Below are 115343 nucleotides of genomic sequence, written 5' to 3' on the forward strand. Positions count from 1 at the left end.
GGCCTGGTGCTGCCGGAGCTCAAGGGCAAGCTCGATGGCGTCGCCATCCGCGTGCCGACCCCCAACGTCTCGGTCGTCGACCTGGTGTTCAACGCCAAGCGCGCCACCTCGGTCGCCGAGATCAACGAGGCCATCAAGGCTGCCGCCACCAACGGCCCGCTGAAGGGCATCCTCGGCTACACCGATCAGCCGAACGTGTCGTCGGACTTCAACCACGACCCGCATTCGTCGATCTTCCACCTCGACCAGACCAAGGTCATGAACGGCACGCTCGTCCGTATCCTCTCCTGGTACGACAACGAGTGGGGCTTCTCCAACCGCATGGCCGACACCGCCGTCGCCATCGCCAAGACCATCTGAGATCGAACGATCCGCAAACTTTGGAACCCCGCCCCACAAAGGCGGGGTTCTTTTTCTCAGCCGGGAGTTGTTCGCGGGGCTGCCTTGCAGTACCGCGACGGAAGCGGCACTTCCCCTCCCCGCGGCCTTGTGTGTATACGAAGGCAGCGCTGGCGAGGAGTTTCCCTTAGGGTCAAACCCAAAGGGATTCCAGCCGGACGATGGTCGACAGACGTCAAGGAGCAGACATGAGCGCGCCGGCATCCTCGCGAACGGGCAGCAACCCCAAGATCCGCCGGCGCCAGACCAAGGTGGTCGCCACCCTCGGTCCGGCCTCCAGTACAATCGAGGTGATCCGCGAACTGGTGGCAGCGGGCGCCGACGTCTTCCGGCTCAATTTCAGCCACGGCGCCCATGACGAGCATCGCGCCCGCTTCGACTTGCTGCGGCAGGTGGAAACCGAGACCGGCCGGCCGATCGCCGTGATGGCCGATCTGCAAGGCCCGAAGCTGCGCATTTCGACTTTTGCCAACGGCTCGATCGATCTCGTCGAAGGACAGACTTTCCGTCTCGACCTCTCCACCGAACCCGGCGACACGACTCGCGTCGGTCTGCCGCATCCGGAAATCTTCGCCGCGCTCAAGCCGAACACGGACGTGCTTTTGGATGACGGTCGTGTCCGCTTGCATGTCGAGAGCTGCGCCAACGATCACGCCATCACCACCGTGGTCAGTGGCCGCGCCCTCTCCAACCGCAAGGGCGTCAACGTACCGGACGTGGTGCTCCCCCTCTCGGCACTGACCGCCAAGGACCGGAAAGACCTCACCTTTGCGCTGAAACTCGGTGTGGACTGGATCGCTCTGTCCTTCGTCCAGCGGCCGGAGGACCTCATCGAAGCGCGCGGATTGATCGGCGACCGGGCGGGGCTGCTCGCCAAGATCGAAAAGCCGCAGGCCATCGACGCCCTGAGCGCCATTATTGAGCTTGCCGACGGCGTCATGGTGGCGCGTGGCGATCTCGGCGTCGAGATGCGCCCGGAAGACGTGCCGACACTGCAGAAGCGCATCGTCCGCGAGGCACGCCAGGCCGGCAAACCGGTGATTGTCGCGACCCAGATGCTGGAGTCGATGATTACCAGCCCGGCACCGACCCGTGCCGAGGCGTCCGACGTTGCCACCGCGGTGTTCGATGGCGCCGACGCGGTGATGCTATCGGCCGAAACGGCTGCCGGCGCCTATCCGGTCGCCGCCGTTGCGATCATGGACAGCATCGCCCAGCGTGTCGAGCACGATCCGCTCTACCGCCAGATCATTGAAGCGCAGCGCCTGCCTTTCGGCGCCGAGACCTCATCGGACGCCATCACCCATGCCGCCAACCAGATCGCCAGTGCCCTGGATGCCAAGGCGATCGTCACCTACACCGCCACCGGCTCGACCACGCTGCGCGTGACCCGCGAGCGACCGGGCGTGCCCGTGCTGTGCGTGACGCCGGATCTCATCAAGACGCGCAAGCTGATGCTCGCCTATGGCGTGCTGGTCATTCCGAGCCAGCCGTTCCGACGGTTCCAGGACAAGGTGAACACCGGTGTTGCGCTCGCCACCGACCTCGGCATTGCCAAGTTCGGAGACACGTTGGTGGTAACAGCCGGTGAAGGCGTGCCGGGTTCGACCAATGTGCTGCGTATCGTCTCGGTCGGCGAAGCGGCCTTCTAGACGAAGCGGCGCACGCGCCGGCAGTCGAACACATTCGGATGGGCGCCCGCGTTCTCCTTTTGAGGAAACGCGGGTGCATTTTGTCGTCGGCCTATTGAAGCCCATGGTTTGGTAGCCGGAGATCGTCCACCTCGCCGAAACCTGCGTAATTCTCTCCTCTTTACATTTGCACACCGGCCGGTATCGCTGGCGCCGAACTAAGTTGAACCGGAGATACCCCAAATGGCAGACAATGTGCCTGGGCAGGCTAATACCATCCTCGGGCTCGATGCCTACGCGCCGGCCGAAATTCAGGACAAGGTCGAAAAGCTCGGCATCAAGAAGGCGCGCATGCCGGCGCTGGCCAGCTTGGCGCTGGCGGTCGTGGCAGGCGGATCGATCGGTCTCGGCGCGCTGTTCTTCGGCATCGTGCTGGCCGATCCCACGCTCGGCTTCGCTGCCCAGCGCCTGTTGGGCGGCCTCGTCTTCACACTGGGTCTCGCGCTGGTGATGATCGGCGGCGCCGAGCTGTTTACCGGCAACTGCCTGATCGTCATGGCCTGGGCCAATCGTCAGCTCGGCACTGGCGAAGTGCTGCGCAATTGGTTGATCATCTGGATCGGCAACTTTATCGGCGCGCTCGGGCTCGTCTTCCTGGTCTACATGGCCCACACGGCGGCGCTCAACAACGACGCCTTCGGCAACGGCCTGATCAAGCTGGCCGTCGGCAAGGTGGGGCCGGATGCGGTGACCATCTTCTTCAAGGGCGTGCTCTGCAACATTCTGGTCTGCCTCGCCGTCTGGCTCAGCTATGCCGGCCGCTCGGTGACCGACAAGCTGTTCGGCATGGTGCTGCCGGTGACCGCCTTCATAGCCGCCGGCTTCGAGCATTGCGTCGCCAACATGTTCATCCTGCCCTACGCCTGGGTGCTGGTTCAGACCGGTCATGTTCCCGAGGGCGTCGACGTATCGGTGCTGACCTTCGGCGCCATCATTCACAATCTCATCCCCGCCACGCTGGGCAATATCGCCGGAGGTGCCGGGTTTGTCGGCGGTATCTACTGGCTCGTCTATCGCAAGGCGCTGGGCGGATTGACGCCGCTACCGACCAAAGAACCGCGCCGAGTGCAGGGCAGATCTTCCCGTAACGGATAACCGTTTGGAATTGTTCAGCCGATGGGCGCTGCATCACGCGCAAGGCAGCTCCGCACCCTCGCATGGCTAAGGCGAAGTCTCCCACGCGATCGACAGGGCCCCGTCGGGGCCCTTCTCTTTTAGGTTGTCTTAAATTGGACGACAAAACGTCGCGCCCAATAGCCTCCATGCAGTTGCGAGGCAGCTGCACTGGCCTAAAATTGGCTGTTTTCCTTCATGTTTTTAAAAGTCGCACTATTTGGCGATTTTCTAAAAGGTTTCAGTTTCTCCGCCGCTTTTGACTGGCATGATACCCACCTTCGACGCGTGTCGCCGGTCTGCAATCAAAAGCTGCATGCATATCCGGATGGGCTGCCCCACGAGCGGCGCACGACCTACGACGAAGGTCGACAATAGCGCAAGATTACTTACTTAACTTCTGAACTCATATATTACATGAAGGGTGCGAAGCACTTGCAAATCAGTCTGATTTCGCAGGATTACGTAAGGGATTTATGTTATACGTCCTCGGACGCATAACTTTCCGGCCATCGAGCTGGCGACAAAACTGGAGAGAAGCCATGAACGTCTATGCGCGCGAACCGTTCGATACGATCGATACGGAGCTGACCGCCAAGGCTCCCTGGCGCGGTTTTCTCCCGGGCACCTGGACCCGTGAGATCGACGTCCGCAGCTTCATCATCGCCAACGTCACACCCTTCGAGGGCGACGCCGGTTTCCTTGCCGGCATCACGCCCCGCACCGCCGATCTCTGGGAGAAGCTGAAGCTTCAGCTCAAGGCGGAGCGCGACAAGGGCGGCGTGCTGGATGTCGACGTTTCCACCCCCTCCTCCATCACCTCGCACAAGGCCGGCTACATCGCCGAGGACCTCGAGCAGATCGTCGGCCTGCAGACCGATGCGCCGCTGAAGCGCGCCATCATGCCGTTCGGCGGCTACCGCATGGTCAAGAATGGTCTGGAGGCCTACGGCTTCAAGGCCGACACCTCGCTCGACAAGGTGTTCCCCAAGCTGCGCAAGACCCACAATGACGCGGTCTTCGATGTCTACACCCCCGAAATGCTCGCCTGCCGCAAGTCTGGCATCATCACCGGCCTGCCGGATGCCTATGGTCGCGGCCGCATCATCGGCGACTATCGCCGGGTTGCCCTCTACGGCGTCAACCGCCTGATCGAGGACAAGCAGGCCCAGCAGGCCAGCTTCGATCTTGCCACCATTGACGAGAACGTGCTGCGCGCCCGTGAAGAGACGGCCGAGCAGATCAAGGCGCTGAAGGAACTCGTCAAGCTTGGCGAGATCTACGGCTTCGACCTCACCCGTCCGGCCACCAACGCTCGCGAGGCAGTGCAGTGGACCTATCTTGCCTATCTCGCCGCGGTGAAGGAAGCCAACGGCGCCGCCATGTCGCTTGGCCGCGTGTCCAGCTTCCTCGACATCTTCATTCAGCGCGACATCGAAGAAGGTGAGATCAACGAAGCCGAGGCGCAGGAGCTGTTCGATCACTTCGTGATGAAGCTCCGCATCATCCGCTTCCTGAGGACCCCGGAATACGACCAGCTGTTCTCCGGCGACCCGACCTGGGTGACCGAGTCGATCGGCGGCATGGCCATCGATGGTCGTCCGCTGGTGACCAAGTCGTCCTTCCGCATGCTGAACACGCTGAACACCCTGGGGCCGGCTCCCGAGCCGAACCTCACCGTTCTGTGGTCCGAGCATCTGCCGAAGGGCTTCCGCGACTTCTGCGCCGAGACGTCCATCAGGACTTCGTCGATCCAGTATGAGAACGACGACCTGATGCGCCCCTACTGGGGCGACGACTACGGCATCGCCTGCTGCGTCTCCGCCATGCGCATCGGCAAGCAGATGCAGTTCTTCGGCGCCCGCGCCAACCTCGCCAAGACGCTGCTCTACGCCATCAACGGTGGCCGCGACGAGAAGAGCGGTGCCCAGGTCGGTCCTGCCCTCGCTCCGGTGGTCGGCGATTACCTCGATTACGAGGACGTCAAGACGAGGTTCATTCCGATGATGGAGTGGCTCGCCCGCGTCTATGTCAACGCCCTCAACTCCATCCACTACATGCACGACAAGTACATGTACGAGCGGATCGAGATGGCGCTGCATGATCGCGACATCCTCAGGACCATGGCCTGCGGTATCGCCGGCCTGTCGGTTGCCGCCGACAGCCTCAGCGCCATCAAGTACGCCAAGGTGAAGATCATCCGCGACGAGCGGGGCCTTGCCACCGACTTCGAGATCGAGGGCGATTATCCGGCCTTCGGCAACAACGACGACCGGGTCGACGACATCGCCGTCTGGCTGACCGAAACGTTCATGGGCTGCATCCGCAAGCACAAGACCTATCGCAACGCCATGCCGACGCAGTCGATCCTGACGATCACCTCCAACGTCGTCTACGGCAAGAAGACCGGCAATACGCCTGACGGCCGCAAGGCCGGCCAGCCCTTCGCACCGGGCGCCAACCCGATGCACGGCCGCGACAAGAACGGCGCCGTCGCTTCCATGGCGTCGGTGGCCAAGCTCCCCTACGCCCATGCTCAGGATGGCATCAGCTACACCTTCTCGATCGTGCCGTCGGCTCTCGGCTCGACGAGCGAGGATCGGGTGAACAACCTCGACAACCTGCTCAGCGGCTACTTCCTGCAGGGCGGTCACCACATCAACGTCAACGTGTTCGATCGCGAGACGCTGGTCGACGCCATGGAGCATCCCGAGCTCTACCCGCAGCTGACCATCCGCGTGTCGGGTTACGCGGTGAACTTCATCAAGCTGACGCGCGAGCAGCAGCTCGATGTCATCAGCCGGACCTTCCATGGCGCATCAAACTAACCTTCTCGACTTCCGGGACGCCCATGGTGGCGCCCCGGGCGTCCACGCCGACGGCGGACATGCCCAGCCTGCCCGCCGCCCCGTCGCCCACGGCTTCGTTCATTCGAAGGAAGCCGGCGGCGCCGTCGATGGCCCAGGCATCCGCTACGTGCTGTTCGTCTCCGGCTGCCCGCTGCGCTGCCTCTACTGCCACAACCCCGACACCTGGCACATGCGCAAAGGCAAGGAGACCTCGGTGGGCGAGATCGTTGCCGAGATGGCCAGCTATTCCAACTTCCTGAAGCGCGCCAAGGGCGGCATCACCATTACTGGCGGCGAACCGCTCACCCAGGTTGAGTTCACCGCCGAAATCTTCCATGCCGCCAAGGCAATGGGCCTTCACACCGCGCTCGACACGTCCGGCTTCCTCGGCAAGCGCGTCACCGACGAGATGCTCGAAGACATCGACCTCGTGCTGCTCGACATCAAGGCCTTCACCGAGGAAACCTATTTCGAGGTGACCGGCGCCCAGCTGCAGCCGACGCTCGACTTTGCCCGCCGCCTGTCGGCCAAGGGCAAGAAGATCTGGTTGCGCTATGTGCTGGTGCCGGGCCTGACCGACAAACTGGACGAAATCGAGGGTCTCGCTGCCTTCGCTGCCGAACTTGGCGTTGTGGAACGCGTCGACGTACTGCCCTTCCACAAGCTCGGTGAGTTCAAGTGGAAGGAATGCGGTCGCGATTACAAGCTGGCCGACACCGAGCCGCCGTCGGGCGAACTGGTCGAGCAGGTGCGCTCGATCTTCCGCAGCCACGGCCTGAAGGCCGGTTGATCGGCGATCGACCGACCGCTGGAAAAAGCCGGGGGCGCCGAAGCGCCCCCTTTTCGTTTTCACTTTCAGACAAGTTCAGGCGGCGGCGAGTTCGCCCTTGCGCTTCTCGACCACCTTCTGAGCCACCGGACCGGTGATCTCCTGAAGATGATCGAACGTAGCCTCGAAGGTACCGACGCCGGCGGTCGCCGACCGCAGCTCGACGATCAGCATGCCCATCTCCGCCTGCGGGATCAGCGCCTCGGTCACATCCCAGCCTTGCCAGCCTTCGCGTCCGTCGAAGCCGAGCAGCTGACCACGCCGGCCGGTGACGATCTGGTTGATGCGGGCGGTGAACTCGCTCGGTCCGTAGAACTTCACCTTGAGGATCGGCTCCAGCAGCACGGGTGAGCACTGCGGCAGTCCCTCGCGCATGCCGATGCCGGCCGCCGTCTTGAAGGCCATATCCGAACTGTCGACAGGATGGAACGAACCGTCGGACAGCGTCACCTTGACGTCGACAAGCGGGAAGCCGAGAGCACCGCGTTTCAGGCTGTCGACGACACCTTCCTCGATGGCCGGGAAAAAGTTCTTCGGTACGGCGCCACCGGTCACCACCTCGGCGAAGGTGAAGCCCTTGCCGCGCTCTTGCGGCTCGATGGTCAGCACGCAGTCGCCGAACTGGCCGTGGCCACCCGACTGCTTCTTGTGCCGGCCGCGCACCGTCGTCGACGACTTGATCGTCTCCCGATAGGGAATGATCGGATCGCGTGTGACCACGGCGACGCCGAACCGGCTTTGCAGGCGTTCGAGCTGGACACGGAGGTGCATTTCCCCCTGCCCTTCGATACGCGTCTCTGCCGTATCGGCATCCTGGATAACCACCAGCGACGGATCTTCCTCGGCCAGGCGGCTCAACGCCGTCGATAGCTTGACGTCGTCCTTGGCTTCCTTTGGCGCCACCACCATCGAGATCACCGGTGGCGGCGGGACGAGCGGCGCCAGCTCCTTGGGCGCTGCCTTGGCAGACGTCAGCGTGGAGCCGGTTTCGGCGGGATCGACCTTTCCGATACCAACCACCGCGCCGGCAGTCGCTTCGGATATCTTGGTCGGCGTTCCCGTCCCAAGCGCATAGAGCCCCGACACACGACCGACGGTGCCATCGGCACCGGTGAGGGCCAAACCGTCGGTCAGCTTACCGGAGAGCACGCGAACGATGGACAGCTTGCCAGCATGCGAGGTCTGGACGGTCTTGGCCACCTGAACGATGGCGTCTGCGCCGGCCGTAAGTCCCAGACGGGCGCGCGTGTCCTCTATGCCGGCCGCATCGTGACGCAGCGCCTTCAGAAGACGGGTGATGCCGTTGCCGCGCTCGGCCGATCCAATGAATACCGGCGTGATCAGACCAGAGCGCATCTCCTTGCGTAGGTCCTGGAAAATCTGGCTGCGGTCGGGGGCGACATCCGACAGAAGCTCTTCCATCAGGTCGTCGTCATAATCGGCAAGGCGCTCCAGCATTTCGTAGCGGGCGGCCAACTCGTCAGCCTGATGATCTGTTGGAATGGGGACTTCCTGGCTTTCGGCGTGTTCGCGGTAGACCAGAGCGCGCTCCAGCGCCAGCTCGATGGTACCAATGGTGATGCCGTCCTTCCAGATCGGTATCTGGCGCAGCACGAGCGGCGTCGTCGACGCCGACTGCATCAGCTTCAGCGTATCGCGAAGCGTCGCGTCTGCCTTGTCGATCTTGTTGACGAACAGCACATGCGGAACGCCCGCCGCTTCGAGCTGCCTCAGCACCAATTGCAGCGCCGGGATTTTCTTTTCGTCGGCCTCGCAGACGACGACGGCCACGTCGGCGACCGCAAGCACGGGCTGCATCTCGAAAGCGAATTCAACAAACCCTGGGCAGTCGAGGAAGGTGTAGCGGTCGCCGAGAAATTCAGCGTCGGCGGCGTTGAGGTCGATGCCCATGCCATGGGCGCGGGCTTCCTTGGAACGGTCGCCGACACTTGTCCCCGCTGCGACGTTGCCGGCTTTTGGAATTGCCCCCGTTCGTTCGAGGATTGCCTCGAGAAGCGTCGTCTTACCGCTGCCGTGAGGCCCCACGATGGCAACGCAACGGGGGCCGGCTGCTCTGCCGCTGGTGGATGTTCCGGTGTGTTCTGACATGGCTGACCTCCACAGATGTTTCCGTTATGTTCTCGCCTGTCCAATTCCGCAGCCCCCGATTTTCGGGACTGCGGATCACTTATCCTGAGATCGGGCATCCCTCCTCGGATGCCCCGACAAGGCGAGAATGTCCCTGTTTTCAAGGCTTGGCAATACGGGCAAACAGCCGCCGGCCACGAACCCGACTAAGGGATGAAGGCATCCCGACGGTCGAGATTGCGAGGTCGCACGCGTCGTGGGGGCAATACCAGACGCGGGACGCCGACCCGTTATGTCGCCATCCCGCGCCGCTGGAGCCGTCATTCGCTTCTGGAGGAACCGAAGCGAACGCCGGGATGAGCTTGCCGGAGCGGCTAAAATCCCGCTCCGGTTTGCGAGTGTTTTCAGCTGAGCCGAGCCCACTCAGGCAGCATGTCACCATGGGCACGGCAAAGGTCGTCGACCAGCGACCAGATCTGGTCGAGGTCGAGTTCGGCCGCCGTGTGCGGATCCATCATCGCCGCGTGGTAGAGATGGTCGCGGTTTTCGGTCATCAGTGCCGCCACGGTCAGCTCCTGAACGTTGACGTTGGTGCGGATCAGCGCGGTCAGCTGCGGCGGCAGGTCGCCGACATAGGTCGGCTGAATGCCGGACGCATCGACGAGGCACGGCACCTCGGCGGCGCAATAGTCGGGCAGCGATGTGATGCAGCCGTTGTTGCGGACGTTGCCGTAAATTACCGAAGGCTCGCCGGTCCACACCGAGTTGATGATCTGAGAGGCATACTCGTGGCTCTCCTTCACCTCGACGGTGTCGGAGGCCTTGAGGCTCTCCAGATCCTTCTCCCACCGGGCGATCTGCTCGACGCAGCGCTTGGGATATTCATCAAGCGGAATGCCGAACTTCTCGATCAGATCATCGCGGCCTTCCTTGATGAACCATGGCGTGTATTCGGCGAAATGCTCGGAGCTTTCGGTGACGAAATAGCCGAGCCGCGTCAGCATCTCGTAGCGCACCTTGTTCGGGCAGCGCGGGTTCCAGCTCGACGGCTTGGGATAGCGACCCTCCCGATAGCCGCGAACAAGATCGGGATAGAGATTGCGATAGCTGCCATCGGCCTGCCGATGCTCGAACTTCAGGTAGAAGGCCATGTGGTTGATGCCGGCCGCCCGGTAGCGGATCTCCGAGATCGGGATCTCCAGGTCTCGGGCCAATTCCTCGGCAGTCCCCTGCACGGAGTGGCAAAGGCCGACTTGGCGAATCTTGGGGTACTTGGCCGAGATCGCCCAAGTGTTGATGGCCATCGGGTTGACATACTGAAGCAGCACGGCATCTGGGCAGACCTCCATCATGTCGGCGCAGATGGCCCAAAGATGCGGCACGGTACGGACGCCGCGCATGATGCCGCCGACGCCCAGGGTGTCGGCGATGGTCTGGCGCAGACCGTATTTCTTGGGCACCTCGAAGTCGGTGACCGTGGCCGGCTTATAACCACCGATCTGGAAGGCGACGACGACGAAGTTGGCCCCTTCCAGTGCCCTGCGGCGGTCGGTGTAGGTCTCGACCTTCGCCGGCGCGTCGAGCAGCTTGAGAAGTCGTCCCACGACAACCGCGCTTTCGGCGAGACGCTTCTCATTGACGTCCATCAGGGCGATCGTGGCGCCCTTCAGCGCCGGCCGGTGCAGAACGTCACCGAGGATATTCTTCATGAACACCGTGGAGCCGGCACCGATGAAGGTGATCTTGGGATTGGCTGCCATATTCGCTTTCCTCCAGGCAAACAGACTTCCCACACGGTCCGGCCATGCCGGTCCGCCACTGGGACAGGTTAGGTGTTTTGTCGTATGAGGATCCAAACCAGCGCTTGTAGGCCGCTCTGGATCCTTTCAGTCTCCGTCCGCTCTCAGAAAAGCGAAGCGGAGCCCGGATTTCCGCCGCTTACGCGGCCACCTCGAAGGCCGCCTTCACCAGCTTTTCCGTGTAAGGCGTTTTTGGTTTGAACAGCACTTCCTCCACCGGGCCTTCCTCGACGATCCGGCCATGCTGCATGACGATGATGCGATGGCAGAGCGCCCGAACGACTTTCAGATCGTGGGAAATGAACAGATAGCTGAGCCCGCGTTCGTCCTGCAGCTTGCGCAACAGATCGATGATCTGCGCCTGCACGGACAGATCGAGCGCCGACGTCGGTTCGTCGAGCAGGATGAACTCCGGTTCGAGCGCGATGGCGCGGGCAATGGCGATGCGCTGCCGCTGGCCACCCGAGAACTCGTGCGGAAAGCGGGAAAGAATGTTGGTCGGCAGGCCGGCCGCCGTCAGCGCGTCGCGCACCCGGTCGAGCCGCTCAGGCCGATTGGCTCCAATGCCATTGACGATCAATCCTTCCTCGATGATCTGGCACACCGACATGCGCGGATTGAGCGAGGAGAACGGATCCTGGAATACCACCTGCATGCGCGAGCGGAGCGGCCTCAGTTCCTCGCGGTTCTTGCCGTGGATGGGCTTGCCGTCGAAGTAGATCTCGCCGGCGTCAGGATCGGAGAGACGGATCAACGCCTGGCCGAAGGTGGTCTTGCCGGAGCCGCTTTCGCCGACGATGCCCAGTGTCTCGTGGCGGCGCAGCGTCAGGCTGAGATTGTCGACGGCGACCAGCTCATGGAACTCGGCATTGAAGAAGCCACCCTTCTTCAACATGAAGGCGACGCGAACGTCCTTGCCCTCAAGGATCACCGGCGACTCGACCGGCAGTGGGTTGGCGTGGCCGCGTGGTTCCGAAGCGAGGAGATGCCGGGTGTAGGGATGCTGCGGGTTGCCGAACAACGCCTCGGTGGTGTTGTGTTCCTTCACCTCGCCCTTCTGCATCACGTAGACATAGTCCGAGAACTTGCGCACCACCGTGAGGTCATGGGTGATGAGGATCACCGCCATGCCATGGCGCTGCTGCAGGTCGCGAATGAGCTGAAGGATCTGGGCCTGCACCGTCACGTCGAGCGCCGTGGTCGGCTCGTCGGCAATCAGCACATCGGGGTTGTTGGCGAGAGCCATGGCGATCATCACGCGCTGGCGCTGGCCACCCGAAAGCTGGTGCGGATATTGGTTGATGCGTGACTCAGGGTCGGGAATGCGCACCTCGCGCAACAGGTCGATCGCCTTGTCGCGCGCCTTGGCCTTCGACAGTTTCTGATGAATGCGGATCGCCTCAATGATTTGCGCGCCGATCGAATAGACCGGATTGAGCGAGGAGAGAGGCTCCTGGAAAATCATCGAGATGCGGTTACCGCGCAGCATGCGGCGGCGATGCGGCGACCATTTGAGCACCTCTTGGCCATCGAAGCGGATGCTGGCACTGGGGGCAACACGGGCACGCTTCGACAGCAAGCCCATGATGGTTCGCGCGGTCACCGACTTTCCCGAGCCGCTTTCGCCCACCACGGCGATTGTTTCACCGCGATAGAGCTGCATCGACACGCCACGCACCGCCTCGACTTCACCGTCCTCCACCTTGAAGCGGACGGCGACATTTCGGCAATCGATAATCGGCTCTCCCGTGCGGCTGCCATGATCGAGCCGTACGTCCGGAGCGAGGTTTTCGTCTCTGTCCATGGTCGGCTTCCTCAATAGGGGTCGATGGCGTCGCGCAGGCCGTCGCCAAGCGCATTGAAAGCGAAGACGGTCACGAAGACGAAGGCCACGGGCGTCAGAATCCAGGGATAGGAACCGATGGCCGAGTAGTTGGAGGTATCCTGCAACATCAATCCCCAGGAGATCAGCGGCGGTTTCACGGCGAAGCCGAGGAAGCCAAGGAAGCTCTCGAGCAGCACCACCTGAGGGATCGCCAGCGTCACGGCGACGATGACGTGGCTCATGACGTTGGGGAAAATGTGCTGGAAAATGATGCGCCGGTCGCGAGCGCCGATGGCGATCGCCGCCCGCACGTACTCGATGCGGGCGAGCGCCAGCGTCTTGCCGCGCACCTCGCGGGAGAGCTGCGCCCAGCCAAGCGCCGACATCACGAAGATGACGAAGGCGAGGAACACCGAGGTTGGCGCCGTCACTGGGATCAGTGAGGTGAGCGCGAGGTAGAGCGGCAATTGTGGAAAGGCCAGCACCAGCTCGACGAACCGCTGCACCCAGATATCGAAGCGGCCGCCGAAATAGCCGGAGACCATGCCGACCGTGGTGCCGACCACGGTGATGATCGACACGACGGTCAGGGCGATCATCAACGAGATGCGCGATCCATAGAAGGCACGCGACAACACGTCGCGGCCGAACTTGTCGGTGCCGAGAAAATGCACGGGCTTGCCATCGGTCGCACCGAACAGGTGCCGTTCGGCCGGGATCAGCCAGAGGAGCCGGTAGGGAGCGCCCTTGACGAAGAAGCCCAGATAACGCGGGTTATCATAGTCTGGTCCGATCAGCGGCTGGTAGGTGATGGGGTCGAGCTCGGTGCCCTCCACCATGGGATAGACGCGCGGCGTGAGCGTCCAGCCGCCATCCTTGTCGGTAAAGGACATCAGCTCGGGGCTGGAATAGCCGACATCGGTGAACTTCGGATCGACCGGCGACAAGAAGTCGGCAAACAATGCGATGAACACCAGAAGGATGACCATCACCAGACCGGCCATGCCGGTCCAGGAACGCTTGAGGCGCCGCCAAACGAGGGCGGTGTAGCTTTCGCTGCCGTGTTTCTCGACGATCTCGGCCGGACCGTTCAAAGTGGATTCGCCAGGAACAAGCATCAGTTGGCTCCTCCACCGAGACGGATACGCGGATCAAGCAGGGCGAGCAGAATGTCGGCGATGATATTGCCGATGATCAGCGTCGCGGAAAGCACAAGCATGAAGGTGGCTGTGACGTAGACATCGCCGACCACCATCGACCCGACGATAGCCGGGCCGACAGTCGGAAGCGCGAAAATGATCGCCGTTTCGATCTCACCAGTCAGCATGTAGGGAAGCACCACGCCCTGGTACATGACGAGCGGATGCAGAGCGTTGGGTACGGCGTGGCGGAGGATCACCGCGCCTTCGGAAAGCCCTTTGGCCCGTGCCGTCTCGACATATTGCGCATTGAGCGTATCGAGCAGATTACCGCGCATGACGCGCATGTTGTAAGCGAGGCCGCCGAAGGTGGCGATGGCGACCACCGGCCAGACATGCTGCACCAAATTCACGAATTTGCCCCACGACCAAGGCGCTCCGCCATATCTCGGCGAGAAGAAGCTATTGATTTCATTGACGTTAAAGTGAAAAACCATGATGTAGACGATCACCAGCGCCATCAGGAAGCGCGGGACCGTCATCCCCAGGAAGGAGATGAACGACAGCAGGCTGTCGATCCACGAATATTGCTTGGTCGCCGCGATAATGCCGAAGGATATGCCGATGACCGACGCCAGGATGTGGCAAGTCAGCGCCAGAAGCAGCGTGCGCGGCAACCGTTCTGCAACAACGTCGGCCACTGGACGATTGTAGAAAAAGCTGCGGCCGAAATCGCCTTTGGTGACCATGCCGACCACCCAGTTGACGTACTGAACCGGGATGGGCTTATCGAGACCGTGCTCATGGGCATAGGCCTTGGCCTGCGCGTCGGCCGCTTCGAAGCTGGCGCCACCCTGGTTGATCAGCTGCGAGCGAATGAAGTCGCTGTAATCACCCGGCGGAGCCTGAATGATCGCAAAGGTGACGACGCTTAGAATGAAGAGCACCGGGATCGCCGAGGCGATACGGATGAGCAAGAAGCGGAACATGGATCTGAGACTTCCTGACTCTTGTCATGGATGTGAAGGACCCGCGTCTTACGAAACGGGCTGGCTTGGATCGCCGTCACCGACGGCTTGAGATCGTAGGCTCCCTCGGACTCCCGGACAATTCTGCGGAGGTCTCGGAAGAGAAGTCCCGGCGGCGGGGGGCACCGCCGGGACAATTGGCCATTCGAGTGGGAAGATTACTCGACGGGACCCTGATCGCCCGGCTTGCCGGGCAGTGAGTCCTTGGCCAGCTCGTAGTCACCCTGCTTGTCGGCGGGGACGTAGAGGCGCTCACGCAGAACCGAGTCTTCAGCCCAGTTGAACATGAAGATCGGGGTTCCCGGAGGAACGTTGTCGAAGCGCTTGTTGATGATCAGAGCCCCGGGGTATTCGGTCAGACCGACGCTGTTGACGTTGGTCGTCGCGATCTTGTTGTACTCTTTCATCAGGCTGGCGCGCTCGGCGACGTCCTGGGTTGCGATGAACTTGTTGATGGTGTCGACGAGCTGCTGCTCGAAGGGCATCAGATCGAGCTGTCCGCTCTCCGGGGCGCGATGGAACCAGGAGGTTTTCGGACCGACCGGTGCCAACTGCTCGGTATTCTGTACGACGGCCGTCAGTTCCGGACCATGCCGGTTGATCGTCCAGTCGAACTTGCCGCCATAATTGGCGTTGTCACGCTGCTTGCCGTCGAGGGCATTCAGAACGACGCGCAGACCGAGCTTTTCCATCTGGCCAATCACGCCTTCGGCAAGGCTCTTGTCGGTGGAATAGTCGGCGCTGACGAGCAGCGTGATCTCGACGTCCTTACCCTTCATCGGGCCGTCGGTGTAGTTCACCACACCATTGCCGTCGGTGTCCTTCAGACCGGCCGCTTCGAGCTCCTTCTTGGCCCCATCGAGATCGAAGGGATAGTAGAAGGTGCTATTGCGGTCATAGAAGCTCGAACCGGAGGAGATGCCGCCGGGGTAGATGGACGTGAACGGCCCTTTCACTAGCGCCTGACCGAGCTTCTGTCGGTCAAGACCCATGGTGACCGCTTTGCGGAAGTGCTCATTGCGGTTGAGCTCGCGCACCGCCTGGCCACGCGCATCGGGGCCACCCCAGCCATTGGCCGAGAAGTTCATGTAGAGGTTATAGCCGATGAGGCGTGGGCCAAACTCGAGGCGAGCCGGAGCGGTCGGCTGAGCGGCGCGCTTCAGCGACTCGACGAAGTTTTCCGGCTGCTCAAGGTTGGAGATGTCGCCCGAACCGGCTACCGCCTGAACGTCACGATCCGCCCAAGTCGACAGCTTGAAGTGGACTTCGTCGAGATAAGGCAACTGGTTGCCGTTCTCGTCGACCTTCCAGTAATAAGGATTGCGGCGCAGGACGATGATGTCATCAGGACGATAGAGCACCGGCGACCAGGCACCCATCACCGGCCAATTCATGTAGCTCGGCGGGAAGAAGTTCTTGTATTGATCGTAGGTGTTCTTGGAATACTTCGGATGCTGCGGCTTCAGCATATGAGCAGGGCCAGGGCAGAACGTGCCGTAGGCCATGTTATAGAGATACTGCTTCGGGAAGGCTTCCTTGAAGGTCCACTCGACCGTGTAGTCGTCGATCGCCTTCAGGGTCGTTCCTTCACCGAAGGTCGCCGCGGTGGCACCGTTGGTCGGCGAAACATTCGGGTCGAGGACGTTGTCCTCCCAATAGAACATCACGTCTTCGGAGGTGAACGGCACGCCGTCCGACCACTTGGCACCTTCGATCAGGTGCATGGTCAGCTTGTGACCGTCCTTGGACCATTCCCAGCTCTTGGCGAGGTTGGGGAGCGGCTCCATATCCTCGGCCTTGATCTGGAACAGCTGCGCGGTGCGCGTCAGGCATTCATACATGCCGATATCGATGCCGCCCCAGCCCTGAACCTGACCGGCCTGATAGTTCCAGCCTTCCGGACGACCGCCGATGACGTGACGGAGCACGTCGCCGTAAACGCCCATGCCGTTCGGCATGTTGCTGGTCTTGAAGACGAGGGGCTCCTTGGGCAGGCGGTCCTTGACCGGCGGCAGGCGCCCCTTGTCGACGAAATTCTTGGTGATGTATTCGGGCTCATGGTAGGCGGAAAGCGCCTTGTATTCCCAGAGATCGCCGCGCCCGACATAGTTGACCTTGCCTTGGCCCTGGAACACCGGAGCCTCCGGCACGACGGTCAGCTCAGACGCGAAAGCGGCGGTCGCAAAGAGCGACGCGCCGAGCATCAAAGCCGACGTCAGTTTCATCTGATAAATCATTCCGTCATGTCCTCCCTCATGAAGCCGACCACCGGCCTTGCCGGTGGATAGCCAATGCGATGGTCAGCGTCGGAACGCATCCCCCCGCGCTCTCTTCCCAAGTCGACCGGCTTCCTCATGATCCGATCGGCTTTCCCCTTGCGGCGGCGAACCGGCCTGCCGCGTCCGGCGCGGATGACCCGCGCCGGAAAACCTGAGACGGCGCGGTCTCGTCAGACCTTCGTACGCGCCTTTTCCTCACGAATTTCCTCGATGCCACGTGCCTCGCGGCGGGCCGCTCCCTGCCAGTCGCGCGTCTTGACCGTCGATTTGGCGACCCTCTGCTTGGCAGCGTCGATGGCGTAGGCATATTGCGGCAGCCAGCGCGCCTGGGCGACCAGCATTTCGTCCACCATCGCCCACACCTCTTCGGGCGTGCAGATGGCACCGACCAGCGGATCGTGCAGGACGGCGAGCTTCAAGAGGTCGACGTCGCCAGTGACCGCCGCATGCACCGACATACGCTGGACATTGATCGACGCCATGCAGGTAGCCGCGCAGGCTTCCGGCAGCGTAATGCCGGCGACCATGTTGATGCCGAAGCGATCGACGAAACCGGGCGACTCGATGATGCAGTCATCAGGTAGGTTGGTGATGACGCCGCGGTTCTTCTGGTTGAAATGGCCGCGATAGACTCGGCCCGTCTCCAATGCCTCGATGATATGACTGGCATGTTCGCTCGACCGGCGCTTGGGATCGATCTTTTCCTCGGCTTCCTTCAGGAACTCCGGGAACTCGGTCTCGAACCAGTTGCGCTGCTCGGTGGTGAAACGCAGGTAGCCGCCCGTCTCGCCATGGATCCAGTCGGACATGTCGATCCAGTTCATGATCTCGCCCGGCCGCTTGCGGTACCAGGGGAGATATTCCGACAGATGGCCGTTGCTCTCGGTGGAGTAGACGCCGAAGCGCTTCAGCACGTCGATGCGAACCTTTTCCTGCTTGGAATAGACCGGATGCGCCTCGAAGGCCGCGACGATTTCATCCTTTGTCACCTTGCGGCCGCGGATGCGAACGTCAACGTACCAAGTCTGATGGTTGATGCCCGAACAGACGTAATCGATCTCGTCGTGACCGACTCCAAAGATGTCGGCCAGTTGCTCGCCGCCGTGCTGCACGCCGTGACAAAGGCCGATGGTGTCGACCTTGCCGTACTCGATAGCCGCCCAGGTGTTCATGGCCATGGGATTGGCGTAGTTGAGGAACTTGGCACCGGGCTCGGCAACCTCGCGGATATCCTTGCAGAAATCGAGGATCACGGGAATATTGCGCTGGCCGTAGAGAATGCCACCGGCGCAGATGGTGTCGCCGACGCACTGATCGACGCCGTATTTGAGCGGAATGCGAATGTCATCCTGGTAGGCGTCGAGCCCACCGACGCGGACGCAGGAAATCACATAGCGTGCCCCTTCAAGCGCCTTGCGGCGATCGGTGGTGGCGGTAATCTTGGCAGGCAGCTTGTTGACTTCGACGATCTTTCTCAGGATCGTCGCGATCATCGTCAGATTGTGTTCCGAGATATCGGTCAGCGCGAACTCGACGTCGGCAAACTCTGGTACACAGAGGATGTCGGTGAAAAGCTTCTTTGTGAAGCCGACGCTGCCTGCGCCGATAATCGCAACTTTGAAGGCTGCCATGCTGTCCTCGTTCAATCGCCTAAACCGACCGGATGAAGGATACGTCCAGACAATACAAAAGTATTACGCAGCCGACATTGTCGTCCTGCGTCCAAAATCTTGTGCTGGGAAAGTCCCTGGCTCCGTCCGTTCCGTTCTTCTTGTTGGCTGCATTAAGACGTAATATGGCTGCCAAGGCCAGACGAGGATTGTGCTTCGATGGGTAATTCTGTGCTCGATAAACTCCGGCAAAATGGTCCAGGAATGACGACCATGTCGTTGCCTCGTGGACGGAATCTGCTCCACACGATGCCGACCAGTACCGGCTATGATATTCAAACATCAAAGGAATATTCCTGGGACGGGCGGAAACGCGGGCAAACGCCGTTCACCGTTCTTCAGCACACAATTTCCGGACATGGAAATTTGCGCTACGAGGACAAGCATTATCGTATTGGCGAGGGCGAGGCGATGCTGGTCCTCGTTCCCCACAACCATCGGTATTGGCTTGAGGACGGCGGACGCTGGGAATTTTTCTGGATTTCCATGAACGGCGAAGAGGCGCTGAGACTGCACCGTTCGGTGATGGCGGTGACCGGACCGGTGCTCCACCTCAAACCCCGGACGGTGGAGACGCTGGCCGATTGTTCCCTCAGAATGATGGAAGGCGAAGGCGAAACGCCGGGTGCTGCTTCGGCCCTGGCCTATCGTGCCGCCATGGCCCTTTACGACGATGTATTCGCCGGCACCTATACCGACGCGACCCAGGCGAGCCCCATGGCACCAGTGATCCGGCACATTCTCAACAACCTGCAGAGCGACCTGTCGGTCGATGAGCTGGCCGGTGTCGCCGGTTTGAGCCGCGCCCATTTCAGCCGCGTCTTCACTGCCACCGAAGGGCGGCCGCCGTCGGAATATGTGCTGGCCGAACGGATGCGCCGCGCCGCCAAGCTGCTCGCCGTCAACACGGAGATCTCGGTCAAGGAGGTGGCGACCCTGACCGGATTCTCCGATCCCAACTATTTCTCGAAGGTATTCCGCCGGTTCTTCGGCGCCAGCCCCACCGAGTTTCGGACCACCGGCATGTACGCGACGCAGACCATCGGTACGGATCACTGAACCGCTTGGTCCAGGCTTGCCCTACCCTGCCTTAACCACCGTTCGCGGCGATCCAGGCGCCCAGCGCATCGCGCTCCTGACGCGTGATGCCGGTCTCGTTGCCGAGCGGCATCACCTCCGAATCGACCGCCTGCATCTTGATGAGCGGCGCGTAGCGGCGGATGTGCTCGATATCAGTGAAGACGAGGCCTTTGGGTGGCTCGGTGAACCCTTCATGCGTCGGCTTGGCGGAATGGCACATCACGCAATGAGTCGCGGTTAGGCGAAGCACGTCGGCATCGGTGGCCGTGGACGCGTCAGTGGATGTCTCAGCGCGCGGTAGCGGCGCCGTCGCGACAATCGCCAAAGCGAGGGCGACCGCGCCCCCCGGCAACGCCCACCAGTATTTCCGGAAAGGGTCGCCCGCTTCGTGGCGGTTGAGGATGTGGCGCACCATGGCACCAACAACCAGAATCAGCGCCACCAGAAGCCAGCCATGCGGGTGGCCGGTGAGCAGCGGATAGTGGTTGGACACCATCATCAGCAGCACCGGCAGCGTCAGGTAGTTGTTGTGGATGGACCGCTGCCGGCCCTGCAATCCCAAGGCAGGATCGGGCTTTTCGCCGGCCATCAGCGCGGCGGCGATCTTCTTCTGGTTCGGAATGATCACTCGGAAAACGTTGGCGGCCATGATGGTGCCGACCAGCGCGCCGACATGGATGAAGGCGCCCCGCCCCGAAAAGACGTTGCTGAACACTGCAGCGAAACCAACGATCATCAGGAAGACGCAGACAACGACAAGGCCCGGATGGTCGTCGGTCGTGTGCTTCATCAGCCCGTCATAGGCAAGCCAGCCGAGGAGAAGCGATAGCATCGAGATGGCGATCGCCTGCCAGGGGGCGAGGTTGGAGACCGAGGGATCGATGAGATAGGCGCGGGCATTGAAGTAATAGACCGTCGTCAGCAGCAGGAAGCCGGAAACGAAGGTGAGATAGGCCTCCCAACGATACCAGACGAGATCCTCCGGCAACTCTTCCGGCGCCACCGCATATTTTTCGACATTGTAGAAGCCGCCGCCGTGCACGAGCCACGCGGTGCCATAGACGCCGGGATTCATCTTCGCCCGCTTACGGAGACTGAGATCAAGGGCAATGAAGAAGAAACTGGTGCCGATCCAGCCGATGCCGACCACGAGATGGAACCAACGGATCAGAATGTGCAGCCACTCGATGGCAAAGCTCAGCATGTGCAGTCAGATACCTTGAGGCGGACTTCGCCCGGCCCAACAAAAAGGCATGGCGCATCCCTACGCATTTAGCCGTAGTCTAGACCTACGAACCCAACCAAGGCAAGCCAGCTGGCAGACCGAAATGCCAATATTTCCGGCGGGTTGAAGAGGTCCTGAAACACGACGGGGCCGCCCTCAGGCGACCCCGCACAAGCTTTGCTTTTCGATGACGACGCTTACTGCGGCAGCTTGTCGTCAACGCCCTTGACGTACCAGTTCATGCCCAGGAGATCGGCATCCGGAGCGACGACGCCGGCCGCATAGCGCTCCTTGCCGCTCTGGTCGGCGATCGGACCGGTGAAGGGGTTCCAGCCGCCGGCGATCTTGGCCTGCGTGGCCTCGGCGAGCTTCTTGGTCTCGTCGGACATGTTGGCATAGTCGGCCATGTGGACGGTGCCGTCCTTGATGCCTTCCCACACGTCGTTGGCCTTCCAGGTGCCGTCGAGCACCGCCTTGACCGACTTGATGTAGTGCGGACCCCAGTTGTCGACGATCGCCGTCATCTGCGCCTTCGGCGCGAACTTGATCATGTCGGACGACTGGCCGAAGCCCTTGAGGCCGCGCTCCTCGGCGACCTGCATGGCGGCTGTCGAGTCGGTATGCTGGACGATGATGTCGGCACCCTGATCGAACAGCGCCTTGGCGGCGTCGGCTTCCTTGCCGGGATCGAACCACGAGTTCACCCAGACGATCTTGACCTTGAAGTCGGGGTTGATCGACTGCGCACCGAGCATGAAGGCGTTGATGCCCATCACCACTTCGGGGATCGGGAAGGAAACGATGTAGCCAGCGAGCGCCTTCTTCGATTCCTTGGCCGCGATCTGGCCGAGGATGTAGCGGCCCTCATAGAAACGAGCATTGTAGAGGCCCATGTTGGGGGCGCTCTTGTAGCCGGTGGCGTGCTCGAACTTCACATTCGGGAACTTCTTGGCCACCTTCAGCTCGGCGTCCATGAAGCCGAACGACGTGCCGAAGACAATGCCGCAGCCTTCCCGGGCGAAGCGCTCGAACACGCGCTCGGCGTCCGGACCCTCGGCGACGTTTTCGACATAGGCGGTCTCAACCTTGTCGCCCAGTTCCTTCTCGACGGCGAGGCGGCCCTGGTCGTGCTGGTAGGAATAGCCGAAGTCGCCGATCGGGCCGGTGTAGACCCAGCAGGCCTTCAGCTTGTCGGCGGCCGAAGCGCCGGAGACGGCGCCGACGGCGAGCGCCAGGGCCGTACCGGCAAGAAGCGCGAGTTTCTTCATGTTCATTCTCCCCTGGTGTGGGTTTGCCCCACGGTCTGTCACGGTCTTGAATGAGGCGCCGGCCGACCGTACTGCCGGCGCTGGTTGCTCGACATCCCGGCTCAGCGGTCGGGTACGAAGGGCTTGCCCAGGCTGCTGGGCGTATTGAACAGCGTTGCTCGCCGATTGCCGGAAATGGCAACCAGCACGATAACGGTGGCAAGATAGGGCAACATCGCCAGGAACTGCGACGGAAAGCCGATACCGAGCGCCTGAGCATGGAATTGCAGCACGGTGACCGCGCCGAACAGATAGGCGCCGATCGCTGCCCGCCACGGCATCCACGAGGCAAACACCACCAAAGCCAGCGCGATCCAGCCGCGGCCGGCCGTCATGTTTTCCACCCAGAGCGGCGTATAGGCAACCGACAGATAAGCGCCACCAAGCCCCGCCATGGCACCGCCGAACATTACCGCGAGATAGCGGACGCCGATCACCGAATAGCCGAGCGCATGGGCCGACGCGTGATTGTCACCGACGGCGCGCAGGATCAGGCCGGCGCGCGTCCGATTGAGGAACCAGGACACGCCGAACACGGCCGCAAAGGACAGGTAGACAAGGATATCCTGGCCGAACAGCACCTTGCCGACAAAAGGCAGCGTGGTGAGGCCGGGGATGTCGAGGCTGGCGAGCTTGATGCCGGGCTGGCCGACGAAGCTTTCGCCCATCAAACCCGAAAGTCCCAGACCAAACAGGGTGAGCGCCAGGCCGGACGCGACCTGATTGGCAACCAGCGTCAGCGTTACGAAAGCGAAGAGCAGCGAAACGATGACGCCGGCGACAGCGCCGCCGACAATGCCGAGAAGCGGACTGCCCGTGGAAACGGTGACGGCGAAGCCGGCAACGGCGCCCATCACCATCATGCCCTCGACGCCGAGGTTCAGCACGCCGGACTTCTCCACCACCAGCTCGCCGACGGCAGCCAGCAGCAGCGGCGTCGCTGCCGTGATGATGGTGAGGATGATGGCCTCAAGCATGGGCGCCCTCCCCCTCGCGGCCGGTTACCAGACGCACCTTGTAGAGGATCAGCGTGTCGGCGGCGAGTACGAAGAACAGCAGCACGCCCTGGATGACGGTGGCAAGTTTCGAGGACATCTGCAACGAGGTCTGGATGGCCTCGCCCCCCAGATACGAGGAAGCGATGACGAGGCCGGCGATCAGGATACCGACCGGGTTGAGGCGACCGAGGAAGGCGACGATGATCGCCGTGAAGCCGTAGCCCGGTGAAATCACCGGCTGCAGCTTTCCGATTTCGCTCATCACCACCATCATGCCGGCCAGCCCGGCCAGGGCGCCCGACAGCGCGAAAGCAAAGTAGGTCATGCGGCGGTTGGAAAAACCGGCAAACGAGCCGGCACGCGGGCTCTGACCGAGAACACGGATTTCAAAACCCTTCAGCGTCGAGCGCATCACCACCGCCAGCACGGCGACGAGGACGAGGGCGATCGGCGCCGAGAGATTGAGGTAGATGCCACCGACATCGACGGCGTTCAGCACGGCCCATTCGTGGAAGTCGATGGTGATGGGGAAATTGTAGCCCTGGGGGCTGCGCCAAGGACCGCGCACCATCCAGTCGAGAAACAGATTGGAACAGTAGACCAGCATCAGGCTGGTCAGGATCTCGTTGGTGCCGAAAGTAGTCTTCAGCTTGGCTGGGATCAGGGCAAACAACGCGCCGCCAACCATGGCCAGTATCAGCATCAGCGGCAACACGAGTGGGTTGACGAAGTCGGGAAACAGGATCGGAGGAATCGAGCCGACGATGGCGCCGATCGTGAGCTGTCCCTCGGCGCCGATATTCCAGTTGTTGGAGAGGTAGCAGACCGACAGGCCGAGCGCGATGATGATCAGCGGCGTCGCCTTGGTGATCAGTTGCTCAACGCCCCAGAGCGAGGTGATCGGCTCCAGGAAGAAGTACCAGATGCCGGCAAGGGGGCTGTGCCCTTGGGCCGCGAAGACGATGCCGGCGAACACCACCGTCAACGCGACGGCGACGACGGGCGAAAGCACGCTCATCAGCCGGCTTTTCTCCGACCTCTTGACCAGTTCGAGGCGCATCACGCCGCCGCTCCCTTTTTCTCGGCGCCTCCGGCCATCAGCAGGCCAACCTTTTCCGGCGTCAGCGTATCGGCGTCTTCTGCCTTTGACAGATGGCCACGCGAGATGACCGCGATGCGGTCGGCGATCTCGAAAATCTCGTCGAGATCCTGAGAGATGACCACAATGGCAGCGCCCTTGCGCGACAGATCGATCAGCGATTGGCGGATCACCGCCGCCGCCCCGGCATCGACGCCCCAGGTGGGCTGGGCAACGATCAAGATCTTCGGCGTACGCTCAACCTCACGGCCGACGACAAATTTCTGCAGATTGCCACCCGACAGCGATCGCGCTTCAGGATCGATGACGCCCTTTCGCACGTCGAACAGGCTGGTCACCTTCTCGACGATGCGGCCGGCTTTGCCAAAACGGGTGAAGCCGCGCCGGGCGATCCCTTCGCCAGTGCCATGGCGGGTGAGCACGACGTTTTCGGACAGCTTCAGCGCCGGCACCGCGCCATGCCCGAGCCGTTCTTCCGGCACGAAGGCGGCACCAAGCAGGCGACGTTCGTTGATGTCCATCGTGCCGGCGGCCTCGCCGGCGAAGATGACCATGTCTTCCTTCTCGGCCGGCTCCTCGCCCGACAAGGCGTCGAACAGCTCCTTCTGGCCATTGCCCGCAATGCCGGCGATAGCGACGATCTCACCAGCGCGAACGGACAGGTTGATGTCCTTCAGAGAGACACCGAACGCGTCCTGCGCAACTTGCGTCAGGCCCTTCAGCAGAATGGCTTCCGGCCCGAGCTTGCCCTTTTCGCGGATGACGCGGGTGATCTCGTTGCCAACCATCAGCTGGGCCAGCGTGTTGACGGTCTCAGTGGCTGGATCGGTCTCGGCCACCACCTTGGCGCGGCGCATGATGGTGGCGTGGTGGCAGAGCGTCCGCACTTCCTCGAGGCGATGCGAAATATAGAGGATGGCGCAGCCTTCTTCGGCGAGACGCCGCAGCGTTACGAACAACTGGTCGGCTTCCTGCGGCGTCAGCACCGAGGTCGGCTCGTCCATGATGATCAGTTCGGGATTCTGAAGGAGGCAACGAACGATCTCGACGCGTTGCCGCTCGCCCACCGACAGGTCGGCGATATGGGCGTTCGGGTCGAGCGGCAGGCCGTAGTTGGCAGAAACGCGGGCAATGGTATCGGAGAGTTCTCGCGTCGCCTTGCAGTCGGGCAGCGCCAAAGCGATGTTTTCAGCGACCGTCATCGCCTCGAACAACGAAAAATGCTGGAACACCATGCCGACACCGAGCGCACGCGCCTCGGCGGGCGAAGCGACAGTGACCGGCTTGCCCTTCCAGAGAATCTCGCCGGCATTCGGCTGCAGAGACCCGTAGATGATCTTGACCAGCGTCGACTTGCCGGCACCGTTTTCGCCCAGCAAGGCGTGGATTTCTCCCGGCATGACTTTCAGGGAAACGTCATCATTGGCGGCGAAGCCGCCGAAACGCTTGATAACATGACGGACTTCGAGAAGCGGCGTGTCGCCTCCCACCCGGCGGAGCCTTTCTCCGGTGCTATCCCCAGTCCCCTCGCCCATCAGAGCTGTTGTCCTCGTCTCACCGCGCTTTGTCTATTTTCTGTGCAGCATACAAGCACGATTTCGCCCACCGGACGCGCCAAAAGATTCAGCCGGAATGTCCGAATAATTGGGCAACCTGCCCATTTTGTAAGCTGTCGGCCGATTGCCCGGTGGCAGTTTCTCCGACCGGGGTCCTACGAAGTTTCTCGTCCACAATCAACAGCTCTGCCGCCACGGAAACAGCGATATGCGCTGGTTCCTTGGAGGTTATCCCCGGCACACCGATTGGGCAGGTGAAAGCCCTGATATGAGCTTCAGCGTGGCCGAGTTCGGCGAGCCGATGTTCAAAACGTGCGCGCTTGGTGCGCGAGCCGATCAGCCCGACATAAGGGAATCGATCCTCCGACAATGACGCGTGCAGGATGTCGAGATCGAGACCGTGATCGTGCGTCATGATCAGCACGAAGGCATCGGATGGAGCGGCCTTCAGTTCGGCGGCCGGCGTGCCAGTCACCACCTGCTCCAGCCGGGACAGAGGCAGATCGGGAAAAGCCGCTCTTCGGCCATCGATCCAGCGAATACGGAACGGCAGTGGTGCCAGTGCCAGCACGACTGCACGGCCGACATGTCCCGCGCCGAACAACAGCAGCTCACGCAACGGCTCGCCGAAGCTCTCATCAAGCCGACCGTCGGCATCGACTTCAGCGGTCGGTCCCACCAGTGCGGTGCCGATGACGCGGCGGTCGATCGGCGCGGTACCGGCACTGATAGCCGTGGTCTGGAAAGGCCCCTTTGCTTCCGCCTCGGCCAGTTTCGCGACCTCTTCGAGCCGGGCAGCCGTGAAGGTCTCGACCATCACGCTGACAGCGCCACCACAGCACTGACCGATGGACGGCCCAAGCGCCAAGTCAAGGCGCTCACTGCTATCACGCCCCTGATGCAAGGCGGCGATGGCATGCTCCATGGCGTCGAGTTCAAGCCGGCCGCCGCCGATGGTGCCGGAAATGGCGCCATCAATCGATACCACCATGCGGGCGCCAGCCTCACGCGGCGTCGACCCCTTCGCCCCGACAACCGTCACCAGAGCCGCGACGCCGTCACGGGCCAGAAGACGGTGAAGCGGGGCGAAGACCTCCCTCATGCCTCACTCCGTCGCATGAAGGATACGGCTCGCATGATCGACTCGGGCGTCGCCGGCGCGTCAAGCGGCGGCACGGCACCCGGCTTCAGGCTGGCGATGGCGTCGAAGATCGCCGAAAACACCGAACAGGCCAGCATCAGCGGCGGCTCGCCCACCGCCTTGGAGGAGTGGATGGTCTCCTCGCGGTTGGCGCCGTCCCAGAGGCGTGTGTTGAAGATGGCCGGCACGTCACCGGCGGTCGGGATCTTGTAGGTAGACGGGGCGTGCGTGGCGAGCCGTCCCTTATCGTCCCACACCAGTTCCTCGGTGGTCAGCCAGCCCATGCCCTGGATGAAGGCACCCTCGATCTGGCCGATGTCGATGGCCGGATTGAGAGATCGTCCGCAGTCATGGAGGATGTCCACCCGGTCGACCTTCATCTCGCCGGTCATGGTGTCGATGGTGACCTCCGCGCAGGCGGCGCCATAGGCGAAATAGAGGAAGGGCCGACCCTCGGCCTTCTGGCGATCCCAATGAATCTTGGGCGTCGAATAGAAGCCGGACGCGGAAAGTTGCACGCGGTTCTCGTAGCAGGCCTTGGCGAGATCGGCGAAGGACAGCGAGCCGCCGGCATGGCTGACCCGTCCGTCGGCAAACACCACGCTTTCCGGCGCCGCGTTGGTGGTCGCCACGAGATGGGCGATCATGCGCTCCTTGATCGCGTCACAGGCGGCGAGCGCCGCCATGCCGTTGAGGTCCGAACCGGACGAGGCAGCGGTGGCCGAGGTATTCGGCACCTTGGACGTGTTGGTCGCGGTGATGCGTACCTTGTCGAGCGGGATGCCGAAGGCATCGGCCGCCACCTGAGCCACCTTGGTGTTGAGGCCCTGCCCCATTTCGGTGCCGCCATGGTTCAGATGAACCGAACCATCGGTATAGACATGCACCAGCGCGCCAGCCTGGTTGAGGTGGATCAGCGTGAAGGAGATGCCGAACTTGACCGGCGTCAACGCGATGCCTTTGCGGAGGATGCGATTCTTGGTGTTGAAGGCGCGGCATTCCTGCCGACGCTTGGCATAGTCGCAGGAACGCTCCAGATCGGCGATCAACTCCGGCAGGATGTTGTCCTCGACCTTCTGGCCATAAGGCGTCACATCGCGGCCGGGGCCATAGAAGTTCCGCTTGCGGACCTCCAGCGGATCGATGCCGGTGACGATGGCCAGCGTATCCATGATGCGCTCGGCGGCGAGAATTCCCTGCGGCCCGCCAAACCCACGGAACGCGGTGTTGGTCACGGTGTTGGTCTTGAGCCGTTCCGACTTCAGCGCGACATTGGGGTAATAGTAGGCGTTGTCGGCATGGAACAGCGTCCGGTCGTTCACGCCGCCCGAGAGATCGGCGGAATAGCCGCAGCGGGCCATGAAGTCGATGTCGGCAGCCAGGATCTTGCCCGAGCTGTCATAAGCGACCGCGAAAGCCGTCGTCATGTCATGCCGTTTGCCGGTCATCACCATGTCGTCGTCACGGTCGAGCCGGAGCTTGCAGGGGCGGCCGGTGACGCGAGCCCCCAACGCGGCAAGGCAGGCCCACTGGCTCGCTTGGCTTTCCTTGCCGCCGAAGCCGCCGCCCATGCGCCGCACTTCAACCGTCACCATGGCGTTGGGCACGCCGAGCATATGGGCGACGCAATGCTGCACTTCGGATGGATGCTGGGTCGACGAATAGACGTGCATGTCGCCTGCTTCGCCGGGAATGGCGAGGGCGATCTGTCCTTCCAGATAGAAGTGCTCCTGCCCGCCATTGCGGATCATGCCATCGAACCGGCGCTGGGCACTGGCAAAGGACCGAGCGACATCGCCCCGGCCGTAGCCATAGTCGTCCAGCACACGCAGTCCCTTGGCTTTGGCTTCCTCGGCCGTGAGTACCGGCGGCTCAGCCTCGCCCTCGAACAGCGCAAGCCGCGTCGCCCGACGGGCGGCATCGCGCGTTTCGGCGACGACGCAGAACAGCACCTCGCCCCAGAACTCCACCTCTTTCTCGGCCAGGATCGGGTCGCCACCTGTCGAGGTCGACCAGTCGTTGCGACCGGGAATGTCGGCGGCGGTCAGCACGGCGACGACGCCGGGCGCCTGCCGAACGCGCGAGAGGTCGATGTCGCGGATGCGGCCGCGCGCCATATCCGGGCAGAAGCCGGGCGCCAGATGCAGCGTGCCGGTCGGCTCGACCATGTCGTCGATATAGACGGCGCGGCCGGTGACATGCAGAACGGCGCTGTCATGGGGCGTCGAACGATGAATGGCTCGGTCAGCCGTCACTTCAGGGAGCTCAGACTCGGGCGCGCTCATCAGGCCACCTCTGTTTCCGGCGCCTCGCGGCGGCCGATGACGCGGGTGCGACTGGTCGGCGCGCCGGCGCATTCGACCAGCGCCTTGGCGAGCAACGCCTTGGCGCTCTCCATACGATAGGCTGCCGAGGCCCGCATGTCGGAGATCGGTGCATAGTCGTCGCCGAGCGCCTCGATGGCCGCCCCCCAGCTCGCCGCCCGCGCCGGTTGGGCACCGACAAGGCGCGCCTCGGCATGAAGCGCCCGCCTCGGCGTCGCCGCCATGCCGCCAAAGGCGATCCGTGCCTCGGTGATGACGCCATCATCGATGGTGAAGCGGAACGCCCCCATCACCGCCGAAATGTCCTCGTCGAACCGCTTGGAGATCTTGTAGGCGCGGAACACCTGGTTCGGCGCCAGCTTGGGCACCAACAGGCCGGCGACGAACTCGCCCGGCTGTCGGTCCTGCTTGCCGTAGGCGATGAAATAGTCCTCGAGCGGCAGGGCACGCCCCTCCTCGCCATGGGCAAGTTCCAGCGTTGCACCGAGGGCAATCAGCGCTGGCGGCATATCGCCGATCGGCGAACCGTTGGCGATGTTGCCGCCGATGGTACCGACGGCCCTCACCTGCCGCGAGCCGAGGCGGCGGATGAGTTCGCCAAGGTCGGGGTCGAGGTCAGCGAAGACACCGGCGGCATCGTCGTAGGTGACGCCGGCCCCGAGAATCAGCGCGTCGCCGACATCTTCGATCTGCTTGAGCGCCGCGACGCGACTGACGTAGATGACCTGAGAGATTGGCCGCATGCCCTTGGTGACCTTGAGGCCAACATCGGTTCCGCCGGCCAGCAGCGTTGCCTCCGGGTATTTCACGACCAGTTGGGCCAGGACCGACAGGCTGGCCGGTGCGGCGAAGAAAGCGCTGTTGGAGCCGATGAACACATCCTGACCATCGGCGAGAAACTGCAAGAGGCCGGCCGTCTGGCTCATCGCATCGACGAAGCGGTCAGCGGGTGGCCCATCCATCGCAACGAGCGCGGCGTCGACGATCGGCCGGTAACCGGTGCAGCGGCAGAGGTTGCCGGCCAATGCGGTCACGACCTCGTCGCGGGGCGGCGGACCGTCGCGTCCCTCGCCGTGGTAGAGCGCAAAGAGGCTCATGACGATGCCGGGCGTGCAGAAGCCGCACTGCGAACCGTGAGCATCGACGATCGCCTGCTGCACGGGATGCAGCCGGCCGTCTGGCCAGGCGATGTCTTCGACGGTGACGATTTCCTTGCCATCCATGGCTCCGAGGAACTGGATGCAGGAATTGACCGGCCGGTAGACGACGCGGCCATCACGCCACTCGCCGATGACCACGGTGCAGGCGCCGCAGTCGCCCTCGTTGCAGCCTTCCTTGGTGCCGGTGGCGCGCTCTCTGAGGCGCAAGTAGTCGAGCAACGTCTCGGTCGGCTGGACCTCGTCGATTTCGACGATCCGCCCGCGGCGGACGATGCGGATGGAGTCGCGCATGGGCTCAGCTCCCGCGATAGGTTGAATATCCGTAAGGCGATATCAGCAGCGGCACATGATAGTGGGCCGCCGCGTCGGCAATGCCGAAACGGATGGGTATGATGTCTAGAAAAGCCGGATCGGTAAGGGTATGGCCAGCCGCGCGCAGATAGTCGCCGGCATGGAACACCAGCTCGTAGGATCCGGTGGAAAATGAGCTGCCGGAAAGCAGCGGGCCGTCGATACGACCGTCCTGGTTGGTCGTCGCTTCACGAAGAAGGTCGCGGCTGCCGTCGGCACGAACCGCCCAGAGTTCTATCCTCAGGCCGGCAGCAGGCCGCCCCGCCGCCGTGTCGAGCACATGGGTCGTCAGACGCCCCTCAGCCAACGCTCAGCTCCTCCCTGTCGGCGCCGGCAGAAAGCCGGCTTCTGTCGCAGACGTTTTGTCTGGCACGACTTGCCGCCTTTAGGAAGGCCCATTTCCCGAAACAGACTAGGTGATCCTAGCTTTTCCAGCCGTAAACCACGATGGGGTGGTGGGGAAATAGTATGGAAATCCAAACCAATCAGGCGACTTTTGAAAGTGAAAACTGAAGATATGGAACGGGCGCCGCAGCCGATAAGCCGCCGGCGCCCGTCAAGAAATCAGTGGAGGATCTGGCCGAGGAACAGCTTGGTGCGTTCGTGCATGGGGTTGGAGAAGAACTCCTCCGGTTCGTTCTGCTCGACGATCTGACCCTGGTCCATGAAGATGACGCGGTTGGCCACCTGACGGGCAAAGCCCATTTCATGGGTCACGCAGATCATGGTCATGCCTTCCTCAGCGAGGCCGACCATGGTGTCGAGCACTTCCTTGACCATCTCGGGATCGAGGGCCGAGGTCGGCTCGTCGAACAGCATGATCTTCGGCCGCATGCACAGCGAACGAGCGATGGCGACGCGCTGCTGCTGACCACCGGAGAGCTGACCGGGATATTTATGCGCCTGCTCGGGGATCTTGACGCGGGTGAGGAAGTGCATGGCGACCTCCTCGGCTTCCTTCTTGGGCATCTTGCGTACCCAGATCGGCGCCAGCGTGCAGTTCTCCAGGATAGTCAGGTGTGGGAACAGGTTGAAGTGCTGGAACACCATGCCCACCTCGCGCCGCACCTCGTCGATGCGTTTGAGGTCGTTGGTGAGCTCGATGCCATCAACGATGATCTTGCCCTTCTGGTGTTCCTCGAGGCGATTGATGCAGCGGATGGTCGTCGACTTGCCCGAGCCGGACGGCCCGCAGATGACGATACGCTCGCCGCGCTTGACGGAGAGATTGACGTCGCGCAGCACGTGGAACTCGCCGAACCATTTGTTGACGCCGATCATCTCGACGGCGGTTTCGGAGACAGGTGTGGCAGCTAAGGCAATATCGGCCATGAATGGGGTCCCTTTGGCGGCAGGCGGGGCGGCGGCGAACGGCCGGCTTACCGCTTGCGTCCGGTGTTGAGCTTTCTCTCCATGTACATCGAATAGCGTGACATGGAGAAACAGAAAACCCAGAAAACGGCGGCGGCGAAGATCAGGCCCGTCGGGGCGATCGACGGCGTCGACCAACTGGCGTCGGAGAAGTTGCGCTGGATCGATCCGAGAAGATCGTAAAGACCGATGATCATCACCAGCGAGGTGTCCTTGAACAGCGAGATGAAGCTGTTGACGATGCCGGGAATGACGATCTTCAGGGCCTGCGGCAGGATGATCAGCCGCATCGATTGCCAGTAGCTGAGGCCGAGCGAGGCGGCGCCTTCATACTGCCCCTTGGGGATGGCTTGCAGGCCGCCGCGAATGGTCTCGGCCATGTAGGCGCCGGTGAACAGGGCGACACCGATCAGGGCGCGCAGCAGCTTGTCGAAGTTGACGCCGTTGGGCAGGAACAGCGGCAGCATCACCGAGGCCATGAACAGCACGGTGATGAGCGGCACGCCGCGCCAGATCTCGATGAACACCACCGATACGATCTTGATGAACGGCAGCTTCGAGCGCCGACCGAGCGCCAGGAGAATGCCGAGCGGCAGCGAGGCGACGATGCCGGTAATCGCCACGACCAGCGTCACCAGAAGGCCGCCCCAGTTGGGAGTTTCGACGATCGGCAGGCCGAACCCGCCATAGAGCAGCCAGAAGGTCAGGACGGGAAAGGCCGTCAGCATCAACCACGTGCCCTCACGCCGACGCGGCATCTTGGGAATGGCGATCCAGGCAAGGCCGAGGAAGAAGCCGATCATCACCAGAGATGGCCGCCAGCGCTGATCGGCGGGGTAGGAGCCGAAGGTGAACTGCGCCAGTTTGGCATGGACGAAAGCCCAGCAGGCGCCCATGGGCTCGCCATTCTTCGGCAGGCAGGCGTCGCGATTGGTGCCCGTCCAGACGGCGTCGACGAACAGCCAGCGGAAGAGCGGCGGTCCGGCCCAGACCAGCAGGAGCGCCATCGCCAGGGTGACCAGAATATTCAGGGGCGACGAGAAAAGATGCTTGCGCGCCCAGCCGGGAAAGCCACCGAGCGAGGCCGGCGGTGCCTCGGGTTCAAGAAAATCGCGGCGGACGAAGACGGTATCGGTTTCGATGCGGCTCATGACCATCCCCTCAGCGTTCGACCAGCGCCACGCGGGCATTGAACCAGTTCATCAGCGCGGCGGTGATGAGGCTCAGCGCGAGGTAGACCGCCATGGTGATGGCGATAACCTCGATGGCGTGACCGGTGATGTTGAGCGTTGACCCGGCGAACACCGCCACCAGATCCGGATAGCCGATGGCCAGAGCCAGCGACGAGTTTTTGGTGAGGTTGAGGTACTGGCTGGTGAGCGGCGGGATGATCACCCGCATGGCCTGCGGCACCACGATGAGGCGCATGGTCTGGTTGGGGCGCAGTCCCAGCGAGAAGGCCGCTTCGCTCTGGCCGGCCGACACGGCGAGAATGCCGCCGCGTACCGTCTCGGCAATGAAGGTCGCCGTGTAGAGCGAGATGCCGAACAGCATGGCGGTCAGCTCGGGATGGATGACCATTCCGCCGACGAAGTTGAAGCCCTTGAGCTCGGGAAACTCGAAGGAAAGCGGCGCGCCAAGCACCAGAAAGACGGCAAGCGGCAGTCCGACGATGAGGCCGAGCGAGGCCCGGAAGACCGGAAACGACTGGCCGGTGGCGATCTGACGGCGCTTGGCCCATCGCGCCATAACCCAGGCCAGCACCATTGCGACCGGCACCGTCCACAGGACGATTTCGAAACCCTCGCCAATGATCGGGCGCGGCATGGTCAGGCCACGGTTGGAAAGATTGATCGAGAGAGGCAACCAGTAACCCTGGCGCGGTCCCGGCAGCACCGACAGGACCGCCTTGTACCAAAACAGAAGTTGCAAGAGCAGCGGGACATTGCGCAACGTCTCGACGTAGACCGTCGCAGCCCGGGCCAGCAGCCAGTTGTTGGACAGACGCGAAATGCCGACGACAAAGCCGATGATCGTCGCAAAAACGATGCCGAGCACAGATACGATGATCGTATTGAGAAGGCCGACCTTGAAGGCCTGAGCGTGCGAGGAATCGAGCGTGTAGTCGATGGGCTTCTGCGAGATATCGAAGCCGGCTCGCATGTTGAGGAAATCGAAGCCGAAGGGGATATTGGCGGCACGCAGGTTGACGGCGGTGTTGTGGATCACCCACACGGCGAACAGGATCAGGAAGAGCAAGACCAGGCCCTGGAACACCCAGCCGCGGATCGTCGCATCATAGAGAACGGCGCGAACCAAGGATCGGGGCGTTTCGTCGACCGTTTTGTCTCGGAGCGTCATGTCAGGCCTCGAGAGTGGGCGCCAAGCGGGCGCCAAAAGCACGTTTCACAAGAGCGGGCGCCACCGGCGCGACGCGCCGCACACGCTGGACACGGACCGCCTGCGCACGCTTATGGCGCCGGCCGGACGTATGAACGACCGGACGGCGGCATGAGCCGACGCATCGCGTTGGTCCGAGAGACGGAGGCGTCCGTTGAGAACGCCCCTCGCCTGTTCGATCAGCGGATCGGCGGAGCGTACTGCAGCCCGCCCTTCGACCACAGCGCGTTGAGGCCGCGAGCGATCTTGAGCGGCGAGCCTTCGCCGACGTTACGCTCGAAGGACTCGCCGTAGTTGCCGACGCCCTTGATGATGTTGTAGGCCCAGTCCTTGTTGAGACCGATCGGCGTACCGAAGTCGACACCTTCGCCAACGCCAAGAAGGCGCTGGATTTCAGGATTTTCCGACTTCTTCATCTCGTCGACGTTGGCCTGCGTCACACCGAATTCTTCGGCGGTCAGCATGGCGTAATGGCTCCAGCGGACGATGGATTCCCACTGATCGTCGCCTTGGCGAACGGCCGGCCCGAGCGGCTCCTTGGAGATGATCTCCGGCAGCACCATGCTGTCATCCGGCTTGGTCATCTTCAGGCGGATCGAATAGAGGCCCGAGGCGTCGGTGGTGTAGGCATCGCAACGGCCGGCATCATAGGCGGCGTCCGCCTCTTCCTGCTTCTCGAACACAACGGCGTTGAAGGTCATGCCGTTGGATTTGAAGTAGTCGGCAAGGTTGAGCTCGGTGGTGGTGCCGGACTGCACGCAGACCGAGGCGCCATTGAGATCCTTGGCCGAGGAAACACCCAGCGACTTCTTCACCATGAAGCCCTGACCGTCATAGTAGTTGATGCCGGTGAACGTGATGCCGAGCTGCGTGTCACGGCTCATCGTATCGGTCGAGTTACGGGCCAGCATGTCGATTTCCTTCGACTGCAGGGCCGTGAAGCGCTCCTTGGCCGAAAGACCGGTGAACTTCACCTTGGTGGGATCGCCGAAGACGGCAGCGGCAACGGCACGGCAGGCATCGACGTCGAGACCCTTCCAGTTGCCGGCATCGTCGGGCGCGCCAAAGCCGGCGAGACCGGTGCCGTTGACGCCGCACTGCACAAAGCCCTTGGCTTTGACATCATCGAGCGTGCCGGCCGATGCGGCAACAGCGCCAGCTCCTACGAAAGCAGCGCCGAGCAGCAGAGTCTTGAATGTGTTGGAACGCATGAATGTCTCCCCTGATGACCAACGAAGCCCGGTGCGTGGGTGCTCTTGTTGTTGTTGACACCCGCTCCGATCGTCGGAGCGCCGAAGCACACGCGATCCACCGAGCCTAGTTTTGAAACGATTTCCCAAGGCTAACCCTCGCCGCTTTCGGCCGAAGGATAGAAACCATTGGCAGTCGCTCCACGCCTGCCGAAACGACAGGCTCCTTAGTCACTAGATTACAAATTATGCCGATGGTCAATCGCAAAGCGCCTTAAATTGACCACAAACTACACATGCGCAAATGATAATCGAAACATCGCCCATGAAATATGCAGACAGGTTATTTTTTATCCAGTCCACAGGTTACTTAAGAAAAACTGCGGGGCCTATTGGCGCCAGCTGGAAAACCATAAGCCGGAATTCACAAAAAAAGGCCCCGGGGCGTCACGTGTTTTCACGTAGACACCGATGAACTTGATTTTCGGAAGAGTCATACGCGCCGGACAGCGTAGAAGCGCAGAGACGATTACCGGCGGCGGGCCGCAGCCAGCCACCGGTGCCGGGGATCATCCCTCATCACTTGGTCCAAGTCGGACTTAAATCTTCGGCTGAAAGGTATGCTCGAGGCCGGGGAAGGTCCGAGCCTTGACCTCCTCGGCATAGGCAGCGGCGGCCTTGGAAACCTCGGCTCCCAGGTCGGCGAAACGCTTGACGTGGCGGGGGATGAACTCGTTGTAGAGGCCGAGCATATCCTCGCTGACCAGAATCTGGCCGTCGCAATGGGGCGACGCGCCAATCCCGATCACTGGAATTGGGGATTCGCCGGTGATCTCGCGCGCGAGTGGCTCCATGGTTCCCTCCAGCACGAAGCCAAAGGCTCCGGCCTCTGCCACGGCGCGGGCATCGGCTTTGATCTTGGCAGCCTGGAACTGGTTGCGCCCCTGCGTTTTGTAGCCGCCGTAGACGTTGACCATCTGCGGCGTCAGGCCGATGTGGCCAAGCACGGGCACGCCGCGCTCGGTCAGGAAGCGGATGGTTTCTCCCATCTCCTCGCCACCTTCGAGCTTCACCGCTTGGGCGCCGGTCTCGGAAAGAACGCGCGACGCCGAACGAAAGGCCTGCTCGCGCCCTTCCTGGTAAGAGCCGAAAGGCATGTCGACTACCACCAGCGACGTCGTCGAGCCCCGCACCACAGCGGCGCCATGGGCGATCATCAGATCGAGCGTCACCGGCAGCGTCGTCTCAAAGCCGTAGACCACCATACCGAGCGAATCGCCGATCAGCAGGAAGTCGACATGCGGATCGAGTAGTGCCGCCATCGGCGCCGTGTAAGCCGTGAGGCTGACAATGGGACGCACGCCCTTCAGCGCCTTGATGTCGGCAACAGAGGTGCGACGGGAGCGAACGGGAGCACTCATCTTAAATCCTCCGGGACATAGGTCCGGCTGTGTCTGATCAGGTAACGGCGACGACGCGTTGATCGATCAGGCGCGTGCGACCGATGCGGACGGCAATCATCAGCGCGATCGCCGGCGGCAGTGCTTTCGGATCGACCGGTTCGAGCGTGTCGGCCGCGGCAATGGCGACGAGATCAGGGTCAGCCAGCGGCTCCGAGGCAAGAACACCTCGGACAATAGCCTCAATCTTCTGGGGATCCACGGTGCCGGCGCTAATGGCCTCCGCGGCGGCGGCGAGCGAACGGCTGAGCACCTGCGCTGCAGACCGTTCGGTCGGCGACAGATAGACATTGCGCGAGGACAAGGCGACGCCATCGACATCCCGCACGGTCGGGACACCGACGATCTCCAGCGGGAAGGACAGGTCGGCCACCATGCGGCGGATCACCTGGAGCTGCTGATAGTCTTTTTCGCCGAAATAGGCGCGATCGGGCTGGACGACATTGAACAGCTTGCCGACCACCGTCGCGACACCGCGAAAATGGCCGGGCCGACGCTCACCCTCCAGACGGCCCGACAGGCCTTCCACCTCGATATGGGTGGCAATCGGCTGGGGATACATTTCCTCGACTGTGGGTGCGAAGACAATGTCGGCGCGGTGGGCGGCAAGCATCTTGCGATCGGCATCGAGGTCGCGCGGATAGCGGGCAAAATCCTCGTTCGGGCCGAACTGCAGCGGATTGACGAAAACCGACGTGACGACAAGGTCGTTGTCATCTCGCGCCCGGTCGACGAGCGTGGCGTGGCCACGATGAAGGTAGCCCATGGTCGGCACCAGGCCGATGCTTTTCCCTGCCCAACGCGCCGGCCTCAACCGCTCACGGAGCTCGGCAATCGTGGTCACGGTTTCGAGTGGCAATCTTCCCTCCAGCGCCTTCGCTTTGGTGCGCCCTTTTACTGCCGCGAAAATCGCTTTGTCATCCAAGAATTGGGCAGATTGCCAAAAAGCCTGCCAACCTCGCTGAGCGTTTGGCGGCGGTACAGCCTGCCGCCACGGCACAATTCCCAGTCCGGTAAAATTTATCGGTTTCAAAAAACAATTATTTATATCGTAACGTTCACAATTCCACAAAAGACTTCTCTGCACGGTTTTATCCGCGAGAGCGAAAACGATATCCTTAGGTTGTACCGCCTCTTCGGCGACAGCCTGGACCTGAACGAGGTTGAACATGTCTGGTCTGCGCGCCCCTCAACGACCCTATGGACTCCTCGACCTGGAGGCGCTGGCGGCGGATATCCGTGGCTCGATCGGCGTCGTTATGGCGATCGCCCTGGTCGTTCTGGTGGTTGCCGTCGGCGCCGCCGTGGATCTTGCCCAAGCGCTCAGAGCGCGGGAAATCCTGCAGAGCGCTCTCGATCAAGCGACAATCCGGGCGGCGTTGACCACCGGTTCAGGATATGTCGAGGCCGGTCGGGCCACTCTCATCGCCAATTTGTCCGACACGGGCGTCGCGGAAGAGAATCTCAACTCCAGCTTCGTCCGCAACAGCGACGGCAGCGTTTCGGGGGCGGCCACCGTTACCGTTCCCCTGTCCTTCATGGCAATCGTCGGCAAGAACGATATGTCGGTCAGCGTCGTCGCCAAGGCGACACCCAAGACTAGTTCCGCCACCACCGCAGCGGCCGGCACCGTATGCATCCTGCTGACCTCTAGGAACTCGCAGGCTCTGCTCGTCAACTCGGGCGCCACCGTCAACGCTGCGAACTGTGAGATACACGTGCAGTCGAGCGCCAGTGGTGCGGCGATATTCAACTCCGGCACGACGATCAACTCGAAGAAGATTTGCATCAAGAGCGCCAGCATCATCGACAACGGCGGTACGCACCCCAACCTTGAAAAGGGCTGCTTGCCGGCAAATGACCCCTATGCGACCACCCTACCCGCCGTTACTGTGGGAAGCTGTACTTACAACAGCCGCAATATAGATGCCGCCACCTACACCTTTCTGCCGGGGGTGCATTGCGGTGGCGTGAACTTCAACAACTCCCATACTGTCTCAACGTTCAGCCCAGGCCTCTACATTATCAGGGGTGGCGACTGGAACATCCAGGGCACCCTGCAGGGCACCGACGTCACCTTCTATTTCGCCGACTCCTCGAAGTTCCAGTTCAACTCCGGGGCTGCCACCTACCTCAAGGCACCAACCACCGGGATCTACGCCAACATTCTGATGTATGAGACCACGGCCAACACATCCGTGTCGCAATGGCCGTGGAACGACAGCCCCGGCCATGAGCTTTCGGGGCTCATTCACCTGCCGAGCCGGCAGCTCACCATGAACTCCGGCATGACGGCGTCGCTCGACAAGGTCACCATCGTCGCGGACTCCCTGATCCTTAATCAGACGACCTGGAACCTGTCGCCAGACACATCGGCGATCTCCAACGGGTCGACGACGACCACAACGACGAACAGTGGCGTTTTCCTGTCGCACTGATGAAAAAAGCCCGGGCGCTCGCCCGGGCTTCGCTCATTTCACAAAAACAGCGAGCTATCGTCAGGTGATAACGTCTGGCGCCTGCCGGCCGGTGCGCGCCTTGATCTCGGCCAGCTTGTCGGCCGCTTCGATGACCTTGGCCAGCGCCGTCTGGGCGTCCAGACCGTGTTTGGCCACGTCCGGCTCGAAGCTTTCGAGATAGACACGCAACGTCGCGCCCTCGGTACCTGTGCCAGACAGACGGAACACGACACGCTCGCCGCCCTTGAACAGGATGCGGAGACCTTGCTTCTTGGTCACCGAGCCATCGACCGGATCGTTGTAGGCAAAGTCGTCGGCGCTCGCCACTTCAAGACCGGCCACCTTGGTGCCGGGCAGCGTCGGCAGCATTTCGCGCAGCCTGTTCACCAGCCCCTCGGCGGCGGCCGTGTCCACCGCCTCATAGTCGTGGCGGGTGTAGAAGGTGCGGCCGTATTCGGCCCAGTGCTTCTGCTGGATATCCTTGAGGCTCTCGCCCCGCACGGCGAGGATGTTGAGCCACAGGAGAACCGCCCAGAGGCCATCCTTCTCGCGCACGTGGTCGGACCCGGTGCCGGCGCTCTCCTCGCCACACAGCGTCACCTTGCCGGCGTCGAGCAGATTGCCGAAGAACTTCCAGCCGGTCGGCGTCTCGTAACAGTCAAGCCCCTTCTTGGCGGCGACGCGGTCGACGGCGCCGGAGGTCGGCATCGAGCGGGCGACACCGGCAAGACCCTTGGCGTAACCCTTGGCAAGATGGGCATTGGCGGCGAGCAGCGCCAGACTGTCCGAGGGCGTCACCACCGCTCCCCGGCCGATGACGATGTTGCGATCGCCATCACCGTCCGATGCGGCGCCGAAATCGGTGCCTCCAGGCGACGCCATGAAATCGTAGAGATCCTTGGCATAAATCGGATTCGGATCAGGATGACCGCCGCCGAAATCGGGCAGAGGCACGGCATTGACGACGCTGCCGGATGCGGCACCGAGCTTGCCTTCGAGAATTGCCTTGGCGTAAGGGCCCGTTGCGGCGTGCATGGCATCAAAGCGCAGCGTGAAGCCCGACTTGATCAGCGCGGCGATCTTGTCGAAATCGAACAGCTTCTCCATCAGCTCGACATAGTCGGCAACCGGATCGACCACCTCGATCTCGGTGTCACCGGCCTTGGAGATACCGAGGCGGTCAAGATCGATATCGGCGATATCGGCGATCCGGTAGGCGGTGATGGCTTTGGTCGCCTCGAAGATGGCGTCGGTGACGCTTTCAGGCGCCGGCCCGCCATTCGAACCGTTGAACTTGATGCCGAAGTCGCCATCCTCGCCGCCGGGATTGTGGCTGGCCGACAGCACGATGCCGCCGAAAGCACCGAGTTTGCGGATGACGTTGGACGCGGCGGGAGTCGAGAACAGACCGCCCTTGCCGATCACCAGCTTCTTGGCGGCGTGGGCGACCGCCATCTTGATGATGGTCTGAATGGCCTTGTCGTTGAAGAACCGGCCGTCGCCGCCGATCACCAGCACCTTGCCGGTGACGCCGCCGACACCGGCGAAGATCGCTTCGACATAATTTTCGAGATAGCCGGCCTGCATGAAGACGCGAGTCTTCTTGCGCAGACCGGAGGTGCCCGGTTTCTGGCCGTCGATCGGCTTGGTGGCGATTGTCTTGATCTGCATCCCTGTCACTCCCCGAGAGGCAACGTCGTCTTATAGCAATTCTTCAAGCTCTTACCTCGACGAAAGCGAGGAAGGTGCGCCCCGGCACCTCGACGGCCTGCCAGGCGCGGCGCGGCGTAGCGGCGGCGGGGCGGCCGGTCGGCATGTCGGAACTCAGAATGGGTTTCCAGCTGTGCCCTTCGCGCGTCGGCGGCAGATGGAAGCGGCGGTTGGTGCGGTGCGCGTTGAACACGAGGTAGACGGCATCGCCATCCGCCTCGGCATGCGGCAGCGCCGAATCGCGCAACAGCACGCCGAACGCCTTGCACTCGCGGCTGTTCCAGTCGCTGCCGGTCATCGGGCGACCGGACACGGCGATCCATTCGACGTCGGACAACTTGTCTTCCGGACGCGGCCGGCCATGCAGAAAGCGCGTCTGGCGGAAGACGGGATGGGACTGCCTCAGCCGGACGACATAGGCAACGAAGTCGGCGAGTTCGGCATCATCGGCCCGGTTCCAGGTGACCCAACCGACCGAGTTGTCCTGACAATAGGCGTTGTTGTTGCCGAGCTGGCTGTTGGCGAGTTCATCGCCGGCGAGCAGCATCGGCGTTCCCTGCGACAGAAGCAGCGTCGCCAGCATGTTGCGCATCTGCCGCTTGCGGGTGGCGACGATGGTGGGATCCGTCGATGCCCCCTCGATGCCATAGTTGGCCGAGTGATTGTCGGAATGGCCGTCGCGGTTGTCCTCGAGATTGGTCTCGTTGTGCTTGGCGGCGTAGGAGACCAGATCTTTCAGCGTAAAGCCGTCATGGGCGGTAATGAAGTTGATCGATGCCGACGGCCGGCGGTTGGAACGGTCGAACCTGTCGGGCGAACCGAGCAACCGTGCCGCAAGTTCCGGCGCCACCTGCTCGTCACCGCGCCAAAAGGCGCGCACCGTATCGCGGAAGCGGTCGTTCCACTCGGAAAAGCCGGGGGGGAAGTTACCGAGCTGGTAGCCACCGGGGCCGATGTCCCAGGGCTCGGCAATCAGCTTCACCGTCGACAGAAGCGGATCCTGCCTGAGCGCGCTCAGGAAGCGCCCTTCCGGGTCGAAGCCCTGCGGTTCACGGCCCACCGAGGTGGCGAGATCGAAACGGAAGCCGTCGACGCCGATCGCCTCCACCCAATAGCGGAGCGAATCGAGGATCAGCTGCGTCACACGCGGGTGGCCGGCGTTCAGCGTGTTTCCGGTGCCGGTGTCGTTGATGTACCAGCGCGGACGGTCGGGGTTGAGGCGGTAGTAACTGGCGTTGTCGATGCCACGGAAGCTCAGCGTCGGTCCGAACTGATCGACTTCGCCGGTGTGGTTGTAGACGACGTCGAGCAGCACCTCGATGCCCGCCTCATGAAGGGCGCACACCATGGCCCGTACGCGCTCGATCACCGATACGCCGCGTGGACCGTGGTCGAACCGCGGCTCCGGCGCGAAGTAGCAGAGCGGCGAATAACCCCAGTAGTTGACGAGCCCCTTGCGCGTGAGGAAGCCGTCATCCAGGAAGGCCTGGATGGGCATCAGCTCGATCGCCGTGATGCCGAGCTTCACGAGGTGCTCGATGGTCTCCGGCGCTCCCAGGCCCTCGTAGGTGCCGGCCTTGGTGCGCGGCAACCGCGGCATCTGCATGGTCAAGCCGCGGACGTGGGCCTCATAAATGATGGTGTCCCGCCACGGTCTCGTCGGCCGGAAGCTCACGCAGGGCGGCACCTTGGAATCGGTGACCAAAGCCTTGGGAACGACGCGGGCGCTGTCGCGCGTATCGAAGCTGGCATCGTCGAGCGTCACCGGCTGATAGCCGGCCATCAGATCATTGGCGCGCAGGCGCCCGGTCAGCACCCTGGCGTAGGGATCGACGACCAGCTTGTGCGGATTGAACCGATGCCCCTGTTCCGGATCATAGGGGCCGTGAACGCGAAACCCGTAAGCGGTGCCGATGCCGATGCCCGAGACGTAACCGTGGAAGACTTCATCGGTGCATTCCGGCAGCGTCAGGCGTGCCTGCTCGAAGCCGGTCAATGGTTCAAACAGACAGACGTCGACGCGCGTCGCATTGGCCGAGAAGAGGGCGAAATTAACGCCCTCTCCGTCGAACTGCGCCCCTAGGGGATACGGCCGGCCAGACCGGATCGACACCGTCATGGAGTTCAGACGCCCTCGACCGTCAGGTCGCGGTAGAGCGCGACATAGTCAGGCGCCGAATCCTCCCACCCGACCGGATGGGCCATCGCACGCGCCTGCAGCGCCCGCCAGACCTTCTTGTTGTGGAAGAGATCGAACAGGCGTTCGATGGCAAAACCGAGACCGCCGGCAGAAACCGGCGCGAACTGAATGCCGGTTGCCGTCCCTGCCCGCACCGAGGCGTCGTTGGCGTCGATGACCGTATCGGCAAGGCCACCGGTACGGGCTACCAGCGGAATGGTGCCATAACGCAGGCCATAGAGCTGTGTCAGACCGCAGGGCTCGAAGCGCGAAGGAACGAGGATGGCATCGGCGCCGGCTTGCATGGCGTGGCTGAGCGGCTCGCTGTAGCCAATATGGACGGCAACGGCGCCGGGATTGGCGGCAGCGGCGTCGACAAAGGCGCGCTCCATACTATGTTCGCCAGCGCCGAGGATAGCGACTTGCCCGCCCCGCTGGACGATGCTGTCGAGGTTGGGCAGCAGCATATCCAAGCCCTTCTGGCCGGTGAGGCGGCTCACGACGATCATCAACGGTGCGTCGGGATCGATCCTGAGGCCCATGCGCTTCTGCAGCTCGGTCTTGCAGGCGGCTTTGCCGGCCATCTTGCGCTGGCTGTAATTGGCAGCGATCAGCGGATCGGTGGCCGGATCCCATATCTTGGTATCGATGCCGTTGACGATGCCGCTCAACACGCCGGCGCGCTCATTGAGCACGCCCTCCATGCCGAAGCCGAACTCCGGCGTACGCAGCTCACGGGCATAAGTGGGGCTGACCGTCGTCAGCCGGTCGGAAAACACCAGCCCGCCCTTAAGGAACGAACAGTAGCCGTAATACTCAAGCCCAGCCGGCGTATAAAAGCTCGACGGCAGGCCGAAGGTGTCGAAGTCGGCACGGCCGCAGATGCCTTGGAAGGCGACGTTGTGAATGGTGAACACCGTCTTCGGCCGGCCTTCCGAGGGGCCGGCCAGAAGGTAGGGCGCGACGAGGCCGGTCTGCCAATCGTGGCAATGCACGATCTCCGGCTTCCAATCGCCTATGCCGAAGCGGCCGACAGCGGCGCCGATCGCCGAAAGCGCAGCAAAGCGGCGGATATTGTCCCACCAGTCGTTGCCGTCTGGGCCGAGATAGGGATTGCCGGGCCTCTCGTAGAGATGGCTGGCCTCGAGCGCCAGCACCTTCAGGCCGTCGGCCGTCTCGCCGGCCAGCAACCGGCCTGGGCCACCGAATACGTCCGGATAGATGGCCACTTCTTCAACGTGCTGAAGATGGCCGAACACGCCGGGATAGGCCGGCATCAGCACGCGAACGTCGCAATCGAGGCTGGCGAGTGCCAACGGCAGGGCGCCGGCGACATCGGCAAGACCACCCGTCTTGATCAACGGGTAGCATTCGGAGGCAACGAAAAGGACGCGCACTTGATCACTCCGACTGGTTATCCCAACTCGCAAAGATGCTGACGCATCCGCTCGTTGAAGTCATTACCAATTTCTCATCTGCCTCAAAGGCATGAGAATTTGGTGACCGGAGTACCAGATGACCCTGGTACTATCCGCAAGGCGGCAGAACGGCTTGCGCCCCGATCCTCACATGGCGGCGCCGCCTTCGGCGTTCTGCCGGCAGCGGCGCATGGTCATCGACCGAACGGGACGCAGGCTTTGCCACGCCCCTGAGCTTGTTTCAACGCCCCAGAGCATTTCCGTGTTTCATGGAAACGCAGAAATGCTCTATCTTGTTGAGTGGACGCATTTGCTTCACGCGAACCGGCATCCACTTCGCTCGAAAATGCTCTCGTCAGAGCTGCAGCCGATCGATCATATCCTGGGTGATCAGGCAAACACCGCCCTCGCTGCGGCGGAACCGGCTAGCATCGAGTTCCGGATCCTCACCGACCACCAGGCCGGACGGAATGATCACCCCTTTGTCGACAACGCATTTGGTGAGGCGAGCACCCCGATTGACCGAGACATAGGGCAACACGACGCAGTGCTCTACCTCCGAGTAGGAGTGGGCATGCACGCCGGTGAACAACAAGGACTTGTCGACACGAGAGCCTGAAATGATGCAGCCGCCCGACACCAGCGAACTGGTGGCCGCGCCGCGCCGGCCATCCTCGTCATGGATGAACTTGGCTGGTGCCGTCAGCTCGGTATAGGTCCAGATCGGCCACTTGTGATCATAGAGATCAAGCGCTGGGATGAAGTCGGTCAGGTCGATGTTGGCTTCCCAGAAGGCGTCGATGGTGCCGACGTCCCGCCAGTAAGGCTCGGCCTCCGACGAGGAGCGGACACAGCTATCGGAAAACTTATGGGCGATCGCCTTGCCGCCCTTCACGATGGCCGGAATGATATCCTTGCCGAAATCGTGGCTGGAGTTCGGATCGTCCTGATCCTTGCGCAGAAGGTCGATCAGGAAGTTGGTCTTGAAGACATAAATGCCCATCGAGGCCAGCGCGAGATCGGGGTGACCGGGCATGGCCGGCGGGTCGGCAGGCTTCTCCACGAAGTCGATGATGCGGGCGTTCTCATCGATCGCCATGACACCGAAGCCCGTAGCTTCCATGCGCGGCACCTCGATGCAGCCGACGGTCACGTCGGCACGGGACGAGACATGCTGGTCGAGCATGATCTCATAGTCCTGCTTGTAGATGTGATCACCGGCCAGGATGATGATGTATTCGATATTATGCGCTTCGATGATGTCGATGTTCTGGGTCACGGCGTCGGCGGTTCCGACATACCACTTGTCCTCGGCAACGCGCTGCGAAGCGGGAAGAATGTCGAAGCTCTCGTTGCGCTCCTGGCGGAAGAAGTTCCAGCCATATTGCAGGTGACGAATAAGGCTGTGCGCTTTGTATTGGGTCGCCACCGATATGCGGCGAATGCCTGAATTGAGCGCATTGGAAAGAGCAAAGTCGATAATGCGGCTTTTGCCGCCGAAGTAGACCGCCGGCTTGGCCCTGCGATCGGTAAGCTCCTTAAGGCGACTGCCCCGCCCTCCGGCCAGCACGAACGCCATCGCTTCGCGTGCCAACCGCCGATTGCTGTTAGAAGTGTCAATCATGCTGTCCTCCCGACTTCTCCCGCCGTCGGCCCAGTCCCGTCGATGGCGTAGCCGGCATTGCCGGCCCGGAACGGAACCAGAAACGAATGGGCTGGCGCTTCTTCCCCGCCCGCCCTTTCGCCATAATGGCTCGACGTAAGGGCACTATGGCGCGGCAGGTTTAATTTGTCTTCCCCCTATTTTGGCTGCGAAGGAATTCAAACTCTTGACGAAAACCGTATCGGGAGGTGGGGCGGAAGGAGGCCGCCCCGCACGCATATGGCAGGGCGGCGCAATGCTTAAACGACGGGAGACGCCGGGCGTTCCAACACCTTGACGACGGTGCCGACCGGCACCCGCTCGTAGAGGTCGATGACATCCTGATTGATCAGGCGGATGCAGCCGGAGGAAACGTTGCTGCCGATCGTCCAGGGCTCCACCGTACCGTGAATGCGGTAGAGGGTGTCGATATTGCCCTGGAAGAGATAGTGCGCCCGCGCACCGAGCGGATTTTCCGGGCCACCCGGCATGCCGTTGGCCCACTTACGAGCCTTGGGATCGCGCGCCTGCATTTCCACCGGCGGATGCCAGGACGGCCACTTCGCCTTGCGGCGAACGACGGCGGTACCAGCCCACGCAAAACCCTCACGGCCAACGCCGATGCCATATCGCATCGCCCGGCCGTCATCCAGCACCAGATAAAGATAGCGGGCCGGGGTATCGATGATGAGGGTGCCGGCCGGCTCGTCGGTCACGTAGTCGACTTCCCGCCGCAGAAAGGCGGGGTTGACCAGCGTCAGATCGACGGCCGGGACGGTGAACCCACTGTCCTCCATCGCGCTGTACATTGCTACATACTCACCAGACGGCCGAGGATAGCGCTTCGGCTTGGTCGGATCGATGAGCGGTGGCATCGCCGGTGCACCGGGAACGGAAACGCAAGCGGCGAGAGCAAGAGGCAGCGCGGCGAGAAAGGCTCGCCTGGACGGTAGGTTCATAGTCTCCACTTTCTGCTGATTCGGCGGTGGCACTCAGTCAACCCGATGAACGCACAATACTCCAGTCAGGTTGCTTTAAACTTGTCTGCGAATGTCAGATTTCCGCGAGCGGACGCTGAATACGCTCGCCATAGCGCTGGTGAAAGGCGGTCATCGACTTATCGGCGACGCGCACGGTGAGGTGCAGCGTGCCGTTCTCACCGTCGCGGCGCTCCAGCACCTCGCCATGATCGTAGAGCCATGCAAGCCCGGCGCCATCGGAGGGATCGAGAGTCAGCTCGTGGACCGGCTTTGAACCAACAAGCCTTTCCTCGATGGCCGCCAGCAGCTCCGGCAGCCCCTCGCCGGTAACGGCGGAAACAACATGCCGCTCCTGCCCGCCCGGCGACTCGGTGGCCGCTTGCGCCAGCAGAACGTCGCGCCGCGCCTCGTCGACCAGATCGATCTTGTTCCATACCTCGATGATACGGTCGCGGTCCTCGGGGTCGAGACCGAGCTGCTTCAGGACGTCGGCGACGTCGCTGGCCTGTGCCTCAGTGTCCTTATGCGAAATATCACGCACATGCAGGATGATGGACGCCTCGATGACCTCCTCAAGCGTCGCCCGGAAGGCTGCGACGAGGTGGGTCGGCAGATTGGAAATAAAGCCCACGGTATCGGACAGAATCGCATCGGTGCCATGCGGTAGCTTGATACGGCGGAGCGTCGGATCCAGCGTCGCGAACAGAAGATCCTTGGCGAAGACTTCGGCTTCGGTCAGATGATTGAAGAGAGTCGACTTGCCGGCGTTGGTATAGCCGACCAGCGCCACGACCGGATGCGGCACCTTGCGCCGCTGGCGCCGATGCAGGTCGCGCGTGCGCTTGACCTGTTCGAGGTCGGATTCGATGCGGGTGATCTTGTCCTGGAGTTGCCGACGGTCGGCCTCGATTTGCGTTTCGCCAGGGCCTCCGAGGAAGCCGAAGCCGCCGCGCTGCCGCTCAAGGTGGGTCCATGACCGGACGAGGCGGGACTTCTGGTACTTGAGGTGGGCGAGTTCCACCTGCAGCCGGCCCTCGCGCGTGCGTGCCCGCTCGCCGAAGATTTCAAGAATAAGTCCGGTGCGATCGATGACCTTGGTCTTCCAGGCCTTTTCGAGGTTACGCTGCTGAATGGGCGTCAGGGCGTGATCGACTATGACGAGGTCGATCTCCTCGGCCTCAACCGTCTCGCCGATTTCTTCCACCTTGCCGGAGCCAAATAATGTCGCCGGCTTTGGCTGGCTGACGGGCACGGGCAAAGTGGCGCGCACATCGAGATCGATGGCCTGAGCCAAGCCAAAGGCTTCCTCAAGACGCGCCTCAAGATCGCGTTGGCTGGTCTGAGCAGCTTCGTCCCTGCTTCCCCGCTGACGCAGGTCGGGCACAAGGACTAAAGCCCTCGCCGGCTCCTCGATGCGATCGACACTCTTCTTGCGAGGGCGGTCGCCCTCTTCAAGATCCTGTTCGTCGGTCACTTGGCCTCCCGAAACCGCGCCACTCGCGGGCAAAATTGAATTTCCGTGATGGTCCGCTCAGGGACGAGCCCATGAGCGGACAACAACGGAACAAACCGCACTCAGTTCGGTTCCTCGCTGCCTTCGAAAAGGGCCAGCGGCTGAGCCGGCATGATGGTGGAGATGGCGTGCTTGTAGACGAGCTGAGAATGCCCATCGCGCCGCAGAAGGACGCAGAAATTGTCAAACCAGGTGACCACGCCTTGAAGCTTGACGCCGTTGATCAGAAAAATCGTCAGCGAAATCTTGTTCTTACGGACGTGATTGAGAAAGGTGTCCTGAAGGTTCTGGGCTTTGTCCGCCATTTTATTCGGCCTTTTCGACTTCGTTTTTTTGTGAGGGCAAACGCCACACCGACGCCACGCGTCGCCCGAACTTATGGTTACGCCGGGCGCGTCGGAAATTACCAGTCCATTTCGAATGCGTGTCGCGGTCGGTGGGCTCGTGCTATCCGTGTTTCAGCCAACATGTGACAATTTTGCCAAGCGCGACCTCAGCCGTCAAATCGCTGTGCAACACAGCTCTTTACGGATGCCATAGGGGCTGGAAGTCCTTCTGCGCTTGACGCGCCGGCGGCCTTAAATCGGCGTGCGCTCGGCGATGTCATGAAAACGCCGCCGCAGGGTGGCGGCAACGCTGCCCGGGGCGCCGTTGGCCACCGTCTCACCATCGACACTCACCACCGGGCAGAGAATCGCGCCGGCCGAGGTCAGAAACACTTCGCGGGCCGCCTTCATCTCAGCCACGGTGAAGCGTCGCTCCACCACCGGCACGCCTTCGGCGGCGGCAACCTCCATCAGCACCGAACGGGTGATGCCTCGCAGAATGCCCCGCTCAGCCGGACGGGTGACCAGCCGGCCCTCCCCGTCGACCAGCCAGACATTGGCGGACGAGCCTTCGGTGACGAAGCCGTCGGCATCGACGAACACCGCCTCGAAAGCGCCAGCCTCGCGCGCCGCTTGCTTGGCGAGCGCATTGGGCAGCAAACCAACCGTCTTGATGTCCACACGCTCCCAGCGATTGTCGGGAAGGGTGATGACCGGCACGCCCTTCTCGTAGCGAAGCGCGGCGGCGGCAACATCCAGCGACTTGGCCGTTGCGGTAAATGTCGGATTCACACCCGTCGGAAAGGCGTGGTCGCGCGGCGCGGCGCCGCGGGAAATCTGCCAGTAGACATAGCCGTTTTCGACCCGGTTGCGGCGGGCGACCTCCCGCAACACGTGGGTCATCGCCGCCCGGCTCATCGGGCTGACGATCCTCAGTTCGGCCAGCGAACGGTCGAGCCGGTCGAGATGGCGGCGAAGATCGATGATGGCGCCGTCCTTGATCTGGCAGGCCTCATAGACCGCATCGGCGAACTGGTTGCCGCGATCCTCGACGCTGACGACCGCCTCCCTCGAGGGAACATAGCGTCCGTTGACGTAGGTAATGCGGGACATGGCCGGCTCTCCACAGCAATAAGGCAGGCGGTTCTAAGGTCACTCGAGCTCGACGATCCGTCCCTCGTCGAGGGTGATGCGCCGGTCCATGCGTTCGGCCAGCGCCATGTTGTGCGTGGCGATGATGGCGGCAAGGCCGGTGGCCCTGACCAGCGCGGCCAGTGCATCGAACACGTAATGGGAGGTCTTCGGATCGAGGTTGCCGGTCGGCTCGTCGGCGAGCAGCACCTTGGGCGCATTGGCAACCGCGCGGGCGATAGCGACGCGTTGCCGCTCACCACCGGAGAGCTGCGAGGGCAGATGCGTTCCCCGCTTCTCAAGCCGCATGTAGGCAAGAAGGTCCTTGCCGCGCTTGGCGGCCTCCTTCTTGTCGAGACCAGCAATCATCTGGGGGATCATCAGGTTCTCGAGCGCGGTGAACTCCGGCAGGAGGTGATGAAACTGATAGACGAAGCCGATCTCGGTGCGGCGCAGCCGCGTGCGAACGGCATCATCGAGCTTGCCACAGGCCTTGCCACCGATGACCACATCGCCGGCATCCGGTTTCTCCAGAAGCCCCGTGATGTGCAGAAGCGTCGATTTGCCGGCGCCGGAAGGAGCGACCAGCGCCGTCAGTTCGCCGGCGAACAGGTTGAAATCGCAGCCACGCAGGATCGGCAGCGTACCGGTGCCTTCCTTATAGGACTTCTCGATACCGACCAGCTTCAGGACCGGATCTTCGACGCCGGTGATGAGGGTTTCCATGGCCGGCATCACTCGTACCTCAGCGCGTCGACGGGATCGAGACGGGCCGCCTTCCAGGCGGGATAGATGGTAGCGACGAAGGACAGCACCAGCGCCATGATCAGCACGCTGACCGTCTCGTGCATCTGCATGTCGGCCGGAAGCTGGCTGAGGTAGTAAAGCTCCGGCGAGAACAGCTCGGTCGACGTCAGCCAGGATACGAACTGCCGGATCTTCTCGACGTTGAGGCAAACGAGCAGGCCAAGTCCGAAGCCGGCGATCGTGCCGGCAACGCCGATCGCCGAGCCGGTAATCAGGAAGATGCGCAGGATGGAGCCACGGCTGGCGCCCATCGTGCGGAGAATGGCAATGTCGTGGCTCTTGTCCTTGACCAGCATGGTCATGCCGGAGACGATGTTGAGCGCCGCCACCAGCACGATCAGCGTCAGGATCATGAACATCACGTTGCGCTCGACTTCGAGCGCCGAGAAGAAGGTGACGTTACGCTGCCGCCAGTCGGTGATCATCACCGGTCGCCCGGCATCGACGGTCAGCTTGTCCTTGATCGTGCCGATGTCGTCGGGATTGTTCAGGAAGACGTCGATGGCGGTGACCTTGTCCTCCATCATGAAGAACTTCTGCGCCTCGGCGATCGGCATGAACACGAAGGTGCCATCGTATTCGCTCATGCCGATCTTGAAGATGGCGGCGACCGGATAGGCCTTGACGCGCGGCGTCGTGCCGAGAGCCGTCACATTACCCTTGGGGCTGACCAGCGTCACCTTATCGCCGACCGTCACGCCGAGGCTCTCGGCGAGCCGCTGACCGATGGCGATGCCGACGCCTTCGTCGAACTTGTCGAAGGAGCCGATCTGCACCGTATTGTAGACGAGCGGCAATTTCTGAAGGTCGGCGCTGCGCACGCCGCGCACCAGCACGCCAAATGCGCCTGATGGCCCCGAGGCCAGCACCTGTCCTTCGACGAAGGGCATGGCAATCTTGACGCCCTCGACGCCGGCCAGGCGATCGGCAACAGAAACATAGTCGGTGAGCGGGCTATCGATCGGCTGAACCACGGCATGGCCGTTGATGCCGAGGATCTTGTCCATCAACTGACCGCGGAAGCCATTCATCACTGCCATGACGATGATCAGCGTGGCGACGCCCAGCATGATGCCGACGAAAGAGAAGCCGGCAATCACCGAAATGAAGGCTTCCTTGCGGCGAGACCTCAGATAACGACCGGCCAGTTTCCATTCGAAGGGAGCGAAGGGTCGCCCCGCTTTCGCCTCGCTCATCCAAAGACCTCCAAACGCCGGCCAACCACAGGAATTCCGCACCATGGCCGCGTCGATCGGTGGCCGACTCGCGGACGCCACCGGCGGCGACATGTGAGACTAGCAAATTCCGCCCGCCGGCAAGCTGTTGTTTCCGCGTTTTCCAGACGGAATCGAACAGCCGCAAGGGGCGGCACATAACCGCCCCTCTTCAGCGACAATCAGGCCTTTTCTGTGACGCGGGCGATAGCCGATTCCAGCGACACCAGTTCCTTGTCGCCGGTGGAGCGGCGCTTCAGCTCGACCACCCCGTCAGCAAGCCCCTTCGGGCCGATGATGATCTGCCAAGGCAGACCGATCAGATCCATCGACGCGAACTTGGCGCCAGGGCGGGCAGCCGTATCGTCGTAGAGCGGATCCTTGCCGGCAGCGGCGAGCTTGGCATAGGCGTCCTCGCAGGCTGCGCTGACAGCCGCGTCATCGGGCCTGAGGCTGACGATACCGGCACCGAACGGCGTGACGCTCTCCGGCCAGATAATGCCGGTGTCATCGTGGCTCGCTTCGATGATGGCGCCGATCAGACGCGATACGCCGATGCCATAAGAGCCCATGATCACCGGCTGTTCGCTGCCGTCGGGCATGGCCACCTTGGCGCCCATCGGCTCGGAGTACTTGGTGCCGAAGGAGAAGATGTGCCCAACCTCGATGCCACGCGCCGACACGCGCCGCTCCTCGGGCAGCGCAGCGAAGGCCGCCTCGTCGTGCATCTCATCGGTGGCGGCGTAGCGACTGGTGAACATGTCGACGATCGGCGACAGATCACCGCCGAAGTCGACGTCTTCGCCCGGCACCGGCAGGTCGAGGAGATCCTTGTCGCAGAACACGGCGCTCTCACCGGTCGAGGCGAGAATAATGAACTCATGGCTGAGCTTGCCGCCGATCGGGCCCGTATCGGCTCGCATCGGAATGGCAGTGAGGCCAAGCCGCTTGTAGGTCCTGAGATAGGCGACGAACATCTTGTGATAGGCGCGCAGCGCACCGGCCTGATCGACGTCGAAGGAATAGGCGTCCTTCATCAGGAATTCGCGGCCGCGCATCACACCGAAGCGCGGACGCACTTCGTCACGGAACTTCCACTGAATATTGTAGAGATTGAGCGGCAGGTCGCGATAGGAGCGGACGTAGGTGCGGAAAATGTCGGTGACGACTTCTTCAGCCGTCGGACCATAGAGCATCTCGCGCTCGTGGCGGTCGACGATGCGCAGCATCTCCTTGCCATAGGCATCGTAACGGCCGCTTTCGCGCCAGAGATCTGCCGGCTGGATGGACGGCATCAGAATCTCGACGGCGCCGGAGCGGTCCTGTTCCTCGCGAACGATCGCTTCGATCTTCTTCAAAACCTTGAGGCCGAGCGGCAGCCAGGAATAGATGCCGGCGTTTTGCTGGCGCATCATACCGGCGCGCAGCATCAGGCGATGCGAGACGATCTCCGCCTCCTTAGGCGCCTCTTTGAGAATGGGCAGGAAATACCGGCTGAGACGCATGGAATCCTCTCGCGCGTTGGGATGAGCGCGCTACTCAAAGCGCATCGACCTTGAAAAAACAAGATCGATCGGTCACCGACAGGCCGAAAGCAACGCCCTGCCCAGCGAATGGCTATGACTTTAGTCTATGAGGCAAACCACAGATGCCGCACCAATTAGGAACCACTCCAGAAGCCATTTCTAACCTGTTGAAAGGACGATATTTTCAGATTTAATTCGCAAGGCGTACGAACCAATTGGCCCATGCTGAACAAGCATGCAGCCTATGCACAAATGGATGACAAACCAAAAATCGCAGTGTATGGTACCCGCCATAAATAAGGACGGCACGGCCAAAAGACGCAACGCCTCAGTAAATGAGGCCGTCAAAATAGGCAAAAATAGAATGCCTTCCAGTTTATCGCGGTCTGAGTCTTGGGAGGGAAAACCCATATAGGCGCGGAAACGCTGCCGCCAGCGGATGGATTGGGAGGTCTTTCTATCTGTAGGCTTTATGGGCTGACACGCGGAACTAAAAGCAGGGCTTCGGCCCTGCTTTTTTATTTACTGCTGTCGATAGTCTTGTTTTTGTTTTTCGCGCTCGTCTCCCAGCGATCATGAAAACACCGTTCAACAAACCACCGCTACCGTTCATCCGCAGAACCCCTTATCCTGTCAGGCAACAGGAAAGGACAAGCTATGAGCATTCCCGGTAAGGGCGGCAACGACCGCATCGAGGAGATCATTCTTCCCAATGTTCGTGATCTCGGTGGCTTCAAGGTGCGCCGCGCCCTGCCATCGGTCCAGCGCCGTATGGTCGGTCCGTTCATCTTCTTTGATCAGATGGGACCGGTGATGTTCGGAGCCGGCGAGGCGGAGGACGTGCGGCCGCATCCGCATATCGGCCTGTCGACGCTGACCTACCTGTTCGACGGCGAGATGATCCACCGCGACAGCGCCGGCCATAAGGAGACGATCCGGGCCGGCGAGGTCAACTGGATGACGGCCGGCAACGGCATCGTCCATTCCGAGCGTTTTCCGACAGCAGTGCATACCGCCGGCGGCAGCCTGTTCGGCACGCAGATCTGGGTGGCACTCCCTAGGGACAGCGAGGAAATCGCCCCTCTGTTCAGCCACCACGACAAGGCAGTCCTGCCCACCTTCTCCGACACGGGCGTGCGAATGACGCTGGTGGCCGGCGATGGTTTCGGCACTCGCTCACCGGTGCCTGTCTATTCCGATCTCATGTATGCGGACGTTCATCTCGAGGCCGGCGCACGGTTCAAGGTGCCAGCCGACCATATCGAGCGTGCCGCCTATGTCATCAGTGGCGGAGTCGGCATCGAGGGGCAGGACGGCGTGTTCCCGCCGAACCAGCTCGTCGTTTTCAAACCAGGGATCGAGGTGATCCTGGCCGCCACAGAGCCGACACGCCTCGTGCTGATCGGCGGCGAGCCGTTCCCCGAGAAGCGCCACATCTACTGGAACTTCGTTTCGTCGTCCAAAGAGCGCATCGAAGCTGCCAAGGCCGACTGGCGCGCCCGTCGCTTCCCGGAAATTGCCGGTGAGACGGAATTCATCCCACTGCCACCCGATCCGCCCGGACTGAAGATCAGGGACTGACGGCAGCAGCTTCCCAAGCTGAATACAGAAACGAAAAGGGCGGCGCCTTTGGCACCGCCCTTTCCATATTGCAATCCGAAACTCGATCAGCGCTTCGAGAACTGGAAGCTCCGGCGCGCCTTGCGCTTGCCGTACTTCTTGCGCTCGACGACGCGGCTGTCGCGGGTCAGGAAGCCGAGCTTCTTGAGCACGCCACGCAGGCCCGGCTCGTAGTAGGTGAGAGCCTTGGAGATGCCGTGACGCAGCGCACCGGCCTGGCCGGAGAGACCGCCGCCGGCGACGGTGGCGATAACGTCGAACTGGCCGTCACGCGCCGCGGCGTAGATCGGCTGTTGGACGATCATCTGAAGCACCGGACGACCGAAGTAAGCGTTGAACTCCTTGTCGTTCACGATGATCTTGCCGGAACCCGGCTTGATCCAGACGCGTGCGATGGCGTTCTTGCGCTTGCCGGTGGCATAGGCGCGGCCGAACTTATCGAGCTTCTGGACGTGCACCGGGGCCTCGGCCACCTGAGCGACGTCGGCAGTGCCGAGTTCAGCGAGGGAGGAGAGCTCAGCCATGGATCAAGGCCTCGTGTTCATCTTGTTCATCGACTTGACGTCGAGGACTTCCGGCTGCTGGGCGGCATGGGGATGCTCGGCACCGGCATAGACGCGGAGGTTGGAAAGCTGGCGACGGCCGAGCGGACCCTCAGGGATCATGCGCTCAACAGCCTTCTCGAGCACGCGCTCCGGGAAGCGGCCCTCGAGGATCTGGCGCGCCTTGCGCTCCTTGATGCCGCCGATGTAGCCGGTGTGCCAGTAGTAGGTCTTGTCAGTGTACTTGCGGCCGGTCAGCACCACCTTGCCCGCGTTGATGACGATGACATTGTCGCCATCATCCATGTGCGGGGTGTAGGTGGCCTTGTGCTTTCCGCGGAGGCGCATCGCGATTACAGTCGCGAGGCGGCCGACCACGAGGCCTTCGGCGTCGATCAAGACCCACTTCTTCTCGATGTTCGCCGGCTTCGCCGTATAGGTCGTCATGGGCGTTACCGTCTTCCGGTTGGGCCGCCCGGAAAGGCGGCCGGTTCGTCTCAGCTTCCGCACCGTTACCGATGCGAAAGGGCGGCTCCCGTTGCCGGGCGCCGCCGTCGTGCCTTCCAATATGGAAATGCCGTCCGTTTGTCAAGCAGAACGGACGGCACTCAAACCATATGTATCAATGGGTTAGATTATGCGGTATCATGGTACCGCACGATTTTGACCGTCTAGACGAAGCCGAGAAGCGCCTTGACGTCGGCGATATCGGTCGGCTTGCCATAGTCGATTACGCCTTCGGCCGGCGCGATGCGGCGGATCAGGCCGGACAGCACCTTGCCGGCACCCACTTCGACAAACTTGTCGACGCCAGCGCCGGCCATGGCCGACACGCTCTCGCGCCAGCGAACGGTGCCGGTCACCTGCGCGACGAGCTGATTGCGAATGGCCTCGGGATCGGACGTGGGGGCGGCAGTGACGTTGGCGAAGATCGGCACGATCGGGGCAACGATGGTCGCCTTGGCGAGTGCCTCGGCCATCGCCTCGGCAGCCGGCTGCATCAACTGGCAATGGAAGGGAGCGGACACGTTGAGCAGCATGGCGCGCTTGGCGCCTTTAGCCTTGGCAATGTCGACGGCACGGATGACAGCCAGCTTGGTGCCCGACACCACAACCTGACCGGGGGCGTTGTCGTTGGCCGCCTCGCAGACATCGCCTTGAGCGGCTTCCTTGGCAACAGCCACCGCCGTCTCGAAGTCGAGACCGAGCAGAGCCGCCATGGCGCCCTCGCCTACCGGTACCGCCTTCTGCATGGCGTTGCCGCGCGTCCGCAGCAGGCGCGCGGCGTCGGTCACGGTCAGCGCGCCGGCGGCGGCCAGCGCCGAGTATTCGCCCAGGGAATGACCGGCGACGAACGCAGCATGCTGCTTGATGGTGATACCTTCGGCCTCCAAGGCGCGGAGAGCGGCCAGGCTGACGGCCATCAGCGCCGGCTGGGTATTGGCGGTCAGCGTCAGTTGATCCTCAGGACCGTTGAAGATGATGTCGGACAGCTTCTCGCCGAGAGCCTCGTCCACTTCTTCGAACACCGCCCGCGCGGTGGCATAATGATCGGCGAGGGCCTTGCCCATGCCGATGGCCTGACTGCCCTGACCGGGAAACACGAAGGCGTTGGTCATCTGTTGGCTTTCCTCAATGGCTTTCGGCCGGACACGACCATCTGGCCGCCCAAGAGTCAAGGCCGCGCCGCCTGCATCCGGGGAAATGCGGGCTTACGGACGGCGTGGCAGAAACGCCCCGACGGCAATGACCAACCAACCCAGCATCAGCGCGATGCCACCCGAGGGCGCCGCCAGCGGAAACAGGCTCCTCGCCATCGCCGCCTTGAAGATCAGATCACCGGAAAACATGAGGCAGCCAGCGACAAACAGCAGGGCCGAGAGGCTCCGCAGTCGCTGTCCATCGGCATTGGCGAGCGCCAGCAACGCGGCTGCGTGAAAGAGCAGTATGTTTCCCGCGACGTCGAGGTTAGCGCCGGTGACGGCGTGCGCACCGACAGCCAATGTCGCCACACCGACCGCTCCGGCAATTCCCGCGGACAATCCGATCAATCGATGGGCGGACATCTTGCTATCCTCTGATGGAGCGAATTTGACATCTGAATCCCAGTCGACATCAAGTGTCGGAGCCGAACCGTGCACGAGCCTCTGGCTTCCGCGCCACTCAGCTAATAACGGTGTCATTCCGTGTCTACCCGTCAATAAGCAGAAAGCGACGTCATGCTCATTACGGTCACCGATCCGGCTGACCCACGCCTCGCTCCGTTCATGAACATCCGGGATCGCGATCTTCGGCAGGCCCATGGCGACGCCTTCATCACCGAAGGCGAGAGCGTGCTCACCGTTTTCCTTTCGGAGGGATCGCGCTTTCGGCCGGAAGCGTTGCTGGTGGCGCGCAACCGGATCGACACGGCGCTCGCCTGGTCGCCGCCTGACGACCTGCCGATCTTCGTTGCCGAGCAGGGGGTGATGGACGCCATCGTCGGCTTTCCGATCCATCGCGGCCTCCTGGGCTTGGGGAGGCGCGCGCCCTCGCCTGCTCTCTCCACCTTGCTCGCCGACCGCCCCCGTGTCGTGGTCGGTCTGGTTGGTATTGCCAACCACGACAATATGGGCGGCATCTTTCGCAACGCTGCCGCCTTCGGTGCCGGCGCGATGGTACTCGATGCCACCTCGTGCGATCCCCTTTATCGCAAGGCAATCCGCGTGTCGGTGGGGGGTGTGCTGAGGGTGCCGTTCACGCGGCTCGATGCCGGCGCGAGTGTGGCATCCGCTCTGTCAGGCGAAGGCTATCGCGTGCTCGCGCTATCGCCACACGGGACCATGCGGCTCGACGAGGTGCCCACCGACCGGCCGTTGGCCCTGCTTCTGGGAACGGAGGGACCGGGGCTGCCAAACTCTGAAATGGCGAGCGCCGAGACGGTGCGCATCGATATGGCCGGCGGTTTCGACAGTCTCAATGTGGCGACCACCAGCGGCATCGCGCTTTACGAGCTGACGCGCAGACGGATAGGCGCCTGTTGACAATGCCCCCTCCCCGCCTCTGTAGGCTGGGGAGGGGTGATCATGGTTTCGATGTTGTCAGCCGCCGGAAATGACCGTGGCCGTGTTGCGCCAGGACCGCGCCGCCGTCGGCTCACCCAGTGCTTTTTCACGGGCAAACAAAGCGGCTTCACGCTGCGCGATATAGTCGCGCGTGATGGGGACGACGTCGTTCCGATGCGTCAGCTGGAACTGGTAGACCACCACGTCGAGGAAGCGGAACGCCGCCTCGCACAGAGCGAGATAGCACTCCCACATCCGGCAGAAACGCTCGTCATAAAGCGCCAGCGCCTTGTCGCGTCGGGCCATGAATCGCGCTCGCCATTCGCGGAGCGTATCGGCGTAATGATGCCGCAGCACCTCGACGTCGGCCATCATCAGGCCGGCCTTCTCGACGGCGGTTGCCACTTCCGACAGGGCCGGCAGGTAGCCGCCGGGGAAGATGTATTTGGTGATCCAGCCGTTGGTGGGGCCAGGCGTCGACGTATGGCCGATGGTGTGCAGCATGAAGACGCCGTCTTCGGCGAGAAGATCGGCCGCCTTCCGGAAGTAGGTGTCGTAGTTCTCGCGGCCGACGTGCTCGAACATGCCGACCGAGATGATCCGGTCGAACGTGCCGCGCGTGTTGCGATAGTCCTGCAGTTCGAACTTCACATGGTCGTAGCCCTTGTCGGCAGCGCGCTTTCTCGCGACGGCAAGCTGCTCGTCGGACAGGGTCACGCCCTTGACGCACCGGGCCTCGCCTACCTCTGCGAGATAGAGACCAAGCCCGCCCCAGCCGGAGCCTATGTCGAGCACGCTCATGCCGGGATCGATCAGCAGCTTGGCGGCGAGATGCCGGCACTTGGCGCGTTGCGCCTCTTCCAGCGTCATGTCCGGCGCCGCAAAATAGGCGCAGGAATATTGCCGATCGGCATCCAGGAACAGTTCGTAGAAGGCGGCGTTCAGATCGTAGTGATGGACGACATTGCGCCGCGACCGCAGCACGGTATTGCGCCCGAATAAGGAGTGCCTGAATTTGCGGGCCATCAGCAACAGCTTGCGGCCGGTAAAGCTACGCATACCGGTGCCGTGCTGCAGCAACAGTTCAACCGCCTCGTAGAGCGTACCCTCGACGACGTCGATCCGGCCGTCCATGTAAAGCTCGCCGAACCGCACTTCCGGATCTCTGATCAGCTCGCCCGCCACCTTCCGGTCAGCGATGCGGATCACGATGCGCTTGCCGCTACCGTCGCCGAATGTCCATCGCGTTCCATTATAAAGCTCGAGTTCGAGCGAACCGCGCGTCACCAGCTTGTTCAGCAGGCCGCGGAGAATATTTTCCGCCCAGACCATCGCATGGTTCCCCATATGATCGCGACGACATCGGTTTGCGGTGTTCAAACGGGCCGAAATAACGAGGCCAAATCAGATATGTCCGATGGCGCCAACTGGAATTTACAACTGGGCCGTAGAGGATCGTCGCAACAACAATAAAGTCCGGTCCGGAGCCGGGTCCGTAAAGAACGGACGGCGGCCCCTGTCGGCGGCCCGTTCATAAATATGTCCCAAACCGAAAAAGGTTCCAGAAAAATGGTGGTCGACATTGGCGACAGTCGATCACGACTGCGCGACCCATCGATATTTTAGATCAATAATCCCCATCACAATAGATCGATCGGGCTGGATACCGGCCGTCAAACGTTGATCGGGGTTGTCTTGCTAGCCATCCGAATGCTTGAGGGCCAACTGCTCGGGGACGGGAAGTCCTCGCTCGGTGAATAGTCGTATCACGCCGGCTGGCATGGCGCGGCACGGACAATTGGCTGTATGCCCCGTGTGCCAGGCCATGCGCTGTTCGGGTGTTGGGTTCTTTGGCATGGGGTTGGCCTCGTGCCATTGCCGATTGAGTTTGCTCATGCCCCCTCCCGTTCTCGGTTCACAGAGTCTTTCCGCCGCTGCTGCGACAGGATGAGTCAGCAGAGAACAGCATCGGTAATGGGACGGATCCGGTTCCTCAAAGCGGAACGGCCCCCGTTTCCGGGGGCCGTCCTTCATGGAGTCAGAAGATAGCTGCGGCTTGGCGCAAGCTTATCAGTCCTTGATTTCCCACACGTCGGGCGAACGCTCGAGACGGGCTGTGAACAGCTGACGCTCAAGCTCCACTTCCTTGGGAAGATGGGAGCCAAACTGGGCGAAGTACTTGCCCTGGTCCTCGGCCTCGGCAAGCGCCTTGGTCTTGGTAACCTTGAGGATGGCATCATACTTGGCCTTGGTGAAGTCGAGGCCCTTCATGTTGAGGTCATCGTAGCGCGGCACCAGGCCGTAGGGGCACTCGACTGCGTCAGCCTCGCCCTTGACACGGCCGACAATCCACTCGAGGGCGCGCATGTTCTCGCCATAGCCCGGCCAAATGAACTTGCCGTTGTCGTCCTTGCGGAACCAGTTGACGCGGAAGATGCCCGGCGCCTTCGGCAGGTTGCGGCCCATGTGGAGCCAGTGCGCCCAGTAGTCGCCCATGTTGTAGCCGCAGAAAGGCAACATGGCGAAGGGATCGCGACGCATGCCGGTACCCTCGGCCGCAGCCGTCTGCTCGGAGCCCATGGTAGCGGCGAGATAGACGCCGTGGCTCCAGCTGAAGGACTGCATGACCAGCGGGAAGGCGGTGGCAACGCGGCCGCCAACGATAAAGGCCGAGATCGGCACGCCGGCGGGATTCTCCCAGTCCGGATCGATCGACGGCACCTGGCTCGCCGGAGCGGTGAAGCGGCTGTTCGGGTGAGCGGCGGGACGGCCACAACCCGGAGTCCAGTCCTGACCGGTCCAGTCGATGAGATGGGCCGGAGCGTCGTCCGTCATGCCTTCCCACCACACGTCACCGTCGTCGGTCAGCGCAACGTTGGTGAAGATGGAGTTGGCATGCAGCGTGCGCAGCGCGTTCGGGTTCGACACTTCATTGGTGCCGGGGGCAACGCCGAACAGGCCGTTCTCCGGATTGATGGCGCGCAGCTCGCCGTCGGCATTCGGCTTCACCCAGGCAATGTCATCGCCGATGGTGGTGATTTCCCAGCCCGCATAGGCCTTGGGCGGGATGATCATGGCGAAGTTGGTCTTGCCGCAGGCCGACGGGAAGGCGGCGGCGACATAGGCCTTCTCACCCTTGGGGTTCTTGACGCCGAGGATGAGCATGTGCTCGGCCAGCCAGCCCTCATCGCGGGCCATGACCGAAGCGATGCGGAGCGCCAGACACTTCTTGCCGAGCAGGGCGTTGCCACCGTAACCCGAACCGAAGGACATGATCTCGCGGGTGTCGGGGAAGTGGACGATGTACTTGGTGTCGTTGCAGGGCCAGGCGACGTCCTTCTGGCCGGGCTGCAGCGGAGCGCCGACGGAGTGGATGCACGGCACGAAATCGTCGTTGCCGAGCACGTCGAGCACCTTCGTACCCATGCGGGTCATGATGCGCATGTGGACGGCCACGTAGGCGCTGTCGGAGAGCTCAACGCCGATCTGGGCGATCTTCGAGCCAAGCGGACCCATGGAGAAGGGGATCACGTACATGGTACGGCCCTTCATGCAGCCCTTGAACAGGCCCTTCATGGTGGCGCGCATCTCGGTCGGATCGGCCCAGTTGTTGGTCGGACCGGCTTCTTCCTTGGTCTTGGCGCAAATGAAGGTGCGGCTCTCGACGCGAGCAACGTCCGACGGATTGGAACGGGCAAGGAAGCTGTTCGGACGCTTCTTGGGGTTCAGGCGGGTGAAGGTGCCACCGTCAACCAGCTCCTGGCAGAGACGATCGTATTCTTCCTGCGAACCATCGCACCAGTAGATGCGGTCCGGGGTCGTCAGCTTGGCGACTTCATCGACCCAGGCAATCAGCTTGGCATTCTTGGTAGGAGCTTGTGACATCAGCTTTCTCCGATGGACATATCGCCGCCCGTTCCGGTCTCATTTGCAAGAGAGGACTTATGAGACGATGCGCCGACAGGGGTGGTTAAGGTTCGCAGCCTGAAGAAAGAGACGTCTGCCTTGGTGGCTACACCATAAAAGAGCATCGCGGGAAACCATACGGCCCCCATCAGACAACCCCATGACAGTCAACTCTCCTACCAGTCTCTCCAACGCTCGGCACCCATAACCGAGCGGCCCGGATTAGCGTTCCTGAAAAAGACAATACCGACTGAAGTATGAGGGATCAATCGTTGTAAGACCGTACGAGGGGACCGAGGGACCCGTAGAATTTATTGAACATACAGGGAACAAATTACCCCTCAGCGGCCTCGTCAACTCATCATTTCGGCTAATTTCTGCGCTTTTTCCTGCATCAAACGGTCCGGTTACCAATTCCTCCCAAAGTTCTACGCGCCACTACGTATCGAATACGTAGTTTGTACTAAGAACCATGAAAAAGCATTCCTCCTTTCCGGTATTGCGGGCAATGCGCGGCTCAAAAGGGCCGTTCATCCACATTCAATCGATTACGAATCTGGAGAAAAACGACAGAGAACAGCGCCGGGCAACCGAAGACTCACATGAATCACGCGAGGTCGATGCGACGCGTGATAGCGATAGCCTCCAGAAAGGCCTCGTCATGGCTTACAACCAGAAGTGAGCCGTCGTAAGCGCGCAGACCGGCCTCGACCGTCTCAATCGACTCGATGTCGAGGTGATTGGTGGGCTCGTCGAGAATGACGAGCTGAGGCGGATGGGCGCGCCCGAGCACGCAGGCGAGCCCTGCCCTCAATCGCTCACCGCCCGACAGACTGCCGACCGTTCTGAGCGCCGCGTCGGCCCGGAACTTGAACCGGGCGAGACTGGCGCGACAGGATTCCTCGCTGGCTCCGGGATCGAGGCGGCGGTAGTTGTCGCGGATCGTCTCGGCTTCATCGAGCAGCGAGACGTGCTGGTCGAGAAAGGCAAAGTCGACGTATCGGATCATCGTGCCGGAAGCCGGCGCGAGATCGCCGGTGATCGTTCGAAGCAACGTCGTCTTGCCTGAGCCATTGGGACCGGCGACGGCGATGCGCTCCGGGCCCCTCACCTCCAGCGACAGATCACGAACGACGAGGCTGCCGCCGTAACCGACCGAGATCCGATCGAGTCTCAGCACAAGGCGGTCGGCAACAAGACCGGAGGGCGGCAAGCTGACCGCGAAGGGCACGAGGATTTCCAGCTTGCCGCGTGCCTCGGTCACCGCCGAGGCGGCGTCCGCCAATCGGCGCTCAGCAAGACGCGCGTCGGCGGCGCGTGTTTCCTCGGCTTTCCGCTCGAGACCGCCGGCGACGATCTTCGGCATATCGCCTCTCGCCGCTTTGCGCGCTCCAACTCCGGCACGACGGGCCTGTTTCTCCGCCTGGGCCTGAGCTGCCTGCCGCTCGCCGGTGAGCCGCCGCTCGGCGTCGTCAAGATCATGGTGCGCCGCAGCAAGCTCCACAGCCTTGCGCGCCCGGTAAGCGCTCCAGCCGCCGCCATATCGGGTGGCACCGAGTGAGGTGAGCTCGACGATGGCATCCATGTTTTCAAGGAGGCCGCGATCGTGGCTAATCACCACCGCCCCGCCGCGCCAATTTGCCAGAAGCTCACTCACCGCTCGTCGGCCGTCGCGGTCGAGATTGTTGGTCGGCTCGTCGAGCAGCAGCATGTCCGGCTCATCGAAGGTCAGAGCGGCCAAGGCCGTGCGCGTCATCTCACCGCCCGACAATGTAGCGAGCGGCGTGTTCGGCTGAATGCCCAGATTGAGGCGAGAGAGCGATGCCTCCAGACGCGGCGGCAGCGTCCAGTCGGCAGCGGTCAGTTCAGAGAGGCTCGCCTCGCCCGCCTCGGCTCGGTCGAGCAAGGCGAGTGCTTGCCGAACGCCGAAAAGGTCGGCGACGGTCATGTCGGGCGGAGGCGCAACAATCTGCCGCAAGACTGCCAGACGGCCGCTGATCGTCGCGCTGCCGGAGCGTGGCGACAGATCGCCGGCAATCAGCCGCAGAAGCGTCGATTTGCCGACGCCATTGCGGCCGACAAGACCGGTACGCTCGGCGCCGAAAGCGATATTCAGATTTTCGAAGAGAGAGCGGCCGTCAGGCGTAGAATAGCTGAGACCGGAAAGCGTGATGGAAACGGGCATGAATGCGAGTCCTGATGGCAGGGAAAATAAGATCTGCGATCAGGCTGTCGTTCATTGCGAAGTGTCCGTCCTGCATTGGGCGGGAGATGCCCAGCGGGGCGCGATATAGGCCTGCGGCCGGACAGGCGCAAGAGGGTTTTCTCTAAAACTCTACGCTTTCTTTACTGTTTCCGTCGAAGAGCGGCTAGGCCTTGCTCTGCTCCAGATGCAATTTGAGGGCCTCGACGAACAGCCGGGCCTTTGGCGGCACGAGCCGAGCCGTTGGGTAAAGCGCCCAGATACCAAGCGTTTCCGGTTCGGCGTCTTCCAGCGGCAGCGGCACGAGCCGGCCGATGGCGACATCGTCGGTCACGTTCCATTCCGAGAGCAGCGCCAAGCCCAGCCCTCGAAGACAGGCCTCACGGAGCGCCTCGATCGAATTGCTCGAGCACCGCCCTGTCACGCGCAGCCGTCGCATCCGTTCGCCGACCGCAAAGGTCCAATGCGTAGCGCCTGACAGCACCAGACACTGGTGCCCATCGAGATCGACGAGCCGACGCGGCGTGCCGGAAGCAGCAAGATAGCCGGGCGATGCGTAAAGATGGCGGGGACTGTCGGCGAGACGGCGGGCGACCAGGGTACTGTCGCGCAGAGGAGCGATGCGGATGGCGACATCGACACCGGCGGCCACAATGTCCACCAGACCATCGGTCAGCAGCAGATCGACACGCAGGTCGGGATTGGCGGCGAGGAAAGCTGGCAACATGGCGCTGACCACCTTGCGGCCAAACGGTTCGGAGGCCGTGACGCGCAAGAGCCCGGCGGCACCGGCGGTGGAAGGCCGGACGGCGGCGCGGGCATTGGCGGCGTCCTCGACCATGGTCTCGGCATAGGGAAGAAAGGCTTCGCCTTCCACGGTCAGCGCCAGTGCCCGCGTCGTACGATGCACCAACCGGACACCTAGCTCGTCCTCGAGGGCGGCAAGCCGTCTCGAGGCCGCCATCGGCGCCAGCCCGAGCTTGCGGGCAGCGGCGGCAAGGCTGCCTGCCCGGGTTGCCTCCACGAAAACGGCAACGCAATCCACGTTCATTATATCTGTTTCCGTTATGCGGGCCTATCGATCGATCGCACTATACGCAATCCCGTTATGATTTGTAGGATCACCACACCTTACCTTCCGACCGGCGCCCAAAGGCGCGGAGCCCGCCATGACCTCTTCCTCCCATTCCCTAGGCGCAACGGTGCATGGCCTCTCCCGCGGCCTCACCATCGCCATGTCCGCCGCCACCGGCCTTGCCGTCGCCAATATTTATTACAATCAGCCGCTTCTCGGGGTGATGCAAAGCGACCTTCAGAGCCCGCTCACGCCCTATATTCCGACAGCCACGCAACTTGGCTATGCGGCGGGCCTGTTTCTGCTGGTGCCGCTCGGCGACATTCTGGAACGGCGGGCGTTGATCGTCGGGCAATTTCTCTTGCTGGCGGTATCGTTGGCCGCAACGGCGATGGCGCCGGGTGCCGCGCCGATGCTCGCCGCTTCCTTCGCGGTCGGCCTTGCCGCGACGGTCGCTCAACAGGTGGTACCATTTGCCGCCCATCTGGCGGCACCGGAACGGCGCGGTGCTACTGTAGGAACGGTCATGGCGGGCCTGTTTTCCGGCATTCTGCTCAGCCGCACGGTGGCCGGCTTCGTCGGCGAGTATGCCGGCTGGCGCGCCGTGTTCTGGCTCGGCGTTCCCCTTGCCCTCGGCGCCGCGCTTTGGATGGGGCTGCGTCTGCCGAGAAGCCACCCGGGCGGGGATCTCGGCTATCGCCGCCTTATGGGTTCGCTCATCCATCTTTTCGGTGAGTTTGCCGAACTGCGCCTGGCGGCAGCCACCCAGGCGTTGCTGTTCGCCGCCTTCTCGGCCTTCTGGACGGTGCTTGCCCTGCGCCTTGAGGACCCGCGCTTCGGGCTCGGCGCTGACGTGGCCGGCCTGTTCGGTGTCGTCGGCCTCGTGGGCATTCTGGCGGCGCCTTTGGCGGGCCACATCGCGGACCGGCGCGGGCCGCATGGCGTCATCGCCCTCGGCGCACTGTTGACCCTGGCGGCCTGGGCCGTCTTTGGCCTTTGGTCATCAATCATCGGTCTGGTGGTCGGCGTGGTGGTGCTAGACTTTGCGGTTCAGAGCGCCCTGATCTCCAACCAGCACATCATCTATGCCTTGCGTCCGGAGGCAAGGGCCCGCATCAACACGTTGTTCATGGGGCTCATGTTCCTGGGCGGCGCGGCGGGATCGGCGCTGGCTGGCGCCGTCTGGCCCGTTGGGGGCTGGCCCGCCGTCGCCGCGCTAGGGGCGATCTTCGGGCTTGGCGCCACCCTTCTGCAAGTCGGCAGCCTGATCCGCCGCAAGGCGAGATGAGGCGGCCCGCCGTCAAAGGCGAGCGACACCACGTCGGCGCAGAAGATCGATCACCCGATCAGGTGTCTTGAAACAGGGGATTCCCAGCCGCTGCTGCTCGATGATCAATTCAAGGATCATGAAATGCCCGGGCATGGTGTCGGGCGGCGGCTGCAGGCGAAACGCCCGAACCGACTTCAGGCTGAGATAGGTCTTGCGGTAGGTATAGTGGGCGAAGAAGCGTCTCCGCATCGGAATCTCGCGATCGATGACGACCAGTTCGTCTGCCGATAACAAGATCAACAGGCCGGTGGTAATGCGCCGCCGGTTCTGAAGATTGCGACAGGATTTGCCTGGCGGCTCGAAGTGGATCGGCAGCATGAATTGGCCGCCGTGACGCTCCTCGGCCAGCATCGCATTGAAAAAGAAATCTTCGAACTCCTCGGGCTCGTTTGGCAAGCCGGATGCAAAGTCGTCCGGTTCCGCGAAATGTTGGCGTGCAAAGGCGGCGACGCGGGTCATAAGTTCGGACGACACGGCGTTATAAGGGACCGTTAGCGCATCGCCTTCCTTGAGCAGCAGCATGAAATCGGCCCGCAAGAGATTGCTCACTGTCCTGACGGCTGCCACATCGCCCCAGACGACCTGACGACTGGTGAAGCCTTCGGCGCCATCGGCGGCGGTCAGAAGAGTGAATCCTTCGGCATCAAGCGCGAAGACGGCTTCATAAAGATCCGCACCCGGATAGGCGTCACGCCGATCGATAGAACGCGGGATTTTGACCAGATGCTCAGCGCCCTCAAGACCTGCATAGGCTGAACGGAACCGGGGGGGCATATCGGTCACCGATTTGACCGGCAGAATCCAGGGCCCAAAAGCATCGTATTCGCGAAGGACCTCCGGGTCGACATCTGCCCGGTTCCAAACCCGGCGCTGCGGCGAGCGTCTGCCAAAAAGCCCAAACATCATGTCCTCCTCGCCCTGGGCCGTCGGCTTCACACCACCGCATCGCCAGAGCCCATCCGCGAACCTGCCGTTTCCGCAAAATCGATAGGGCAACCTTACTCTCCGCCTATCGCAACGCAGACTAGATTAACGGCTGTTGAGGGAGCGGGCCGAGCGCCGGCCCCCCCTCAACGCAGCCGAGCATCTATTATTCATACCATCCATTTGATTGATTCTTTAGCCGTTAGTCAGCGTATTGGAGGCTCCCTCCTTGTGTGCCAGGCGGGAAGATCAACGCACTTGCTGCCAGCGATCGCATTTTCCGCCAACGTTTCAAATTCACAAAATTTGTCCGCCTCAAAACGACGCGTTCAATATCGAAAAAGCTGCTCAACGCTGCAGACCGGACCGCCCCGAAAGCGCTCTAAACCGGGCCACTACGCTTGGGCAGGCGTTCGTTTGCTAAGTACAAACCCAAGGTGAGCTTGCATCCGACCCCGAAATGGGCCTAGACCTTTAGTCGTATCGTTTTCGGTGGCATTGCCAAAGAACGCCGCGTTTTCAACATCTCGCTCGCAGGAGCTCTTCAGACCGCTCAATCGCCCTCTTGGACATAAGTCGAAGTTGCGTCTATTGCTCAGAGACGTCTCCTGTGCTACCCCATGGAAACGCTTCCACAACATGTTTGCCCACATGCGACCGACGATTAAGGACATAGCTGAGAGGGCTGGAGTCGGCCTTGGCACCGTCTCGCGGGTGCTGAATGACAATCCGCGCGTGTCTGAAACGACGCGCGCCAAAGTCATGGGCGCGGTTCGTGACCTCAATTACGTGCCGAATTTGGCAGCGCGTGGCCTGTCGTTAGGCAAGACGCAAAGTATTGCCGTCATCGCACCTTTCTTCACACGATCGGTTTTTGTCGAGCGGCTGCACGGCATCGAGGAGACGACTTCGGCAAACGGCTACGATGTTGTGATCTACAATGTCGACGCTGCCGAGAAGCGCGACCGCTATTTTCGCACCGTTCCTGATCCACGCCGCGTCGACGGCGTCATCGTCATTTCCCTGCCGCCGTCGGCACCGGACGTTGCGCGCTTCCAGCGCTCATCCGTTCCGATTGTCTTCGTTGACGTCAGCAATCCCATTTGCACGCCATTTGACCGTATCGTTATCAACGATGTGGAGGGGGGCCGGATGGCCACCCAGCACCTGATCGATCTTGGCCATCGGCGCATCGGCTATATCGGTGACATTCCGCAAGCCGGATTCAACTTCACCGCCGGTGAAGATCGCTTTGAAGGCTATCGTCACGCGTTGGCTGAGGCGGGCATTGCCATTCGTCCGGAGTACCACTTTGATGGCCGCTTCGGTCGCGAGGTGGCCCGTGAGCTTGCCCACCGGATGTTGAGCCTGTCCGAGCGGCCCACTGCGATCTTCGCTTCCAACGATACCCAGGCGCTCGGCGTGCTCGAGGCGGCCCGCGACTTGGGTCTCGACGTTCCCGGCGATCTGTCGGTTGTTGGTTATGACGACATTGAAATGGCTGATTTTTTGGGGCTGACGACGGTCCGTCAGCTGCTTTTTGAATCCGGGTGTCGCAGCGTCGAGGCCCTTCTCAGGCGGCTAGAGGAGCCGGAGGGGGTACCGATCTGCGATTCATTGCCCGTTGAGCTCATCGTGCGCCGGACGACAGCTCCGCCACGTTGATGACGCCGCCGCTTTCCGTCGAGGGGAAGGCGTCAAGGTCGCGCGAGGTGCGCGATTGTTCTTTAGGAAGACCCGACTTGGGAGGTTTGGATGAAACTGAAGTCTTTTAACGCTTGCCTGATGGCATCGGCTTTTGTCGCCTTTGCCGCCGTTACGGCCGCCGCCGCCGCGGATAATGCCCCGTCCGAGCTGGCCGATGCCTTCGCCGGCAAGTTCAAGGGCACCAAGGTTACCGCCTTCGGTCCCTTCACCGCTGGCGACGAAGTTCGCTTCAACGACACCGTCAAGGCGTTCGAGGAAGCCACCGGCATCGACATTCAGTATGAAGGCTCGAAGCAATTCGAGGCGACGATCGCCACGCGTTCCGACGCCGGCAACCCGCCCGACATCGCCGACTTCCCGCAACCCGGCCTGCTCGCCAACTTCGCCAAGGCCGGCAAGCTGGTCGACCTCTCCGCGCAGAAGGATTACTACCTGCAGCAGTACATCCCCAGCTGGATCGACATGGCGACCAAGGCTGGCAAGGATGGCAAGCCCGGTCTGTTCGGCGTGTGGGAGCGCGTGAACGTCAAGAGCCTGGTGTGGTATCCGAAGAAGGCCTTCGACGCTGCCGGTTACAAGGTGCCGACGACCTGGGACGAACTCGAGGCCCTGCAGAAGCAGATCGTCTCCGACGGCGATACGCCGTGGTGCGTGGGTATCGAATCCGGCGCAGCCACGGGCTGGCCGGCGACCGACTGGCTCGAAGAGTTCATGCTGCGCACGACCTCGCTCGAGAATTACGACAAGTGGACCGAAGGCAAGCTGCCTTTCGCCTCGCCCGAGGTGAAGCACGCCGCCGAACTGATCGGCAAGATCTGGCTCGACGAGAAGAACGTCTACGGCGGCCGCAAGGGCATCGTGTCGACCAGCTTCGGCGACTCGCCGGTCAACATGTTCTCTGATCCGCCGAAGTGCTGGCTGCACAAGCAGGGCAACTTCATCACTGCTTTCTTCCCGGAAAAGGCCAAGGCTGGCGTCGACTACTCCTTCTTCTACCTGCCGGGCATCGACCCCGCCTATGGCAAGCCGGTTGAAGTTGGTGGCGACATCTGGGGTGCCTTCAACGATCGTCCGGAAGTCCGGGCTGTCATGCAGTACTTCGCCAAGGCCGAGCATCTGAAGTCCTGGCTCGCCGTTGGTGGCGCCATCGCCCCGCAGAAGGACGTGGACCTCTCCTGGTACAAGAACGACGTCGACAAGGGCGTCGCCGCCATCCTGGCCGGCGCCACCGCCGTCCGCTTTGACGGTTCGGACCTGATGCCGGGCGAAGTCGGCGCCGGTTCGTTCTGGAAGCAGATGACCGCCTGGGTGTCGGGCACCACCGACCTCGACACGGCTCTCAAGGACATCGACGCCTCCTGGCCGAAGAAGTAAGCCATCGACTTAATCCGACTGGCCAACAAGGTTGACTATCGGTTAAGACTTACAATAAGCGCGCTCCCGCTCGATTAAGCGGGGGCCGCGACCCAAAAAGGCGGGACGGAACATGATGATGCTTGCAGCAAGCGTCTTCCTCCAGACCGACTTTTCACGCGGATTTTTCGGACAGAGCGATATTTTCCGTCCCAGCCAGCCTCCGCACCGGATGCCTGGTCTGAATCCGCCGATCGGGTCGACACCGGACTGGGAAGGTTCGGACGGAACACCCGATTTTTCAAACGCCGCTGAGCATAAGGAAGAGCCGGCCGCCACGGGGTCGCGCTCCGGGGGACAGACATGACGCTTCTCAATCCCGACGCGGACGAACACTCCGCCGAACTTGCGCGCGCCCGTCGACGGCGAAACCGCGCGATTTTCACCCTTCTGGCCGGCATCGTCGCAGCAATCGTGCTGTTCGAAGGCTTCTTCCTGCTGCGCGACAGCCGGGCGCCGAAGCTGGTGGTGGCCCTGTTCGCCATGATCTGGGGCGGAGGCGGCATGGCGATCCTTTACCTGATCGCCAATCAGCTGGTGGAATTCACGTCGTCCCAGTGGCAGCGCCGGCTGACGCCGGTCGTCTTCGTCGCCCCGGCGATTGCCTTCGTCGTCTATTTCCTCGCGCTGCCGGCGGTCCGCACATTCATCGCCAGCCTGTTTGATCGCGACGGTTCGAATTTCGTCGGCCTCGCCAACTACATAACGGTGTTCACCGAACCGTTCATGCTGGTCACTTTCCGCAACAACGTGCTGTGGATCGTGTTCGGCGCCAGCTTTACCATCATATTCGGCCTGCTCGTGGCCGCGCTGGCCGACCGCAGCAAGTTCGAGAACCTCGCCAAGGCCATCATCTTCATGCCGATGGCCATCTCATTGGTGGGCGCCGGCGTCATCTGGAAGTTCATCTACGCCGTCCGCGACCCGAGCGACGTGCAGATCGGCCTGCTCAACGCAATCGTCACCGCCCTTGGCGGCGAGCCGCAAGCCTGGATCGCCATGCTGCAGCCTTGGAACAATCTGTTCCTGATCGTCATCGTCGTCTGGATGCAGACCGGCTACGCCATGGTGCTGTTCTCGGCGGCCATCAAGTCGGTGCCGACCGATATCATCGAGGCCGCCCGCGTCGATGGTGCCGGCGAGTTCAAAATCTTCTTCTCGATCATCATTCCCTCGATCATGGGCACCGTCGTCACGGTATCGGCCACCGTCATCATCTTCACGCTGAAGATCTTCGACGTGGTGCTGGTGATGACTGGTGGTCAATATGGCACGGACGTGATCGCCACCCAGTTCTACAACCAGTATTTCGTCAACCGCAACTTCGGCCTCGGCTCGGCAATCGCCATCATCCTGCTGCTGACCGTCGTTCCGGTGATGGTCTACAACCTGCGCCAGTTCAACAAGAGGGAGACCCTGTGATGGCCAAGTCAAAGGGCAACCCCTTCCCACGCGTCTTCGTCAACACCACGCTGGTCGTCATCTGCCTGCTGTGGCTGATCCCGACGCTCGGCCTGTTCGTCTCCTCCTTCCGCCCGCGCGACGAAATCATGTCGTCGGGCTGGTGGACGATCCTGCCGCATCGCGTCTGGGTAACCACCGAGCAGTTCACACCCGACCCGTCGATCGACCGCACCGGTGTCATGAACTTCGAAGGCGCCACCGGCACCTTCGAACAGCTGCGCCAGGGCGTTGAATCGCCGGATGGCAAGCGCGTCGTCTGGATCGGCAACCGGCGTGCCGGCACCGTGCAGGTGCAGGAAAAGCAGTGGACCGGCATTCCAGCCACCACGCTGCAGAACTATCGCGACGTGCTGGTCGGCAAGAACGTGACCATCGAAGGCAATGCCGAAGAGGCGGCCCGCAAGGGCGAGGATATGGCTGACGCCTTCATCAACTCGATGGCCGTCACCTTCCCCGCCGTGGTCATTCCGATCCTGATGGCCGCCTTCGCTGCCTATGGCTTTGCCTGGATGCGCTTTCCCGGCCGCAAACTGGTGTTCGCGCTGATGGTGGCGCTGTTGGTGGTGCCTTTGCAGATCGCGCTGGTGCCGGTGCTCACCGACTATGTGCACCTGAAGCTCAACGGCACTTACATGTCGGTCTGGCTGGCCCATACCGGCTTCGGTCTGCCGCTCGCGGTGTTCCTGCTCTATAACTACATCTCGACGCTGCCGCGCGAGATCATGGAAGCGGCGATCGTCGATGGCGCATCGCACTTCAAGATCTTCTGGCGGCTGGTGTTGCCCCTATCGACGCCGGCGCTCGCTTCCTTTGCGATCTTCCAGTTCCTGTGGGTCTGGAACGATTATCTGGTGGCGTTGATCTTCATCGGCAACGTGCCGGGCGTGCAGGTTCTGACCATGCGGCTTGCTGACATGGTGGGATCGCGCGGCTCCGACTGGCATCTGCTCACCGCCGGCGGCTTCGTGTCGATGCTGCTGCCGCTGATCGTCTTCTTCTCGCTCCAGCGCTACTTCGTCCGCGGCCTGACGGCCGGCTCGGTGAAGTGATCGGCTGAACATTGGACAACACCCCGCGCGTGCGGTTCCGGGAAGACGGAACCCGCCGGTGTTAAGAGAACAAGGGAGTTACTACATGGCCAGCCTTACGATGCGCGACGTACGCAAGAGCTTCGGGCGGGTGGATATCATCAAGGGCGTCGACATGGACATCCGCGACGGCGAGTTCGTCGTGTTCGTCGGTCCGTCCGGCTGCGGCAAGTCGACGCTACTCCGCATGGTGGCCGGTCTCGAGGAGATCACCGCCGGCGAGATCCTGATCGACGACAAGGTGTGCAACGACATCGCCCCCAAGGACCGCGGCATCGCCATGGTGTTCCAGTCCTACGCGCTCTACCCGCACAAGTCGGTCTACGCCAACATGGCCTTTGCGCTGGAGATCGCCGGCTTCTCCAAGGCTGAGATCGCCGAAAAGGTGGCCAAGGCCGCCAAGATCCTGCACATCGAGCACCTGCTCGACCGCAAGCCCGGCCAGCTCTCCGGCGGCCAGCGCCAGCGCGTCGCCATCGGCCGCGCCATCGTGCGCGAGCCGAAGATCTTCCTGTTCGACGAGCCGCTCTCCAACCTCGATGCGGCGTTGCGCGTCTCGACCCGCGCCGAGATCGCCAAACTGCACGAGGATCTCGGCTCGACCATGGTCTACGTGACGCACGACCAGATCGAGGCGATGACGCTGGCCGACAAGATCGTCGTTCTGGAGGCCGGCAATGTCCGGCAGATCGGCGCACCGCTTGAGCTTTATCATCGGCCGCAGAACCTGTTCGTCGCCGGCTTCATCGGCTCGCCGAAGATGAACTTCCTGAAGGTGAAGGCGAGCGCCGCCGATGCCGAAGGCATCACGGTCGCCGGTGACGGCGTGCCGACCCTCAAGGTGGCGGTGGACTCGACCGGCGCGGCAGCCGGTGACGACGTGACGCTGGGCATCCGTCCCGAGCACATCAAGCTCGGCACCGAGGGTGGCCTGCCGGTCACCGTTACCTTCGTCGAGCGCCTGGGTCATCAGACCATCGTGCAGGCCCATCGCGGCAGCGAGGAAACGCCGCTACTCGCCGTGCTGGATGGCGACGTGCCGGTGAAGGCTGGCGAACAGCGTCAGTTCGTCTTCTCGGGCGACGACTGCCACCTGTTCAACGCCGCAGGCAACGCCTACGTCCGCCGCTTCGTGCCTGAATGAACTCGGCTCCGTCGCCATTGGCGGCGGTCGCTTCATCACTTCCGGGCCATCCCGGAAGTGATTTTTCATTTCCCCTCTCCCGGGACAGCACCGTGAAGAACCAAGTCCAGCTCATCACCTACGTCGACCGGCTCACTGCCGGCGGTTTCTCCGACCTCAAGGCGCTGGTCGACGGCCCGCTTAGCGGCGTCATCGGTGGTGTCCACCCCCTGCCCTTCTTCGACCCGATCGATGGCGCCGATGCCGGCTTCGACCCGAGCGACCACACGGCAGTCGACCCTCGCCTCGGTGACTGGAACGACGTTCGGGCACTGTCGACGTCGGTCGACATCATGGCCGACATGATCGTCAACCATGTTTCGGCAGACTCGCCGGCTTTCAAGGACTTCCTTGAGAAGGGTGACGCCTCCGAATTCGCCGACATGTTCCTAACCTTCGGCAAGGTGTTTCCCGACGGCGCTACCGAGCAGGACCTTCTCGCCATCTACCGGCCGCGTCCCGGCTTCCCATTCAACAAGATGACCTTTGCCGACGGCTCGAAGCGCCTCATCTGGACGACCTTCACGCCCAAGCAAATTGACATCGACGTGTTTTCCAAGCACGGCGCCGCCTATCTCGACGCCATCCTCTCCCGCTTCAAGGAAGGGGGCGTCACCGCCATCCGCCTCGACGCCGCCGGTTACGCCGTCAAGAAGCCGGGAACGAGTTCGTTCATGATCCCGGAAACCTACGCTTTTCTCGGCGAGTTGGCGGAGAAGGCGCGCGGTCTCGGCATGGAGGTGCTGGTCGAGATCCACAGCTACTATCGCGACCAGATCGAGATCGCCAAGAAAGTCGATCGCGTCTACGATTTTGCGCTGCCGCCGCTGGTCCTGCATTCGCTGTTCACCGGCGAGGCCGGACCACTCGCCGAATGGCTGAAGATATCCCCACGCAACGCCATCACCGTACTCGACACCCATGACGGCATCGGCGTCATCGACGTCGGCGCTGCCACCGACGGCCGCCCAGGCTTGCTCGCTCCCGCCGCGCTCGATGCGCTGGTGGAAACCATGCACGAGCGGTCCGGTGGTGAGAGCCGGCAGGCGACCGGCGCGGCCGCCTCCAACCTCGACCTCTATCAGGTCAACTGCACCTACTATGACGCGCTCGGCAAACGCGACAGCGAGTATCTGATCGCCCGTGCCCTGCAGTTTTTCGCGCCCGGCATTCCGCAGGTCTATTACGTCGGCCTGCTCGGCGGCGTGAACGACATGGGCCTCCTCAATCGCACCAAGGTCGGTCGCGACATCAACCGTCACTATTATACGCCCGAGGAAGTCAGGACCTCGCTCGACAAACCGGTGGTCAGAAAGCTGTTCAAGCTCGCCCGGTTCCGCAACACGCATCCCGCCTTCGACGGCGATTTTACGGTCGAGCAGCCGTCGGCGAGCCGGCTGGTGCTAAGCTGGACGAAGGACGACGAACGCGCTGCGCTCGATGTAGACTTCAAGACGATGACCGCCTCGATTAGCCACAGGGGCGTCGGCGGCGACGGTCAATTCGTTGTCGGCTAAATGGATGAGTATGTCTGATTTGCAGTTGCTCGGGGCGGATCGCAGCAGTCCCTCCCGAGCTGAGATTGCATGCCTTCAGGCCTCGGCGTCGCTCTCAGCACCGCCGTTCATGCGGTTGAGATATCGATATATGGTCGTCTGAGAACATCCGAGCTTCTCGGCAACATATTTGACCGCACCTTTCATCATGAAGATGCCCTTGTCGTTGAGGATCGCCACCAGCGCCAGTTTGTCGCGATGACTGAGTCGCTCGCCACTCGCCTCGCGTGACTGCAGTTCCTCGTCGATCAGGTGATCGGTGAGTTCGGTCAAGGAGTTGGGGAAGCTCTCGCTCACCTCGGTCGGTGACGGCGCAGCCCGCACGGCCGCCGCCTCCTCGTTATAGGCGAAGTTAGTCTCGACGAAGACGTCAGGGTGGCGGAGCTTCAGAATGCGATCGGATAGTTCGCGGTAGCGGCTGTCGTCGAAGTTGATGCACAGCATGCCGACCAGGCGCCCCTCCTCGTCCTTGACGAAGAATGTCGACGAACGCAGCAGCTTGCTGCCGGCAACGCCCACATAGTTGAGGCGATAATCCTGCGTCTCGTAGGAGTGGTTGATGATCGACTGCAAGGCTACCGAGGTGAGCGGTGCACCAATGGTGCGACCGCTGACGTGGCCATTGGCAATGGCGATGATCGACTTATCGGCATCGCCGAGGTCGTGCAGCACCACCTCGTAATCCGGCCCAAGCACGGAGCCGAGAAACTCCGTCAGCTTCATATAGCGCTGGATCCAACCGCCCGACATCGGCACGTCTCCCTGCCGGACTCCATCCGGCCTTTCCGCCCGACTTGCGGTGGTCGCGCCGGTTTTGTCAATCCGGATCACGGGAACCGGTCCTTCGTACATTTCCTGAAGGTCTCCCATTCTTCGCGCAATTGTTGGCAAGTTCGAGCCTCTTCCGACGCAATAGAATTTCCAACACGCGCGTCAATTGCAAAAATATCCACACATTCGGCCTCGGAAATCCGAGGAAACCCTAGGATAGTGTAAATTTATTGACAGATATGGGCCGAAATGCAACAGATGTTGACACATGTGCAGCAGATTCCAGCTCATGTGCAAAAATGTTTGCAGATTCCTAGAGACGCTGTCCGCCAGTCGCATGCGACGACCGGGGTGCCCAATGGTCTGTAGGAGGTAACGGACAATGGCTATCAAGTATTTCCCCGAACCGTTCCGTATCAAGGCGGTGGAACCGCTCCGGATGCTCTCGGCGGAGGAGCGCGCAGCCAAGATCGCTGCGGCGCACTACAACCTCTTCAATCTTGCCGGCGAGGATTGCTACATCGATCTTCTGACCGACAGCGGCACCGGTGCCATGAGCCAGGAGCAGTGGGCCGGCGTGATGCGCGGCGACGAGGCCTATGCCGGTTCGTCGAGCTATTACAAGCTGCTCGAGGCGGGTAAGGACATCTTCAATTACGGCTATATCCAGCCCGTGCATCAGGGCCGTGCCGCTGAGAAGGTGCTGTTCCCGATCCTGCTCGGCAAGGGCAAGTTCGCCATCTCCAACATGTTCTTCGATACGACGCGCGCCCATGTCGAGCTGACCGGTGCCCGCTGCATCGACTGCGTCGTCGGCGTCGCCAAGGACCCGTCGCACCGTGCGCCCTTCAAGGGCAACATGGATGTCGCCAAGCTGAAGAAGACCATTGCCGAGCTGGGTGCCGAGAACATCGGCCTGATCGTCATGACGATCACCAACAACTCGGCCGGCGGTCAGCCCGTGTCGATGCAGAACATGCGTGAGGTGGCCGAGGTCGCTAAGGCGAACGGCATCCCGCTCGACATCGACGCCGCCCGCTATGCCGAGAACGCCTTCTTCGTGCAGCGTGATGAACCGGGATATCAGAACAAGTCGATCAAGGAGATCATCCGCGAGATGTTCTCCTACGGCGACATGTTCACCATGTCCGCCAAGAAGGACGCCATCGTCAACATCGGCGGCATGATCGGTGTCAAGGATGGCGACTCGCCGCTGATCTTGAAGATCAAGGCGAACTGCATCTCCTACGAAGGCTTCTTCACCTACGGCGGTCTCGCCGGCCGTGACCTCGAGGCACTGGCGATCGGCCTCTATGAGGGTATCGACAACGACTACCTTCGTTACCGCATCGGTCAGGTCGAGTATCTCGCCGCTCGTCTCGACGATGCCGGCATCGGCTACCAGACCCCGGCCGGCGGCCACGGTGTGTTCGTCGACGCCCGCGCCATGCTGCCGCACATTCCTTACAATGAGTATCCTGGCCAGGTTCTGGCCATCGAGCTCTACAAGGAAGCGGGCATCCGCTCCTGCGATATCGGCTCCTACATGCTGGGCAACGACCCCGACACGGGCAAGCAGCTCAAGGCCGATTTCGAGTTCACTCGTCTCGCCATTCCGCGCCGGGTGTACACGCAGGCTCACATCGACATCATGGCCGAGGCCCTGATCGAGATCAAGAAGCGCGCTCACACCATCAAGCGCGGCTATCGCATCACCTGGGAGCCGCCGATCCTCAGGCACTTCCAGGCTCACCTCGAGCCGATCGCCAATGAGGCCGGCCGGGTGAACAAAGAGGAATACACGGTCGCCGCCCAGTGAGGGTGAACTGACCTAACCAAGCAGGCGAGCGCCGCAAGCCGAGGAGGGGCGTGGCGCTCGCTCCGACAGGGGATCGATCGGATCATGGCCAGCAGGGCCGTTATCCGGCTCAACGGGAGGACATCATGTCTTCGGAAACGCAATCACATCTCGCGCGCGGCCTCAAAAACCGCCACATCCAGATGATCGCTCTCGGTGGGGCGATCGGCACGGGCCTTTTCTACGGCTCGGCTGCCTCGATCAAGTTGGTAGGGCCCGGCATCATCGCCTCCTACATGATCGGCGGCTTCGTGATGTATCTCATCATGCGCATGCTCGGTGAGATGTCGACTGAAGAACCGGTGGCCGGCGCCTTCAGCCACTTCGCCTACAAGTACTGGGGCGAATTCGCCGGCTTCCTGGCCGGTTGGAACTACTGGTTCCTCTATATTCTCGTCTCGATGGCCGAACTGACCGTTGTGGGCATCTACGTCGCCTACTGGTTCCCAGACTTCCCGCACTGGCTAACGTCGCTGATCGTGCTGATCTCGATCACCGGCATCAACCTGATCAACGTCCGCCTCTATGGTGAAGCCGAATTCTGGTTCGCCATCATCAAGGTGCTGGCGGTGATCGGCATGATCGTGCTCGGCCTAGTCCTGATCGTCTTCGGTCTCGGCGGCGAAGCGACCGGTCTCTCCAATCTCTGGTCCCATGGCGGCTTCTTGCCGAATGGCATCTGGGGCCTCCTCTTGTCGCTCGTCGTGGTGATGTTCTCCTTCGGTGGCACCGAGCTGATCGGCATCACCGCCGGCGAAGCCGATGACCCCAAGAAGTCCATCCCCCAGGCCATCCGCCAGGTGATGTGGCGTATCCTGCTGTTCTACATCGGCGCCCTCACGGTCATGATGATCATCTTCCCGTGGGATCAGGTCGGCATGGAAGGCAGCCCGTTCGTCACCATCTTCTCGAAGCTCGGCATCGGCTCGGCTGCCAATATCCTGAACTTCGTGGTGCTGACCGCCGCCGTCTCGGTCTACAACTCCGGCATCTACTCCAACGGCCGCATGCTCTACAGCCTCGCCGAGCAGGGTAACGCGCCGAAGGTGTTCACCAAGCTCGGCGCCAACAAGGTCCCCTATGTGGCGATCCTGTTCTCGTCGGCCTGCACGCTGGTCGTGGTCGCCATCAACTATCTGATCCCGGAAGGCGCCTTCATGCAGGTGATGGCTGTCGCTACCACTGCCGCCACCATCACCTGGGTGATGATCGTGCTGGTCCACATGAAGTTCCGCAAGGCGCATGCAGCGGAGGCCGACAAGCTGACCTTCCCGGCACCCTTCTACCCGATCGCCAACTACTTCTGCGTCGCCTTCATGGCCATGATCATCGTGGTGATGACGCAAATGCCGGACATGCGCATGTCGGTGCTTGTCCTTCCGGTCTGGCTGATCGTTCTCTACGTCGGCTTCATGTTCCGCGGTAACGCCCGGACCGCTGCTGCCGAGTAATCGAAGACATCCGAAGACACAAAGCGGCGCGGCCCCATGGACCGCGCCGCTTTTTATTGTCGGGATGGCTGTCAGGCCGCTGCGTCGTCGTCGAACCGGATCGAGCGTAGCTTGTCGACGCCCATGACTTGCAAGGCGAGCTTCTCGTAGAACGGCTCGGACTGGCCGGATCGGATCTTCCTCAGGAAGTATTTTTCGAAGCCGACCTTGGCAACGTGAACCCAGTAGCCGGACGACGACCAATTGACGTTGCGCGGTGGGATTTGCGGCTGGGCGACGAAGGCCACGCCATTGTCACCGAAGTCGGCCAGGCAGATGGCATTCCACGACGCCTCGGCGTTGGGCGCCTTACCCTTGGTCATCCGCTCGATATTGTGGGCGGTTGCCGTCACCATGGATTCAATCATGAAGCCGGTCTTGGGCACGCCGACCGGCACCGCCGTCTTGGTCACCGGGGGAATGGCAACACAGACTCCAATGGCAAAGATATTCGGGAACTTCTGGTTCTGCTGGTGCTTGTCGATGGTGACGAAGCCGCGTGGATTGACGAGACCGGTTGCGCCTCTCACCGCACCGACGCCCCGGAAGGCCGGTAGGATCATCGAGAAGGCAAAAGGCAGATCGTGCTTGGCCTTCGGCGCACCATCCTCGGTCAGTTCCTCGACATGCATCATGCCGGCGTCGACCGTCTCGATACGTGCGTTGGTAATCCACTTGATGTGATGGCCGCGAAGCTGCCCTTCGAGAAGACCCTTGGTGTCGCCGACGCCATCGAGGCCGAGATGGCCGATATAGGGCTCGGGTGTGACGAAGGTCATCGGCACGCGATCACGCACCCGGGCGTCGCGTAGCGCCTTGTCCAGGACGAACGCAAATTCATAGGCTGGGCCGAAGCAGGACGCCCCCTGCGCGGCGCCAATGATCACCGGACCGGGATTGGCAATCAGCCGATTGACCGCCACCTTCGCCTCGACAGCGTGGCTTACCTGGCAGATCGACTGCGTGTGTCCCTCCGGACCGAGACCGGGCACTTCGTCAAACGCCAGATCCGGCCCTGTCGCGATAACCAGGTAGTCGTAGGAGACGCTGTCCCCGCCGATCAGCTCGATGCGGTTCTCCTCGGGCAACAGCCGTTCCGCGCCCTCGGATCTCAGAGCGATCCCTGCCTTCGTGAAGACCGGCGCAAGATCGACCTCAACCGAGGCCGGATCACGCCAGCCGACCGCCACCCATGGATTCGAGGGCACGAACGAATAGGTCGTTCCCTTGTTGACGACGGTGACCTGATGGTCCCGGCCGAGAACCTTGCGAAGCTCGTAGGCCATGATCGTCCCACCGAGCCCTGCCCCCAGCACCACGACATGCGACATGATTGCTCTCCCACCAGCCCTAACTGGACTGCTTTATTTTAGTATATAATAATATACAGTATTCTACGCAGGCGACCGATGCGACTTTCGTCTTGGACTGAGAGGGTCTGAAACGAAAACAAAAAGGGCCGCCACGTGTTGCGTGGCGGCCCCAAGCTCATCACTGGTGCCGTTGGTCAGATGAACAGCGTTGCCGACGACTGTTGCGCTTCACCCAGGAATGTCGCAACGCCACCAATCTCAACGCCGTCGATCAGCTCTTCCCGCCGAATGCCCATGACATCCATCGACATCTGACAGGCCACGAGCGTGGCACCGCCCTCGACCAGCGAGGCGAGCAGGCTGGCCGGCGTATCAACGTGCTTGTCACCCATCACCTTGCGCATCAGGCGACCACCGAGCCCGCCGAAGTTCATGTTGGACAGACGGTTGAGCCGGGCGGCACCCTTCGGAAGCATGAAGCCGAATGCAGCATCGATCATTGGTTTTCTTGGGCTTGGCACATCGGGTTTCCGCAACACGTTGAGCCCCCAGAAGGTGAAGAACAGCGTCACCTTCGAGCCCATGGCAAGGGCTCCATTGGCGATGATCAGTGAGGCCATCACCTTGTCTAGGTCGCCCGAGAACACGACCAGCGTCGTGCCATCCCGATTTGCGGCTGTCATTCTCTCGGCCGCCGCAACCGGCATCGGGGCTGCCTTGCGAATTCGGGCGGTGATCACGCCCTTGTCGGTGCCGACGACAAGCAGCTGATGGCCTGTCTTGTCGGCCCAGGCGCGGATATCCCGGCCAAATGCAGGGTCCGATGCCCGGACATCCAACAGATCGCCCGTTTCCATCGCCTCGATGGCCCGGAACGTCTTGAGGATGGGACCGGGGCATTGCAGGCCGGTGGCATCAAGCGTCTGAACGCCGCCTACCAGATCCACCCGACAATTGCCGCTCTGAGCTTCAATTTCAGAGGGGTCGCGGCGGCGAATATCCTCGTAGTCGAACAGATCGGTGCTCGTCTGCTTCTCGGTTGCCCAGGCGTAGGTTTTGAAGCCGCCCGTCAGGTTGCGAACATCCGTGAAGCCTGCTTGTTTCAGGATGCGATAGGCGAGATAGCCACGAAGACCGACTTGGCAGAAGATCACCATGGGCTTCTCGGGATTGAGCTCACCGATCCGTTCGCGCAGATGATCGAGTTCGATATTGCGGGCGCCAGGCAACGTGCGGATCGAGAACTCCTCTGGCGTGCGCACGTCGATGAGCTGAATGGAGGCGGGAGCATCCCGCAGCAGGTCGCGTAGGTCGCGCCAGCCGATGATCTCATGGCTGCCGTTCAGCACGTTCTCCGCGACGTAGCCGGCGATGTTGACCGGATCCTTGGCCGAGCCGAAGGGCGGTGCATAGGCCAGCTCCAGTTCGGTGAGATCGGTCACCTTGAGGCCGGCGCGGATCGCCGTAGCGATCACGTCGATGCGCTTGTCGGCACCGTCGATGCCCACCGCCTGCGCGCCAAGGATCGTCCCATCGAGACCGTAGACCAGCTTCAGGCTGATCTGCTGACTACCGGGATAGTAGGACGCATGCGAGCCGGAATGAGTGATGCTGGCACGGTATGGAATGCCCAGCGCCTTCACCGCCGCCTCATTGAGGCCGGTACAGGCGGCCGCCAGATCGAACACCTTGAGGATGGCGGTCCCCAGCGTGCCGCCATAGCTCTTGTAACCGGCGACATCGGCAGCAAGCATGTTGTCGGCGACGATGCGCGCCTGTCGGTTGGCCGGGCCGGCCAGCGGGATCAGCGCCATGCGGCCCGACACCTTGTTCGTCACCTCGATGGCATCGCCAACCGCGAAGATGTCGGAGTCGGAGGTGACAAGATGCTCGTCGACCTTGATGCCGCCGACGGCGCCGAGTTCGAGCCCCGCGTCGCGGGCGAGTTTCACCTCGGGGCGCACACCAATGGCCAGTACGACGATGTCGGCCTGGATGCGCTTGCCCGAAGCGAGAAAGACGAGGGTGTGATCGGGGCGATCCTCGAAATGTTCAACCTTGTCGTCGAGATAAAGCTCGATTTGCTTGTCCCGCATGTGGGCATGAACAATGGCCGCCATTTCATCATCAAAGGGGGCAAGAACATGCGGTGCGCCTTCGACAACGGTGGTGAACAGGCCGCGCTCATGGAAATTCTCTGCCACTTCGAGGCCGATGTAGCCACCGCCAATGACCACCGCCCGACGCGGCTTGTTGTCGGCAAGCGAAGACATGATGCGATCGAGATCGGGGATGTTGCGCAGCGTGAAGATGCGTGGAGAGCCGATTCCGGGGATTGGCGGCCTCAAAACTTCGGCGCCCGGCGACAGCAGAAGGCGATCGTAGCTCTCGGCAGTTTCCTCGCCGCTGTCGAGATTGCGCAGTGTCACCGTCTTGGCCGCGCGGTCGATGGATAGCGCCTCGGTGCGCGAGCGGACGTCGACATGATAGCGCGCCTCAAACCCAGCCTCCGAGGTCACCAGCAGCTTGCCGCGTTCGGCAATGGCACCGGAGATATGATAGGGCAGCCCGCAGTTGGCAAAGCTGATGTAGGGGCCCCGTTCAACCAGGACGATCTCCGCCCGCTCGTCGAGGCGGCGCAGGCGGGCCGCTGCCGTGGCGCCGCCAGCGACGCCGCCAATGATGAGGATCTTCATGCCCGACTCCACTCCATGTAACTCGTATATACGCAATTACTGAAATAATGGGGCTGGAACAAGACGGAGAAATAGGTATGCGATGAAGCGAGCCGACGGTTCCGCGTAGAAAGGTGCGCGGTTTGGGGGTGCGGGAGATCCCTCCTCCGCACCCGACATGACAAGATCAAGCGTGGCTGACTGGTCCGATCGGCCAGACAGTGCGGCCATAAACCTCGTTCAGCACCTGTGCCAGACCAGCGTAGATAGCCGAAGCGCCGCAGAACAAGCCTTCCCAGCCAGCCAGATGGGTGATCGCCTCATTACCGGTGGCGTCGCCGATGGCCAGCAGCGCAAACAGCACGGTCAGCGAGCCGAACACCACCTGCAGCGCACGATTGAGGCGCAGCGTGCCGATGAACAGGACGGCGGTGAAAACACCCCACATGCCGAGGAAGGCTGGCATGGCGGCGTCCGGCGACGGGCCGGCGATGCCGAGCGACGTCTTCTGGAGAACGATGAGGCCGACCAGCGACAGCCAGAACATGCCGTAGCTGGTGAAGGCGGTGGCGGCGAAGGTGTTACCCTTCTTCCATTCCATGATGCCGGCGATCATCTGGGCGAGGCCGCCATAGAAGATGCCCATGGCCAGGATCATCGTATCCATCGGGTAGAGGCCGGCATTGTGGAAGTTGAGAAGCACGGTGGTCATGCCGAAGCCCATCAGCCCAATCGGGGCGGGATTGGCGGTGGCGTCGTTCAAATGGGCGGAGCTCATGGGGACATCCGGTCAGGAGAGGCAAATGACCGGCGCTCGCCGGCGCCTCAACGCCCGCCGCAAGCACCGGCGGCGCCATCCCTAGAGGAGATGCCCGGAAAAACGAGTTGGGAAAGACGCATAGGTCAGGCAGATGCCGTCAGCTGTCGTCGCGCAGGAACATCACGGCGAAACCCATCTGCACGCTCGAAAAGGTCAGCCCCACCGAAAAGGTCAGCACCGAGAGCGCGAGAATTGCCGAAGACGACGCGAAAATCAGCGTCGCAATGCCGCCGATGTCGAACGCCAGTAACAGCCCGACAAACAGCAAGGCGATGCCGAAGCCGATCGCCGCATGGCGAATGAGGAAGCGAACCAGAAGCGGCAGGCTGTAGATGCTCATCGTCTCGCCTCCTTCATCCGGCGCTCAGGTTTGCCAATGGCGGCACGGCATCAATAGCGCATTTCGGACGAGAAGACGAGAAACATGAAACCCAGCTTCATGTTCCCCTCAGCCGGCATCATATTTCGCAGACTCGCTTTCCGAGCGGAAGTGCGACCGCTCAAACAGCAGCACCACCACCAGCGCCATCACGAAGGGAATGATGAGGTAAAACAGGCGAAACACCAGGAGGGCGGCAATGACGTCAGCATCGCCCATATCCGGCAGGCCCATGACGAACATCAGCTCCAATACGCCGAGGCCGCCGGGCACATGCGAGATCAGCGCGGCAGAAAACGACATCAGAAAAATGCCCAGCACGATGAAGTAGCCGGGATTGCCGGCTTCCGGCAGGGCGAAATAGATGATGCCGGCCGCCCCCAGCAACTCGCTGGCGCCGACGGCGATCTGTGACAGCGTCACGTGCAATGACGGATAGACGATGGCGAAGCGACCGAGATGAAGCGGCCGCAGCCGCATGACGCTCCCGAACAGATAGAGCGCCACCAGGAACAGCAAGAAAACGCCGGTTGCCCGCGATGCCGAGATCGGCAAGAGGTCGCCAAAGCGAAGGAGGACGTCCGGGTCGAGCACCAGGACGAAGCCGATCAGCGTCACCGTACCCAAAATGAAGGTGAACGAGCAGAAGGCGATGAGGAGGCCAATCTCCGCCGTCGACAGCCCCTTGGTCGAATAGGCGCGATAGCGCACTACCCCACCGGACACCACCGAAGCCCCGATGTTATGCGACAGCGCATAGGTGGTGAATGAGGAGATGGTGATGAACAGCCAGTCGATTCGCTTGCCGAGATGGAGCAGCGCCACCCGGTCGTAACCGGCCAGTGCCGTATAGGCGACCAGCGTGGAGATGCCGGCAAGAACCCAATGAAGGGCCGGAATGGCCGCGAGGCTGGCGCCGACCTTTTCCAGGGAAAGCCCGTGGAGCTCCCGAAGAAGAAGCCAGACGGAAAGCACAATCGTCGCCGTCGCCACCGTCGGCCAGAAATAACGCTTCAGCTTCATTCGCTCCGGCCGCTTTGACGCACCTCGTCTCGATGAAAAGGTCCGAAGACCTCGGCGAAGCACCCAGTTTACGAGCGGCGATGGGACCGGATCAATCCTCAAGAAGACATTCGACGGGAAAAGGTGCCTGAGCCCCCATCAGAAAACTTGAGTTTGCGATAGCACAAAGAAGACTGGACCGGCCCGAAGCAAACTGCGAACTGTTTGCAACTGAGTCGGGAGTGCGTTGTGGGCCGGTGGAGAGGCATGGCGAGGAGCATGGTAACGCTGGTGGCCACGCTGGCCCTGGCGCTGCAGCTCATTCTACCGATGCCGCAACCGGCCGCCGCTTCCACGCCAGGCACCGTCATCTGTCATTCGGAGCCCGCATCTCCTCACCATGGCGGCAAGCATGGTGCGCCGTCCGGCCAAGCCGGCTGCGACTGGTGCATGCTCTGCGGCAAGCTCGGCACGGCGGTCGGGCCACTCGACAGAGTCGCCAGCCTACCGCAGCGCGTCGAGGCGCCGGTTGCTGTCTTTGTCGTTACCGCCGATCTCGGCCATGGCATCAGCTGCCCGCGATCAGGGCCTCTCGGAGCCCGGGCACCACCTGGAACCGTATGATCGGATCACACCCATCATTCGACTCCAAGGACCCAATTCCCATGACCAAGACCAAACTGGCTGCTCTCGGAGCCGCCGCGCTGCTCATTGTTGCCCCTGTTACTGCCCTCGCCCACGTCACTCTGGAAGCCTCGCAGGCGACAGTCGGCTCCACCTACAAGGCCGTGCTGCGTGTGCCCCACGGCTGCGCCGGCGCCGCCACGCTGAGAGTGCGGGTGCAGATCCCCGAAGGGTTCATCGCGGTCAAGCCCATGCCCAAGGCGGGCTGGAGCCTCGACCTCACCAAAGGCAAGTATGAGCAGAGCTACGATCTTCACGGCGCCAAGGTGACCGATGGCGTGAAGGAGCTCTCGTGGAGCGGTAATCTGCCCGATGACTATTATGAGGAGTTCATCTTCCGCGGCACGCTGACCAGCGCCTTCGCGGCCGGCACCACGGTCTATTTCCCTGTGGTGCAGGAATGCGATGGCGGCAAGGTCGAACGCTGGATCGAGATCCCGGCCGACGGCAAGACCTCCGATGACTACGAGTCACCGGCGCCAGGCGTCAAGATCATCGCACCTGCCAAGTGATTGACGGGCGGCGCGTGAAAATCGCGCCGCCTTTTTCAAGGACGCTCCGATGCTGCGTTTCCTCGCAAGGCTCGCTCTCGTCGTCGCCGGCTGTGCGATGCTGGCTGGCCCATGCTTCGCCCATGCCACCCTTATCGGCAGCGAGCCTGCCGAGAGCAGCATCGTCGCCACGGCACCCGGCGCCGTGCGGCTTTCCTTCAACGAGCCGGTCACTCCCCTGGCGATCAGGCTGTTCGATCCCGCCGGCGAAAGCATCGACCTTACGCCGACGGCTGAGGATAGCGATCTCATTGTGAAGCTGCCGGTGGCACGTGGCGAAGGCACCTATGCGCTCAGCTGGCGCGTCGCCTCGGCCGACGGCCACCCGATCGGCGGCACGTCGACCTTCTCCGTGGGGCATGCCAGCCGTCGCGCTGCCACCGAGAGCGGAATGTCCGATGCAATGGAATTCCTCATCTGGCTGGCGCGGGTCGGTATCTACATTGGCTGGATCGGCGGCGTCGGTGGGGCCTTGTTCCTGACGATCATTGCCGCCGGGAAGCGCCCGGCCGTGGCGGATCGTACGGTTGCTGTCCTTCTTGGTCTCGGCGCCATCGCGACGGCGTCGTCATTCGGTCTGCAAGGGCTCGACGAGCTCGGCAAAGGCCTTGCCGAGCTTGGCGGTACGACCCCGTGGGTTGCCGGCTTGCAATCCCGCTATGGGGAAACGCTGTGGCTCGGTGCTTTGGCTCTCCTCCTCGCCGCCGTTGCCCTTCGCCTGTCCGTGCGCCCGATTGCCGCAACTGTCGCCTCAGCGGCGCTTGTCATCGTGGCGTTCGCTCTGACGCTCAGCGGCCACGCCAGCACGGCGGCGCCCGTTTGGCTGGCGCGCCCTACCCTCGGCCTGCATGGCGCTGCGGTGATGGTTTGGGGTGGCTCGCTGCTTCCCCTGCTGATCCTTGTGGCAACGCGTCAGGAAAATGCCGGCCGAACCGCGCTTCGGCTATCCGGTCTCTTGTTGCCGACCGTTGCCGTGCTGGCGCTGACCGGCCTAACGCTTGCCTATTTGCAAGACGTGACCGCCGCCAGCCTGATCGGAACGGATTACGGCCGCCTTCTGGCGGGCAAACTGGTGTTCGTGCTGTGCATGCTGGCCATCGGCGCCTTGAACCGCCGCATCCTCGTGCCTCGAGCGACCACCGGCGGCGAGGCTCCATTTCGACAGTTGCGGCGGGTACTCACCGTGGATGTCTGTCTGTTGCTGGCCGTTATCGCCGTCGTCGCGGGCTGGCGCTTTACCCCGCCGCCGCGCAGCATTGCTGCGGCAGAAGCCGCGCTCCGTCATCGCCAGATGCTGCATATCCACACGGCCAAGGGCATGGCGATGATCCAGCTTACGGATCACGGCGGCCTCGACATCCGATTGAGCACCGCCAACGGCCGACCGCTGGTCGCGCAGGAGGTTCGGGTGAGCCTTGCCAATCCCGCCGCCGGCGTCGAGCCTTTGCAGCGGCAAGCCACACGCATCGAGGACGGGCACTGGCGCGTCGACGGGCTGACATTCCCAGTCGGCGGGGCCTGGATCGTTCGGCTCAACGTACTGATCAGCGATTTTGAAAGCCTGCCTCTCGAAGGGACGCTGACGGTTCCCTGACTTGATGCAATCGGTTGCGCCGCCTTCATGCGGGGGAACCGGGCCGTCCTCCGGCAGTTTCCATTGGCAGTCGGAGGGTCGTCGATGGCAACCCATACGTTCTGGAGAGGCTACCTGAAGCTGTCGCTCGTCACCTGCCCGGTGACCATGCGACCGGCCACTAGTGAATCCGATCGGGTTCGCTTTCACGTCCTCAATGCCAAGACGGGCAACCGGATCATCAGCCGCTATGTCGATGCCGAAACCGGCAAGCCGGTCGATGAAGACGACGAGGTCAAGGGCTACCCCATCGACGAAGGCGGCAAACACGTCGTCCTGGAGGATGAGGAGATCGAGGCCGTCGCGCTGGAAAGCACGCACACGATCGACATCGATATGTTCGTTCCCGCCGATTCCGTCTCCTGGGTCTATTACGACCAGCCGCACTATCTCCTGCCGAGCGACCCTGTCGGCGAGGAAGCCTTCGCGGTCATCCGCGAGGCGATGGCATCAACCAAGACAGTGGGGATTTCGCGCCTGGTGCTTTATCGGCGGGAAAGAGCCGTTCTTCTCGAGCCGCGCGGCAAAGGCATCGTCGTCTGGACGCTGCGCTACGGCGACGAGGTGAGACCAGAGAAGGACTATTTCGACAAGATCGACGGCGGCAAGGTCGAGCCGGATTCCATGAAGCTGGTGAAGGAGCTGATCGACAAGAAAACTGTGCCCTGGGCTCCCGACATGGTTTCGGACCCGGTGCAGGAAAAGCTCCTCGACATCATCTCGGCCAAGAAGAAAAAACGGAAACGTCCCGCCAAAGCCAAGGCAAAACCGGAGGCGGAGGAGAAGCCGAGCAACGTCATCAACATCATGGATGCGCTGCGCAAAAGCGTCGCCTCGGAGAAGAAGGGCAAGTCGAGATAAGGATGCCGCCCCTCTCTCAGCTCGCTTTTCTTCGCTTCTTCCCGGCCTCCAGAGGCACCGCCGCCGCCCGGAAGCCTTCCCACGGATCGGATGTCATGGCCGCCAGCCGCGCCGGTAGGTTGGAAATCGTGAAATAGGCTGGGCCGATGCCGGGCTCCAGTTCCTCCCATGTGATCGGGGTCGAGACGGCTGCACCCGGCCGCGCGCGGGTTGAATAAGGCGCCACCGCCGTCTGGCCCCGCTGATTGCGGAGGTAGTCGATGAGAATCTTGCCGTGCCGCTTCGACTTGGTGATCGTCGCAACGAAACGGTCCGGGCTGTCGGACGCCATGGCTTCGGCCAGCGACTTGGTGAAGGCCTTGATCTCCGGCCATTCGGCCGATGGCTTCAGCGGCGCAACGACGTGCAGACCCTTGCCGCCCGACGTTTTCACGAACGGGTTAAGACCGGCATCCATAAAGCGCTGCCGAACCTCCTGCGCAGCGTCGAGCACGGACTGCCATGGCACATCCTCGCCCGGGTCGAGATCCATGATGATGGTGTCGGGCCGTTCCCAGTCGGCGATCGTCGAACCCCAGGGATGGATTTCCAGCGTGGCGGCCTGAATGAGTCCCATCATGCCGTCGAGATCGTTGATGCTGACCCATGGTTCCTCGCCGGGGTCCTTCGGATCGGCGACGGTGACGATATTCGGGTTCAGCCCCTTCCAGGCATGTTTTTGGAAAAACCGCTCGCCCTTGATGCCGTTGGGACAACGAAGAAGGGCCAGGGGGCGGCCGACGACATAGGGTCCCATCAGGCGCCATACGTCGGCATAGAAGTCCGCCAGCCGCTCTTTGGTGATGCCCTCTTCCGGCCAGTAGAGCCGGTCGGGATGGGTGAGCTTGACGGTTCGGCGCGGCGTCTGCGGCGCCTTGGCATTGGTGGCTTTCGGAATCTCACGCATGATTTCCTGCGCTGGCTTGTCCTCGCGCAGCCCTCTGAAAGACGCGTGGCGGAGATGGCCGTCGGCGGTCCAGGCCCGGAATTCGACCTCGGCGACCAGTTCTGGCCGAACATACCTGACGCCTCGGCGTTCGTCGGCCGTCAAGGCGTTTTCGAACGGCTTCTCGTCCGTCCGCAGGCGCTCGAGTTTGGTTTGGAGAAGCTCGGCGACCTGAGCGCCGAAGCCGGTACCAACCCGCCCCACGTGGTGAAGCTTGCCATCCTCATAGACGCCGAGAGCAAGTGAGCCGATGGCCTGGCGCGATACCGTCGACGGAACATAGCCGCCGATGACGAACTCCTGCCGTGCCGAGCATTTCGACTTGACCCACGACTTCCCTCGCCCCGGACGGTAGGGCGCGTCGCGCAGCTTCGAAACAATGCCTTCCAGACTGAGGCGACAGGCGTGCTGAAGCACCATCGCACCGCTCTCTTCCAGATGCCCACTGAAGCGGATGATGCCGTTGTCCTGGGGGATGAGCTTTTCAAGAAGATTCTTACGTTTGATCAGCGGCAGGCGTTGCAGATCAAAGCCATCGAGGTAGAGCAAATCGAAGACGTAGAAGACGAAGCGATCGGTTCGATCGGCGCTCAGGTCAGCCTGAAGGGCTGAGAAATCCGTCGCTCCGGAAGCCGTCTCCACCACCAGTTCGCCGTCGATGATGGCCGAGCCCATCGGCAGCTCCTGAAGAGCCGAAAGAACGGTCTTCCCGAACCTCTTGGTCCAGTCCAGCCCGCTGCGGGTCAGGAGCTTGACCCGTCCAGCCTCGATATGGGCGAGAAGGCGATAGCCATCGAACTTGATCTCGTGCAGCCATTTCTCGCCCGTCGGCGCGGACGATACCAGCGTCGCCAGCATGGGCTCGACAAAGTCCGGCATGGGCGCCTTCTTGGCCCCTTTGATCTCGGCCGGATCCGGAATGTCGGTATCAACGTCGAGTTCCGGGTCGGCCGGAACCGATTTGGCCTTCGCAGTGGACTTTCTCGGTTTGCGGATCTTGGTTGGCTTCGCGGCAGCATTCTCCGCCACCTCTTCCAGATCTCGCCCGGTTTTCACCGATTCCGGGCGCTCTTCGAGAATGTCGGCGTCGGTCTCTTCACGAGCGAACTCATCCTCGCCCTTGATCAGCAGCCAGTTTTCCCGCTTCTCGCCCGGCTTGCCGTGCATGCGCACGAGATGCCAGCGCCCGGTCAGCTTCTCGCCGGTGAGCTCGAATTCCATGTGCCCTTTTGCATAGCCCTTGTGGGCATCGCCGATGGGCGACCATGTGCCCCGGTCCCAAAGAACAACCGTGCCGCCACCATATTCCCCCTTGGGAATCGTGCCTTCGAAGTTGCCATATTCGAGGGGATGATCCTCGACGTGGACGGCGAGGCGCTTCTCGCCGGGAACGAGGCTGGGGCCCTTGGTGACGGCCCAGCTTTTGAGGACACCGTCCATTTCCAGGCGGAAATCGTAGTGCAAGCGCGTGGCATCGTGCTTCTGGATAACGAAGGCCTTCCCTTCGGCTGAAGCAACCCCGCCTTCGGGTTCCGGCGTCGACTTGAAATTGCGTTTCTGACGGTAGGTTTCGAGAGCCATCGTCAACCTGCCTTCCTGCGCGATCCGGACCGCTTTGCTGATTTTTCTTTCGACGACTTGATGCCGGCGCTTTCGCGGAGAGCGGCCATGAGGTCGATGACCTTTTCTTCCTTGGGCTCCTTCCGCCGCGGGACTTTCTTGCCCTCGATCTTCGCCTTCACCACTTCGGCCAGTGCCGCCTCGTAGCGGTCGTCAAATTGGGTGATGTCGAAGCTGCCCATCTTGGTGTCGATGATGTGCTCGGCGAGGTCGAGCATTTCGCCCTTGATCTTCAGATCGGGCACCTCGCGAAATGCATCCTCAGCCGCGCGGACTTCGTAATCGAAGTTGAGGGTCGTGGCGATCAACCCATCCTCGTGCGGCCGGATCAGCAAGGTGCGAACGCGGCGAAACAGCAGAGTACGGGCGATGGCGGCCACCTTCTGCTCCCGCAGGCCATCTCTGATGAGGACGTAGGCTTCCTCGGCAATGCGATCCGACGGCGCGAGATAATAAGGCTTGTCGAAATAGACGTCGTCGATCTCGCGACAACCGATGAAGGCAGAGACGGAAAGTGTCTTGTCGCTTTCGGGAACGGCGGCGCTGACTTCATCGGGCGTCAGCTCGATGTAGTTGCCCTCGCTGAGCTCGTAACCCTTGACCTGGTCCTCGCGGTCGACAGGCTTCTCAGTTTCGGAGTCGATGTACTGGCGCTCGACGCGATGTCCGGTCGCTCGGTTGAGCGTGTGAAAGACGATGCGTTCGGAGGTGGATGCCGCCGTATAAAGCGAGACAGGGCATATGACCTCGGCGATCTTCAGAACGCCTTTCCAGTTCGCCCGTGGTGCCATGGGTCTCGTTCCGCTTTCGAGGGGCCGGCGTCAATCGCCGTCTTCGAAATAGGAACTCATGGGCGGGATTTGCGGTTCCGATTATCCCCCCAGTACCGACATCTGCCTTTTCAGCGCGGGCTCGTGCCCCGGACTGGTTCCAAATTCATGGGATTTCGGCTTGGCTGCCACCGCGCAGCGGATGGCCTCTTCCAGTCTGGCCATGCCACCCTGCTCGCGAACAATCGACCGCAGATCGGTGGAGTCATCGTGACCGAGGCAGGTGTAGAGCGAGCCGGTGGCGCTCAGGCGCAGACGATTGCAGTTCTCGCAGAAGCAATTGCTCAAGGCGGTGATAAAGCCGATCCGGCCGCCGGTCTCTTCGATGCGGGCGTAGCGCGCAGGACCACCGGTTACCTCATCGGTATCCGTCAGTGTCCAACGACGCTCAATGATCCGCCGAAGTTCGCCGAGCGGAAGATAATGATCGGCGCAGTTGGATTTGACCTCGCCGAGCGGCATGGTCTCGATGAAGGTGATATCGAGTTGGCGGTCCTGGGCGAACTGAACAAGCGCGTCGGCATCGCCCTCAATATAACCCTTCTGAGCCACGGTATTGAGCTTGATCGCCAGACCGGCGTCGCGGGCGGCATCGATGCCTTTCAGAACCGCATCGAGATGGCCACCGCTGGTGATCTCGGCGAACCTGTCGCGGTCCAGCGTATCGAGCGAAACGTTCAGGCGGCGGACGCCGCATGCCGCCAGATCGCGGGCGTATTTAGACAGCAGGGTGCCATTGGTCGTCACGCAGAGTTCGTCGAGATCGCCGCTTCGAAGATGCCGCGACAGCCCCTCGAAGAGATGCATGACCCCCTTGCGCACCAGGGGCTCACCGCCGGTAATCCTGACCTTTCGGACGCCGCAGGCGACAAAGGCGGAGGTTATAAACTCCAGCTCTTCAATGGTCAGGACATCCCGATGGGGAGAGAACGATACCTCGCCCGCCATGCAATAGCCGCAGCGCAAGTTACAGCGGTCAGTCACCGATACCCTGAGGTAAGTGATCGCTCGGCCGAAGCCGTCAACGAGTCCAGACCGCATGTTTCACTCTCTACTGTCTCTGGGACGCCGCTTGTGCGAAAGCGGCGTCCGGTCGCTGGGCTCTCTGCAGACTGTCGTCAGGCGTTGGGATCGTTGGCGTTCGGGAAGAACAGCTGCTTGTCGCCGATATGATAGCCGGCGATCACCGCCTGCCCTTCCGGCGAGACCAGCCAGTCGATAAAGGCTTGGCCGTCGTTGACCTTGACGGTGGGAATTTTCGCCGGGTTGACCAGCATGACGCCATATTGGTTGAACAGCTTCTTGTCGCCTTCGACCACAACGCCGAGATCGCCCTTGTTGGCGAAGGCTATCCAGGTGCCACGATCCGACAGCGTATAAGCGGCCATGGCGTTCGCCGTGTTGAGCGTCGCGCCCATGCCCTGACCGATCTCCCGGTACCATTCGCCCCGGACGGCTTGCAGATCGACGCCAGCCACCTTCCAGAGATTGAGTTCGGCGGTGTTGGTACCCGACTTGTCGCCGCGCGACACAAAGGGCGCCTTCTTGTCGGCAATGGTCTTGAAGGCGGCCGCGACATCCTTGCTGCCGCTGATGCCGGCCGGGTCGCTCTTGGGGCCGACCACGACGAAGTCGTTATACATCACCGGATAGCGCTTCACGCCGAAGCCATCAGCAAGGAATTTGAGTTCCTGCGCCTTGGCATGCACGAACACCACGTCGGCATCACCGCGACGAGCCGTGTCGAGCGCCTGGCCGGTGCCCTGGGCGATGACCTTCACCGTAATACCGGTCTTGGCGGTAAACGCCGGCAGCAGAACGTTGAAGAGACCCGAATCCTGGGTCGAGGTCGTGGAAGCGACGGTAATGAACCGATCTTCGGCGTGAGCCGACCATGACAATCCGATGGCGACCAGCGCCGACGCGGCGGCTTGAACGAAGGTGCGGCGTAGCATTGAGATTTCTCCGGTTTTGCGGGGTTGATCGATACTCACCAGAACAGGCGGTGTTCGAGAAAGGCTTGGGCTTCGACGGTTTTGGGGTTGTTGAAGAAGCTTTGCGTGTCGCTCTCTTCAACGAGCCGACCGTTGTGAAAGAAGAAGATCACGTCGGCGAACCGGCGGGCCAGCCCGAGGTCGTGGGTTGTCAGAACCAGCGTGACGCCGCGCTCGTACAGGATTTCCAGCATGTCCTCGATCTGGTGGCTGGCCGTCGGATCGAGCGACGAGGTTGGCTCGTCAAGAAACAGCAGGTCGGGATTGAGGCTGGCAGCGCGGGCGATCGCCAGCCTCTGCTGCTCACCGCCCGACAAAACACGCGCCGGCACATCTGCCAGGGAAGCCAGACCAAACTGGGCCATCGTCTCGGCGGCGATGCGCCGCCGCTCCGACCAGCCGACCCCGGCCATCGCCAGCGCATGGGTGAAATTGGCGCGTACCGAGCGGCGCAACATCACCGGCTTCTGGAACACCATGGCCTGCCTGCGCCGGATCTCTGACGCCGGCCTTGGGCTGGTATATTCGATGCTGCCGGCCGTGGGCGGGACCAATCCGTGGCAAAGCTTGAGAAAGAGCGTCTTGCCGGCCCCGTTCGGACCGAGAACGACGTTGCGTTTGCGGTTCTGAATCCGGGCGACAGGAACATCGAGCAGAACGCGCCCGTCCTTTTCCAGCCGGAGATCTCGCACGACGAGCGGTAACAGAGAGGTCGTATCGCGCATCAGCTTTTCCCTGAAAACCGCGCGCCGACGCGCGAGATGCCATAGGCGAGACCATTGATCGCCAACGTGAGGCTCATGAGAATGACACCGAGCGCCATGGCGAGCGGCAGATCGCCTTTGGAGGTCTCAAGCGCGATCGAGGTGGTCATGGTTCGGGTGAAGCCGGCGATATTGCCGCCAACGATCAGGATCGCGCCAACTTCGGCGCTGGCCCGGCCGAGGCCGGCCAGCATGGTCGTCACCAAGGAGAAACGCGCGTCCCACAACAGTGTCGGAATTGAGCCCAGCCGTCCGGCACCAAGCGATGTGAGATGGTCTTGGTATTCGGTCCAAAGGTCTTCGATCGTCTGCCGAGTGAGTGCCACGACGATCGGCAGCACCAGAACGAACTGCGCGATCATCATCGCTTTCGGGGTGAACAGAAGACCCAATCCGCCAAGTGGCCCGGAGCGCGACAACAGCAGGAAGATCGCTAGTCCCGCGACGACGGGGGGAAATCCCATCAGCGTATTGACCAGAACGATGACGATCGTCCGCCCCGGAAACCGCGCCAAAGCCAGGCCGGCGCCGAGCGGCAGACCGACAAGTCCAGCGAAGGAGACGGCGGTAATTGTAACGCCCAACGATAGCAAGACAATCTCAAGAAGACGACCACCGCCTCCACCGATCATAGACAAAACAGAAGATAAGATTGTCGCATCCTGCAGCATATGGCTTTCCACGTAGTGTCTATCCGAGGCCTTATTCCGTCATTACCTCACTGTCCTGATTGATATCTCATCACGTAAACTTTAAAGTTTAGGAATATAGACCTTAGATCAACAGACCCGCGATCCCTACCCTCTTAATACATTCAGTAAAATTCTACTTCGTGCGCTCGACGCGCAATGAAGCGTGGTTGCCTGATGAGCTGCTGGCGGGATTATCCTCTTCATCCTGCCGTAAAACCTCCGCGCATAACCCCACTTACATTGGGTTCACGCGAAAGGCTGTCGTCCAGGCGACACGGTCGGACCCGTACGGTTTATTGCGAAGGTCGGGGCGATCGTGTTGCGAGCGAAAACTGCGCCGTGGGGCCGCACTTCAGCCGAGTTTTTACAGACAACAAAATACGTCCGAGCAGGCGTCGGACAGCAGGTATTGCCCAAAGCCCATGGTCATCAATGCGAGCGTTGCAATTCTGCTCGGAGGCTTTCGATGTCGGAGATGACGAGGCTGCGAGGGGTCGGACGGAAGATATCGCCGGCACGGATGAGCTCGGCGAGAACCGTAGAAACGGATTGGCGGGCTGCTCCGATGGCCATTGCAAGCTCATCGCCGATCGGCGCGGTGTCGATCACGACTCCAGCCGATGTTTTCCGGCCGTCGCGTTCGGCCAAAGTGCAAATATAGCGGATAACCCGGTAGCGCACGCTCCGGAATGCCATGTCGCCGACCATCGATAATGAGCGACCCAGCAGTCCCTCGATGACCGACAGCACGCAGCGACCAAACTCGGGGTATTGTCGCGCCAGCCTTTGAAACAGCGCCCTTGGGATGATGGCCACGTCGCCTTCACTGCAGACTTCGACGGCAAGATCGGCCCCAAGGGGCAAAGCATCGCCGCAACCGAGGGTGAAAAGGGTCAATTCCCGGCCTTCATGCGAGGCGAAACAACGGTATCGACCGGAGGCAAAGACCAGGATGGCCTCACCGCACTGGTCTTGAAGATTGGCGCCGTAAATGAGCTGCCCCGCCTTCATCTTGCGGAATCTCAGTGTTCCTCGATCCGGCATGTTTTCCAGGGCCAGATGGGGACGCACAGCCCGTTCATTTGCATCGCTGTCGATGCGCGCTTCCGGGTCGAGGGCGGAAACCGATTTTGGAGGCAGTTGCAGGCGCGCGAAGAACTCCCGGCCATCGGTTGAGCGAAGGTTGCTTCTGCCCGGGGCCGCCATCCGATCGACGGTGTCGTATCCGGTCGCGAAAAGCTCTTCGAACCGGGCCATTCCGACCGCCGACCAATCATGGCCGACGAGTTCCAGAGCCGCCCGGTTGGCTCCAACCAGGCGATCGTCGTCGAACGCCAGTAGCCCGTCGCGAATACCGCCGAAAAGATGCTCACTCGAATGGAAGCGAAGCTTCATCTGCCGAGGAAAACGCTGCTCGAACAAGCGCCGCTCGATTTCGAGCACCGACCGCCGGAGCAACAGCAAAAGATGGTCGTGAGCAACCGCGAGAGACGTCGAGACATCCAGAACGCCAGCCAGCACACCGGAGGGATCGAGGATCGGCACAGCGGAGCAACTGATGGACGTGTTGAGACAGAACAGATGCTCGGCGCCGACGATCGTGAGGGCGGTTCTCTCCAAGGCCGCCGTGCCAATGGCGTTGGTCCCGATCGCCTCTTCCGACCAGTCGAAACCCTCATTCAGCCCTAACCGATCGGCCTCCATGGAGAAGGAACCGTCGCCCTGGCGCCCCAGCACGATGCCCGACGGGTCGGTCAGGATGACAACGCCTCCCTGCCCGCTCAGTTCCTGACCAAGCGAAGCCATTTCCTCCCTGGCTGCGATGATCAGATCGCCATTGCGCTCCTTGAGGCTTCTGAGCCCGGGTTCAGCAAGCCGGTCGCGTTGTCTGCTCAGCGTCGGCGGCGCAAAGCCGAAATGACTGCTTCGCTGCCAGGATCGGACCAGCGGCGATGGCACGCCTTCCGGCACGGTGCCGGTGGACAGGAAGTGCGATCGCACCGCCTGGATCTGACCGCGGTGCGACCAGCGGCAATGATCGCCGGTCTGATGGTGATGCCGTACCGGAGAATGGCTGTGCCGGCAGTCCGACGCGCCTGCAAAGGACGATCGGCATTCCGGAACATCATTTCTGAGCGACAAATTCATCAGGCCCCATCCCTTATGCCGACGAGGACAGTCATCAGTTGAGCTGGCTATAGGCGTAAAACGCGATCGGATCGCCGGTTCTGACGTCCGTGCAATCCTCGGGAAGTTCCACCATTCCATCCGTTCTGGTCAGGGAGGTGAGAACGCCCGCACCGTCGACCGGATACTTCCGAGCGATGGTCTGTCCGTTCAATTGTTCGAGCGACACCCGCACGTATTCGCGCCGGCCGGCCTTCTTCTTGTAGTCGAAACCGGAGAGAACGGTCATGGCGGGAAGTGGCGATGGCTTTCCCCCGGAAAGAGCCGTCACCAGGGGCCGCAGTACGTGCGCAAACGTGACGAAAACCGCCACCGGATTGCCTGGCAGACCGATGAGGGGCGTCCCGTTGATGACCCCCATGGCCAGCGGCCGCCCCGGCTTGATACCAAGCCGCCAGAAGACGATCGAACCGCTCGCCGCGATGGCTGCCCGCACATGATCCTCTTCACCGGTCGAGACGCCGCCCGATGTCACGATCAGGTCGTGCGCGCGGGTGGCGGCGCCGAGGCGTTCGGCCGTGGTATCGCGATTGTCGGGAAGGATGCCGAGATCGGAAACTTCACACCCGGCGCGTTTCAGCATCACCTGCAACGAAAAGCGGTTGGAATCATAGATCGCCGCTGCACCCAGCGCCTGTCCCGGATCGCGCAGCTCGTTGCCGGTCGAGAACACGGCCACCCGTGGGCGCCTTCGGACCGCGACGGACGTCACACCAAGCGCGGCAAGCAAGGCAATGTCGCGCGGTTCGAGCCGCCGGCCGGCCGGCACCGCCACGGCTCCGCGCGCGATATCTTCCCCTCGCGGACGCCGGTTGGCGCCTTTGCGGAGCCCGGACGGCAGTTCGACGCGGCCGTCGTCGCGGACAGCCACGTCTTCCTGCATGAAGACGGTGTCGGTTCCCTCTGGCATCGGGGCGCCGGTAAAAATGCGCGCCGCCGTCGCGCGAGCCACACGCTCCGACGCGGCCTCTCCGGCGATGATCCTGACGCTGACCGGCAGCACCGTCGGTCCGCCCGCAATCAGGTCCGCGTGGGCCACGGCGTAGCCGTCGACCGCAGAATTGTCGAACACCGGCAGATCGATCGGAGCGATCACGTCGAAGGCAAGAAAGCGCCCGTCGGCCTCCACCAGACTGACCGTCTCGGTATCGACGATCGGCGGAATTCTGGCAGCAATCAGTTGAAGCGCCTCTTCAACGGGCATCAGATCGTCACCGAACGCGAAGGCATCCGAACTCAACTGCACCATAAACTAGCCTCCGCTCTTTCAAGAACGTCCGTCGCCACGGGCCAAACGCCCGCCGGACGAGACTCCTGCGTAGCCCATCTCGCCCAACGGAAACCTGGCTCTCTCGGCCCGGTAGGCATCCGCGAGCAGCTCGACCGGATGTGACACCGGCTTTTCCTGCATTTGCATGAACTGCAACCGGCAAGCCAGACATTCGGTGACGACCCTGTCAGGAGCCGCCGCATCAATCCTATCGATCAAGCCGCGCCCCATGGCCAGCGATGCGGCATGAAAATCGGTCTTGAATCCCATGATGCCGCCAAGGCCGCAACAGTCCATCGACTGCCCGACCGGTGAAACATCCGAGTGCGGCGCCTTTTCCAGGAGATGGAGCCAGGGGCGCCCCATGTTCTGCTCGCGGAGATGACAGGGCGGGAAATACGACAATTTCTCCGATGGACTCATGGCCGGCAAATGCAGCGCGCCCTCGGCATCAAGGGCGCTAAGGTATTCGCCGAGCTCGAAGACGTGGGCGGCAACCTTGATCCGCTGCCGGGCATCCCAAGCCGCGAAATAGCCGACATCGCCGCGATCTGCCTCGGCATGCAGGCCGAGGTTATAGTTGATCACCCAAGGGGCCAGAAACTCCGACGCAACGCTGCTGGTGCGCCCCGACGGACCAGCGACCTCGTCAGCAAGCGCCTTAACGACCGCCCCGGTATCGCCGCTCAGTTCGGCCGCCAAAGCCCGGATGCGATCACGATAGGCGGGCGAGAACTGCGCATCACGGGCCAGCACCGACTTGAACATGAACGAACAGGTCGGACAGGCGGTGACGATATCATAGCCGTCTTCCACACAGCGCTGCAGGATCGGCAGATTGGCAGCCACCAGATCGAGCGTGAACGGCTTGTCACCTTCGAGAAAAGTAGGCATGCCGCAACACTTCTGCTCCGGCACGTAAACGGTGACGCCGTTCCGCTCGAGAACCTCGATGGTCGCCTTGGCGACGCCGGGAAACATGTAGCGTGCGGTGCAGCCGACGAAATAGGCGACCTTGCGGCCCTCTGCTTGCTTTGGGCGATCGAGGCCGCGTCGAGCAACCCAGCGCGCCAGACGGTCGCGGGGGAAAGACGGCATTTTCCGGTCCGGGTGGACGCCGACCAGCCGCCGGGCCAACCGCCCCAGCAGGGGGCTTTTCATCACGATATCGACCAGCGCCGGAAAGGTGCCGCAGAGCCGCCCGACCAGTTGGACGTTTTCGACGAGACGGGTCGCCAATGGCAGGCCATCCCGCTCGACAAAGGCGTCCTTGGCTCTGCGGATATCGCTCTGAACCGGGCGACAGGGGCACTGGCCGCAGGCGTTGCAAAGGTCAATCAGCTCGGCCAGATCCTGCCCGGACACGGGCTTGCCACCGGACTTCGCCCGGTCGGCAAGATTGAACAGACGCGGGAAATACTGGCACGGCGCATCTTCCATGAGGTCGCGGCACTGCTCGCAGTTGACGCAAGTGGTCATGACCGCCCGCGCCAGACTCTCCGGTTTACCGAGGGTCATTGGCCGCTATCCTTTTTGACGTCGTCTTCATCGGCTGCTGAAAAAGACAGACCGAACGGTTGCGCGGGCTTTGCCTGGCCATGGATGCCGAGCAACAGGCGATGTGGTCCCGGTACGCCCGGCGGAATAAGGGCGACCCGGTCGCCGGGATGGATGATGGCGTCCTCGACGGCGATGGCCGACCGGTTGACGACCAGCGACTCCACGCTGGCGCTGTCGATCGAAAGGAAGCGCAACAGGTCCTCGCCCGTCATGTCGGTTTCGATCTCGGGGAAATGGGGGACCGACCAACCGCGGTCACTGAATAGTTTTCGCAGTCCCATATAGGCGATGAGTTCGATCTGTCCGCCCATCCGCCTCGCTCCTAGGTTTGCCTGAAGGTGGGCGACGCCGGATTTCGGTAGTAGTCGACGATATCGAAGCCCATGTCGCGGATATCGACCATCAGCAGCCGACCGATCAGCGGCTGGCCAACAGCGGTGATCAGCTTCAGCACCTCGCAGGCCGCCAGCGTACCCAGCACGCCGACGACGCTCCCGAGGATGCCGACCTCTGAGCAGGTGAGCGCGGCGGTTTCCGGCTCCCTGGGCATCAGGCATCGCCAACTCGGATTGAGCTGGCCGCCGGCATCCGTCTCATAGGGCAGAAGCGTGGTCAGCGACCCGTAGAACTCGAGCACACCCGCCGTTACCAGCGGCTTGCAGCAGGCGTAAGCCGTGTCTGCCACCAGAAATCGGGTCGGAAAGTTGTCGGTCCCGTCGACGACAATGTCGTAGGCCTTGACGAGCTCACCGACATTTTGGGCATTAAGGCGAAGGGGATGGAGCTCCACGTTGACGTGTGGGTTGATGGCCGCGACCCGCTCGCGGGCGCTCTCGACCTTGAGCTTGCCGACGTTAGCCGTCGAATGCACCACCTGTCGCTGCAAATTGGAAAGGCTGACCGTATCGTCGTCCACCAGACCGAGCGTACCGACCCCGGCGGCGGCGAGATACTCAATCACCGGCGACCCGAGCCCACCGGCGCCGACGCACAGAACACGAGCAGCCTTGAGCTTGTTCTGGCCAGGCCCGCCCACGTCCCGAAGCAGGATGTGTCGGCTGTAGCGCTGGAGTTCCACGTTCGAAAGCAAGGCCAACTCCCCCGACGACCCCTGGCTGAAACGGCTGAGGAGGCCCATTTCGGGGCCTCCTCCACGTTCGTTCCGGTTACTCCACGAGAAGCACGCGTTGGGGGCGCGGCTTCCCGACTAAAACGCCCCTAGGAGGAAACGAGCCTAGCCCCCTCCGAGGAGGGGAAAGAGTGCCAGAACGTCGCCTTCGCTGAGCACGCGGTCGAGTTCGGCCGCGCGCCCATGAATGAAGATCATGCCGATCAGGCCAGGATCGATCTCAAGGTCCGCCGCCACATCGGCAATGGTGGCTCCCGGCGGGTATTGCCGCCGGGCTTCCTTGAAGCGGTTTTCGCGAAAGTTCGCGAACAGTTTGACCGTGATCCACATGATCGTCTCGACTTAGAAGTTCCAGAAGGTTTCCAGTTCCTTCTGCTCCATGTCCCACTTGACGTTATGCGGAGCGATGGCTTCGAGTTCGAAGAACTCCGGCAGACGGTCCTGCTCCGGCCCGATGCCGGCCGCGAGGTTGAACTCGTGCTCGATCTTGAGCACGGTCTTGCCGAGGCCAACGACGTCGTCCATCGTCAGCTTGCCGCCGAACCGGGCATTCAGCATATCGACGACCGCCGGCAGACACTCGGCGATGTCCAGCGCCGGGAAGGCGATGAACAAGCAGAGGCCGGTGGAGTCGACGGCCGCCGTGGCGATCTGCAGATTGCGCGACAGCTCGACCTGCCCTTCGTTGGACAGCGGATCGACCTTGCCGCCGACGTTGAGCACGTTGGTGGCAACGGCATAACCTGCCGTATGATCGGCGCCCTGGGTCGTGGTCGCGTAGGTGACGCCGATGCCCTTGACCGAGCGAGGGTCATAGGCCGGGATCGCTTGGTTCTTGACGACCGGAACGCGCGCAATGCCATAGGTCTTGCCAACATGTCCGGTACCGCCGCCAAGGATGCGGCCGAGCGGCGTCGCCTTGCCGATCTCCTCGCGCAGCATGCGCAGCACTTCCACGCCATCGCCGAACTTGAGAAGGCCGGCTTCCATGGCAACGCCGAACATTACCGGCGTCTCGATGCTGTCGACGCCAAGATCATCCATGACGTTGTCGCACTCGGCGATCAGGTCGAGATTGTCGATCAGGCAGTCGGCGCCATAGGCCCAGATGGTCTCGTATTCAAAGCCGGAGGTGAGATACTTGCCGTCCTTGTCGTTATAGACCTGCGAGCACTGGATCACGCAGCCGAGCGAACAGCCGTGGGTCGGCTCGCCGCCGCGGGCGACGATGGTGTCGTACATGTGCTCGCCCGAGATCTTGTCATGATGCTCGCACTGACCCGACGTGAAGTTGCGGGTCGGCAGGCCGCCGATCTCGTGCAGGATGTTGACCAGCACGGCGGTGCCGTAGGTCGGCAGGCCCTGGCCGGACACCGGATGGTCCTTCAGCGCCTTGGTGAACACCATGTTGGCGGCCTTGAAGGCAGCCGAGTCGACCAGCGGAACCGGGCGGGTGCCCTCCTGATCGATGGTGATGAACTTGACGCGCTTGGAGCCCATCACGGCGCCAAGGCCACCGCGGCCGAAGCTGCGCAGCTTGCCCTCGGGGTCGCGCGTCGAGATATTCGAGATGAGCATCAGGTTCTCACCGGCGGAGCCGATGGTGATGACGCCCTTGTCTTCGCCATAACGGCGGGCAACCGATTCCAGAACCGCGAAGTTGTTCAGCCCAACCGTCTCAGTTTCAGGCTCAACCACCACACCTTCGTTGCTGATGCGGATGTTGTACCAGGTGTCGGTCGCGGCAGGCTGACCCTCGATGATGATCGCCTTGATGTCGAGGCGGCCAAGCATGCGGCCGCAGGTGCCGCCGGCATTGCTTTCCTTGATGGTGCCGGTCAGAGGACTCTTGGCGCCGGCGGACATGCGACCGGCATTACCGGCAGCCGTGCCGGACAGGAGACCGGGGCCGAACACCAGCTTGTTGTTGGGACCGAGCGGATGACAGGTCGGCGGCACTTCGGCCGCAACGATGGTCGACGTCAGGGCGCGCCCGCCGAGGCCGGCCCAAGCGGCCGGGGCTTCATCGATACGAACCGTGAGGTCCGTCATGTTGACGCGAATGACTTTAGGCATGGCTCTTCCTCCAACTGCCGATCCGGAGGGCCCCAAACGCCTCGTGATTTCGGCCTTGCCAAAATGATGGTTGGCAGCGTGAACCTTCACGCTCGCCTGAGCCATCCTTGCCGAAAGTCATCGCACCAAGCAAATCAGATGAAATACGAACCTATACTATTATGTTTTCACCGACATAATTGAATTCGCACAGGCATCAAAAGAATATTACGATCTGTAGTCAGTTATTTTTCTTGGAAATCGGCCCATTCAGAACATAACAGGCCGTTGGAGAGGAATTATACTCTTGAGAACATAATTATCGCGGGAGCCGGAACGCGCGCATGTTCTTTAGTCTAGATCCTGATCCGCGCCCGTAGCTGGGGCGGCAGCCATGACGGCAGCGTCGAGCACGGTCAGATGCGGTGCTGCGGCTTCGCGTGCCAACTGCTCGATGAGGCGATAGCGGCGGACCACATCGCCCCCCAGCTCGGTCAGCGACGCGCCGCCGGCGCTGCCGGTATGCCCGACCACCAGCGGCTGGCCGAAAGCCTTGTTCATATGGTCGATGAGTTCCCAGGCGCGGCGATAGGTCATCTCAAGCTCACGTGCCGCAGCCGATATCGAGCCGGCGCGAGCAATCGCCTCCAGGAGTGAGATCTTGCCTGGGCCGATGCGCGTATCGGCATCCACCCGCAACTGAAAGCGAAGTTCGATCATGGAAGCCCTACTCACGGCGCGCGAAGCATTCGTCGGCATTATCGGCCATGTTGGCCAGGAAAGGCTAGGCCACCTACTTCGCGGTTCAGCCCTCGCCCATTTGGCCTATCAGACCAGACTTTCCGTTATCGCGATGTCAGATGACTGACACTTTAGCTTCGCAGCAATCTGTTGGGCTTCGCGCCACCGCTTGCTACTCCGCAGCCTTTAGCTCGCAGCTTCCTTGCAAGCCTTGCTGAGGCGATGACGCTCCGCTTTGCTTCATCGATGCACGTTCAAGGCATGGATTCTGAACGACAGGCTCAATGCCGTAGCCAGGGGCGAGCTCATGCAGGAAGCATGGCGGAGAGGCATATTCCCTTGGCTCCAAGTGAAGCTCGTTCTGATCAGGCATCACGCGCTCCCTCACTACATTCCTTGAGCTACCGAGCTTCGAATTTTGCGCCACATGAAACGCTGAGGCAAACGGAATTAGGTACTATTCATTCAAGATATCGAGCCTTGGGCTAGCGACGCTTCAGGACATCGAGAACGTCGGAGAAACCCTCGGTGTTTCCATACAGCGTCACGACCGTTGCCAGCAGTGCACTGATGATCACAGACCGACAGAGACCCTGCTTGATTTCCATGTGACGGCAGACTTCGAGAAGATCGTCATAGGCAAAGCCGAAACTGGTTCGTTCCTCGGCGGTCATGGCTTCCATGATTTGCACCGCAGGGTTCTGGGATAAGGGAGTCATGGATGAATGCATTTGGCGATACCTGGCTTGGGCCTGCTGCCTTGGCAAATCGTGGGGCTCGATCTTCGAGATCGGCGCGACAGCCAGCAGCACTTCGGCAGGTTCAATGAAGAGAGCTTGGGTTGATTTGGAAAATCTGGAGACCGGTTCCTGGGGTGGGAAAGCCGGGCTCCTCATCGCCCAACGGATCGGCGAATTGTTTGGAAGTGTCGTTGGCCTGCAGTTCGGCCAGCAAAGCGTACACGAGCCATTTGACGCGATGATACATGGAAGCCCCGCTTTCCATGCGGCCGACGCCGCACCAAACTACAAACGAGGCCCAAGACCCAAGGTTCCACGATTTTGGCGAGAATTAGCAAAAGAAGTATAAGTACTTATAAGACGGTACCTCCAATCGAACCTACACTCCGTTTCTTCGCGTGAATTGACGCAGACCTGATCGTTATTGTTGAGACAAAATCTCAATACTAAGTCGCCAGATACATGCTTCTGCCGACGCGCAGGCACCAGCCCTGGCCGCCGCAACCGAACGAGATTTAGCTTGGCTTTTGCGTAGCGCCAAATTTTCGGACCCGTGAAGCCAAGTTAGTTGGGAACCATTCGTCCGCATGTACATCCAATGGTTCGAGGGTGAAGCTGAAGGACCAGATGGTTCTCCGGCTCACCTTGTAGTCATAGTCGTCATCGGAGTGCGAGGAGACGCCCTTTGCCAGACGTTCGACAAGATGCAACCGACGTCGTCAGGATGTCCGCTGACCTGGACTTGGCACAACGGGCTTTGGCGCGCGACGGCGGGGCCATTCGAATCATTATCAAGACGCATAACCAGCGACTCTATCGGCTTGCTCGGGGCGTGGTGCGCAACGACAGCGAGGCTGAGGACATTGTCCAGGAGGCCTATGTCAGCGCCTTTGCCCATCTCGGCGACTTTCGCGGCGACGCATCGCTTGGCACTTGGCTGTCTCGCATCGTCATCAACGAAGCGCTTGGTCGGTTGCGCAAAAGACGGCGAACGGCGGAGACGCGCGAGCTCCCGCAGGCCGAGATTATCCCGTTCCCCCTCAATACCGGCGACGATCCGGAGCGGACCATGGCGCAACGGCAGATCCTGGCTCTGGTGGAACGGGCGACCGACAGCCTTCCCGATGTCTATCGGATGGTGTTCGTGGCGCGGGTGATCGAGGGCCTGAGCAATGAAGAGACCGCGGAACTCCTCGGCGTTCGACCCGAGACCGTGAAGACGCGTTTGCATCGTGCTCGCACCCTGCTCCGCAAGGCACTGGACGATCAGATCGGCCCGGTGCTGCTCGATGCTTTTCCCTTTGCCGGCCGGCGCTGCGAGCGGCTGACCACCGCCGTGATGAAACGGCTCGGCCTCGATAGCTGACCACCCATCGAATTTGCTGATTTTGGCGGGAACGTCTTTCGCTGTCCTGCATCCAATGACTGTCAAGAGAAGACAAGCCGATGCGATTTACGCATCGACGAAGGAGGGATCATGTTTATTCAATGCAAATCCGCCCTGGCCGCTCTCATTCTGGTTGGCGCCATGCCCTTCGCGCAAGCGGCCGACAAGCCTACCGACCCGCAGATCGCCCATATTGCCTACACGGCCGGTACGCTCGACATCGAGGCGGCCAAGCAGGCGCTCAAGAAGTCGAAGAACAAGGACGTGCTTGCCTTCGCCCACGACATGGTGCGCGACCACGAGGCGGTGAACGTGCAGGCTCTCGATCTCGTCAAGAAACTGAAGGTCACCCCGGAAGACAACGCGACCAGCCAGGCACTGACCAAGGCTGCCGCGGAGGAGCGGGCAAAACTGGCCAAGCTCAAGGGCGCAGCCTTCGACAAGGCTTATGTCGACAACGAGGTGGCCTATCACAAGCAGGTCAACGGGGCGCTCGAAACGCTGCTCATCCCCTCGGCCAGCAATACCGAATTGAAAGGGCTGCTGGAAACCGGTCTGAAGATCTTCGAAGGCCATGAACAGCACGCTGAGCATGTCGCGAGCATGCTGAAATGAGAGCGATGGTACTCAGTCCGCATCTGGGACTCTCACTGGCGCTCGTCGTCATGGCGACGCCGGTGAAGGCCGAGACCATTCAGGTCACCATAGACAAACTCGTTTTTTCGCCGGCGAGCGTCGAGGCGAAGGTCGGCGATACAATCAAGTGGGTCAACAAGGACGCATTCGCCCACACGGCCACGGTGAAGAACGGCTGGGAAGTCATGATCCCACCCAAGAAGTCGGCGAGCCTGACATTGAAAGCGGCGGGAACAGTCGACTATTTCTGCCGCTTCCATCCGAACATGACAGGCCATATCGCGGTGGCACCGTAGCCGGCCAAATAACGAAGCCCCGGACACCAATGGCATCCGGGGCTTTTGTCTTCACAAGGCTAACTCAACCTGTCTCAGCTGCAGCCGCTCGTCGAGCCACAGGTGTCGCACTTCAGGCAGGTGCCGTTACGCACCATGGTGAAGTTGCCGCATTCCGAGCAGGACTCGCCCTCGTAGCCCTTCATGCGGGCGTGGGCAACGCGGGTCGCATAATCGGGCTGGGCCTGCGTCGAGCCAACCGACGACGGTGCCGGCGTCTCCTCGGCGTCGCGGCGGAAGGCGGTGGCGGCTGAGCCGCCAACGCCGGTTACCGCCGCACCAGCCCGCGCCGTCGCAAAGGCGGAGACGTTGGAGCCGGTGGCGCCGGCACTGGCCGCGCCCTTCGGATCGGGCGTGGCGGAAACCAGCTTCAGCTGCTTGCCGCGCACGAGACCCTTGGAGACAGCCATTTCGCCACCGCGGCCGCTGGTGTCCCTGCCCTCGCCGCCTGTCGGCTTCAGATCGTCCGGCACCACGTGCGCCAGCTCGTAGCGGCCGAGGTAGGAGACGGCGAGTTCGCGGAACACGTAGTCGAGGATCGACGTGGCGTTCTTGATCATCTCGTTGCCCTGCACCATGCCCGCCGGTTCGAAGCGGGTGAAGGTGAAGGCGTCGACATACTCCTCCAGCGGCACGCCCCACTGCAGGCCGAGCGACACCGAGATGGCGAAGTTGTTGAGGAGAGCCCGGAGCGCCGAACCTTCCTTGTTCATGTCGATGAAGATCTCGCCGAGGCGGCCGTCATCATATTCGCCGGTGCGCAGGAACAGCGTGTGACCGCCGATCTTGGCCTTCTGGGTATAGCCCTTGCGGCGAGTCGGCAGCTTCTCCTGCTCGCGGTCGCGCACGTGCTTCTCGACGATGCGCTCGACGATCTTCTCGGAGATCAGCGCGGCGCGCGCCGCAGCCGGCAGAGCGGCCAGCATCTCGGCGGCATCCTCGGCCTCGTCGTCCTCATCGGCGAGCAACTGCGAGTTCAGCGGCTGGCTGAGCTTGGAGCCGTCGCGATAGAGCGCGTTGGCCTTGAGCGCCAGACGCCAGGACAGCATGTAGGCTTCCTTGCAATCCTCGACGGTGGCGTCGTTGGGCATGTTGATGGTCTTGGAGATGGCACCCGAGATGAACGGCTGGGCAGCCGCCATCATGCGGATGTGGCTCTCGACCGACAGGAAGCGCTTGCCGATGCGGCCGCAAGGGTTGGCACAATCGAACACCGGCAGGTGCTCGGCCTTGAGATGCGGCGCGCCTTCCAGCGTCATGGCGCCGCAGACATGGGTGTTGGCGACCTCGATATCGGCCTTGGAGAAGCCCATGTGGGCAAGCAGCTCGAAGGACGGATCGTTCATCTGGGCATCACTGACGCCGAGCTTCTTCATCTCGTCGTCGCCGAGCGTCCAGCGATTGAACACGAACTTGATATCGAAGGCGCTCTTGAGGCTGCCCTTGACCTTGTCGATCGCGGCATCCGACATGCCCTTGGCTCGGAGCGAGCCAGGGTTGACGGCCGGCGCCTGATCGATGGAGGCATGGCCGACGGCGTAAGCCTCGATCTCGGCGATCTGGCTTTCCGTGTAGCCCAGCGTGCGTAGCGCATCCGGCACGGCGCGGTTGATGATCTTGAAGTAGCCGCCGCCGGCCAGTTTCTTGAACTTCACCAGCGCGAAGTCGGGCTCGATACCGGTGGTATCGCAATCCATGACGAGACCGATGGTGCCGGTCGGCGCGATCACCGAAACCTGGGCATTGCGGTAGCCGTGCTTCTCGCCGAGGGCGAGCGCGGCATCCCAGGAGGCGACGGCGGCGTCGAGCAGCGGCTGGTCCTTGATGGAACCGTGGTCAAGCGGCACCGGCAGCGTGTTGAGCTTCTCGTAGCCGGTCGCCTTGCCGTGGGCGGCGAGGCGATGGTTACGGATGACGCGCAGCATGTCCTGGGCATTCTTCTTGTAGCCGGGGAATGGCCCAAGCTCCTTGGCCATCTCGGCCGAGGTGGCGTAGGCAACACCGGTCATCACCGCTGTGATAGCGCCGCAGATGGCGCGACCCTCAGCGCTGTCATAGGGAATGCCCGACGACATCAGGAGGCCGCCAATGTTGGCATAGCCAAGGCCGAGCGTGCGGAACTCATAGGACAGCTGGGCGATCTGGCGCGAGGGGAACTGCGCCATGGTCACCGAGGTCTCGAGCACCACCGTCCACAGGCGGCAGACGTGCTTGAAGCCTTCGACGTCGAAGCTCTTGTCGGCGTTGAGGAAGGGCAACAGGTTGACGGAGGCGAGGTTGCAGGCCGTGTCGTCCAGGAACATGTATTCCGAGCACGGATTGGACGCGCGGATCTCACCCGACTGCGGCGAGGTGTGCCAGTCGTTGATGGTGGTGTGATACTGGATGCCCGGATCGGCCGACGCCCAGGCAGCATAGCCGACCTTTTCCCAGAGATCCGACGCTTCAAGCGTCTTGACCACGCGGCCGTCCTTGCGGGCGGTCAGGTTCCATTTGCCCCCGGTCTCGACCGCGCGGAGGAAGGCGTCGGTGACGCGCACCGAGTTGTTGGAGTTCTGGCCGGCAACGGTGAGATAAGCCTCGGAATCCCAGTCTGTGTCGTAGACGGGGAACTCCATCGAGGTATAGCCCTGCTTGGCGAACTGGATGACGCGGCGGATGTAGTTCTCCGGCACCAATGCCCGCTTGGCGGCGCGCAGCTCACGCTTCAGGGCGTGGTTCTTCAGCGGGTCGAAACGATCGTCGCCGGTTGCTTCCTCGGCCGTGATCGCCGCCATGATGGCCGTGAGGTGCTTGGAGCAGATCTTGGAGCCGGTGACCAGCGCCGCGACCTTCTGCTCTTCCTTGACCTTCCAGTTGATGTACTGCTCGATATCGGGATGGTCGATGTCGACCACCACCATCTTGGCGGCGCGGCGCGTCGTGCCACCCGACTTGATGGCGCCGGCGGCGCGGTCGCCGATCTTCAGGAAGCTCATCAGGCCGGACGATTTGCCGCCACCCGCCAGCTTCTCGCCTTCACCACGCAGCTTGGAGAAGTTGGAGCCGGTGCCGGAGCCGTACTTGAACAGGCGCGCCTCGCGGACCCACAGGTCCATGATGCCGCTTTCGTTGACGAGATCGTCTTCGACCGACTGGATGAAGCAGGCATGCGGCTGCGGATGCTCATAGGCGGTGGCCGAGCGGACGAGCTTGCCGGTCTTGAAGTCGACGTAATAGTGGCCCTGGCTCGGACCATCGATGCCATAGGCCCAGTGAAGGCCGGTGTTGAACCACTGCGGCGAGTTGGGGGCGACGCGCTGGGTGGCCAACATGTAGCGAAGCTCGTCGTGGAAGGCGTGGGCCGCCTCTTCCGACGAGAAGTGGCCAGCCTTCCAGCCCCAGTAGGTCCAGGTGCCGGCCAAGCGGTCGAATACCTGCCGCGCGTCGGTCTCGCCAACAATGCGTTCGGCCTCCGGCAGTTTGGCAAGAGCCTCTTCATCGGGCACGGAGCGCCACAGCCAGGACGGCACGGCATTCTCCTCGACACGCTTCAGCACCGCCGGCACGCCGGCCTTGCGGAAATACTTCTGGGCGAGGATATCGCTCGCCACCTGGCTCCAGGCGGCGGGCACGTGGATATCGGCAGCGCGGAAGACGACGGACCCGTCGGGATTGCGGATCTCGCTGACCGCCACGCGGAATTCGATCCCGTCGTATGGCGAGTGCCCTTCCTTGGTAAAGCGCCGCTCGAACAACATTGGTTAGCCCCTTGAAATTTGCCGGAAACCCACCGCCAGGGCGCGCTTCCCTTGATCTATCTGGCTCATTTTAAGTCCGCGGACGCCATTTGCCGAATGGGGCGGGAATCGGCCATTTGCCGGCCCCGCACTTCATCTAGTGTCCACATCCTTCAACTGGCCCCTACATGTAGGGTTCCGCCGATTCCGTAAATTAAGTGTTAATGCGTTTTCCCCAATCTTCGGAAGCTTTCAACAGCCTTCACCAGTCGGTCCCGATTTCACGCCTCGATGAGTGATTTCGTCTTGACGGAGCTTTGCCGGCAACCGATTCGCGAGGCGCCCTCGGCGCCCGTGCCTCAAGGGCGGTCACCCCTATGAAAGGGACACCGTCCATATGTCTGTTGTTCCGAAAACTGGCGTGGACTCACCAACACCATGGGAAAATGCTAGACCAATTACCCGCCCATGACAACATCATGTAGCGCAAATGTGATATGCACATACTATATATAGAAAACCTCTGAATTTCCTACGCTTCTAGAAAATGGATTCAGACTACCTAAACCATATCGATTCAAGGGTTCTTGAGGCTTTTGTGGTCTGCTCCGGATCACGATCAGCGAAGGCGCGGTCCCTCGGATAAACACGCGCCAGACCACATGAGTTCCGGAGCCTACAGGTCATGCCGCATCACGCCACCTATGCCGTTCCCAACGAACAGCTGGATGTCGTGGTCATCGACGACTCCAAGACCATGCAGGGCATCATCCGCTCGATGCTCAACGCCATGAAGGTGCGACGCATCCGACTGTTCGACAGCACCGAGGCCGCCCTGCATGCCATGCTGAATGAGCCCCCCAACCTCATCATCTGCGAATGGAAGGCCGGCCTCGTCAGCGGGCACCAGTTGCTTCGCATGGTGCGGGCGCGCTTCATGGAACCGCTCTGCTACGTTCCGGTCATCATCCTGACCGCGACGCCGACGCGCGCGATCATCGACAAAGCGATGGGGGCCGGTGCCAATCTCATCGTCGTCAAGCCGATTTCGCCAGCGATCATGCAGGAGCGCATCACCTGGCTGCAGCGCGATCAGCGTGAACTGATTCTCGGGCCTCGCGGCGCTTTCGAGATCGAAGGGGTGCGCGAATCCATGATGGCCCAGCAAGAGCGGGCCGCCGCCGTCCGCAAGGCGGCCACGGCCAAACCAGTCCGCAAGCCGGAAACTGCGCCGCCCCCCGCCCCAGAGGAAGCGCCAAACAACGGAAACATGGCCGCCGATCAGTGGCAGGCATTTCTGCGCACCAAGGAGCAGCTCGAGCGTAAGGCGG

Annotated in this window: 89 protein-coding genes and 2 pseudogenes (1 of these 91 running past the window's edge); 26 read left to right on the forward strand and 65 right to left on the reverse strand. The window is 62.0% G+C overall.

The window, feature by feature from the left end:
- The 5 genes and pseudogenes from G522_RS0115145 to pflA form a co-directional block, all read left to right on the forward strand.
- A pseudogene (locus tag G522_RS0115145) lies at nt 1-360 on the forward strand (erythrose-4-phosphate dehydrogenase); the annotation flags it as partial.
- A 227-nt stretch (nt 361-587) separates the two neighbouring features.
- Nucleotides 588-2051 carry a pyruvate kinase gene (pyk, locus tag G522_RS0115150; protein ID WP_036839570.1) on the forward strand — a complete coding sequence of 488 codons (1464 nt, stop codon included), beginning with the start codon at nt 588-590 and terminating at the stop codon, nt 2049-2051.
- A 222-nt stretch (nt 2052-2273) separates the two neighbouring features.
- The gene (locus G522_RS0115155) at nt 2274-3185 is read left to right on the forward strand and encodes a formate/nitrite transporter family protein (protein ID WP_026791775.1); all 912 of its coding nucleotides are present in this window, start codon (nt 2274-2276) and stop codon (nt 3183-3185) included.
- A gap of 560 nt (nt 3186-3745) precedes the next feature.
- Nucleotides 3746-6031 (forward strand): formate C-acetyltransferase, encoded by a 2286-nt coding sequence (pflB, locus tag G522_RS0115160; RefSeq protein WP_051228676.1) that lies wholly within the window; start codon nt 3746-3748, stop codon nt 6029-6031.
- The gene (gene pflA / locus G522_RS27060) at nt 6015-6842 is read left to right on the forward strand and encodes a pyruvate formate-lyase-activating protein (RefSeq protein WP_051228677.1); all 828 of its coding nucleotides are present in this window, start codon (nt 6015-6017) and stop codon (nt 6840-6842) included. Before pflB ends, pflA begins: the two co-directional genes overlap by 17 nt.
- A 75-nt stretch (nt 6843-6917) precedes the next feature.
- On the opposite strand, the gene G522_RS0115170 is transcribed toward pflA, so the two are convergent.
- The 7 genes from G522_RS0115170 to melA (G522_RS0115205) all read right to left on the reverse strand — a co-directional run bounded on the left by G522_RS0115170 (nt 6918) and on the right by melA (G522_RS0115205) (nt 18670).
- A complete protein-coding gene (locus tag G522_RS0115170; protein WP_026791777.1) occupies nt 6918-8990 on the reverse strand; it encodes an elongation factor G in 2073 nt (690 codons plus the stop codon).
- A 383-nt stretch (nt 8991-9373) separates the two neighbouring features.
- Nucleotides 9374-10729, reverse strand: a complete 1356-nt coding sequence (gene melA, locus G522_RS0115175) for an alpha-glucosidase/alpha-galactosidase (protein WP_026791778.1) — start codon at nt 10727-10729, stop codon at nt 9374-9376.
- A 178-nt stretch (nt 10730-10907) separates the two neighbouring features.
- Nucleotides 10908-12572 carry an ABC transporter ATP-binding protein gene (locus tag G522_RS0115180; protein ID WP_026791779.1) on the reverse strand — a complete coding sequence of 555 codons (1665 nt, stop codon included), beginning with the start codon at nt 12570-12572 and terminating at the stop codon, nt 10908-10910.
- Between the two features lie 11 nt (nt 12573-12583).
- Nucleotides 12584-13711, reverse strand: a complete 1128-nt coding sequence (locus G522_RS0115185) for an ABC transporter permease (protein WP_026791780.1) — start codon at nt 13709-13711, stop codon at nt 12584-12586.
- On the reverse strand, nt 13711-14721 hold the full coding sequence (locus G522_RS0115190) for an ABC transporter permease (protein WP_026791781.1): 1011 nt from the start codon (nt 14719-14721) through the stop codon (nt 13711-13713). The genes G522_RS0115185 and G522_RS0115190 overlap by 1 nt, the downstream gene beginning before the upstream one ends.
- Before the next feature lie 197 nt (nt 14722-14918).
- On the reverse strand, nt 14919-16997 hold the full coding sequence (locus G522_RS0115195) for an ABC transporter substrate-binding protein (RefSeq protein ID WP_026791782.1): 2079 nt from the start codon (nt 16995-16997) through the stop codon (nt 14919-14921).
- Nucleotides 16998-17209: 212 nt separating this feature from the next.
- Nucleotides 17210-18670 (reverse strand): alpha-glucosidase/alpha-galactosidase, encoded by a 1461-nt coding sequence (gene melA, locus G522_RS0115205; RefSeq protein WP_026791783.1) that lies wholly within the window; start codon nt 18668-18670, stop codon nt 17210-17212.
- Between the two features lie 198 nt (nt 18671-18868).
- On the opposite strand from melA (G522_RS0115205), the gene G522_RS0115210 reads away from it, so the two are divergent.
- On the forward strand, nt 18869-19768 hold the full coding sequence (locus G522_RS0115210) for an AraC family transcriptional regulator (protein WP_026791784.1): 900 nt from the start codon (nt 18869-18871) through the stop codon (nt 19766-19768).
- Nucleotides 19769-19799: 31 nt separating this feature from the next.
- Here G522_RS0115210 and G522_RS0115215 read toward each other — a convergent pair whose 3' ends face one another.
- The 15 genes from G522_RS0115215 to panC all read right to left on the reverse strand — a co-directional run bounded on the left by G522_RS0115215 (nt 19800) and on the right by panC (nt 38230).
- Nucleotides 19800-20993: a urate hydroxylase PuuD gene (locus G522_RS0115215; protein ID WP_026791785.1), complete on the reverse strand. Its 1194-nt coding sequence runs from the start codon at nt 20991-20993 to the stop codon at nt 19800-19802.
- Between the two features lie 218 nt (nt 20994-21211).
- Nucleotides 21212-22282 carry a BMP family ABC transporter substrate-binding protein gene (locus tag G522_RS0115220; protein WP_026791786.1) on the reverse strand — a complete coding sequence of 357 codons (1071 nt, stop codon included), beginning with the start codon at nt 22280-22282 and terminating at the stop codon, nt 21212-21214.
- 101 nt (nt 22283-22383) lie between these two features.
- Nucleotides 22384-23298 (reverse strand): ABC transporter permease, encoded by a 915-nt coding sequence (locus G522_RS0115225; protein ID WP_026791787.1) that lies wholly within the window; start codon nt 23296-23298, stop codon nt 22384-22386.
- Nucleotides 23291-24379 carry an ABC transporter permease gene (locus tag G522_RS0115230; protein ID WP_026791788.1) on the reverse strand — a complete coding sequence of 363 codons (1089 nt, stop codon included), beginning with the start codon at nt 24377-24379 and terminating at the stop codon, nt 23291-23293. The genes G522_RS0115225 and G522_RS0115230 overlap by 8 nt, the downstream gene beginning before the upstream one ends.
- A complete protein-coding gene (locus G522_RS0115235; RefSeq protein WP_084633208.1) occupies nt 24379-25953 on the reverse strand; it encodes an ABC transporter ATP-binding protein in 1575 nt (524 codons plus the stop codon). The genes G522_RS0115230 and G522_RS0115235 overlap by 1 nt, the downstream gene beginning before the upstream one ends.
- An 88-nt stretch (nt 25954-26041) precedes the next feature.
- Complete coding sequence (xdhC, locus tag G522_RS27065) at nt 26042-27076, reverse strand: xanthine dehydrogenase accessory protein XdhC (RefSeq protein WP_084633209.1); 1035 nt, start codon at nt 27074-27076, stop codon at nt 26042-26044.
- Nucleotides 27073-29400: a xanthine dehydrogenase molybdopterin binding subunit gene (xdhB, locus tag G522_RS0115245; protein WP_026791790.1), complete on the reverse strand. Its 2328-nt coding sequence runs from the start codon at nt 29398-29400 to the stop codon at nt 27073-27075. The genes xdhC and xdhB overlap by 4 nt, the downstream gene beginning before the upstream one ends.
- Complete coding sequence (gene xdhA / locus G522_RS0115250) at nt 29400-30890, reverse strand: xanthine dehydrogenase small subunit (protein ID WP_026791791.1); 1491 nt, start codon at nt 30888-30890, stop codon at nt 29400-29402. Before xdhA ends, xdhB begins: the two co-directional genes overlap by 1 nt.
- Before the next feature lie 4 nt (nt 30891-30894).
- Entirely contained in the window at nt 30895-31257 is a 363-nt protein-coding gene (gene uraH, locus G522_RS0115255) for a hydroxyisourate hydrolase (RefSeq protein WP_036839573.1), read from the reverse strand.
- 257 nt (nt 31258-31514) lie between these two features.
- The gene (locus G522_RS0115260; protein WP_026791793.1) at nt 31515-32282 is read right to left on the reverse strand and encodes an amino acid ABC transporter ATP-binding protein; all 768 of its coding nucleotides are present in this window, start codon (nt 32280-32282) and stop codon (nt 31515-31517) included.
- A 47-nt stretch (nt 32283-32329) separates the two neighbouring features.
- A complete protein-coding gene (locus tag G522_RS0115265; RefSeq protein WP_026791794.1) occupies nt 32330-33472 on the reverse strand; it encodes an amino acid ABC transporter permease in 1143 nt (380 codons plus the stop codon).
- 10 nt (nt 33473-33482) lie between these two features.
- The gene (locus G522_RS0115270; protein WP_026791795.1) at nt 33483-34682 is read right to left on the reverse strand and encodes an amino acid ABC transporter permease; all 1200 of its coding nucleotides are present in this window, start codon (nt 34680-34682) and stop codon (nt 33483-33485) included.
- 218 nt (nt 34683-34900) lie between these two features.
- Nucleotides 34901-35932: an amino acid ABC transporter substrate-binding protein gene (locus G522_RS0115280; protein WP_026791796.1), complete on the reverse strand. Its 1032-nt coding sequence runs from the start codon at nt 35930-35932 to the stop codon at nt 34901-34903.
- Nucleotides 35933-36510: 578 nt separating this feature from the next.
- A complete protein-coding gene (gene panB, locus G522_RS0115285; protein WP_026791797.1) occupies nt 36511-37332 on the reverse strand; it encodes a 3-methyl-2-oxobutanoate hydroxymethyltransferase in 822 nt (273 codons plus the stop codon).
- 37 nt (nt 37333-37369) lie between these two features.
- Nucleotides 37370-38230 carry a pantoate--beta-alanine ligase gene (gene panC, locus G522_RS0115290; RefSeq protein WP_036839576.1) on the reverse strand — a complete coding sequence of 287 codons (861 nt, stop codon included), beginning with the start codon at nt 38228-38230 and terminating at the stop codon, nt 37370-37372.
- Nucleotides 38231-38540: 310 nt separating this feature from the next.
- Here panC and G522_RS27070 point away from each other — a divergent pair, with 310 nt between their 5' ends.
- Nucleotides 38541-39809 carry a pilus assembly protein TadG-related protein gene (locus tag G522_RS27070; protein WP_051228678.1) on the forward strand — a complete coding sequence of 423 codons (1269 nt, stop codon included), beginning with the start codon at nt 38541-38543 and terminating at the stop codon, nt 39807-39809.
- 60 nt (nt 39810-39869) lie between these two features.
- Here the strand turns inward: G522_RS27070 and G522_RS0115300 are convergent, their stop codons facing one another.
- The 11 genes from G522_RS0115300 to proS form a co-directional block, all read right to left on the reverse strand.
- Nucleotides 39870-41501, reverse strand: coding sequence for an alpha-D-glucose phosphate-specific phosphoglucomutase (locus tag G522_RS0115300; RefSeq protein WP_026791799.1), 1632 nt, complete (start codon nt 41499-41501; stop codon nt 39870-39872).
- A 43-nt stretch (nt 41502-41544) separates the two neighbouring features.
- Nucleotides 41545-43659 carry a glycogen debranching protein GlgX gene (gene glgX, locus G522_RS0115305; RefSeq protein ID WP_026791800.1) on the reverse strand — a complete coding sequence of 705 codons (2115 nt, stop codon included), beginning with the start codon at nt 43657-43659 and terminating at the stop codon, nt 41545-41547.
- A 5-nt stretch (nt 43660-43664) separates the two neighbouring features.
- Nucleotides 43665-45116, reverse strand: coding sequence for a glycogen synthase GlgA (gene glgA / locus G522_RS0115310; protein WP_026791801.1), 1452 nt, complete (start codon nt 45114-45116; stop codon nt 43665-43667).
- Between the two features lie 376 nt (nt 45117-45492).
- On the reverse strand, nt 45493-46761 hold the full coding sequence (gene glgC, locus G522_RS0115315; RefSeq protein ID WP_026791802.1) for a glucose-1-phosphate adenylyltransferase: 1269 nt from the start codon (nt 46759-46761) through the stop codon (nt 45493-45495).
- A 278-nt stretch (nt 46762-47039) separates the two neighbouring features.
- On the reverse strand, nt 47040-47738 hold the full coding sequence (locus G522_RS0115320) for a L,D-transpeptidase (RefSeq protein ID WP_026791803.1): 699 nt from the start codon (nt 47736-47738) through the stop codon (nt 47040-47042).
- A 94-nt stretch (nt 47739-47832) separates the two neighbouring features.
- The gene (gene hflX / locus G522_RS27075; protein ID WP_425414069.1) at nt 47833-49173 is read right to left on the reverse strand and encodes a GTPase HflX; all 1341 of its coding nucleotides are present in this window, start codon (nt 49171-49173) and stop codon (nt 47833-47835) included.
- 161 nt (nt 49174-49334) lie between these two features.
- Nucleotides 49335-49577, reverse strand: coding sequence for an RNA chaperone Hfq (gene hfq / locus G522_RS0115330; RefSeq protein ID WP_026791804.1), 243 nt, complete (start codon nt 49575-49577; stop codon nt 49335-49337).
- Nucleotides 49578-49850: 273 nt separating this feature from the next.
- The gene (locus tag G522_RS0115335) at nt 49851-50711 is read right to left on the reverse strand and encodes a D-amino-acid transaminase (RefSeq protein ID WP_026791805.1); all 861 of its coding nucleotides are present in this window, start codon (nt 50709-50711) and stop codon (nt 49851-49853) included.
- A 39-nt stretch (nt 50712-50750) separates the two neighbouring features.
- A complete protein-coding gene (locus tag G522_RS0115340) occupies nt 50751-51455 on the reverse strand; it encodes an ABC transporter ATP-binding protein (RefSeq protein WP_026791806.1) in 705 nt (234 codons plus the stop codon).
- Between the two features lie 8 nt (nt 51456-51463).
- Nucleotides 51464-52732: a lipoprotein-releasing ABC transporter permease subunit gene (locus G522_RS0115345; protein WP_026791807.1), complete on the reverse strand. Its 1269-nt coding sequence runs from the start codon at nt 52730-52732 to the stop codon at nt 51464-51466.
- A gap of 200 nt (nt 52733-52932) precedes the next feature.
- Nucleotides 52933-54255, reverse strand: coding sequence for a proline--tRNA ligase (gene proS, locus G522_RS0115350; RefSeq protein WP_026791808.1), 1323 nt, complete (start codon nt 54253-54255; stop codon nt 52933-52935).
- A gap of 678 nt (nt 54256-54933) precedes the next feature.
- Between proS and G522_RS0115355 the strand changes: the two genes are divergently transcribed.
- Complete coding sequence (locus G522_RS0115355; RefSeq protein ID WP_026791809.1) at nt 54934-55857, forward strand: pirin family protein; 924 nt, start codon at nt 54934-54936, stop codon at nt 55855-55857.
- An 86-nt stretch (nt 55858-55943) separates the two neighbouring features.
- Here the strand turns inward: G522_RS0115355 and rpsI are convergent, their stop codons facing one another.
- The 4 genes from rpsI to G522_RS0115375 all read right to left on the reverse strand — a co-directional run bounded on the left by rpsI (nt 55944) and on the right by G522_RS0115375 (nt 58504).
- Nucleotides 55944-56420 carry a 30S ribosomal protein S9 gene (gene rpsI, locus G522_RS0115360; RefSeq protein WP_036839579.1) on the reverse strand — a complete coding sequence of 159 codons (477 nt, stop codon included), beginning with the start codon at nt 56418-56420 and terminating at the stop codon, nt 55944-55946.
- Between the two features lie 3 nt (nt 56421-56423).
- Nucleotides 56424-56885: a 50S ribosomal protein L13 gene (rplM, locus tag G522_RS0115365; RefSeq protein WP_026791811.1), complete on the reverse strand. Its 462-nt coding sequence runs from the start codon at nt 56883-56885 to the stop codon at nt 56424-56426.
- Between the two features lie 224 nt (nt 56886-57109).
- Nucleotides 57110-58057, reverse strand: a complete 948-nt coding sequence (gene fabD / locus G522_RS0115370; RefSeq protein ID WP_026791812.1) for an ACP S-malonyltransferase — start codon at nt 58055-58057, stop codon at nt 57110-57112.
- A 93-nt stretch (nt 58058-58150) separates the two neighbouring features.
- Nucleotides 58151-58504: a DUF423 domain-containing protein gene (locus G522_RS0115375; RefSeq protein ID WP_026791813.1), complete on the reverse strand. Its 354-nt coding sequence runs from the start codon at nt 58502-58504 to the stop codon at nt 58151-58153.
- Between the two features lie 153 nt (nt 58505-58657).
- On the opposite strand from G522_RS0115375, the gene G522_RS0115380 reads away from it, so the two are divergent.
- The gene (locus G522_RS0115380; RefSeq protein ID WP_026791814.1) at nt 58658-59461 is read left to right on the forward strand and encodes a TrmH family RNA methyltransferase; all 804 of its coding nucleotides are present in this window, start codon (nt 58658-58660) and stop codon (nt 59459-59461) included.
- Between the two features lie 57 nt (nt 59462-59518).
- Here the strand turns inward: G522_RS0115380 and G522_RS0115385 are convergent, their stop codons facing one another.
- The 4 genes and pseudogenes from G522_RS0115385 to G522_RS0115405 form a co-directional block, all read right to left on the reverse strand.
- On the reverse strand, nt 59519-60814 hold the full coding sequence (locus G522_RS0115385; protein WP_026791815.1) for an SAM-dependent methyltransferase: 1296 nt from the start codon (nt 60812-60814) through the stop codon (nt 59519-59521).
- Nucleotides 60815-61552: 738 nt separating this feature from the next.
- Nucleotides 61553-63376: pseudogene (locus tag G522_RS0115390) on the reverse strand (phosphoenolpyruvate carboxykinase (GTP)); the annotation flags it as partial.
- Between the two features lie 619 nt (nt 63377-63995).
- Nucleotides 63996-65573: an ABC-F family ATP-binding cassette domain-containing protein gene (locus tag G522_RS0115400; protein WP_026791817.1), complete on the reverse strand. Its 1578-nt coding sequence runs from the start codon at nt 65571-65573 to the stop codon at nt 63996-63998.
- A 184-nt stretch (nt 65574-65757) separates the two neighbouring features.
- The gene (locus tag G522_RS0115405; protein ID WP_026791818.1) at nt 65758-66642 is read right to left on the reverse strand and encodes a LysR family transcriptional regulator; all 885 of its coding nucleotides are present in this window, start codon (nt 66640-66642) and stop codon (nt 65758-65760) included.
- A gap of 118 nt (nt 66643-66760) precedes the next feature.
- Between G522_RS0115405 and G522_RS0115410 the strand changes: the two genes are divergently transcribed.
- Entirely contained in the window at nt 66761-67954 is a 1194-nt protein-coding gene (locus tag G522_RS0115410; RefSeq protein ID WP_026791819.1) for an MFS transporter, read from the forward strand.
- Nucleotides 67955-67966: 12 nt separating this feature from the next.
- On the opposite strand, the gene G522_RS0115415 is transcribed toward G522_RS0115410, so the two are convergent.
- A complete protein-coding gene (locus tag G522_RS0115415) occupies nt 67967-68770 on the reverse strand; it encodes a hypothetical protein (protein WP_156886946.1) in 804 nt (267 codons plus the stop codon).
- Between the two features lie 789 nt (nt 68771-69559).
- Between G522_RS0115415 and G522_RS29045 the strand changes: the two genes are divergently transcribed.
- The 6 genes from G522_RS29045 (at nt 69560) to gtfA (ending at nt 77292) form a co-directional block, all read left to right on the forward strand.
- Nucleotides 69560-70585 carry a LacI family DNA-binding transcriptional regulator gene (locus G522_RS29045; protein WP_051228680.1) on the forward strand — a complete coding sequence of 342 codons (1026 nt, stop codon included), beginning with the start codon at nt 69560-69562 and terminating at the stop codon, nt 70583-70585.
- Nucleotides 70586-70675: 90 nt separating this feature from the next.
- Complete coding sequence (locus G522_RS0115425) at nt 70676-72001, forward strand: ABC transporter substrate-binding protein (protein WP_026791821.1); 1326 nt, start codon at nt 70676-70678, stop codon at nt 71999-72001.
- 342 nt (nt 72002-72343) lie between these two features.
- The gene (locus tag G522_RS27085; RefSeq protein WP_084633213.1) at nt 72344-73462 is read left to right on the forward strand and encodes a carbohydrate ABC transporter permease; all 1119 of its coding nucleotides are present in this window, start codon (nt 72344-72346) and stop codon (nt 73460-73462) included.
- Complete coding sequence (locus G522_RS0115435; RefSeq protein WP_026791822.1) at nt 73462-74553, forward strand: carbohydrate ABC transporter permease; 1092 nt, start codon at nt 73462-73464, stop codon at nt 74551-74553. Before G522_RS27085 ends, G522_RS0115435 begins: the two co-directional genes overlap by 1 nt.
- Before the next feature lie 85 nt (nt 74554-74638).
- Nucleotides 74639-75736 (forward strand): ABC transporter ATP-binding protein, encoded by a 1098-nt coding sequence (locus G522_RS0115440; RefSeq protein WP_026791823.1) that lies wholly within the window; start codon nt 74639-74641, stop codon nt 75734-75736.
- Nucleotides 75737-75828: 92 nt separating this feature from the next.
- Nucleotides 75829-77292 (forward strand): sucrose phosphorylase, encoded by a 1464-nt coding sequence (gene gtfA / locus G522_RS27090; protein ID WP_036839581.1) that lies wholly within the window; start codon nt 75829-75831, stop codon nt 77290-77292.
- 75 nt (nt 77293-77367) lie between these two features.
- Here gtfA and G522_RS0115450 read toward each other — a convergent pair whose 3' ends face one another.
- Nucleotides 77368-78081, reverse strand: a complete 714-nt coding sequence (locus G522_RS0115450; protein WP_026791824.1) for a helix-turn-helix transcriptional regulator — start codon at nt 78079-78081, stop codon at nt 77368-77370.
- Between the two features lie 403 nt (nt 78082-78484).
- Between G522_RS0115450 and G522_RS27095 the strand changes: the two genes are divergently transcribed.
- Both G522_RS27095 and G522_RS0115460 read left to right on the forward strand, forming a co-directional pair.
- Nucleotides 78485-79921 carry a tryptophanase gene (locus G522_RS27095; RefSeq protein WP_051228681.1) on the forward strand — a complete coding sequence of 479 codons (1437 nt, stop codon included), beginning with the start codon at nt 78485-78487 and terminating at the stop codon, nt 79919-79921.
- A 125-nt stretch (nt 79922-80046) separates the two neighbouring features.
- Nucleotides 80047-81411, forward strand: coding sequence for an amino acid permease (locus G522_RS0115460; RefSeq protein ID WP_026791825.1), 1365 nt, complete (start codon nt 80047-80049; stop codon nt 81409-81411).
- 71 nt (nt 81412-81482) lie between these two features.
- On the opposite strand, the gene G522_RS0115465 is transcribed toward G522_RS0115460, so the two are convergent.
- From G522_RS0115465 to G522_RS27105, 5 genes are all read right to left on the reverse strand, one after another.
- The gene (locus G522_RS0115465; RefSeq protein WP_026791826.1) at nt 81483-82781 is read right to left on the reverse strand and encodes an NAD(P)/FAD-dependent oxidoreductase; all 1299 of its coding nucleotides are present in this window, start codon (nt 82779-82781) and stop codon (nt 81483-81485) included.
- A 176-nt stretch (nt 82782-82957) separates the two neighbouring features.
- Entirely contained in the window at nt 82958-85459 is a 2502-nt protein-coding gene (locus G522_RS0115470) for an FAD-dependent oxidoreductase (RefSeq protein WP_026791827.1), read from the reverse strand.
- Between the two features lie 166 nt (nt 85460-85625).
- The gene (locus G522_RS0115475) at nt 85626-86216 is read right to left on the reverse strand and encodes an acetate uptake transporter (protein ID WP_026791828.1); all 591 of its coding nucleotides are present in this window, start codon (nt 86214-86216) and stop codon (nt 85626-85628) included.
- Between the two features lie 139 nt (nt 86217-86355).
- The gene (locus G522_RS27100) at nt 86356-86598 is read right to left on the reverse strand and encodes a hypothetical protein (RefSeq protein WP_051228682.1); all 243 of its coding nucleotides are present in this window, start codon (nt 86596-86598) and stop codon (nt 86356-86358) included.
- 108 nt (nt 86599-86706) lie between these two features.
- Nucleotides 86707-87660 carry a putative bifunctional lysylphosphatidylglycerol flippase/synthetase gene (locus tag G522_RS27105; protein ID WP_036839584.1) on the reverse strand — a complete coding sequence of 318 codons (954 nt, stop codon included), beginning with the start codon at nt 87658-87660 and terminating at the stop codon, nt 86707-86709.
- Nucleotides 87661-87906: 246 nt separating this feature from the next.
- Here G522_RS27105 and G522_RS0115490 point away from each other — a divergent pair, with 246 nt between their 5' ends.
- The 4 genes from G522_RS0115490 to ku (G522_RS0115505) all read left to right on the forward strand — a co-directional run bounded on the left by G522_RS0115490 (nt 87907) and on the right by ku (G522_RS0115505) (nt 91368).
- Nucleotides 87907-88263 (forward strand): hypothetical protein, encoded by a 357-nt coding sequence (locus G522_RS0115490; RefSeq protein WP_156886947.1) that lies wholly within the window; start codon nt 87907-87909, stop codon nt 88261-88263.
- A 41-nt stretch (nt 88264-88304) separates the two neighbouring features.
- Entirely contained in the window at nt 88305-88835 is a 531-nt protein-coding gene (locus G522_RS0115495; RefSeq protein WP_026791830.1) for a YcnI family copper-binding membrane protein, read from the forward strand.
- A gap of 49 nt (nt 88836-88884) precedes the next feature.
- The gene (locus G522_RS0115500) at nt 88885-90468 is read left to right on the forward strand and encodes a copper resistance CopC/CopD family protein (protein WP_051228683.1); all 1584 of its coding nucleotides are present in this window, start codon (nt 88885-88887) and stop codon (nt 90466-90468) included.
- An 84-nt stretch (nt 90469-90552) separates the two neighbouring features.
- The gene (gene ku / locus G522_RS0115505; RefSeq protein ID WP_026791832.1) at nt 90553-91368 is read left to right on the forward strand and encodes a non-homologous end joining protein Ku; all 816 of its coding nucleotides are present in this window, start codon (nt 90553-90555) and stop codon (nt 91366-91368) included.
- A gap of 16 nt (nt 91369-91384) precedes the next feature.
- Here the strand turns inward: ku (G522_RS0115505) and ligD are convergent, their stop codons facing one another.
- The 16 genes from ligD to G522_RS30065 form a co-directional block, all read right to left on the reverse strand.
- The gene (gene ligD, locus G522_RS0115510) at nt 91385-93934 is read right to left on the reverse strand and encodes a DNA ligase D (RefSeq protein WP_026791833.1); all 2550 of its coding nucleotides are present in this window, start codon (nt 93932-93934) and stop codon (nt 91385-91387) included.
- Between the two features lie 2 nt (nt 93935-93936).
- A complete protein-coding gene (gene ku / locus G522_RS27110) occupies nt 93937-94764 on the reverse strand; it encodes a non-homologous end joining protein Ku (RefSeq protein WP_036839587.1) in 828 nt (275 codons plus the stop codon).
- An 81-nt stretch (nt 94765-94845) separates the two neighbouring features.
- Nucleotides 94846-95844, reverse strand: coding sequence for a GTP 3',8-cyclase MoaA (gene moaA, locus G522_RS0115520; RefSeq protein WP_026791834.1), 999 nt, complete (start codon nt 95842-95844; stop codon nt 94846-94848).
- A gap of 77 nt (nt 95845-95921) precedes the next feature.
- Nucleotides 95922-96758, reverse strand: a complete 837-nt coding sequence (locus G522_RS0115525) for an ABC transporter substrate-binding protein (protein WP_026791835.1) — start codon at nt 96756-96758, stop codon at nt 95922-95924.
- Between the two features lie 35 nt (nt 96759-96793).
- Nucleotides 96794-97522: an energy-coupling factor ABC transporter ATP-binding protein gene (locus G522_RS0115530; protein WP_026791836.1), complete on the reverse strand. Its 729-nt coding sequence runs from the start codon at nt 97520-97522 to the stop codon at nt 96794-96796.
- The gene (locus tag G522_RS0115535) at nt 97522-98232 is read right to left on the reverse strand and encodes an ABC transporter permease (protein WP_425414070.1); all 711 of its coding nucleotides are present in this window, start codon (nt 98230-98232) and stop codon (nt 97522-97524) included. Before G522_RS0115535 ends, G522_RS0115530 begins: the two co-directional genes overlap by 1 nt.
- 450 nt (nt 98233-98682) lie before the next feature.
- Nucleotides 98683-100521 (reverse strand): helix-turn-helix domain-containing protein, encoded by a 1839-nt coding sequence (locus tag G522_RS29050; RefSeq protein WP_156886948.1) that lies wholly within the window; start codon nt 100519-100521, stop codon nt 98683-98685.
- Entirely contained in the window at nt 100436-101689 is a 1254-nt protein-coding gene (locus tag G522_RS0115545) for a molybdopterin molybdotransferase MoeA (protein WP_026791838.1), read from the reverse strand. The genes G522_RS29050 and G522_RS0115545 overlap by 86 nt, the downstream gene beginning before the upstream one ends.
- An 18-nt stretch (nt 101690-101707) precedes the next feature.
- Nucleotides 101708-103228 carry a heterodisulfide reductase-related iron-sulfur binding cluster gene (locus G522_RS0115550; protein WP_026791839.1) on the reverse strand — a complete coding sequence of 507 codons (1521 nt, stop codon included), beginning with the start codon at nt 103226-103228 and terminating at the stop codon, nt 101708-101710.
- A complete protein-coding gene (locus tag G522_RS27120) occupies nt 103225-103581 on the reverse strand; it encodes a ubiquitin family protein (protein ID WP_210162933.1) in 357 nt (118 codons plus the stop codon). Before G522_RS27120 ends, G522_RS0115550 begins: the two co-directional genes overlap by 4 nt.
- Nucleotides 103582-103592: 11 nt before the next feature.
- The gene (locus G522_RS0115560; RefSeq protein ID WP_051228685.1) at nt 103593-104408 is read right to left on the reverse strand and encodes a HesA/MoeB/ThiF family protein; all 816 of its coding nucleotides are present in this window, start codon (nt 104406-104408) and stop codon (nt 103593-103595) included.
- 96 nt (nt 104409-104504) lie between these two features.
- Nucleotides 104505-104729: a MoaD/ThiS family protein gene (locus G522_RS0115565; protein WP_026791841.1), complete on the reverse strand. Its 225-nt coding sequence runs from the start codon at nt 104727-104729 to the stop codon at nt 104505-104507.
- Nucleotides 104730-104741: 12 nt separating this feature from the next.
- A complete protein-coding gene (locus G522_RS0115570; protein ID WP_026791842.1) occupies nt 104742-106475 on the reverse strand; it encodes an aldehyde ferredoxin oxidoreductase C-terminal domain-containing protein in 1734 nt (577 codons plus the stop codon).
- 330 nt (nt 106476-106805) lie between these two features.
- The gene (locus G522_RS0115575) at nt 106806-107174 is read right to left on the reverse strand and encodes a winged helix-turn-helix domain-containing protein (RefSeq protein WP_026791843.1); all 369 of its coding nucleotides are present in this window, start codon (nt 107172-107174) and stop codon (nt 106806-106808) included.
- A 506-nt stretch (nt 107175-107680) separates the two neighbouring features.
- On the reverse strand, nt 107681-107878 hold the full coding sequence (locus G522_RS0115585) for a hypothetical protein (RefSeq protein ID WP_156886949.1): 198 nt from the start codon (nt 107876-107878) through the stop codon (nt 107681-107683).
- 139 nt (nt 107879-108017) lie between these two features.
- Complete coding sequence (locus tag G522_RS30065) at nt 108018-108182, reverse strand: hypothetical protein (RefSeq protein WP_156886950.1); 165 nt, start codon at nt 108180-108182, stop codon at nt 108018-108020.
- A gap of 477 nt (nt 108183-108659) precedes the next feature.
- Between G522_RS30065 and G522_RS0115595 the strand changes: the two genes are divergently transcribed.
- The 3 genes from G522_RS0115595 (at nt 108660) to G522_RS0115605 (ending at nt 110254) form a co-directional block, all read left to right on the forward strand.
- Complete coding sequence (locus G522_RS0115595; protein WP_051228701.1) at nt 108660-109301, forward strand: RNA polymerase sigma factor; 642 nt, start codon at nt 108660-108662, stop codon at nt 109299-109301.
- Between the two features lie 111 nt (nt 109302-109412).
- Nucleotides 109413-109937 carry a DUF4142 domain-containing protein gene (locus G522_RS0115600; protein WP_026791846.1) on the forward strand — a complete coding sequence of 175 codons (525 nt, stop codon included), beginning with the start codon at nt 109413-109415 and terminating at the stop codon, nt 109935-109937.
- 5 nt (nt 109938-109942) lie between these two features.
- A complete protein-coding gene (locus G522_RS0115605; protein ID WP_156886951.1) occupies nt 109943-110254 on the forward strand; it encodes a cupredoxin domain-containing protein in 312 nt (103 codons plus the stop codon).
- A 74-nt stretch (nt 110255-110328) separates the two neighbouring features.
- Here G522_RS0115605 and G522_RS0115610 read toward each other — a convergent pair whose 3' ends face one another.
- Nucleotides 110329-114033 carry a vitamin B12-dependent ribonucleotide reductase gene (locus G522_RS0115610; protein ID WP_026791848.1) on the reverse strand — a complete coding sequence of 1235 codons (3705 nt, stop codon included), beginning with the start codon at nt 114031-114033 and terminating at the stop codon, nt 110329-110331.
- A gap of 664 nt (nt 114034-114697) precedes the next feature.
- Between G522_RS0115610 and G522_RS29055 the strand changes: the two genes are divergently transcribed.
- Nucleotides 114698-115343 carry the 5' portion of a response regulator gene (locus G522_RS29055; protein ID WP_051228686.1) on the forward strand. The gene runs 77 nt beyond the window's last position, so only the first 646 of its 723 coding nucleotides appear in the window; the start codon lies at nt 114698-114700; its stop codon lies beyond the right edge, outside the window.

Origin of the sequence: Pleomorphomonas oryzae DSM 16300, from assembly GCF_000422965.1 — a bacterium.
Classification (GTDB): Bacteria; Pseudomonadota; Alphaproteobacteria; order Rhizobiales; family Pleomorphomonadaceae; genus Pleomorphomonas; species Pleomorphomonas oryzae.

Coding starts and splice junctions, on each gene's coding strand:
- G522_RS0115605 (WP_156886951.1), top strand. CDS start 109,943: ATGGTACTCAGTCCGCATCTGGGACTCTCACTGGCGCTCGTCGTCATG.
- G522_RS27100 (WP_051228682.1), bottom strand. CDS start 86,598: ATGAGCATCTACAGCCTGCCGCTTCTGGTTCGCTTCCTCATTCGCCAT.
- G522_RS0115610 (WP_026791848.1), bottom strand. CDS start 114,033: ATGTTGTTCGAGCGGCGCTTTACCAAGGAAGGGCACTCGCCATACGAC.
- G522_RS0115300 (WP_026791799.1), bottom strand. CDS start 41,501: ATGCAGATCAAGACAATCGCCACCAAGCCGATCGACGGCCAGAAACCG.
- rplM (WP_026791811.1), bottom strand. CDS start 56,885: ATGACGACCTATACGGCGAAGCCGGCGAACATCGAGAAGAAGTGGGTC.
- G522_RS0115180 (WP_026791779.1), bottom strand. CDS start 12,572: ATGGACAGAGACGAAAACCTCGCTCCGGACGTACGGCTCGATCATGGC.
- G522_RS0115335 (WP_026791805.1), bottom strand. CDS start 50,711: ATGTCCCGCATTACCTACGTCAACGGACGCTATGTTCCCTCGAGGGAG.
- G522_RS0115220 (WP_026791786.1), bottom strand. CDS start 22,282: ATGAAGAAACTCGCGCTTCTTGCCGGTACGGCCCTGGCGCTCGCCGTC.
- G522_RS0115215 (WP_026791785.1), bottom strand. CDS start 20,993: ATGCTGAGCTTTGCCATCGAGTGGCTGCACATTCTGATCCGTTGGTTC.
- G522_RS29045 (WP_051228680.1), top strand. CDS start 69,560: ATGTTTGCCCACATGCGACCGACGATTAAGGACATAGCTGAGAGGGCT.
- G522_RS0115465 (WP_026791826.1), bottom strand. CDS start 82,781: ATGTCGCATGTCGTGGTGCTGGGGGCAGGGCTCGGTGGGACGATCATG.
- ligD (WP_026791833.1), bottom strand. CDS start 93,934: ATGGCTCTCGAAACCTACCGTCAGAAACGCAATTTCAAGTCGACGCCG.
- G522_RS0115260 (WP_026791793.1), bottom strand. CDS start 32,282: ATGGCCGATATTGCCTTAGCTGCCACACCTGTCTCCGAAACCGCCGTC.
- G522_RS0115405 (WP_026791818.1), bottom strand. CDS start 66,642: ATGAACGTGGATTGCGTTGCCGTTTTCGTGGAGGCAACCCGGGCAGGC.
- melA (WP_026791783.1), bottom strand. CDS start 18,670: ATGGCAGCCTTCAAAGTTGCGATTATCGGCGCAGGCAGCGTCGGCTTC.
- G522_RS27085 (WP_084633213.1), top strand. CDS start 72,344: ATGACGCTTCTCAATCCCGACGCGGACGAACACTCCGCCGAACTTGCG.
- G522_RS0115535 (WP_425414070.1), bottom strand. CDS start 98,232: ATGCTGCAGGATGCGACAATCTTATCTTCTGTTTTGTCTATGATCGGT.
- G522_RS0115595 (WP_051228701.1), top strand. CDS start 108,660: ATGTCCGCTGACCTGGACTTGGCACAACGGGCTTTGGCGCGCGACGGC.
- G522_RS0115415 (WP_156886946.1), bottom strand. CDS start 68,770: ATGCCCCCCCGGTTCCGTTCAGCCTATGCAGGTCTTGAGGGCGCTGAG.
- G522_RS0115185 (WP_026791780.1), bottom strand. CDS start 13,711: ATGCTTGTTCCTGGCGAATCCACTTTGAACGGTCCGGCCGAGATCGTC.
- G522_RS0115400 (WP_026791817.1), bottom strand. CDS start 65,573: ATGCCCGTTTCCATCACGCTTTCCGGTCTCAGCTATTCTACGCCTGAC.
- G522_RS0115450 (WP_026791824.1), bottom strand. CDS start 78,081: ATGTCGGGCGGTTGGATCCAGCGCTATATGAAGCTGACGGAGTTTCTC.
- G522_RS27120 (WP_210162933.1), bottom strand. CDS start 103,581: ATGGGCGGACAGATCGAACTCATCGCCTATATGGGACTGCGAAAACTA.
- G522_RS0115575 (WP_026791843.1), bottom strand. CDS start 107,174: ATGATCGAACTTCGCTTTCAGTTGCGGGTGGATGCCGATACGCGCATC.
- G522_RS0115265 (WP_026791794.1), bottom strand. CDS start 33,472: ATGAGCCGCATCGAAACCGATACCGTCTTCGTCCGCCGCGATTTTCTT.
- G522_RS0115345 (WP_026791807.1), bottom strand. CDS start 52,732: ATGAGCGAGGCGAAAGCGGGGCGACCCTTCGCTCCCTTCGAATGGAAA.
- G522_RS0115270 (WP_026791795.1), bottom strand. CDS start 34,682: ATGACGCTCCGAGACAAAACGGTCGACGAAACGCCCCGATCCTTGGTT.
- G522_RS0115155 (WP_026791775.1), top strand. CDS start 2,274: ATGGCAGACAATGTGCCTGGGCAGGCTAATACCATCCTCGGGCTCGAT.
- G522_RS0115435 (WP_026791822.1), top strand. CDS start 73,462: ATGGCCAAGTCAAAGGGCAACCCCTTCCCACGCGTCTTCGTCAACACC.
- G522_RS0115375 (WP_026791813.1), bottom strand. CDS start 58,504: ATGTCCGCCCATCGATTGATCGGATTGTCCGCGGGAATTGCCGGAGCG.
- G522_RS0115585 (WP_156886949.1), bottom strand. CDS start 107,878: ATGGAAGCCATGACCGCCGAGGAACGAACCAGTTTCGGCTTTGCCTAT.
- G522_RS0115550 (WP_026791839.1), bottom strand. CDS start 103,228: ATGACCCTCGGTAAACCGGAGAGTCTGGCGCGGGCGGTCATGACCACT.
- G522_RS0115320 (WP_026791803.1), bottom strand. CDS start 47,738: ATGAACCTACCGTCCAGGCGAGCCTTTCTCGCCGCGCTGCCTCTTGCT.
- G522_RS29050 (WP_156886948.1), bottom strand. CDS start 100,521: ATGGAATGGTGGAACTTCCCGAGGATTGCACGGACGTCAGAACCGGCG.
- G522_RS0115190 (WP_026791781.1), bottom strand. CDS start 14,721: ATGTTCCGCTTCTTGCTCATCCGTATCGCCTCGGCGATCCCGGTGCTC.
- glgX (WP_026791800.1), bottom strand. CDS start 43,659: ATGACGGTGTCGATCCGGTCTGGCCGGCCGTATCCCCTAGGGGCGCAG.
- melA (WP_026791778.1), bottom strand. CDS start 10,729: ATGGCAGCCAATCCCAAGATCACCTTCATCGGTGCCGGCTCCACGGTG.
- G522_RS0115565 (WP_026791841.1), bottom strand. CDS start 104,729: ATGTGGATCACGGTCAAACTGTTCGCGAACTTTCGCGAAAACCGCTTC.
- G522_RS0115495 (WP_026791830.1), top strand. CDS start 88,305: ATGACCAAGACCAAACTGGCTGCTCTCGGAGCCGCCGCGCTGCTCATT.
- xdhC (WP_084633209.1), bottom strand. CDS start 27,076: ATGAGGGAGGTCTTCGCCCCGCTTCACCGTCTTCTGGCCCGTGACGGC.
- G522_RS0115355 (WP_026791809.1), top strand. CDS start 54,934: ATGAGCATTCCCGGTAAGGGCGGCAACGACCGCATCGAGGAGATCATT.
- xdhB (WP_026791790.1), bottom strand. CDS start 29,400: ATGAGCGCGCCCGAGTCTGAGCTCCCTGAAGTGACGGCTGACCGAGCC.
- G522_RS0115545 (WP_026791838.1), bottom strand. CDS start 101,689: ATGGTGCAGTTGAGTTCGGATGCCTTCGCGTTCGGTGACGATCTGATG.
- G522_RS0115225 (WP_026791787.1), bottom strand. CDS start 23,298: ATGCTTGAGGCCATCATCCTCACCATCATCACGGCAGCGACGCCGCTG.
- ku (WP_036839587.1), bottom strand. CDS start 94,764: ATGGCACCACGGGCGAACTGGAAAGGCGTTCTGAAGATCGCCGAGGTC.
- G522_RS0115490 (WP_156886947.1), top strand. CDS start 87,907: ATGGCGAGGAGCATGGTAACGCTGGTGGCCACGCTGGCCCTGGCGCTG.
- G522_RS0115380 (WP_026791814.1), top strand. CDS start 58,658: ATGCTCATTACGGTCACCGATCCGGCTGACCCACGCCTCGCTCCGTTC.
- G522_RS0115195 (WP_026791782.1), bottom strand. CDS start 16,997: ATGATTTATCAGATGAAACTGACGTCGGCTTTGATGCTCGGCGCGTCG.
- G522_RS0115460 (WP_026791825.1), top strand. CDS start 80,047: ATGTCTTCGGAAACGCAATCACATCTCGCGCGCGGCCTCAAAAACCGC.
- ku (WP_026791832.1), top strand. CDS start 90,553: ATGGCAACCCATACGTTCTGGAGAGGCTACCTGAAGCTGTCGCTCGTC.
- panB (WP_026791797.1), bottom strand. CDS start 37,332: ATGAGTGCTCCCGTTCGCTCCCGTCGCACCTCTGTTGCCGACATCAAG.
- glgC (WP_026791802.1), bottom strand. CDS start 46,761: ATGATTGACACTTCTAACAGCAATCGGCGGTTGGCACGCGAAGCGATG.
- moaA (WP_026791834.1), bottom strand. CDS start 95,844: ATGCGGTCTGGACTCGTTGACGGCTTCGGCCGAGCGATCACTTACCTC.
- rpsI (WP_036839579.1), bottom strand. CDS start 56,420: ATGGCTGAGCTCTCCTCCCTCGCTGAACTCGGCACTGCCGACGTCGCT.
- G522_RS27095 (WP_051228681.1), top strand. CDS start 78,485: ATGGCTATCAAGTATTTCCCCGAACCGTTCCGTATCAAGGCGGTGGAA.
- G522_RS0115570 (WP_026791842.1), bottom strand. CDS start 106,475: ATGCCTAAAGTCATTCGCGTCAACATGACGGACCTCACGGTTCGTATC.
- G522_RS0115230 (WP_026791788.1), bottom strand. CDS start 24,379: ATGCGCCTCGAACTGGTCAAGAGGTCGGAGAAAAGCCGGCTGATGAGC.
- G522_RS0115210 (WP_026791784.1), top strand. CDS start 18,869: ATGGGTAATTCTGTGCTCGATAAACTCCGGCAAAATGGTCCAGGAATG.
- G522_RS0115530 (WP_026791836.1), bottom strand. CDS start 97,522: ATGCGCGATACGACCTCTCTGTTACCGCTCGTCGTGCGAGATCTCCGG.
- G522_RS0115475 (WP_026791828.1), bottom strand. CDS start 86,216: ATGAGCTCCGCCCATTTGAACGACGCCACCGCCAATCCCGCCCCGATT.
- fabD (WP_026791812.1), bottom strand. CDS start 58,057: ATGACCAACGCCTTCGTGTTTCCCGGTCAGGGCAGTCAGGCCATCGGC.
- G522_RS0115470 (WP_026791827.1), bottom strand. CDS start 85,459: ATGAAGATCCTCATCATTGGCGGCGTCGCTGGCGGCGCCACGGCAGCG.
- G522_RS0115440 (WP_026791823.1), top strand. CDS start 74,639: ATGGCCAGCCTTACGATGCGCGACGTACGCAAGAGCTTCGGGCGGGTG.
- G522_RS0115560 (WP_051228685.1), bottom strand. CDS start 104,408: ATGGGCCTCCTCAGCCGTTTCAGCCAGGGGTCGTCGGGGGAGTTGGCC.
- G522_RS27105 (WP_036839584.1), bottom strand. CDS start 87,660: ATGAAGCTGAAGCGTTATTTCTGGCCGACGGTGGCGACGGCGACGATT.
- G522_RS0115385 (WP_026791815.1), bottom strand. CDS start 60,814: ATGGTCTGGGCGGAAAATATTCTCCGCGGCCTGCTGAACAAGCTGGTG.
- proS (WP_026791808.1), bottom strand. CDS start 54,255: ATGCGTCTCAGCCGGTATTTCCTGCCCATTCTCAAAGAGGCGCCTAAG.
- G522_RS0115500 (WP_051228683.1), top strand. CDS start 88,885: ATGCTGCGTTTCCTCGCAAGGCTCGCTCTCGTCGTCGCCGGCTGTGCG.
- pflA (WP_051228677.1), top strand. CDS start 6,015: ATGGCGCATCAAACTAACCTTCTCGACTTCCGGGACGCCCATGGTGGC.
- G522_RS30065 (WP_156886950.1), bottom strand. CDS start 108,182: ATGTATCATCGCGTCAAATGGCTCGTGTACGCTTTGCTGGCCGAACTG.
- G522_RS0115235 (WP_084633208.1), bottom strand. CDS start 25,953: ATGGGCGAGGGGACTGGGGATAGCACCGGAGAAAGGCTCCGCCGGGTG.
- G522_RS0115280 (WP_026791796.1), bottom strand. CDS start 35,932: ATGCGTTCCAACACATTCAAGACTCTGCTGCTCGGCGCTGCTTTCGTA.
- pyk (WP_036839570.1), top strand. CDS start 588: ATGAGCGCGCCGGCATCCTCGCGAACGGGCAGCAACCCCAAGATCCGC.
- G522_RS0115170 (WP_026791777.1), bottom strand. CDS start 8,990: ATGTCAGAACACACCGGAACATCCACCAGCGGCAGAGCAGCCGGCCCC.
- G522_RS0115425 (WP_026791821.1), top strand. CDS start 70,676: ATGAAACTGAAGTCTTTTAACGCTTGCCTGATGGCATCGGCTTTTGTC.
- G522_RS0115600 (WP_026791846.1), top strand. CDS start 109,413: ATGTTTATTCAATGCAAATCCGCCCTGGCCGCTCTCATTCTGGTTGGC.
- G522_RS0115410 (WP_026791819.1), top strand. CDS start 66,761: ATGACCTCTTCCTCCCATTCCCTAGGCGCAACGGTGCATGGCCTCTCC.
- G522_RS0115525 (WP_026791835.1), bottom strand. CDS start 96,758: ATGCTACGCCGCACCTTCGTTCAAGCCGCCGCGTCGGCGCTGGTCGCC.
- pflB (WP_051228676.1), top strand. CDS start 3,746: ATGAACGTCTATGCGCGCGAACCGTTCGATACGATCGATACGGAGCTG.
- G522_RS0115340 (WP_026791806.1), bottom strand. CDS start 51,455: ATGGAAACCCTCATCACCGGCGTCGAAGATCCGGTCCTGAAGCTGGTC.
- G522_RS27070 (WP_051228678.1), top strand. CDS start 38,541: ATGTCTGGTCTGCGCGCCCCTCAACGACCCTATGGACTCCTCGACCTG.
- hfq (WP_026791804.1), bottom strand. CDS start 49,577: ATGGCGGACAAAGCCCAGAACCTTCAGGACACCTTTCTCAATCACGTC.
- xdhA (WP_026791791.1), bottom strand. CDS start 30,890: ATGCGCGACTCCATCCGCATCGTCCGCCGCGGGCGGATCGTCGAAATC.